Here is a 112685-nt window from a genome sequence, read left to right as displayed (position 1 = left end):
CCGCCGCGCCGCCGTCCGGAACGTGCCGTGCGGCCGCTCCGGGGTGCCCTCGGAACGCGGGAAGAACTCGTACCACGAGCCGAACAACGCCCGCTCCCGTTCCACCAGCAACGGCAACGACTCCGACGCCGTGATCAACTCCCGCAGCGGATGACGCGCCAGCACCGCGTCCACCTCGGGGGTGAGCGCACCCGCCAGACGGGTGGCGACCGGCAACGAGTCGTCGGCGAGTGTCTTCGCGGCGGCCAGCAGCACCGCCTGCTGCGGTTCCTCCGTGACGCCCGCCGCGGCACGGGTGTAGAGCTCGGCGCCCTCCTCCAGGACCGACCCCGTGTCGATACCGGCCGGCACCTTGATGCGCGCGGTGTGCCGCCAGGTGCTCACCGGGTCGCTCCAGGCCTCCACGCGGTACGTCCAGCGGCCCTCGACGTCGACGGTCACCTCGGCGCCCCAGCGGTCGCTGCCCGGGGCCAGCTCCCGCATGGGGGTCCAGGGACTGTGCCGGCCCTCCGGGTCGGTGAGGACGACATTGGCGGCGACCGCGTCGTGTCCCTCGCGGAACACGGTGGCGGTGACCTCGAACGTCTCGCCCACGACCGCTTTCGCCGGGCGCCTGCCCGACTCGACGGCAGGACGGACGTCGCGTACCGGGATACGGCCGATGGCCGGGGTGGTGCTCATGTTCTCGCCTCCGCCGTGCTCGAGGCCGGGCACAGGGTGCGCCCGGCCGGGGATCGAAGCTGCGCCGGAAGGTGCTTACCTCCCCGCGGGGGAACGTTCCGCCGATCTCGGTGGACCCCGTCGGACGGCGGCGCTCGTGTGCGGGAGGTCGCTCGTCTCCTGCAAGTAGGCGATCACGCTGCTCCGCAGATAGCGCTCGGCGGCGTCCGCGGCCTCGCGGGCACAGCGCTTGCCCATCAGAACGCACAGCGTGTAGCCCGAGTCCTCGAAGGTGCTCCGGACGGTGAGGTCGGCGGGGGAGGCGAGCATGCGGCGCTCCCATGCGCGGTAGCGCCGCAGTTGCCGGGCGACTTCGGCTTTGGCCGGTAGCAGCATGGCGCCTTTCACCTTTCGGGACCGGGGAAGATCCCGGGACTCGCGGGATCTTCACTCATGGTGCACGGGTAACGACTCAGCGTCTTGTTGGATCTTCAACGGGATGAGACCAGGCCGAGTCGGCCGACACCGGCAACACGCGCCTCAGGAACCGCTCGTGTTGCACGAATGGCGTAGCACTCCCACTCTGGAGTGACTCTGAAGCGAACAGCGCTCACGCTCCGTGTGTTTCGGGGCCCGGTCCCGCGGGGGCCGGGAGGAGCGGGAGCTTCGCCGGTGAGGAGCGAGCGACGATGAAGACCGCAGTCCCCTGCTACTACCACCTCGACGTGGAGGTCAGCCCGGAACGGGTCGGACAGGTCAGGCGCATCCTGGCCGCCCACCTACGGCTCTGGGACCTGGAGACCCTGGTCGAGCCGGTCTGCCGCGGTGCCGTCCTGCTGCTGAAGGCCATCGACGAGCACGCGACGGACAAGAACACCTCGATCGAGCTGTGGTGGAACGGTCAGCACCTCATCACGGCCGTCGGCGAGAACGACAGCGACCTGCGCCCGGACCTGGATCTGCGCGCCTGCCTCGAACGCATCGCCGTGATGAGCGACGGCTGGGGCTGCTGCGCCACGGAGACCGGCAGCAAGGTCATCTGGTTCTCCCAGCGGGCCCGCTCCGGGGAGCGCGTCCCGCTCGTGCCGACCGCGCCCGAGCCCAGCCTGCGGGAGGTCCTCCAGGTGCCGCGCGAACTGCCGGTCGCGGCCCTGGCCGCCGCTGCCGCCGAGGGCGGGTGCTGACGTGCCGGCATCCAGGAAGAAGCCGGACAGGAACGGCAAGCGGGTGCCCGCCTGGAGCGGGCGCCCGTACCCGCTGGGCGCCGCCTTCGACGGCGAGGGCACCAACTTCGCGCTGTTCAGCGAGGTCGCCGAGCGCGTCGAACTCGTCCTGGTCGACGACAAGGGCGGCCACCGCACTGTCCCGCTGACCGAGGCCGACGGATTCGTGTGGCACGGCTATCTGCCCGGGGTCGGACCGGGGCAGCGGTACGGCTACCGGGTGCACGGCCCCTGGCAACCCGAGTTCGGACACCGGTGCGACCCCTCCAAGCTGCTCCTCGACCCGTACGCCAAGGCGGTCGACGGGCAGACGGACACCCACCCCTCGCTGGTCACCCCCGAGGCCGACAGCGCCGGGCACACCATGCTCGGCGTGGTCACCGACCCGGCCTTCGACTGGGGCGACGACACCCCGCCCTGCCGGGCCTACGCCGACAGCGTGATCTACGAGGCGCACGTCCGCGGGCTCACCCGCACCCACCCCGACGTACCGCCCGAACTGCGCGGCACCTACGCCGGTCTCGCCCACCCGGCGGTGATCGACCACCTGACCTCGCTCGGAGTGACGGCCGTCGAGCTGATGCCGGTGCACCAGTTCGTGCAGGACGGGGTGCTCCAGGACCGCGGCCTGTCCAACTACTGGGGCTACAACACGATCGGCTTCTTCGCGCCCCACAACGCCTACGCCGCCCACGGCACCCGCGGACAGCAGGTCGCCGAGTTCAAGGCGATGGTCAAGGCGCTGCACGCGGCCGGTCTCGAGGTCATCCTCGACGTGGTCTACAACCACACCGCCGAGGGCAACGAGAACGGGCCCACCCTCTCCTTCCGGGGCATCGACAACGCCTCGTACTACCGGCTGGTGGACGGCGACTGGGGTCACTACTACGACACCACCGGCACCGGGAACAGCCTGCTGATGCGGCATCCCTACGTCCTTCAGCTGATCATGGACTCGCTGCGCTACTGGGTCACCGAGATGCACGTCGACGGCTTCCGCTTCGACCTCGCGGCCACCCTGGCCCGGCAGTTCCACGAGGTGGACCGGCTGTCGGCGTTCTTCGACCTGATCCAGCAGGACCCGGTGATCAGCCGCGTCAAGCTGATCGCCGAACCGTGGGACGTGGGCGAGGGCGGCTACCAGGTGGGCAACTTCCCGCCGCTGTGGTCGGAGTGGAACGGCAAGTACCGGGACGCCGTACGGGACTTCTGGCGCGCCGAGCCGCACACCCTCGGGGAGTTCGCCTCCCGGCTGACCGGGTCCTCCGACCTGTACCAGCACAGCCGCCGCCGCCCCCGCGCGAGCGTCAACTTCGTGACCGCGCACGACGGCTTCACGCTGCGCGACCTCGTCTCCTACAACGACAAGCACAACGAGGCCAACGGAGAGGGCGGTCAGGACGGCGAGAGCACCAACCGGTCCTGGAACTGCGGCGCGGAGGGTGCGACCGACGACCCGGCCGTGCTCGAACTCCGGGGCCGTCAGCAGCGCAACTTCCTCGCGACGCTGCTGCTCTCCCAGGGCATCCCGATGATCGGTCACGGCGACGAACTCGGGCGCACCCAGGGCGGCAACAACAACGCCTACTGCCAGGACAACGAAGTCTCCTGGATCGACTGGGCGTTGAGCGATGAGCAACGCGAACTCGCCGCGTTCACGCGGTACGTGATCGGGCTGCGCGCCGCACACCCCGTGCTGCGCCGGCGCCGCTACTTCCGCGGGGAGACCGTGACGCACGCGGGGCAGCCGCTGCCGGACCTGGTCTGGCAGCTGCCGGACGCCCGCGAGATGACGGAGGCCGACTGGCAGCGGTCCGACGCGCACTCCGTCGGTGTCTTCCTCAACGGCGACGCCATCGCCGAACCCGACCCGCGCGGCCAGCGGGTGGTCGACGACTCGTTCCTGCTGCTGCTCAACGGCTACTGGGAGCCCGTCGACTTCCGCCTCCCCGACCCCGCCTACGGCGAGCGCTGGACGACCCTCCTCGACACGGCGGAGCCCCAGGGCGCCGACGAGTCGGAGCACAAGGCCGGCACGGAGATGACGGTCCAGGCGAGGAGTCTCGTCCTGCTGTCCCGGCCGTCCCGCGGGGGCGGCTGACAGCGGAAAAGGGAGGGGCGCCGCGATCTTTGTCGCGGCGCCCCTCCCTTGTGAGCGCATCAGGCGATCGAGGCGCTCAGTGATTGCGCCGTGACGTCACCGTGAACTGGGCTCCGTCGGGGTCACGCAGGACGGCCTCGGTGTGGTCCTTGGTCAGGACGGTGCCGCCATGTGCCTCGGCGGCCCTGGCGCAGGCCGTCACATCGGAGACCGCGAAGTGGACCTGCCAGTGCGGCCGGATCGAGGGGTCCGGCGCGGAGCCCAGGGCCCCCGACTCGATACGGGCCACCACGTCGCCGCCGCTGCGCAGCACCACCTCGCCGCCCTCGTACTCGACCTCGCAGCAGCCGGGCCGCCCCGTCGCCCACTCCAGGACCTCGCCGTAGAAGATCGCCGCGTCGAACGCGTCGCGGGTGTGCAGCCGCACGAAGGCCGGCTGGGCCCGGCGCCACCTCTCCCAGTCGGCGACGAGCTCGCCCTCCCAGATGCCGAAGGTCGCGCCGTCGCGGTCGGAGAGCAGCGCCGCCCGCCCGGGCGGGAAGGACAGCGGCCCCACCGCAAGGGTGGCGCCGCGCTCCTGGACCCGGGCCACGGCTTCGTCCGCGCTGGGCACCGCGAAGTACGGCGTCCAGGCCACCGCCATCTGCCACATCGACGCCACGGCCGCGATACCGGCGACCGGCGTGCCGTCCACCAGCGCGACCCGGAAGCGCTCACCGAGCTTGACCGGCTTCCACTCCCAGCCGAGGACGGCTCCGTAGAAGTCCTCCGTGGTCGCCTGGTCGCGGCAGGTCAGGCTCACCCAGCAGGGGGCTCCGAACACATGGTGGCTGGAGACGACGTCCGCGGTCGTGCCGGGGAGTCTCGGGTCGTGGTTCATGGCGGTCGCGTCCTGCTCTCGTCGGGCTGCGGCCAGCGGGGCTTTCGTCCAGTGTCGTTCCGGAACCGCTGCGGCCGCCTGCCGAGTACCCCGGGGGAGTCACCGAAACGGTGCCCCGTACGGCCTCGCGCCCGATGCCGAGGAGCCGTCCGAGTGACACGATGAACAGGTGTCAGGCGTACCCGAGGAACCCGCCGCGGACCCGGACCGGGTCTTCGCGCTCCAGGAGGAGATCGACCAGCTGAAGGAAGCGGTCGCCTCCCATGCTGTCGTGGACCAGGCCATCGGCATGGTCGTCGCGCTCGGCAGGGTGACCCCAGACGAGGGCTGGGCCGTGCTGAAGGTCGTCTCCCAGCACACCAACATCAAGCTGCGCAACGTCGCGGACCTCATCCTCATCTGGGGCAGGACCGGAGACATCCCCGAGGAGATCCGGGTCGAGCTCGAAGAGGCCCTGGACCAGTACGGCCCGACACAGATTCCGGGGGCGCCGCCGGAGTGACAGCGCCCCCCGGAGTCCAGGGGTCGGATCAGCCGGAGTCGGCCAGGATCTCCGCGCGCAGCCGGTCGAAGCAGGTGCTGAGCAGGCGCGAGACGTGCATCTGGGAGATGCCGAGCTCCTCGGCGATCCCGCTCTGGGTCATGCCCCGGAAGAACCGCAAATAGAGGATGGTCCGCTCGCGCTCCGGCAGGGCTTCCAGGCAGGGCCTGGCGGCGACCCGGTCGACGACGACGTCGTAGGAGGGATCGGGGCCGCCGAGCGCGTCGCCCAGGGCGTAGCCGTCGGTGCCCGGCATCTCCGCCTCCAGCGAGAGCGTCGAGAAGCACTCCAGGGCCTCCGCACCGGCGCGGACCTCGTCCTCGGTGAGATGCGCCCGTTCGGCGATCTCCGCCACGGTGGGCGCCTCTCCCGGGGTCTGCGACAGTTCCTTCGAGGCCTGCCGGACCCGGTTGCGCAGGTCCTGCACCCGGCGGGGCACGTGCAGGGTCCACATGTGGTCGCGGAAGTGCCGCTTGATCTCGCCGGTCACGGTAGGCACCGCGTACGCCTCGAAGGCGCTGCCGCGGGCCGGGTCGTAGTGGTCGACGGCCTTGACGAGGCCGAGGGCGGCCACCTGGTAGAGATCCTCGAGGGACTCGCCGCGGCCGCGGAAGCGGACGGCGATCCGCTCCGCCATGGGCAGCCACAGCTCCACCAGTTCGTCCCGCAGCGCCTTGCGCTCCGGGCCCTCCGGCAGCTCGGCCAGGCGCTCGAACGCCGCGTTGGTGTCGGGGGCGTCGTCATGCGGATGGGGCTTGGTTCTGGTGGCGACGGTCATGCCGCGCACCTCCCTGAGCGGGTGCTGGATGGACAGACACCGTGGGAGGAGAGCACTCGGACCCTGAAACATCCGGAACCCGCTCACCGGGCTCCCACGGAGGTGCCTCCTGTCCGAAGCACTGGCATAAGGATTCCCGCTATCGGGTGAAAGCAAACAAAAGCTACTGATCATCGGATATAGGCACAAGAGGGGTGTGTATGGGGTCGAGATGTGCTTGACCCGCCCTTGGTCGAGATAGCTCTGACACAGAGGTAATCTCGGCCGTATGGACGAGGAGACCTTTCCCGAAGAGCTGGCCGACGCCCTCGTCGGAGTCCAGCGGCTGCTCAGGCGCAGACTGCGCGCGGGACTCACGGTGCCGCGGTTGCGCGGCGCCGAGGTCGAGCTGCTGCGCCTGGTCGAGTCCCGGCCCGGCATCGGCGTCTCCGAGGCCGCGAAGGAGCTCCACCTGGCCGGGAACTCCGTCTCCACCCTGGTCAACCAGCTCGCCAAGGAGGGGCACCTGGTCCGCGAGACCGACCCCGCCGACCGGCGCGCCGCGCGACTGCTGCTCACCGAGCAGGCCGAGGCGCGGCTCAGGGACTGGAAGCAGCGGCGTGTCGCACTCGTCGGACGGCAGCTCGCCCGGCTCGACACGGCCGAGCAGGAAGCCCTGCGGGCCGCGCTGCCGGCCCTGCGCGCCCTCGCCGTCACCCTGCAAGAGGAAGCCGAGGAGTCATGACACCCGACGCTGTTTCCTGCACCGGACTCGACTACGCGTTCCGTGACACGAAGGCCGTGGACGGACTGGACCTGACCGTGGCGGAGGGCGAGGTCTTCGGACTGCTCGGCCCCAACGGCGCGGGCAAGACCACCGCCATCCGTTGCATCACCACTCTGCTCCCGGTCCCGGCCGGCATGGTCCACGTCTTCGGCCGCGACACCGCCGAGGACGCCATGGCCGTACGACGGCTGCTCGGCTACGTCCCGCAGCAGCTGTCCGCCGACGCGAACCTGACCGGCCGGGAGAACGTCACCCTGTTCGCCCGCGTCTTCGACGTGTCCCGCAGGGAACGCGCCGAGCGGGTCGCCCAGGCCCTGGCCGCCGTAGACCTCACCGACGCCGCCGACCGGCTCGCCGGCACCTACTCCGGCGGCATGGTCCGCCGCCTCGAACTCGCCCAGGCCCTGGTCAGCGCACCCCGGCTGCTCATCCTCGACGAGCCGACCATCGGCCTCGACCCGATCGCCCGCACCGGCGTGTGGGAGCACATCAACGCCGTACGCGAGGCCACCGGCATGACGGTTCTGGTGACCACCCACTACATGGACGAGGCCGACCAGTACTGCGACCGGGTCGGCCTCATGCACCGCGGCCGCGTCCGCGCCCTCGGCACCCCGGAGGAGCTCCGGCGGGGGCTGGCCGAGAAGCGGGGCACCGACACTCTGCCGACGCTGGAGGACGTCTTCCGGGACGTCGCCGGCAGCGGCCTCGAAGACGAAGGAGGGGATTTCCGCGATGTCCGAAGCACCCGCCGCACCGCGAACCGTGTCGGCTGACATCGGCCTGCTGCTGAAGCCCCCGCAGCCGCGCGCAGGATGGCGGCTGCTGCCCGCCCGGATCGTGGCGATGTGCGCCGTCGAACTCCAGAAGCTCAGCCACGACCGCACCGAGCTCTACACCCGCGCCGTCCAGCCCGCCCTGTGGCTGCTGATCTTCGGCCAGACCTTCACCCGCATCAAGGCGATCCCCACCGGGGGCATCCCCTACATCGACTACCTCGCCCCCGGCATCATCGCCCAGTCCGCGATGTTCATCGCCATCTTCTACGGCATCCAGATCATCTGGGAGCGGGACGCGGGCATCCTCAACAAGCTCCTGGTCACCCCCACTCCGCGCTCGGCACTGACCACCGGCAAGGCCTTCGCGGCCGGAGTGAAGTCGCTGATCCAGGCCGTCGTCGTCATCGTCATCGCCGCTCTGCTGGGCGTCTCCCTGACCTGGAACCCGCTCAAGCTCCTCGGCGTCGGCGTGATCGTGATCCTCGGCTCGGCCTTCTTCTCCTGCCTGTCGATGACCATCGCCGGCATCGTGCTCAGCAGGGACCGCCTGATGGGCATCGGGCAGGCCATCACCATGCCGCTCTTCTTCGGCTCCAACGCCCTGTACCCGCTCTCCGTCATGCCGGGTTGGCTCCAGGCCGTCAGCAAGGTGAACCCGCTCAGCTACGAAGTCGACGCCCTGCGCGGCCTGCTGCTCGGCACGCCCGCCCATCTGGCGCTCGACTTCGGGGTGCTGGCCGTGGCCGCCGCGCTCGGCATCACCGCGGCCTCCTCGCTCCTCGGCCGGCTGGCCCGTTGATCATGGCTGGGGAACGTGATGTGCGGCACGCCTGTGAAAGCGTTTTTCCGGCCGTCTGGCGGATTCTTCCTGCGCACGGCTTGATCAGCGATCAAAGGGGGCGAATTCCCTGGCCACAGCGCATTCTGCTCATTTGACAGTGCATTGAGCACACAGATAGGAAGCAGCTCTCTGAGGTCGAAGAGGTGCACTGTGTACAAGCCGAACGTGGTCGGGGACTGGCAGGAGTACGACGAGCATGCCGGTCTGCGGGTCCGCGTCCACCGTCTGGAGGCGGCCGAGCCGCCGCGCGGGCGGGACGACGCCGCCGAAGGGCTCACCTACTTCAGCGTCCGCGTGACAGTGGAGAACCGCGGCGAGAAGCACCCGACGGTCCACCTCGAGGACGGCCAGATCGACGTGCGGATCGGCCCCGACGGCGAGAGCGCCTTCATCGACTGGCGGAACTCGCAGTTCATCGAGGGCTTCGACGTCTACCCGCTGCGCCGCGCCACCGCCGTGCTGTTCGCGGCGGCCCCGGAGGCCGGCCTGAGCCAGATCGACGTGCAGATCCAGCTGCGGGTCGACGACGAGTGGGCCGACCGGCGGCTGTGGGCCGGCGGCATCGGTCTTCACGAAGGGGCCGCGCACGCGGGTGCGGGCCGTGAGGGCCTGGCCTGCCAGGTCAGCAACTTCCTGCGGGACCAGGCGGAGGAAGGCACGGCCTGAGCCGTGCGCGCTCCCGGCGCCCGGTCCCCTGACTCAGTGCGGGATGCCGTCGATGATCTCGCGGGCGCCCTGACGCAGCAGTGCCACCGCCACCGACGTTCCGAGCGTGGCCGGATCCAGGCGGCCCGCCCATTCGTGGGCGTTCAGTCGCGTCTTGCCGTCCGCGGTGAAGACACAGGCCCGCAGAGAGAGTTCGCCGGTGTGGTCCACGCGCGCGTACCCGGCGATCGGGCTGTTGCAGTGGCCCTGGAGGACGTGCAGGAACATGCGCTCGGCGGTGGCCTCCCGGAACGTGTCGGGATGACCCAGCGCGCTGACCGCGTCGATCAGTTCGGTGTCGCCCTCACGGCACTGGAGCGCGAGGATGCCCGCGCCGATCGGCGGCATCATCGTCTCGGGGGACAGGATCTCGGTGATCACGTCCCGGCGGTCGATGCGCTCCAGGCCGGCGACCGCCAGCAGCAGCGCGTCCGCCTCGCCCGCCGCCAGCTTCGCCAGCCGCCGGTTGGCGTTGCCGCGGAACGGCACGCACTCCAGATGCGGATGGGTGGCGGCCAGCTGCGCCACCCGGCGCACCGAGGAGGTCCCGATCCGGGTCCCTTCCGGGAGTTCGTCCAGGGTGAGGCCGCCCGGGTGAATCAGGGCGTCCCGGATGTCGTCCCGCTCGAGGAACGCGGCGAACGTGGTGCCCGCCGGGAGCGGCCGGTCGGCCGGCACGTCCTTCACGCAGTGCACCGCGAGATCCGCCTCGCCGGCCAGCAGCGCGGCGTCGACCTCCTTGGTGAACGCGCCCTTCCCCTCGACCTTCGACAGGTCGCCCATCCACTTGTCACCGGTGGTCCTCACCGGTACGACCTCGGTGCGCACACCGGGATACAGTGCGGCCAACTCGCTTCTGACGCGCTCCACTTGGGCCAACGCCATCGGCGAGTCACGGGAGACGATGCGGATCAGTTCCGGGAGGGACATGCGGGACACGATAGACCCTGCGGAGGCCCGGTGTTTGAAGGTCGGGGAGCAACGGGTAAGCCGTAGCGTCACTTCTGCCCGGCCCGGGCGCCCCCTGAGCAGACACATGCGGTCGTCATCCAGTGCCTGTCTCCGGCGCCTTCACCGCTGACCGTGCGACGACGGTCGCCGGTCGGCACAGCACCACCAACGCCACCACAGTGAGCGATGCCCCGGCCAGGAACGTGCCGCGGGTCCCGGTCAGGGGCAGCAGCGCTCCGCCGAGCAGGGCACCGGCGGCCACGCCCACGTTGAAGGCCGCCGAGTTGGCCGCCAGCGCCGTCTCGGTACGCCCCGGCGCCACCAGCAGCACCTGGCTCTGCGTCGCCATGAACGCGGGCGCCACCGAGGCGCCCAGCAGCATGAGCAGCACCACGGTCGCCACCTGGCTGTCCCCGGCCACGTACAGCCCCACCAGGGCCACGACCTGTCCCGTCACCGGGACGACCAGCGTGGCCCGCGGATACCGGTCCAGCAGCGGCCCGACCGCCGCGACCCCGGCCAGCCCCGCCGCCCCGAACGCCAGCAGTACGGCGCTCACCGCGTCCCGCCCGAACCCGCTCACCTCGTCCAGGAAGGCGACGAGGTACGTGAACCCGGTGAACGCCCCCGTCACCGACAGGGCGGTGGTGGCGAGCACCACCGCGAACCGGCGCCGGTCCGGGGCGGCGCCGTAGGCCGCGTGGCTCTCCCGCGGACGTGAGGTCGGCAGCAGCACGGCCACCGTGACCAGCGACACCACGGCGAGCGCCCCGAGCACGGCGAAGGGCACCCGCCAGCCGCTGTGCCCGCCCAGCCATGTGCCGGCGGGGACTCCGGCCACCGTGGCCAGTGAACCGCCGACCGACAGCAGCCCGATGATCCGGCCCCGGCGCTCGGGCGGGAACAGGCCGACCGCGGTCGGCCCCATCACCGCCCAGAACAGCGCCTGCGCCAGCGCGGTCGCCACCCGGGCGGCCAGCAGCAGGCCGTACGACACGGCCGTGAGCGCGGAGAGCCAGCTGGCCGCCGCGAGCACCGCGAGCAGTACGGCCATCAGATACCGGCGCGGCACGGACCGGGTGAGGTGGGCCAGCGGCAGCGAACCGACGGCGACCGCGAGGCCGTAGCCGGTGACCAGCGCGCCCACCGCGGTGAGGGAGACCCGCAGGTCGTCCGCCATCAGGGACAGCAGGCCCACGGGGAGGTTCTCGGTGGTGTTGAAGGTGAACGCGGCCAGCATCAGTGCCGTGACGACGGCGGCCCTGCGCCAGGGGGCCGGACGTACGCTGCCCATCCAAGTGCCTTCCGGGGGAGGGAAAGAGGGACGGCCAGCGTGCTGCGCCGGGCTGTGCGGCTCTACTCTTTCGGTCCAGGACGAATCACTCACGGCCGCCGGGGAGGCTGGTGTGGCGCTGACCCTGCGGCTCGGGAACGACGATCTGAGGCGGAGCCGGTTCGCCGTCTCACCGCTGTGCCAGACCCATGAGGCGCTGCGCATGCTGCGCCGGTCCGCCCGGCACGGCTACCACCGGGACTGGCTGCGACGCGTGGCACCCGCGGTGGCCGGGCTCGACCTGTCCCCGCTGTGGCTGTTCATCCCACCGGTCGGCGGCTACACCCCCGACTTCCTGGGGCCCCCGCCCGAGGAGCCCTACCCGCGCTTCGAGGACGAACTGGCCCGGGTGCGCGCCACCGATCCCTCCCTCGCCCGTGAGGAGATGGCGCGTTCGCTCTTCTGCACCCCGGGCCTCGCCGAGTCGCCGCGGGGCCGGGCCGCCCTCGACGACCCGGCCGGAACCGTACGGCGTCTCGCCGACCTCACCGAGCAGGCCTGGCAGGCTCTTGTCGCCCCCGACTGGGCGCGTCACCGGGCCGTGCTGGAGGCCGACATCGCCCACCGCTCCCGGCAGGCGGCGGACGCGGGGCTCGACGCGCTGTTCGCCGATCTGCACCCGGACGTCGACTGGGCCGACGGCAGCCTCACCCTCCCTGTGCGCGGGGACATGAGGGACGCCCAACTGGCCGACGGGCGAGGGGTGTTGCTCATGCCGAGCGTGTTCGTCTGGCCGGACGTGGTGAGCGGCTTCGCCCGCCCCTGGCAGCCCACGGTGATCTATCCCGCCCGCGGTATGCGCGCCCTGAACTCCGCCGAAGCGCCGCGTCCGCCGGAGGCGCTCGCCCGGCTCCTGGGGCGCCAACGCGCCGCAGTCCTGGCCGGGTTGGACGATCCGGCCTCGACCACGGACCTGGCCCGCCGGCACGGCCTCGCCCCGTCGACGGTCTCCGCCCATCTGGCCGTCCTGCGCGAGGCGGGCCTGCTGGACTCACGGCGGCAGGGCCTCCACGTGCTCTACGGGCGGACGCCCCTGGGCGACTCCGTGGTGGCCGGTGCCTAGACGAGCGGCTCGCTGAGCTCGACCGAGCGCAGGGCGGCCGCGAGGGCCTGCTCGTCCCCGACGTCCAGAGCGGTGTCGGTGAGCTTGATGACGTGTTCGTCGCCGTGGGCCAGGGCCCGCTCCAGGACCTCCTCCGGCGCGAGACGCCCCGGCGGAACGTAGGCGACCGGCTCCTCCGGCGCGTACATCGCCGTGACCGCCGCCGACGCCGCCCAGGCCGCGTGCAGACTGGGGGCCCACTGGTCCCGGGGGAGTGAATCCAGTGTCCGCAGCACGGCGTTGGGGGCCGTCGCCGCGTGGACGAGCATGGTGGGCTCGCCGTGGCCGTGGGTGGCGTAGCGGTGGGTCGCGGCCCGGACAAGTTCGGTGAGCCGTTGCCTGGCGATGTCCGGGTCGGTGACCTCCTGCGCCCAGACCGGCAGGTGTCGCACCGCGGCCAGCCTGTCCCGGAACCCCACGTGCCCCGGCTCGATCGCCGGTACGGCGTCCAGGGCCTGTCCGGCGCTCGCCGCGCCCGGCACCGCCACGAGGCCGGTCACCGGCTGGTACCGGGCGGCCCAGTAGCCCAGCGCGTGGGCGAGTTCGGTGCGCCGGGGCGCGTTCTCCTCGGCCGCCACCGCGCGCACGGCGTGGCCGACCCGGATGACGGTGTGCGTGGCGCCGCCGTACAGGCCGGGCAGCAAACGTGGCCACCACTCGGCGAGGACGTCCCGCCAGGGGCGCTCGGCGAGCGTGCGGGTGAAGTGGTCGGTCCAGTCCGCGATCCGGCACGGATCGCCCAGTGCCGTGCGCCAGTTGTCGTGCGTGACGGGGGCCGTGCGGTCGGGGAAGTCCTCCAGCCGGTCCCGGTACAGGTCCAGCCACCGGTGCACCGAGGCCGCCCGTCCGTGCGCGGCGAGCGACTCGACGACCATGGGCGCGTGGTTGGACAGCCAGCCCTCTCGCTCCGGGCCGGACGCGTGTACGCGTTCCAGGGCCTCTTCCAGGAGTCCGCCGCTCTCGTTCGTGTGGGTCGTGTCCATGCCTGAAACGCTAGATCGGGGGTGATCGGCGAGGATCGGGCGCGGGACGGAATCCGGCGGTGCCGGGGTCCTAGGACCCGCGCCCGACGTCGGTCGTACGTGCCCGACGGGCGTTCGAACGGACTTCGCCGGCTCAGGCGTTGGGGTCGAAGGAGATCCCCGACGGCTTCGCCGACGCCAGATGGGCGGCGAAGTTGGCGTCCTTCAGGCCGAAGTTGGCGCTGCCGAAGTCGTAGGCGCTGAGCTTGTCGCGCAGGGCCGTGGAGGGGTAGCCGTTCCAGCCGACCAGCGGTGGGTACTGCCACGTGCCCTTGGCGTTCTCCGGCGGCTCGTCGTTGGAGTTGGCCAGCCGGAAGCAGTGCGTGCTGATGCCGTCCTTGTGGTAGACGATCTTCGCGTGCGTGCCCTCGAAGCGGACGCCGGAGGCGGCCGTCACCGTGAACGAACCGTGGTTGGACGTCGACACGTACTGGACCGTGCCGTTCTGCGTCCAGATCACGACGTGCTCCCAGTCGTTGCGGTGCCCGCCGATGCTGGTGTTCGCCAGCGCCTGGTCCTTCTCGAAGTACAGGCCGTACAGGTAGGCGCACCAGCCGTTGTTGCACTTGTAGCGCGAGTACGTGTTGGTGTTGTCCAGGTCCGAGGCGTCATGGCAGTCGCCGCTGAGCGAACCGGTCGGCTTCAGACCGCCGTTGATCGTGCCGTCGGGGCCGATGGCGGGCGTCGAGTAGCAGCCGTCGGTGTCGTAGTCGAAGGCCGGCTGGTAGGTGAACTCGGCGCTCTCGGCGTTGGCGGACAGCGCCTTGGGCGGAGCGGCGAAGGCGGCGGCGGGGAAGGCCACCACGAGGGCCGCGGCGCCGGCCAGGCCGGTGAGCCATCTCGTGCGGTGCTTCTTGAACGACGGTGACGACACTGCGTCCTCCTAGTGTCCGGGCGCAGCCCAACGGCTGTGGGTTACTGGGGAGTTCAGCTTCCCGGTTTTCCATGTCCACGCCAAGAGGTGGGAGGCGTCGCTCCGGTGACGCCCCGCCCAACAGCCGGATCACGCAGGTGGCTCCGGAAGATCGGCGGCGGAATCCTCCGGGGCGAGATCGGGACGCAGCCGCAGCCAGGACGGCTGACGCAGCAGCCCGGCTCTCGTGCGGGTGCTGTAGCGGACCTCGCCGACCAACCGGGGCAGCACCCAGCGGGCGCCCGGAGTCGCCGGGACGGGATCGAAGGGGCACACGTCCGTCGCCGCGGCCGCCAGCAGCGCGGCGAGTTCGGTGCGCTCCGCCGCGCTCCAGCCGGTGCCCACGCTGCCCGCGAACCGCAGCCGCTCCTGCGCCCGCTGCCCCACCAGCACCGCGCCCGGCAGTCCGGTGAGCCGCCCTTTGCCGGGCAGCCAGCCACCCACCAGGACGTCCTCACTGTGCATGTTGCGGATCTTGATCCAGGCCCGGGAGCGCACCCCGGGCTCGTAGACCGAGTCCAGCCGCTTGCAGACCAGGCCCTCCAACCCGTGCTCCCGCGTGGCACGCAGGGCCTCCTCGCCATGGCCGACCAGGGCGGCGGGCGTCGACCAGCGCGGCCCCGTGAGCTCCAGCTCCTCCAGCCGCGCCCGCCGCTGCGTGTAGGGCAGGGCCAGCAGCGAACGCCTCCCGAGATGCATCAGGTCGAACAGCACGAGATGGACGGGCGCCTCGGCAGCCCGACGGGCCGCTCTGACCGGGGCGTGGGCGAGTCCCATCCGCTGCTGGAGCAACTGGAAGTCCGCGCGCCCCTGTTCGTCCAGGGCCAGGATCTCCCCGTCGAGCACCGCCGGGGTGGCACCTAGGGCACCGCCCAGCGGCGCGAGCTCGGGGTAGGCGCCGGTGATCTCCTCCCCGGACCGGGCCCGCAGCACCGCGCTGCCGTCCCCGGCGAGGTACACCACGACCCGCTGGCCGTCCTGTTTGGTCTCGTAGGCCCACCGGGCGTCCTGCGCGGCGGACGGCAGCGTGCCTGGTGTGGCCAGCATGGGGGCGATCAACGGGAGGGTCACGGGTGAGGTGTCGACACGACCACCGGCCCCCACGCACCCCGGGCGCGGGGTTCCCCTGAACGGGCGCGGGCCGGTGGGCGTTCTTCGCGGGAGGCCACCGGTCCGGCCGAGCGCTGGACAGGGGCGGTGTGCTGGGGCGGCGGAAGGAGGGGCGCCACGTGGCGGGCTCGTGGCGCGGGGCTCGGGGCGACGGACTCGGGGCGAGGGGGGAGGGCCGCGGGTCGCAGGGCGTGGGGCGAGCGGCGGTGGCGCGGTGAGCGCGGTGTCCGGACGCGCTGTCGGACATCCCGGACAGGCTGACGATGGTGTCGTCCGGGACCCGTAGCCGAACCGGCCGGTGCCCCCGCGGCTGGGTGGTCGGCGGCTGGAAGATCTCGGAAGTGCGGCGTGCCCCCGGTCGGTCAGGGTGGCGTGCCCCCGGTCGGTCAGTGCGGCGTGGACCCGGCCTCAAGGCGGCGTTGCTCCGGTCGGCAGGGCGGCGTGACCCTGGCCGATAGGGCGGCGTGACCCTGGCCGGTCAGACGATGCCCCCGTTCGCCCGCAGCACCTGGCCGTTGACCCAGTGGCCGGCCGGGCTGGTCAGGAACGACACGACGTTGGCAATGTCCTGGGGCGTGCCCAGCCGCTCCAGCGGGGGCTGGGCCGCGAGGCGGGCGACGGTCTCCTCGTCCTTGCCGTCGAGGAAGAGGTCGGTCGCGGTCGGGCCGGGGGCCACGGCGTTGACGGTGACGTCGCGGCCGCGGAGTTCACGGGCGAGGATCAGGGTCACTGCCTCGACCGCTCCCTTGCTGGCCGCGTAGGCGCCGTAGCCGGGGAAGGCGAGGCCCACGACCGAGCTGGAGAGGTTGACGAGCGCCCCGCCCGGCCGCAGCCGGCGCGCGGCCTGCTGGTCGACGACGAAGGTGCCGCGGATGTTGGTGCGGTACAGCGCGTCGAGTTCGGCCAGGTCGAGGTCCGCGATCGGGGACAGGGGCATCCGGCCCGCCGAGTGGACGACTGCGTCGACGCCGCCGTAGGTGGCCTCCGCCAGGTCGAACAGGGCGGCGACCGCGGTCTCGTCGGCGACATCCGCGCGGGCGGCGTACGCGGTGCCGCCCGCCTCCTCGATGGCACGCACGGCCTCGTCCGCCGCCTCCTTGTTGCCCGCGTACCCGACGACGACCGCGAATCCGTCGGCCGCGAGCCGCTGGGCGATCTGCCGTCCGATGCCGCGCGATCCGCCGGTCACGATGGCGACGCGTCGTTCCGTCCCGGGGTGGGTGGTCATGACCGCATCCTTTGTTAGCGCTGATACGAACTATTCGTATCGACGATAACACGGGCTCGTAGCATTGGTAACCCCTCGCTCGTATCGGTGCTACGGATGTCGTACGGTAGGGGCATGGATGCGAGGGAAAAGATCCTGGAGGCGGCCGCCGAGCTGCTGGCCGGCGCGTCGGCCGCCGATGTCTCCACGCGGGCCGTGTGCGAGCGGGCCGGGGTCGGGGCGCCGATGCTCTACCGGCTCTTCGGCGACAAGGCAGGTCTGCTGGCCGCCGTGGTCGACCGGGGCTTCGAGCAGTACCTCGCGTCCAAACGTGCGGCGCGGCCGAGCGAGGATCCCGTCGAGGACCTCAAGGACGGCTGGGACAACCACATGCGCTTCGCGCTGGAGCACCCCAGCCACTACCGCCTGATGTACTCGCCCGAGCTCACCGTGCCCCCGGCCGCCGCCCAGGAGGCCCACGACCTGCTCCACGGCATCCTGGAGCGCTGCGCGGCCGAGGGGCGGCTGACGGTGCCGCCCGCGCTGGCCACCCGCATGATCATGTCGGCCAATGTCGGGGCGGCCCTGTCGATGCTGACCAGACCCGAGCAGTACACCGACGGCAAGTTCGCGGAGCGGCTGCGCGACGCGGTGCTGGACTCGGTGACCCGGCCCGCGGGCGCCGCCGTACGGGACGAGGGGCGTCAGGTGTCCGTCGCGGCCGCCACCCTGGCCGCGAGGCTCCGGGCCGAGCTGCCGCCGACGCTCACCGTGGCGGAGACGGCCCTGCTCCAGCAGTGGCTGGAGAAGCTGTCCGACAGGTGAGCGGTCAGCGCTCCTCGGGCGGCAGGGCCTGCACCAGACCCGACTGGTAGGCCATCACCACGAGCTGGGCGCGGTCCCGTGCGCCCAGTTTGGTCATCGCGCGGTGGACGTGGGTGCGGACCGTCAGAGGGCTGACGAAGAGCTTCGCCGCGATCTCCTCGTTGGAGTGCCCCTCGGCGACCCAGGCCATCACCTCGCGCTCCCGGGTGGTGAGGCCGGTCAGGTCGTCGGCGGCCGCGAGCCGCGTGCCGAGACCCGGAGCCGACAGGAAGCGGGTGATCAGGGTGCGGGTGGCGCCGGGGGAGAGCAGGGAGTCACCGGCCGCCACGGTCCGGATCCCGGTGAGCAGGTCCTCGGCGGTGACGTCCTTGCCCAGGAAGCCGCTCGCCCCGGCCCGCAGTGCCTGGGCCACGTACTCGTCGATCTCGAACGTGGTCAGGATCAGCACCCGGGTGCCGGAGAGCTCGGGATCCGCGCAGATCGCGGACGTGGCGGCCAGGCCGTCGGTCCCCGGCATCCGGATGTCCATGAGGATCACGTCGGGGCGGTGGACGCGTGCGAGGTCCAGGGCCGCGGCACCGTCGGGGGCCTCCGCGACCACCTCCATGTCGTCGCACGAGTCGATGAGGATCCGGAAGGTGGCCCGCAGCAGGGCCTGGTCGTCGGCGAGCAGCACGCGGATGGTCATGGTGTCCGTTCCTGGCGTTCCGGGGCGGTGGGGAGCGGGGGGAGCCCGGGCTGTCCCACCACGTCGGGCCGATCGGTGCCGGGTACGCCCTCGCCGTCCTGCGGTGCTGCGGGCAACCGCAGCCCGGTCGCCGCGGCGACGACCGTACGGACATGATCGTCGGCGTAGTCCCGCAGGGGCATGCTCATCGGCTCTCCGGTCGTGTCCTGGAACGGCTCCATTCTTCCTGGTCGTGGCTTCCCCGTCGTCGTACCTCCGCCGACCATCACGGCTACTGAGAACGCAGTACGCGCCGGGGCGCGTCTCCTCCCTGGGCAGGACCCACGGTAGGGGCGGCCGTCGGTCGCGCCGGGGCCCGGCAACCCCCCAGGGGCGCGGGGGAACTGCCCGACCTGCCACAACGAACCCGCAGCCGCCCGACAACCGACCCCGGCACTCCCGCCCCGCGACGAACCCCGGCCACCCGGAACCGCCGGTCCCCACCACCGCACAGCCCGCCGCCGGAGGCCTCCGTACCGTCCAGTAATGTGCGCGGCAGCCCCCCGAAGGAGGAACCGTGTCCCGGTCCCCACGTTCGCCCCTGCTGCTCGCCGGACTGCTGGCCACCGCCGGCGTCGCCCACTTCGCCACCCCGCGTTCCTTCGACGCGACCATCCCGCGGGCCCTGCCCGGCGAGCCCCGCACCTGGACCTACGCCAGCGGTGCCGTGGAACTCGCGCTCGCCGCCGGTCTTGCGCTGCCGAAGACCCGGCGTACGGCGGCCCTGGCCACCGCCGCCTTCTTCGTCGGCGTGTTCCCCGCCAACGTCAAGATGGCCGTCGACTGGCGCCACCGCCCCGCACCCCAGAAGGCGGCGGCCATCGGACGGCTGCCGCTCCAGATACCGCTCGTGCTGTGGGCGCGCAGCATCGCCGAGAACGGGAAGGGCCAGGCATGAGCAGGACGATCGAGACGGGCGACACCGTCGAGGACTTCGAGCTCCCCGACGAGACCGGCACCGGCCGCAAGCTCTCCGAGCTGCTCGCCGACGGCCCGGTCGTCCTGTTCTTCTACCCCGCCGCCCTGACCGCCGGCTGCACCGCGGAGGCCTGCCACTTCCGCGACCTCGCCGCGGAGTTCGCCGCGGTCGGCGCCCGCCCGGTCGGCATCAGCGGCGACACCGTCGAACGCCAGCAGGAGTTCGCCGGACAGCACGCCCTCGGCATGCCCCTGCTCTCCGACGCCGACGGCACCGTGCGCGAGCTCTTCGGTGTCAAGCGCGGCTTCTCCCTGGCCCCCACCAAGCGGGTCACCTTCGTCATCGCCGAGGACCGCACGGTCCTGGAGGTCGTCCGCAGCGAACTGCGCATGAACACCCATGCCGACCGCGCCCTCGAAGCCCTGCGCGCCCACCGGCCGTGACGCACGGGGCCCGGTTGCTCCGTTTCGGTTGATGCGGTCCGACAAAGGGACCATCCTGGACGATATGGAGCACGTCTCCGCTACGGCGGTCATCGATACCGCAGGTGTTGTGACGGGCTGGAGCGAGGGCGCTCGGAGGCTGACGGGGCGTACGGCCGAGGAGGTCGTGGGACGGGCGGCCCGGGAGCTGCTCGCCGAGGACCCGCCGGGGCCGGCCGTGGCGGCACTGAAGGGGACCGTCGTCCTGCGACACCGCGACGGTTCCCCTCTCACGCGCTTCGTGGAGGCATGTCCCCTCGCCGGCTCCGACGGCGCCCCCGTCGCCTACGTGCTCACCGCCCGGCCGCCCGCCTCCAGGGAGCCGACCGTCGCCGAGCAGGCCTTCCAGCAGGCGTCCATGTCCATGTCGGTGTTCGACCCCGACCAGCACTACCTGCGCCTCAACGAGGTGGCCTGCCGGGTGATGGGGGTGCCCGAGGTGGCCCTGCTCGGCCGGCACTTCCTGGAGACCATCGAGGACGCCGAGCACAGCCGGGGATTCCACACGCATCTGCGCCAGGTCGCCGAGACCGGCCTGCCCGTGCGCTACGAGAGCTTCACCGGTGCCCCCTCCCTCAACCGGGAGCACGCCTGGAGCATCGAGATGTGGCCCGTCCGCGACGAGGACTCCGGCGAGGTGACCGGCGTCGCCCTGGCCGCCTTCGACAGCAGCGACCAGTACCGGGCCCGCCAGCGGCTGGCCCTGCTCAACGAGGCGGCGGCCGCCATCGGCACCACCCTCGACGTGGTGCGCACCGCCGAGGAACTCGTCGAACTGCTCGTGCCCCGCTACGCCGACTTCGCCAGCGTCGACCTCCTCGAATGGGTGCTCGGCGCCGACGAACCACTCACCGTGCTCGAGGGCGACATCGTGCTCCAGCGCGTCGCCCACGGCTCCGGACACGAGGGCACCCCCGAGGCCGCCGTCCGCCTCGGCGCGGCCGACATCTACCACGCCTCCTCGCCCCCCGCCCGGGCCCTGCACAACGGCCGGGCGGTCGTCAGCCAGGCCGGCGAACCCGAGTTCATCAGCTGGGTCGCCGAACGCAACGCCCGCGCCCCGGCCGGCCGCTCCTTCCGCGAAGGGGTCCATTCCATGCTCGCGGTGCCGCTCAAGGCCCGCGGCACCACCCTCGGTGTGGTGGTCGCCGTCCGCATCGCCCACCCCGACGACTTCGGCGAGGACGACGCCGTCCTCGGCGAGGAACTCGCCAGCCGGGCCGCCGTCTGCATCGACAACGCCCGCCGCTTCGCCCGCGAGCGCACCACCGCCCTGGCCCTCCAGAACAGCCTTCTGCCGCGCGGGCTGCCCGGACAGGCCGCGGTCGAGGTCGCCCACCGCTATCTGCCCTCCGGCTCGCTGGCCGGCATCGGCGGCGACTGGTTCGACGTCATCCCGCTCTCCGGCAGCCGGGTCGCCCTCGTGGTCGGTGACGTCGTCGGCCACGGCATCCCGTCCTCGGCGACCATGGGCCGCCTCTGCACGGCCGTGCGCACCCTCGCCGACGTCGATCTGCCGCCCGACGAACTCCTCACCCACCTCGACGACCTGGTCACCCACCTCGCCTCCGACGACCGCCCCGACGAGGGCATCGAGGTCGCCGAACTGGGCGCCACCTGCCTCTACGCCGTCTACGACCCGGTCTCGCGCCGCCTGACCGCCGCTGCCGCCGGCCACCCGCCGCCCGCCCTCGTCCTGCCCGACGGCAGCACCCGGCTCCTCCCGCTGAGCGCCGGACCCCCGCTCGGCGTCGGGGGCCTGCCCTTCGAGGCCACCGAGATCGAACTGCCCGAGGGCGCCGTCGTCGCCCTCTACACGGACGGGCTCATCGAGGACCGGGACCGCGACGTCGACCACGCCACCGAGGAACTGTGCCGCGCGCTGACGGCGAGGACCGACACCCTCGACGGCCTGTGCGACTCCGTCCTGAAGGCCGTACTGCCCGAGGAGCCCGGCGACGACGTGGCCCTGCTGCTGGCCCGGACCCGGGCCCTCGGCGCGGACCGGGTCGCCACCTGGGACGTCGAACCGGACCCCGCGCACGTCGCCGCGACCCGGCAGGCCGCCACCGAGCAACTCGCCGCCTGGGGGCTGGAGGAGGCCTCCTTCGTCACCGAGCTCGTCGTCAGCGAACTGGTCACCAACGCCATCCGGTACGGGGCACCGCCCATCCAGCTACGGCTGATCCGCGACCGCACCCTCATCTGCGAGGTCTCCGACGGCAGCTCCACCTCGCCGCACCTGCGGCGCGCCCACGTCTTCGACGAGGGCGGCCGCGGGCTGCTGCTGGTCGCCCAGCTCACCCAGCGCTGGGGCAGCCGGCAGACCGGCAGCGGCAAGACGATCTGGGCCGAGCAGTCGCTGGAACCGCTCGACTTCTGATCGCCGTGTCCAGGCCGCCCACCGGGCGGCTCACTGGAAGGAGCAGCCGGGGTTCGGCACGTCCTCCGAGTACGGCGAGCCGTGCGGCAGCACGTACAGCACCTCCAGGACGAGCGGGGTGGTGCCCTCGTTGCGGCCCAGGTGCACATCGCCCGGCCCGCCCGGCTCGCGTACCACCGTGCCCTGCGGATAGACGCCGTCGCTCGCGCAGTCGGCGTGGTAGTGGCTGAGCGTGCCCTGCTTGACGTACCCGTAGACCGGGCCGTCGTGGTAGTGCCAGCCGGTGGCCTGACCCGGCGGCACGGTGATCTCTCTCAGCACGTAGTCGGTGTCGCCCACGGTCTTCTGGGCGATCAGCTTGCCGACCACTCCGGGGCCCGGCGGGGTCGCGTGGGCGGTGCCGCCGGCCAGCACGGTGGCGGTGACGACCGCGCCGGTCAGGGCGGTACGGAGCGCTGTGCGCATGGGGAAGGCCTCCTGGCTCGGAATGCGTGAGCGACGACGTGTCGTGGGCGTCGTTGCGAACATAGAGGCAGGAAAGCCGAGTTGGGGCCGGAAACCCGGATGACACCGCGTGTCGGCACGCCCAGCATGAAGAGATGGCGCGACTTCACGACATCGTCTTCGACTGCGCCCGCCCCGCGGCCACGGCCCGCTTCTGGGCGGCCGCCCTGGACGACCATGCCGTCGCGCCCTACGACGAGGCGGAACTCGCCCGTCTGCGCTCTCTCGGGATCGAGAGTGCCGAGGACGACCCGACGGTCCTGGTCGAACCGGCGGGCGGCGGACCCCGCCTGTGGTTCCAGCTGGTGCCGGAGGGCAAGCGGGTGAAGAACCGGGTGCACCTGGATCTCCGGGCGGCGGACCTCGATGCGGAGATCGACCGTCTCAGCGGGCTCGGCGCGGCCGTCCAGGCCCGGCACGCGGGTCATGCCGTTCTGACCGACCCCGAGGGCAACGAGTTCTGTCTGGCCCCGGCCGAGTGATCGAGTACGGTCCGGCCCCGGCCGAGCAGGGGACCGCAACGCCCCCGCCGCTCAGTCGTCGTCCCCCTGCACCGCGACCTGGGCGAGGGTGCGGCCCGTGCGAGCCGAGCGGGCGCGGTGGGGATCCGGGGTGCCGTGGCCGCGGGACGGGCCCTTCGTGGTCCGGACCAGCAGCCAGTTGTTCTCACGGAACCGGGTGAGGGCGTACTCGCCCCGCAGCTTCGTCCCGTGGAGGCGGAACGTGGCGTGCCCCTGCTCCAGGGACTCCGCGAAGTCGACGGGGTTCCCCCTGCGGTCGTGGCTGAGGGGCTCGTACGTGCCGTGGTCCCACACGATCACCGTGCCGCCGCCGTACTCACCCGCCGGGATCACTCCCTCGAACTCCTCGTACTCCAGCGGATGGTCCTCCGTCGGCACGGCGAGCCGCTTGTCCTTGGGGAGATCGGAGGGGCCCTTGGGGACCGACCAGGACTTCAGCACGTCACCGACCTGGAGCCGGAAGTCGAAGTGCATCGTGCTCGCGTCGTGGATCTGCACGACGAACCGCGGCTCCGCACCCACGGGCCCGCCCCGGCCCTCGGGCTCACCCGTCCGGCCGAAGTCCCGCTTGCCGTGGTAGTCCCGCAGACGCTCGTTCATGCACCCCGAGTGCCCCTCCGGCGGCTCAGAACTCCTCGTGGGTCTCCGGGTCCCCGCCCAGGCGCCGGTGCGTGCGGTCGGTGAGCGCCGCCATCTCCGCCTCGGTCAGCTCGAAGCCGAAGACGTCGAGGTTCGCGCGCTGCCGGTCCCGGTCGCCGGACTTCGGGATCGGCAGCGCCCCGAGCTGCACGTGCCAGCGCAGCACCGCCTGCCCCGGGGTGACCTCGTGGGCCCGGGCCACGGCGGCCACGGCCGGGTCGTCCAGCAGGTCCGATCCCTGGCCCAGCGGGCTCCAGCTCTCGGTCACGATCCCCTTGTCGGCGTGGTACGCGCGCAGCTCCTCCTGCGGGAAGAGGGGGTGCAGCTCGATCTGGTTGACGGCCGGCAGGACCCCGGTCTCCTTCTCCAGCCGCTCGATGTGGGCCGCCGTGAAGTTGGAGACCCCGATCGACCGCACCAGACCGTCCTCCCGGAGCTTGACCATGGCCTTCCAGGAGTCGACGTACTTGTCGACGCGGGGGAGCGGCCAGTGGATCAGGTACAGGTCCACGTACTCCAGGTCGAGGCGGGCCCGGGACTCCTCGAAGGACGCAAGGGTCTCCTCGTAGCCGTGATGGCGGCCCGGGAGCTTCGTCGTCACGACGACCTCCTCGCGTGGGACCCCGCTGCCGGCCACGCCTCGGCCGACACCGGTCTCGTTGCGGTAGTTCGTCGCCGTGTCGACGAGCCGGTAGCCGCTCTCCAGGGCGGCGCCGACGGCCCGCTCCGCCTCGGCGTCGTCCATCGGCCAGGTGCCGAGCCCGAGGGCGGGGATCTTCGTGCCGTCGTTCAGCGTGTGCGTCGGGATGCTGATCACGTGCGGACCTTCCCTTGACTGTGTCGTGCCTCCAGCCTCACGGATAGGGTGAGCGGTGATCAACCTGACGGGCGGGGACGAGGACAGCGGACGGCATGGGAAGCACCGAGGAGCAGCGGTCGGCGGGATCCGGGCGGGCCACGTCACGGGACGTCGCCCGGCTCGCCGGTGTGTCCCACACGGCGGTCTCCTTCGTGTTCAACGGCCGCGCCGAGGGCAACCTCTCGCCCGCCACCCAGGAACGCATCCGTGAGGCCGCGGCCGAGCTCGGCTACCGCCCCGACCCCGTCGCCCGCGGCCTGCGCCGCCGCCGTACGGCCGTGATCGGCCTGGTCACCGACGAGATCGCCTCCTCGCCGTTCGCGGGGCGGCTGTTGCGCGGGGCCATGGAGACGGCCTGGGACAGCGACCACCTGGTCCTGACCGTCGACTCCGGCGGCGACCGCGCCAAGGAGGACGCCGCCGTCGCCGAACTCCTCGACCGGCGCGTGGACGGCATCATCTACGCGGCCATGTCCCTGCGCCGGGTCCGGGTCCCCGAGGGCCTGCACCGCACCCACTCGGTGCTCGCCAACTGCGTGCCCGACGACGACTCCCTGCCGTCCGTCGTCCCCGCCGAGCGGGCCGGCGGCCGTACGGCGGCCCGGCTCCTCCTCGACCAGGGGCACCGCAGGATCGCGCTGGTCGGGGGCCAGGACGACATCGCGTCCGTGGAGCGGCTGCGGGGCTTCCGGGACGCGCTGCGCGCCGAGGGGATCACCGTCCCCAAGGAGTGGATCGTCCGCACCGGCGGCGAGATCTCCGGCGGCCACGAGGGCGCCACCCGGCTCCTCGACGGTGTCCCGGCGGACCGGCGCCCCACCGGGATCTTCTGCTACAACGACCGGGTCGCGGCCGGCGCCCTGCACGCCGCGACCCGGCTCGGTCTCACCGTCCCCGACGACCTCTCGGTGGTCGGCTACGACGACCAGGAGCACATGGCCGCCTTCCTCGACCCGCCCCTCACCTCGGTCGCGCTGCCGCACCGGGCGATGGGCGAGGCGGCCGCCCGGCTGCTCCTGGACGCCATCGACACCGGCAGGACGCCGCCCGCGACGGTACGGCGCCTCGCCTGCCCGGTGATCACCCGCTCGTCGGTGGGACCTGCTCCCATCCGGTGACCTGGACGTCCTCGCCCATGACCAGGAGCTCGGTCACGTCGTCGGAACGCCAGTAGATCCGCTCGGTGACACTCGCGCGGTCGTCGACGAAGAGTTCGAACAGCGAGCCGTCGACGAGGAGCCGGACGGTCACTGCCCCGCCGTCGGCAGGGGGAGGACCAAGGGTGACCGGTCCCTGTCCGCCGGTGCGCGGCCAGCCGTCGCGGTCCAGAGTCACCCTGCCTTCCACCGGGTCCAGCCCCACCGTCAGCTCCGCCCCCGACGCCGAGCGGGCCAGGGACACGGTGGTGCGGGAGCGGGCGGTGACCGTCAGGTCGTAGGCCCCGGGCAGTGGCACCCGGACACCGGGGTCCGTGGCGAACGGCTCGGCGGCGCGCAGGAGTTGGAGCTCGGGGGCGGGGGCCACGCGCAGTGTTCCGTCCGGACCGACGTCCATGACGCGGGGTGCGGTGAGGACCCCCGCCCACCCGGCCCGGTCCACCTCCTCCTGCTCGCGCGCCTCCCAGGACCAGCCCCACAGCAGAGTCCGCCCGGACTCCTGGAGCACGGTGGCCGCGTAGAGGTCGCGGCCGAGGTCGAGCCGGCCCCCGCCGCGCGGCACGAACCGCCCGGACTCCACCCGGCCCGTCAGATACGCGGTCCGGAGCGGCGATCCGTCCCAGAGCGACACCACCAGGACCCAGTCCCCGCCGGGCGTCTCGAACAGCGCGGGGCACTCCCAGCCGGTCGCCTTGTCACCCAGCACCTCGGCGGCGACCGGGTCCCGGCCGTCGAGGAAGACGCCGGTGAACCGCCAGTCGAGCAGATCCTCGCAGTCGTACAGCAGGACCGACGGCGTCCCGTCGGCGTGCGCGGCACCGACCAGTGCCCGGCGGCGGCCCTGCTCGCGGAAGAGGAACGGGTCCCGGAACATCACCACGTCGAGCCCGGGCGGGGGGCCGCTGACCACCGGTGCGGGCAGCGGCTTCCAGTCGGTGAGCGTCTCGTCGTCCGGTACGACCGCCCGGGCCAGGCAGATCGTGCCGAGACCGGTGTGCCGGCGGTCGACGCCCGTGTACACGGCGGTCGGCACGCCGTCGTCGTCCACCACGCACCCCGACCAGCAGCCCGCCTCGTCCGGGCCGCCCGGCGTCGGGGTGAGGGCGAGGGGATGGTGTTCCCAGTGCGCGAGGTCCGGGCTGGAGACATGACCCCAGTGGACGTCGGTGTGCCGGGGTGCTTCCGGGTTGTGCTGGTAGAAGAGGTGGTACCGGCCGCGCCAACGGAACGGTCCGTTGGGGTCGTTGACCCAGTGGGCGGGTGGACGGACCCGGAAGCGCGGGGCGTTGCGGTCGTGCGTCAACGGTTGACTCCTGCGGAGGTGATGCCCTCGCGGAGAGGGCGCTGGCCGACGAGGAACACGGCCACGGCGGGGATCATCGAGAGCACGACACCGGCCAGGACCACCGAGATGGAGCCGGTGCCGAGGTTGCCCTGGAGGGAGACCAGGCCGAGCGGAAGGGTGTAGTTCTGGCCGGAGGTCTCCAGGATCAGTGGCCGGAAGAACTCGTTCCAGTGGTAGTTGAAGGCGAGGACGCCGACGATCGCGAGGCCGGGCGTGGCCAGCGGCGCGTACACCGACCGGAAGGTCCGCCAGGGCCCGGCGCCGTCCAGCATCGCCGCCTCGCCCAGGTCCTTGGGCATGCCCAGGAAGTACTGGCGCATCAGGAAGGTGCCGAAGGCGGTCGGGAAGGCCGGGATGATCAGCCCGAGCAGGGTGTCGGTCAGGTGCATCGACTTCAGCACCAGGAACACCGGCACGATCGTGACCTGCAAGGGCACCATCATGGTCGCGAGCACCAGCCCGAACAGCGGCTTCTTGAAACGGAACTCGAGGCGGGCGAAGGCGTACCCGGCCAGCCCCGCGGTGACCATCTGGCCCACCGCGATCAGGGCGGTCACCAGCGTCGAGTTGAGGGCCAGCAGCCACACGTCGATCTGGTCGAAGACCCCGCGGTACGACTCGGCCGTCGGATGCGTCGGGATGATTCTCGGCGGCAGGTCGAAGGACTCCGCCGGGGTGCGCAGGGACGTGGAGACCGTCCAGATGACCGGGCCGAGGGTCAGCAGGGCGCACAGGGTCAGACCGGCGATCCGCGCCCAGGGCGCGAGTGCGTGCCGGGTCCGGTTCATGGTCAAAGTGGCTTGGCTCATGGGGAGTTCACCCGGCTCACTGGTAGTGGACGAAACGCCGGCTGAGCCGGAACTGGAGGGCGGTGACCGCCATGATCAGCACGAACAGCAGCACGCCCACCGCGGACGCCTCGCCGAAGCGCAGCTGCTCGAACGCCGACTCGTAGATGACCATCACGACGGTGCGGGTGGAGTCGCCGGGGCCGCCGTCGGTCAGCACGTACGGCTGCTCGAAGACCTGGAGCGCGTTGATGACCCCGACCACGGTCGCGACCAGCAGCGTCGGCGACAGCAGCGGCAGCGTCACGTGCAGGTGCTTGCGCAGGCCGGTCGCCCCGTCGAGGGAGGCCGCCTCGTGGATCTCCTTGGGGATGTTGTTCAGCCCGCCCACGAACAGCAGGAACGAGAAGCCGAACTGCTGCCAGACATAGACCAGGATCACCGCCGCCATCGCAGAGTTCTCCGACGTCAGCCACGGCACCGGGGCGATCCCGATCAGCCCGAGCGCCCAGTTGACGACCCCGAAGTCCTGGTTGAACAGGTACTTCATCACCACCGAGATCGACGCCGCCGACAGCACCAGCGGGAAGAAGAACGCCGAACGGAACACCGAGCGCAGCCACATCGGCATCCGCCCGTTCACCGCGAGCGCCAGCGTCAGGGCGATCAGCAGCTGGAGCGCCACCGCGAGCACCATGAAGACGAGCGTGTTGCGGAAGGACACCAGCACCGTCGAATCGGTGAACACCTCACGGTAGTTGGCGGCCCCGGCCCACCTCGGCGAGTCGATCACGTTCCAGTGGAAGAGGCTCAGCACCAGCGAGCCGACGATCGGCACGACCGTGAAGACCACGATGCCGACGATCGTCGGGGCCAGGAACAGCGTGGCCAGCAGCCGGGTCCCGCGGTCCCGGGCCGAGGACCGCGCGGGGACGTCGGCGGGAGCACTCGCGGCCGTGGCGCGGGGCGGTCGCACGTCGGGTACCTGGGTGTTCGTCATACGTCACGCTCCATGGCCTTCTCCAGATCGCGCTGCATCCGGCGCAGCGCGGGGCCCACCGAGCGCCGCGAGGACAGGGCGGTCCCGGTGTGCTTGAGCAGTACCTGCTCCACCTCCGCGACCTGCGGCGGCGCCGGGATCGGCCCGGTGTCGGGGAACTTGTCGAGGGTGTCGTAGAAGACCTGCCAGTGCCGGGGGCCGGTCTCCCGGTAGCGGTCCGCGGTGAGCATCGAACGGCGGGCCGGGGTGGTCTGGTTGGTCTCGAACAGCCGCATCAGGGTGTCCCGGCGGGCCGCGAACTTGATGAACTCCCAGGCCTCGTCCTGCATCCTCGACGTGCGCAGCAGCGCGTAGCCGGCCGCGCCGAACTGCATGCGCTGGGTGCGCCAGCGCGGGAAGTACTGCACGTCGAAACTGCCGGGCCGCATGCCGGCGAGATGCAGACCGCCCGCCCAGAAACCGCCTGCCGGGGTCACGCCGACGCGGCCCGTGGAGAACACCCCGATGAGGTTCTGGCCGTTGCCGCCCTCGGGGCGGGTGCACAGGTCCTCCTGGATGAGGGAGGCGAGATAGTCGTACGCCTCCTCGACCCGCGCGTCCGTGGCCTGGGGCGTCGTCCACCGGAAGCCGCCTCCGCGGCCCTGGCGCTCGGCGCTCGTATAGAAGCCGTCCCACAGCCACGCGCCGCCCGGGGCCTTCGACTCGGCGAGCAGGTTGGTGCCGTTGGCGAAGAGCCAGGGGACGACCCCGCCCCAGAGGCGGTTGGTCCAGAAGTAGGGCGTGAACTGCGAGCCGCTCGACTTCTTCATGTCCCGCAGGAGTTCGGTGAAGTCGTCACGGGTCCAGTCGGCGGCCGGGAAGCCCGCGGCCGCCCGCTTGAGCACCTGGTGGTTGAGGTACATGTCGGCCGCGTTGAACTCGACCGGGAGCTGGTAGAGGCTGCCCTCGTACATCATCGACTCCACCAGCGACGGGTGGACGTCGGCGAAGTACTCGCGCAGTTCGGCCGCGTCCCGCTTCACCCACCTGTCGAGGGCGACACCCAGGCGCTGCGCGAACAGCTGGACTCCCTCGGTGGCGACGTAGACGAGGTCGGGGGCGGTGCCGGCCGCGATCTGGGTGAGGATCTTCGCGAAGAAGTCCGACCAGTCGGTGGCCTGCACGGCGTTGATCCGCAGCTTGATGTCGGGGTGGACCTTCTTGAAGCCCTCGGTGAGCGTGCGGATCGCCTCGGGGCCGTAGGCGGGTCCCAGGGTGGCGACGACGAGGGAGCCGTCGTCGCGTCCGGGAATGTCGGCTCCGGTGAGCCGGTCCCAGCTCGCGGCGGTACCGGCGAGCGCGGCGGCGCCCGCACCGTAGGCGCCGTACCGCAGCAGGGTGCGACGGGTGACGTGCGAGTCGGTCATCCAACAGGGCCTAACTCGTGTTAGTCGGCAAGGGATGCCCCAGATGATGTGAGCGTGTCAGTGCCGTGTCAAGGTGCGGGGAGACTTGACCTTTAACGAGTTAGGTGAAGGGTGCTTCAGGTGAGGGGAGTGGATTGAGCGCACGGCGACGGCGGAGGAGCTCGGGGGGTGGGGAGGGGCTCGGGGAGTGCGGGCTCGCCGGGTGAGCAGGAGGGGGGTGCAGGCTCGGGGAGCGAGCAGGGCTCAGGGAATGCGCAGGGGCTCAGGGAGTGAGCGCGTAGGCCGTGCCGCCTTCCGCGGCCATCGACTCGGCGATCAGCAGGTGGGCCTGCCGCCGCTCCTCGTCGGGGACGGGCGGCAGGAGTTCCTCCCACACGGGGAGGAAGGTGCCGCGCAGCTGGAGCAGCCCCGCCGGACGGGCCAGCAGCCAGAAGTGCAGATGCGCGGCGCCGTCACCCCAGCGGTTGACGTGGACCCGGGCGACCCCGTCGAGGCAGAGAAGGGCCCGCTCCGCCCGCTGGAGCAGGGGGCCGAGTTCTGCCGCGCGCTCGGCGGGGAGGTCGGCCAGGTCGTGGTGGCCGCGGGGTTGCAGCAGGACGACGGCCGGGAGCCTGGACTCGGTGCCGATCGCGTCCAGGCGCCAGTGGTCGTCGGCCCACAGCGCCTCCGTGACCGGCTTGAGGCAGGTGCGGCACTGCTCGGGGCCGTTCTCCCCGTGGCGGTCGGGTTCGGGCAGGACGGGGGGCTGCAAGGGCCTGACCTGGAGATCGCCCTCGAAGGGGAACGTCTCCCAGGCGGGCACCGAGTCGGCGGGCAGGGGCAGCCGCTCGCCCGTGGGGAGGCGCCGTACGAACGCGCTCGGTTCCCGGGGAGTTGAGGAAGTCGCCACGGTGGGAAGTCAACCATGGGTGACACGCCCCGCGGGGCGTGGACCTGCGGTCGCACCACGGACACGGCGAGCTACGGAGCATGCATGACGACGGACAAGGGCACGGCGGAGCGGGACCCGGGAATCGAGGTGAACCCGGTCGCCGGGCACATCGGGGCCGAGATCACCGGCGTCGATCTCGCGGACGACCTCGACGACTCGGTGGTCGCCGCGATCCGGGCCGCGGTGCTGCGCTGGAAGGTGGTGTTCTTCCGCGGGCAGAAGCTCGACCACACCGGGCACGTGGCCTTCGCCCGCCGGTTCGGTGAGCCCGTCGTGCTGCGCAAGCGGGGCGGTGCGTCGCCCGCGGACTTCCCCGAGGTCGAGACGACGGCCGACCGGCTGGAGCTGGGCGGGAAGTTCGGCATGGAGCACGAGGAGTGGCTGCGGCGCCGGCGGCACACGTTGCTGCGCGGCTGGCACTGCGACCACGGTGCCCGCGTCGACCCGCCCGCCGCGACGATCCTGCGCGCCGAGACGGTCCCGCCGTACGGCGGCGACACCCAGTGGTCCAACCTCGCCGCCGCCTACGCCGGACTCTCCGGACCGATGCGGGCGTTCGTCGACGGGCTCCGCGCGGAGCACCGGCTCGGCGTCGGCTACCAGCCCCGTCCCGGGGACGACGCCTACGTCCGGCATCTGCTGGACCACCAGGTGGCCTCCGTGCACCCGCTGGTGCGGGTCCATCCCGAGACGGGGGAGCGGATCCTCTACGTCAACGGCTACTACGTCGAGCAGATCGCGGGCCTCTCCCGCGCCGAGAGCCGAGCCGTGCTCGACATGCTCCTCGAACAGGCGGTGCGCCCCGAGTACACGGTCCGCTTCCGATGGGAACCGGGCAGCGTGGCCTTCTGGGACAACCGCGCCACCATCCACCTGGCCCCCAGCGACAACGCCCACCTGGACTTCCCCCGCACCATGCACCGGGTGATGCTGGCCGGGGACGTGCCGGTGGGCGTGGACGGCAGGACATCGGAGGCGATCACGGGGACGGAGGCGGGACGGTGGTGACGGGGCCTGCCTCCGGCGGTTCCTGAGGAGACCTGGGCGCTGAGAGCCCGAGTGGGCCTGGGGCCTGGGCCGCCCCTGAGCAGGGCTGGGCCTCGGACGCGCCCGAAGAGAACCAGGCCCAGAGCGCATCCGAGACGCAGAGCCCCGGGCGCCCGAGCGGGCCCACGCCACGGGCGCCCCGAGCGGACTCAGGGTCCGGACCGCCGCCCTGGCAGGCCCAGGACCAGGTGCTCGAACAGATCTACGCCCCCGGCCGCCACCCAATCGCCGGGCCCAGCTTCGTTGCCATGTCCGTCAGGATCTGTACGTAGTCCTCGTGTTCGAAGGTGAACGGGAGGGCGAAGGCCACCTCGTCCACCTCGCGGAACGCGGTGTGTGCCTGGAGGCGTTCGGCGATCTCCTGGGACGTGCCGACGATGTCGGGCGCGAACATCATCCGGGCCGGGCCCTGGGGCGCGGCCGTACGAGGGGTGCGCTTCGCCGCGTACTCCTCGTACCTGGCCCGCTGCTCGGGCGACGCGGAGTCGGTGGGGATGACGACGAGGCCCTGTGAGACACGGGCCTGCTCGCCGTCGGGGTGGGCGGCGCGGAAGGCGCGGATGTGGGAGAGCTGGATCTCGGCGAAGTCGTACGGCCCCTCGGGCGCCTCCGCCTTGACGACACTGCTGGTCAGGAAGTTCATGCCGTGCTCGCCCGCCCAGCTCGCCGACCGCAGGCTGCCGCCGCCGTACCAGAGCCGCCGGCCCAGGCCGGGGGAGTGCGGCTGGACCCGGTCGGAGAAGACCTCGAATCCCCGCGCTCCGCTGAAATCGCTCGCCGGCTTGCCGCGCACCAGGTCCAGGAGGCGCCGCACCCGCTCGTAGGAGAAGTCCTCGGCGTCGGCCGTGTCCGGGTACAGCGCCCCCTTGACGTCGTCGAAGTGCATCGGCGGGCCCACGCTCACACCCGGGTTGATCCGGCCCCCGGACAGGACGTCCACGGTCGCCAGGTCCTCGGCCAGCCGCAGCGGGTTCTCCCAGCCCAGCGGAATGACGGCCGTGCCCAGCTCGATGCGGCGGGTGCGCTGCGAGGCCGCCGCCATGACGGCGACCGGGGAGGAGATGCCGTACTGGAGATGGCGGTGGCGCAGCCAGGCGCTGTCGAAGCCGAGCCGCTCACCGAGTTCGATGATCTCCAGCGTCGACTCGTGGCCGCGTCGCGGATCCGACTCGTCGAACAGTCCGATGGTCAGGAAGCCCAGCTTGCGCAGGGGGCGGGGGGTGGACGGCACGGGCTCCTCCGGGAAGCTTGATGTATCAAGTAGTTCTGCTGTGGCAACTCCCGAGCCGTCCACCGTGTTCCCCCGTCAGCGCAGCGGAATGATCACCTCGTCCTCGACGGGCGGTTCGACCTCCTGGGCGAGATTGCCGGTGGCCGCGAAGCAGCGCAGATGCACGGCCTCCGGCGTGACGTCCAGCCGCAGGAAGCACTTGAAGAACGGCGGGCTGTAGGTCGCCGAGCTCGGCGAGAACAGCTGGGTGTAGATCTTGCGCACCGGGAGCCGGAACCGTGAGGTGCGGTCGGGCCGGCCGCCGGCGCCCAGGAGACTCGCGACGAGGCGGGTGCGGAAGGTGACCCGGGCGGGCTCGCCGGGGAGCCGGGTGGGCGGGATGCCGAGCCGCTCCGCGATCACCGCGGTGGCCTCGGCCTCGGTCAGGGTGAAGAACCTGCGCAGATGCAGTCGGCGGCCGTAGAGCCTGCTGTAGAAGGCCAGCGAGTCGCCACGCAGCGGATAGCACCGGAAGTCCTGTTCGGTGACGTCGGCGATCGACACCCGGGGGATGGTGTGGGTGGCGTGCATGAACGCGCCGCCGCCGCCCGAGACGACGTACTGGACGGTCCTGCCGTCCACGTCGACCGGGTAGCGCTGGTAGTTGTGGATGTCGCCGCCTATCGCCGCGACGAAGCGGTGCTCCGGGGCGCGCACGATCTCGTCGACCGTGCCGCCGCCCTCGATGGCGCAGGGGTGGTGCTCGCCGTCCACGTACAGGGGCGAGCCGGTGATGAGGATCTTCGGACGGGGGCCCTGCGCGACCTCGCGCAGCCACGCGCCCTGTTCGGCATCGATGGTGCCGAGCAGTCCGGTGTCGATGCCGATGATGCGCAGCGGGCCCGCGTCGACGGCCCAGTACGGGCCCGGCTGGACGGCCCGTTGTGCCGGGGCCGCACGCAACTGGCGTGCCTGGTCGAGGCGTTGACCGTCCTGGGGGCGAGGTCGGTGCCACAGCAGCGAGCGCAGCCAGGCGCGGCTGAGGGGGCGGGCCCGAGGTTCGGGATCGAGGGGCGGTGCGTCGTCGCAGAAGACTCGCATGAACGCGCCGAGGCCCTCGTACCAGTCGTGGTTGCCGGGTATCGCGTAGATCGGCGCCGGATAGTCCTGATAGGGGCGGAAGAACTTGGTGTCGTAGTCGTCCGCGCTGCCCACGGGGTAGATCACGTCACTGGCGACGACCGCGAACCTGGTGTCCTGACTGATCCTCAGAAACCCTGGTACGACGGCGTACTGGGGGTCGTCGCCCTCGCCGGTGTCGCCGATGACCATGAAGGAGAAGCGCTCCGGGTCCGCGCGCCGGATCACCTTGTCGGCGGGTGCGCCGGCCGCCGCGCGCTGGGCCACCCAGCGGTTTCGGGTACGGCCCGTGGGGTCCCCGAGCCAGGAGGCGACCACACCGTTGCGGGCGGCCCACAGCGTCTTCGGGTTCAGCCACGAGATCTTCTCGACCTTGGGCGGCATCAGCCGCTTGTACTCGCCGAGTCGGGCGGAGCCCCAGCCGGCGCCTTCGGCGGTATCGCGTGAGGAGTCAGACACCGGTGCACCGTAACAACGATCTGGAACCGGCCCGACGGGGGAGTCACCTTCGCGGGGCGCGGGGCACGGCCCACTGCGGATCCTGCGGCGCGCGGGCCTGGACCACCCTGGGCGCCTCGTCCTCCCGGAGCGGCTGGTGCTCCTGGTTCTCCGGGTGCTCGAAGAGCGAGTCGGACCGCGGGCCGGCGACACGGGCCGAGGCCGGCGAGCGGTTCCAGTCGCCGTCGCCGAGCACCAGCAGCGGGTCGAACATGACGACGACTCCCGCCAGGAGCAGGAAGATCGCCGGACCCACCAGCATGGGCAGGAGCAGCGAGGTGGGTGAGTCACCCGCCCACGATCCGCCGGTACGGCCGTGCACATGGACGCTGACCGCGGACATGCCCGTGTAGTGCATCCCCGTCACCGCGACACCCATGATCAGGCTGGCCCCGAGGCTCGTCAGGAAACCCCGGATGGTGACGGCCGCCCACAGGGCCGCGGTCGCCGCGACGACGGCGATGACCACGGAGAGCGCGACGACCACGGGGTCGTAGTGGATCGTCCCGTTCAGGTGCAGTGCCGCCATGCCGAGGTAGTGCATGGCCGCCACGCCGAGCCCGGTGATCACGCCCGCGAAGGACAGGTTCAGGGTGCTGGCGCCCCGGTAGCCGACGATGAACACGCCGATGCCGACGACGACGATCGCCACGGCGAGGCTGAGCACCGTGAGCCCGACGTCGTAGCGGATCCGGGTCTCCACGACCTGGAAACCGATCATGGCGATGAAGTGCATCGTCCAGATGCCGCAGCCGATCGAGGCAGCGCCGAGGGCCAGCCAGCCCGGCTTCCACGACTCGTTGCTGAGCAGGGTCCGCACGATGCAGCGCAGTCCCAGGGCCCCTCCCAGGCACGCCATCACAAACGCGGCGACCGGGGTCACCAAGCCGTAGCGGAATCCGTCGACGGTGCCTTCCATGAGCCAACTCCCCCCAGAGTCCTGGCTGGTAGTGGAGGAAGGGTTACGGCTGCGGATCGCGTAAATCAAGCCATTACCGTGGGTAAGAGGGAAACTCCCCGGTGACGGCATTGAACTTTAGTCATATGAAGGCGAGTTTCGGCCAAGCGCGCTCACGGGGCCCAGGAATGTGCCAGAGTCGAGCGATTTTCAGCGTTTCCGTGGCCGGAGACGTCACGCCCGGAGCCGACGGGGAAAAGCGGTTGTCGGTCCGTCGCCCGACATGGACGATCTCAGTCCGTGACGACACCCACCGAATCCCCCGCCCGTCCGCTCGCCCTGATCACCGGCGTGGGGCGCACCGTCGGCATCGGCGCCGGGCTCGCGCTGCAACTGGCCGCCTCCGGATGGGACATCGCCTTCACCTACTGGAACGCCTACGACGCACGCATGAGCTGGGGCACCGAACGCGGCGCGACCGCGACGATCGAGGGACTCCTGGCCGAGCGGGGTGCCGCCACCGCCGCCATCGAGGCGGACCTCGCCGAACCCGAGACCCCTGCCCGGGTCTTCGACGAGGTGGAGCACCGGCTCGGTCCCGTCACCGCGCTGGTCATGAGCCACTGCGAATCCGTGGACTCCGGCCTGTTCGACACCACCGTCGAGAGCTTCGACCGCCACTTCGCCGTCAACACCCGGGCGACCTGGCTGCTGATCCGGGAGTTCGGACGCCGCTTCACCGCACCGCCGGGCACCGGGCGGATCATCGGTCTCACCAGCGACCACACCGTGGGCAACCTGCCCTACGGGGCGAGCAAGGGCGCGATGGACCGCATCACCCTGGCCGCCGCCCATGAACTCGCCCACCTGGGCGTGACCGCCAACGCCGTCAACCCCGGTCCCGTCGACACCGGTTGGATGTCCGAGGAGGACCGGGCCCACTGCCTCGCGGCCACCCCCCTGGGCCGTCTCGGCACCCCGCGGGACACCGCACACCTGGTGGACTTTCTCTGCTCACCGGAAGGACAGTGGGTCAACGGCCAACTGCTCAAGAGCAACGGGGGGTTCGGGTGAGCGTGCGCGTGCCGCCCGCCTGGGGTGCCTAGGCGAAGAACTCGCCCAGGAGGGGCAGCAGCAGGGATGTCCGCCGCATGAGGGTCATGTGCTTGGTGGCGGGGAGAACGGCCAACTGCGCGCCGGGGATCAGGCTTTGCATCTCCACCGCGTGCTCCACGCGTACGAAGTCGCTGTCGCCGATGACCAGAAGTGTGGGTGCCCGCAGCCCGCGCAGGTCGTCGGCGGTCCAGGGAAGCGGGGCCTGCGCCGCCGCGGAGGTCTTCGCGAGGAACTCCTGGAAGTGCTCGGGGTGCGGTGCGACGGCCGCGTAGGCGTCGGCCATCTCCTGGAAGTCCGCCTGGCTCGGCAGCAGGGGCGAGCTGTAGTCCGGTACGCGCACCTCCTCATGGACACCTTCCTGGGTGTACATGGTGGCGGCGAGCGCGAGCCGTCCGACGCGCTCGGGATACCGGACGGCGATCTCCAGGGCGGTCAGACCGCCCAGGCTGAAACCGAGGAAGTCGGCCTGGCGCACGCCGAGTTCGTCGAGCAGCGCCACCACGTCGGAGGCGAGACCGGCCACGGAGATGTCACGGTCGATGTCGGCGGTGTGCCCGTGCCCCTGGAGTTCGGGAGCCACCACCCGCCGGTGAGCGGCCAGTTCGGGCAGTACACCCGCGAACGTCAGATCCACGGTGAGGACACCGCCGTGCAGCAGCACCAGCGGACGGCCGTCCTCGCGATCCGCGCCATGGATCTCGTAGTACATCTCCAGGCCGTTGACCTTGGCGTAGGCGGAGCTGCTCGGCATCGTCATCACATCCGTTCTGCGGGAGTCGTACATGAGGTGGACCGTGGCAGCGCCGGAAAGTCATCGCACACGGGTCGCGGGCAGGGAAACTACGCGAACCTGTCCGTCTAGAGGGCCACCATCCGCCCGCTGCGGCCCTGGAGCCGGACCGAGGCCAGGGTCGTGCAGACCGCGGCCGTGCCGAAGAGGGTGGCGCAGGCCGTCGCCGCGGTGGAGGCGTCGCCCGCGAGTGCGGCGCGCAAGCCGTGAGCGGCCCAGTAGCCGGGGGAGGCCGGGGCCACGTCCGCGACCCAGCCGGGCAGGACGGCGAGCGGGACGAGCGCGCCGCCGACGCTGCTGAGGAGCATGCCGCCGATGTCGTAGGCGGCGGAGAGCTCGCCCATCGTGCGGACCAGCACCCCGAGCAGCGCCCCGAGGCCGAGCAGCGTGCAGCTCCAGCTGAGCAGCACCCCCAGCAGCAGGAACGGATGCGGCACGCGCAGTCCGAACACGCACACCCCGAAGCCGACGATCAGCGACTGCTGCGCGAGCAGAGCGGTGAGCACGGGCACGGCCTTGCCGAGCAGCAGCTCCGCCGGGTGCAGAGGAGTGCCGCGCAGCCGGTCCCAGGTGCGGCCGAGGCGTTCGGAGAGGATCGCGTTGCCCGAGATGCTGAGGGCGAGCAGCGAGAACGTGACCAGCGTGCCGACGACCGCCTGTTCGGTACCGGCCGCGTGGCCCTGCGCGGACAGATAGAGCGGGCGCAGGAGGGTCATGAAGACCAGCGGCAGGATCATCCGGCTCAGCAAAGGGCCCGGTTCGTGCAGCATCAGCAGCGTGTTGTGGCGGATCAGGACGCTCAGACGGGTCGCGGAGTCACGCGGCGGCATCGTGGGGCTCCGTCCGCGTGGGTGCCGTGGTGTGCGTGACCGTGGACTGCTGTGTCGTGGACTGCTGTGTCGTGGTTTCCGTCGGCCCGGTCTCCGGTGTCGTCGTCTCCAGGGAGTGGTACAGGTCGTCCAGGCCGGGACGGTGGACGTCGACGGAGGCGGGCGTGCGGCCGGAGGCGAGCAGGGCCGCCAGGTCGGCGCCGGGATCCGTGGTCGGCATGCGGAGTTCGGGTTCGGCCGGGTCGGCGAAGGTGACCCGGAGTTCGCCGGGCAGATGCCGGGTGAGTTCCTCCTGGGTGCCGCGCGCGATGACCCGGCCTGCTCGCGCGATCGCCAACGTGGCGTCCAGGTCGACGAGTTCGGGGAGGTAGTGGGTCGTGTAGACGACGGTGGCACCGGCTTCGGCGCGAGCCCTCACCGCGGCCAGCAGAGCCGAGCGGGTCTCCGGATCGGCGCCGGCCGTCGGCTCGTCGAGCAGCAGGAGCGGTGGTGAGCCGACCATCGCCGTGGCCGCCTGGACCCGGCGCCGCTGTCCGCCGGACAGGATGCCCACGGGCCGGTCCGCGACCGCGGACAACTGAAGCTCCTCCAGGACCCGGGCGATCCCCGCGTCGCGGCGCCGGCCCCGGAGTCCGGCAAGCCCGGCGAGCAGCCGCAGGTTCTCCCGTACGGTGACACTGCCGTACAGGGCCAACTCCTGCGGAGCGACCCCGACGAGCCGCCGGGCGTCGCGGCCCTCGCTCAGCGCGTCGTACGGCCCGATGCGGACGCTGCCCGCGTCGGGGCGCACCAGGCCGGTGACGATCTCCACGAAGGTCGTCTTGCCCGCGCCGTTGTGACCGATCAGACCGACGATCTCGCCCGGCTCGACCGTCAGATCGAAACCGTCGAGCGCGCGATGACGGCCGTAGGACTTCACCAACCCGTTCGTGACGAGCATCCGCCCCCCTTGTCTGCGTGCCTGCGTGCCTGCGTGCCTGCTTGCCTGCGAAGCAGGGTCTACGGCGTATACGTCTACACTGTAGACCCATGAGTGGCAGACGGGAAGAGATCCTGGACGCGGCCCTGGCCATCGCCGACGAGCGCGGCCTGGAGGCGGTGTCGATGCGTGCGCTGGCCGAGCGCGTCGGGGTCACGCCGATGGCGCTGTACCGGCACGTCAAGGACAAGGCGGCCCTGCTGGACGGGATGGTGGGACGCCTGCTGTCCGCGCTGCTGCCGACGGACGACGTGGACGGCGGTGACGGCGGTGGCGCAGCGCTCGGGGGCGAGGAACCGAGCTGGGACCAGCGGCTCGACGCCCTCGCGCACGCCTGCCGGGCGGTGACCCAGCGTCACCCCTGGGCGGCGCACCTGCTCTTCTCGCGCCCTGCCGTCACTCCGGACGCCGTGCGTGCGGTCGACATCATCTATCTCGCGCTCATCGAGGCCGGGGTCCCGGAGTCGGAAGTGCCCCGACTGGAGCGGCTGATCAGCACCTTCGTCATCGGCTTCGCCGCCTCCGAGGCGTCCGGCCGCTTCACCCCCGGTGCCCTCGATCCGCGCGGCCGCCGCAGTCAGCTCCCGGCCGGTGAACTCCCCGGCCACGGCAGGGTCGGACGGTGGCTGGACCTCCCGGTCGACCTCACGGCCGAGTTCGAGGCGGACCTGGCGGACATCCGGCGAATGGTGTCGGCGGTGGCGAGGGGCGCGGAGCAAAGGGTCGGTGGGACGCGGACTGCGCGGGGTGAGTAGTTGAGCTTGCGCGCCGGATGGGGGTAGGCCCTGTGGAGGCGAGGTCCGGCAGGATCACGCCCATGGACTCACCCCCGAGGGACGAGGTGGACGACGGCGTGGCCCTTTCATCGGCTGGAGCGGACCCGGACCCGGACTCGGACTTCGGATCTGCCGTCCGGATCGGCGTTCTCGTTCCACTGACCCGGCCCGGCTGGGTCGAAGCGGGCCAACACCTGCTGGCCGGCATCGAGTTGGGCACCGACTCGGTCAACGGCAGCGGTGGAATCGGCGGCAGACCCCTTGAGCTGGTCGTCCGGGACACCGCAGCGGATCCGGGAACGGCCGAGGCCGCCGTGGACGAGCTGGCCGGACTGGGGGTGGCCGCCCTGGCGGGGGAGTACCACAGCGTCGTCGCCCGGGCAGCCGCGGCCCGCGCGGACGCACTGGGTCTGCCGTTCCTGTGCTCGTCGGCGGTTCTGGACACGCTCACCGAGCGGCCGACTGACCGGGTCGCGCGCCTCTCGCCACCACAGTCCCACGGTTGGCGGATCTACGCGGACTTCCTCCTCGACGCGGGCCACCACCACATCGCCGTGGCGACCCAGCCGAGCGTGTACTGGGCCTCCGGAGTCCGCATCCTCAGGGACCACCTCGTCGCTCGCGGTGGCACCGTCGTCGAACTCGACGTGCGGGAAAACTCCCCGACCGCCCTGTGCGACAAGCTGGTCGAGCAGCGTACGACGGCTCTCCTGCTCCTGGTCGGCTCCCCGGACCCGGCGGCGCCGATCGTCCGTGCGGTCCGCCGCGACCGGCGTCTCGCCGGGGTCCTCGTCGGCGCCCCGGCCGGGCAGCCCGAGTTCGCCTCATGGGAGACGCTGCTGGGTGACGACGGTGCCGGGATCGCGTTCCTGCGGTATCTGCCCGAGGAACTCGGCCCGGTCGGAGTGCAGGTCGAGGCGAGCCTGCGTGAGCGGCTGGGCCGACCGCCGTCGTTCGTGGCGTACGAGGGCTACGACACGGTCGCCGTCCTCGCCGCGCTGCTCAGGGAGCACGGCACGGACCGGGCGCGCATCGCCGAGTCCTGGCAGGGTGTCGCCGTCGAGGGCACTCGGGGCCGGATCCGGTTCGGGCGCACTGCGGGGATCAGCGTGTGGCAGTGGGCGGATGCACCGATCCAGGTGGTGGACCGGGACCCGGAGTGTCCGGACCGCTTTCGTGTCCTGCGGTCCTGGCGGCGTGGCCAGGCCCGCTGAGTCGGCCCGAACCGCCGCCTCCCGGGCCACGGGGTGAGCGGAATTTATTCGGTCCGGCCGGCGCGCTCGTCTTGGTACCGTGCGCCTTCCGGCACCGCATGAACCGGCATGGCGGTGCACACGGGAAGGCCGGTCGGTGATGCAGGTCTCGGAGCTTCCGCGTGCGGTGGCCGCGGCGAGGGCGACGGCCGCGTCACTGGGCCTCGCGGCCGACGAAGCGACCGTGCTCCAGGACTCGAACAAGCTGACTCTGCGGCTGCTGCCCTGTGACGTCCTGGCCCGGGTCGCGCCGGTGGCGGACCAGGTCGCTCAGTTCGAGGTCGAACTCGCTCAGCGGCTCGCCGAGGTGGGAAGCCCGGTGGCCGCGCTCGCACCTCGCGTGACTCCGGGCGTCCACGAGCGCGATGGCTTCGTAGTCACCTTGTGGACCTACCACGAACCGACCGTGCCCCCAGAGGTCCCACCCGCCGCATACGCCGACGCGCTCTCGAGACTGCATGCCGGTATGCGCCAACTCGACCTCCCTGCACCGCACTTCACGGTCCGCGTCGACCAGGCGCAACGCCTTCTGGCGGACCGCGGCCGCACACCGGCGCTGGCCGACGCGGACCGACAACTCCTCGACGAGACCCTGCGAGGTCTGCGGCGAGTGATCGGCGAGCGCGGCACCGCCGACCAGTTGCTGCACGGCGAGCCGCACCCGGGAAACCTGCTCGCCACCGAGAGCGGGCCTCTCTTCATCGACCTGGAGACCTGCTGCCGGGGCCCCGTCGAATTCGATCTCGCCCACGCGCCCGACGACGTCGCCGGGCATTACGCGAACATCGACCAGGACCTGCTGCACGACTGCCGACTCCTCGTCCTCGCGATGATCACGACCTGGCGATGGGACCGCCACGACCAACTCCCGAACGGCCGCAGGCTGGCCGCTGAGTGGCTCGGACGGCTGCGGGAGGCATCCGCCGAGGCCGAGGCACGGTGAGCAGGTGGCCTCTTTAATCGAACACACGTTTTATTTGCGGGGCCGGTGGTAAGACACCGTCATGCCCCTCACCACCCTCCCCGAACAGCTCGTCCGCACCCTCCGCTTCACCCGTGGTGTCCCCGGGCGGTTCGTCGTCGGCACTGGTGGGGACACCGTGCTGTTCCTCCGCGGGCGCACCGGCGACGACCCGGTGACCTGTCTGTGGGCGCTGGACGTGGCCTCCGGCAGGGAACGCCTGCTGGCCGATCCCGTTCGGCTGCTCGAGGGCGGGCGGTTGGAGCGCAGGGGGCGGGCGGGGGGTGTCGAGGCGTGCGGCGCCGACGCGGCGGCCGGGGTCGTCGCCTTCGCCCTCGGCGGCGGGCTGTGGACCGTGGACTCAGGCAAGGGGGAGCCGCGGCGGCTGCCCGTCGTCGGACCAGTCTCGGACCCGCGGCCCGACCCCATCGGGCGCCGCATCGCCTACGTCTCGCACGGCACCCTGCGCGTGGTGGAGGCGGACGGGACAGGGGACCGGTCGATAGCCCAAACACCCACGCCCGGCGTCGAGTTCGGGGTCGCCCCCCACACCACCGCCACGTCCCTCGACGATGCCCGTGGACACTGGTGGTCGCCGGACGGCAATCACTTGCTGTTCGCGCGGACGGACTCCAGGCGCGTCCAGCCCTGGCCGACGGCCGATCAGGTGGTCGATCCGGCCGGCGGAGGCGGCAGGGCGGCCGGTACCGGCTCACCCGACCTGGCCGCCCCCGGTGACCCGGGCCGCGAAGTCCGCCGCACAGCCCTCGCCGGCACGCCCAACCCCGACGTCACGTTATGGGTCTCAAGCCTCGACAGCTCGCCGCTACAGGTGAGTTGGGGCCGGGACGCCTACGAATACGTCGTGGGCGCCGGATGGGACACGCACGGCCCCTGGGCTCTCGTGCAGTCACGTGACCAGCGCACCGTCCGCTTCCTCGGCATCGACCCCGACGACGGCCGGACCGCCGTCCTGCGCGAACAGCGCGACGCGTGCTGGGTGCACCTCGTCCCGGGGCTGCCCGCACGCACGGCCTCCGGTGCCCTTCTCGCCCACCGTGACACGAGCGGGACCCGGCACCTCACCTGGGACGGAACGGACGTCACCCCGCAGGGACTTCAGCTGCGAGCGGTGCTCGGCACCGACGGCGACGACGTCCTGTTCACGGCCACCGACGAACCCACCGAGACCCACCTGTGGAGCTATGGCCCCAAGTCCGGCCTACGACAGCTGAGTTCCGGGCCCGGCGTGCACTCCGGTACCCGGAGCGGCGGCACGCTGGTCCGGGTCACCCGGGACGCCGAGCGGCCCGGCGGGCGGGCCGAGGTGCTGCGCGCGGGCAGACCGGCCGTCACCGTCCTGTCGTACGCCGAACGCCCGGTGGTCGACATCCGCGCCGAGCACTTCGTCCTGGGCCCGCGAGCGCTTCGCGCCCGGCTCCACCTGCCCTCCTGGCACCGCCGGGGCGGCGGCCCGCTGCCGGTGCTCGTCGACTCGTACGGCGGCGCGGCCCTCCAACGCGTCACCACCGAGCTCGACTCGCGGGTGCTGCTGGCCCAGTGGTTCGCCGAGCAGGGCTGCGCGGTGCTGACGACCGACGGCAGCGGCACCCCAGGCCGCGGACCCGGCTGGGAGCGTGAGGTCCATGGCGACCTGTTCGGACCCGTCCTGGACGACCAGGTCAGCGCCTTGCGCGAGGCCGGCCGCCGGTGTCCCGACCTCGACCTCGCCAGGGTCGCCTTCCGCGGCTGGTCCTTCGGCGGTGCGCTCGCCGCGGTGGCCGTGCTGCGCCGCCCGGACGTCTTCCATGCCGCCGTGGCCGGTGCGGGCGTCACCGACCAGCGGCTGTACCACGCGCACTGGCGCGAGCGGTTCCTCGGTCATCCCGACCTGCACCCGGACCGGTACGAGGCCTGTGACCTGCTTCGCGACGCGCCGGGGCTGCCCCGGCCGCTGCTGCTGATCCACGGGCTCGCCGACACCAACGTCCCGCCGGTCAACACCCTCCGCCTGTCCGCGGCGCTCAAGGCCGCGGGGCGCCCGCACGAACTCCTGATCCTCCCCGGCATCGGCCACCAGCCGATCGGCTCGACCGTCACCCGGCAGCTGCTGGAGCGGCAAGTGGACTTCCTGCGCCGCCACTTGGGCGTCGAGCCGCCCCGCTCCGCCTGCTAGAACGTGCGCTTGAGCAGGTCGAGCAGTGCCGCCCAGTGCCGTTCGTCGCCCTCGCTGTGGTACGCGGCGGTGTCGGCCTGGGTGAAGCCGTGCGGGGCGCCCTCGTAGACCTCGCAGCGGTGCCGTACTCCGGCCTCGGTCAGTGCGGCCTCCAGACGCTCGATCTGCTCGGGCGGCAGCGAGTGGTCGTTGTCGGCGTGCCCGAAGTACAGCTCCGCGGTGATCTGCTTCGCCACCAGGTGCGGGCTGTCAGGGGTGTCGGTGGCCAGGCGCCCGCCGTGGAAGCCTGCCGCCGCGGCCACCCGGTCCGGATAGGTGCCCGCGGTGAGCAGCGACAGCCGCGCGCCCATGCAGTATCCGGTGAGGGCCACCGGGCCCTCGGCGACCTCGGGGCGCTCCGCCAGCCAGCGCAGATACACCCCGGCGTCCCGCATCGCGAGCTCGGGCGTCAGCGCCTGCATCACCGGCGAGATCTTCTCGAAGATCTCCGGCCGGGCCCCGGGGTCGATGAACTCCGGAAGGTCGAAGACCGGCGCGCGTCCGTGCCGGTAGAACACGTTGGGCACGAGGACCGTGTAGCCGGCCTCGGCGAGCCGGTCGGCCATGGACCTCAGCTGGGGGCGCAGCCCGAACGCGTCCTGGAAGACCAGGACGGCGGGCCGGGGCGCGCCGTCGGCCGGGTGGGCCAGATAGGCGTCGGCGATGCCGTCCTCGGTGGGGATGTCGACGTCGGTTCCCTGTACGGAGGTCATGGGGGTGCCTCTCTGCGCATGCGACGGCGAGCAGTTCGCCGGCCCGGCGGAACCGGGCCGGGCACATGCTTGCACGCACCATCGAAGTCGCCGCCATGGCCCCCTCCCGCTTGAGCGGGGCTTTACTCGAAGCGGCTGGTGTCGCCCGCGCCCTTCCGGACGATCTCCGCCTCGCCGCCCGAGAAGTCGATCACCGTCGTCGGTTCGGTGCCGCAGTCGCCGGAGTCGACGACCGCGTCCAGTACGTGGTCGAGACGGTCCTTGATCTCCCAGCCCTGGGTCATCGGCTCCTCCTCGTCGGGCAGGAGCAGGGTGCTCGACAGCAGCGGTTCGCCCAGCTCGGTCAGGAGCGCCTGGGTGACGACGTGGTCCGGGATGCGCACGCCGACGGTCTTCTTCTTCGGGTGCTGGAGCATCCGCGGCACCTCCTTCGTCGCGGGGAGGATGAAGGTGTAGCTGCCGGGCGTCGACGCCTTGATCGCCCGGAACACGTCCTTGTCGACCCGTACGAACTGGCCGAGCTGCGCGAAGTCCTGGCAGACCAGGGTGAAGTGGTGCCGGTCGTCGAGATGGCGGATGCTGCGGATCCGGTCGATGCCGTCCCGGCTGCCCAGCCGGCAGCCGAGCGCGTAGCAGGAGTCCGTCGGGTACGCGATGAGGGCGTCCGACCGGATGCTCTCGGCGATCTGCGAGATGGCGCGGGGTTGCGGGTTGTCGGGGTGCACGTCGAAGTACTTGGCCATTCGACGAGCTTATGCCGTCGCGGTGGGACGGCGACGGAGGCCGGGGAGCGGCGCCGCGGCCGACCCGTGCGAGGCCCGACGGTGCCTGTCACCTACGCTCCGGACATGGACCGGGAACACATCGCCGTACGACTCCACGCCCCTGCCGCCGCGAAGGCGCCGGCACTCGTGCTGCGACCCTGGCGGCCTGCGGACGCCGCCGAGCTGGCCGTCCTGCACCGCGACGAGGAGCTGCGCCGCTGGATCGGCTCCGTCGTGGACGGTGAGGTGGAGGCCGAGCGGTGGGTGCGGGAGCAGGAGCGGGGGTGGCATGAGAGGGACCGGTTCGCCTTCGCGGTCGTCGAGGAAGGGGTGCGGTGCGGGTCCGGTGAAGTCGCCGCCGGTGAACGCCTCGTGGGGCACGTCGTTCTCAAACGCCCCGCCCCGGGCGGCCCTTCGGGCGAGGTCGGGTACTGGACGGCGGCACACGCGCGGGGCCGGGCGGTGGCGCCGCGGGCCCTGGACGCGTTGACCTCCTGGGCGTTCGACGCCTTTGCCGGTGACGGGCTCGTGCGCCTCGAACTCCTCCACAGCGAGGACAACATCGCCTCCTGCCGGGTGGCCCGGAAATGCGGGTATCCCCTCACCGCCCGCCTCCCCGCGGCTCCCCCACACTTTCCGCGCGACGGGCACCTTCACACCCGCCTTCTCACCTTCTGACGGCGTCCGCCCCGCCGACCGCCGACCGCACGTGAGGTAACGTACCGAGCGGTATGTCAGGAGGGTGCGAGCGGCGAGGAGAAGGGTGACGTGGCAGGTCAGGAGGGTGGGCCGACGAGCGGCAGGGCGATGGACGCCGGGAATTCGGCGTGGGCGCAGGAGCTCCTGGAGCATCTCAGGCCAACCGGGCGTGACATCAGCAGACTCGTCGCCTGGCTCGGGGAAACGGTGCACGGCGCGGCCTCCCTCCACGACGACGCCGGAATCCTCGTCGCCGGCCCCCGCATGCCGCTCGACGAGACCCTCGTCGCGGACATCCGCGTCGGCCGGATCGCCTCCGCGGCCTCGGCGGACGGGCGCGGCCATGTGCGCCTGCTCAGGGTCGAACACCCGAACCCGGCGGCGGCCGGTGTGCTCGCGGTGGCCCGCCCCGACCCCTTCGACCGGCGCACCTCCGACATCCTCACGCACACCGCCCAGGTCCTCGAACTCCTGCTGCGCGCCCGGGAGACGACCGCGGCCGACCGGCGCCTGAAGCGGGCCACCTCCGATCTGCGCCTGGCCATACTCCAGCTGCTGATGGTGGAGGACACCGTCGCAGCGCGCCGCGTCGCCGCGGGGCTGTGGCCCGGACTGCTCGACACGGACACGGCCTGCGTCTACGTCCTCGAAGGCGACGCGGCGGAACGCGACCGGCTCGCCGAGGAGTGCCTCGGCGTGACCGGGGGCCGGGCGCTGGTCGTACGCTGCCCGGCCATGGACGGACACGTGATCCTCGTGGCCGCCGGGGACGCCTGCGGCGAAGCCCTGCGCTCGCTCGTCGACCGCCACCCCGGCACCCTTCTCGGCGGCAGCGCCCACCAGAGCCTCGCCCGGACCGCCGCCGCCTACGGACAGGCGGTGAGCGCCCTCGCCGTGGCGCGCGTACGGCCGGACAGGGCGGCCGTGTACGCCGAACGCACCCACCCCGAACGGCTGATGGACCCGGCGGCGCTGCGCGCGTGGACCGCCCGGCTTCTGCGCCCGCTCGACACCCTGCCGCACCACACCCGCGCGGAACTGCTCGCCACCACCCGTCTCGGCCTGGAGTTCACCGCCGTGAGCGCCGCGAAAGTGCTGGGTGTCAGCCGCAACACGGTCCGCGCCCGTATGGAACGCGTCGAGGCCCTGCTGCGTACCGACTTCACCGACCTGACCGTCCGCGCGACCGTCCATCTGGCCCTGAGCACCCAGGTCAGCCTCGCTGACGGACAGGACGGACAGGACGGACAGGGCGGAGAGGGCCGACGGGACGGACAGGGCGGAGAGGGCCGACGGGAAGGACAGGAGGGACGGGACGGCAGCCACGCAGGCGCCCGGCAGACCCGTGCCCGGCTGGGCGGCCTCCTCGCCGGCCCCGCCCTGGAGGCCTGGGCACGGGAACTGCTCGGCCGCCTGGACAGCGACGCCCGCGATCTGCGCCGCACCCTGCGCAGCTGGATCGCGGCGGGCGGCAACGCGGAGCGGGCCGCTCAGGCACTGGCCGTGCACGCGCAGACCGTGCGGGAGCACGTCCGCAGCGCCGAACCGGTCCTCGAACGCCGGCTCCTCGCCTCCGGCAGCGATCTCTACGAGGTCGTGCTGGCCCATCTCGCGACGGGAGAACTCGAACCTCCCGTCCTGCCGCGGGACGATCCGGGCCAACCGGACGCACCCGTGCACGGGTGAGCCCTGCGCCCGGCCCAGCGGGCATCGGCGCGATTCACAGGAGTCCGCAGGTCACGTAAGTTCGGACGCACCGCAGGGGGAACGACCGGAACGGGGGACCGGTCGCGCCCCCTGCGAGGCGTTTCCCCCGCGCACGAGGGGCACTCGTCCGGCTCCGGAACGACCACCGCTGGAGGAGGCCCGGTATGACCAGCAGCACGGAGACCGGCGGCGCGACCGGTACGCCGGACAAGGACTACAACCTGATCTGGTACGTGGAGGCGTGTCTGAGCAACGCGCTGCGGCTGGAGAGCTACATCCAGGACGCGGAACGCGCCAAGGACACCGAGGTCGCCGACCTGTTCCGCAAGGCCCAGGCGGACAGTCGCAAGGGCGCCGAGATCGGCAAGGGACTGCTGCGCACACGGCTGAACGGCGGCTGACCCTGCGGGCACGGAAGGGCCGGACAGACGGGTGTCCGGCCCTTCCGCACGCGCAGGGACACCGGTGTCACGCCGGAAGCCGGCCGTACACGAACAGATGCGGTTCCGGCGCGCCCTCCGGGTGGTCCGGTGTGAAGTCCACGAGGTGCTCCGACTCCACCTCCAGACCCGCGTCCCGCACCAGGGCCACCACGTCCTCGGCGGTGAAACTCGTGGCCCGGACCGGCCGGCCCATGAACTCGATCGCCAGGTCCTCCACGTCGGCGGGCACCGTGGCCAGCACCAGACTCCCGCCCGGACGCAGCGCCCGCGCGAGCCGCCCCAGCACCCGGGACTGCTCCGCGCGGGACATCTGAAGCAGGGAGAAGTACACGCACACCGCGTCGAACGCGCCTTCCTCCAGTGGCAGTTCGCGGATGTCGGCGAGACGGAAGGTGGCCCGGGGGACCTGCCGGACCGCGAGCTCCACCATCACGGGGGAGACGTCCACCCCCAGCACCTCATGGCCCGCGTCGGAGAGCGTCGACGCCGTGGGGCGGCCGGTGCCGCTGCCGACGTCCAGGACCCGGCTGCCCGGGGCCAGCCGTCCGAGCAGCCACTCCAGGGACGCCAGGTGCGCCTCGGAGCGCGCGAACGCCTTCTCGTACGTCAGCCCCAGCGCGTCGAAGACCTCCGCCGCCCGCTGTCCCTCTCCGGCCACGACCTGCTCCCCCCTCGCGGTGTCCCGGCATCGTAGCCCGGCACCCCGTGGACGCGGCCCGGCTTGCGGTCGAAAGCCGAGGCAGGGCAGGGTGCGGGCGTGGCCACCTTGCTGATCGTGCATCACACGCCCTCGCCGAACTGCCAGGCGATGTTCGAGGCCGTCGTCTCCGGAGCGACGGCCCCGGAGATCGAGGGCGTCCGCGTCGTACGCCGGGCGGCCCTGTCCGCCACCGCCTCGGACGTGCTGGCGGCGGACGGGTACCTGCTCGGTACCCCGGCCAACCTCGGCTACATGTCCGGTGCCCTCAAGCACTTCTTCGACCAGGTCTACTACCCCTGCCTCGACGAGACGCGCGGCCGTCCGTTCGGGGCCTTCGTGCACGGCGGCAACGACGTCACCGGAGCCCTGCGCGGGATCGAGTCGATCACGGCGGGGCTGGGCTGGCGCCGTGCGGCCGAACCGGTGACCGTGACCGGCGAACCGGCCAAGACGGACATCGAGGCGTGCTGGGAGCTGGGGGCGACGATCGCCGCCGGACTGATGTCCTGACGCGCGCTACTCGGCAGGACCGTGTCCTGACGAGCGCTACTCGGCAGGACCGTGTCCTGACGAGCGCTCTGCGCGGCCGGGTCATGGCTTGTCGCGCGCTCTGCAAGGCCGGACCGTGTCCTAACGCGCACGCTCCGCGGGGCCGCCCGGAGTGATCAGCCCGCTCTCGTAGGCGAGGACCACCGCCTGCACCCGGTCCCGCAGCTCCAGCTTCGACAGGATCCGTCCGACATGGGTCTTCACCGTCGTCGGACTCAGGAAGAGCCGCTCGGCCAGCTCGGCGTTGCTGAGCCCGGTGGCCAGAAGCCGCAGCACGTCCAGCTCGCGTGGCGTCAGCCCCGACAGGTCGCGGTGCGGGGAGGCCTGCGGCGCGGCCTCGCGGTGGGCGAAGCGCTCGATCAGGCGGCGCGTGATCGCGGGCGCCAGCAGGGCGTCCCCGGACCGCACCAGCCGTACGGCGGCCACCAGATGCTCGGGTGTGACGTCCTTCAGGAGGAAGCCGCTCGCCCCCGCCGTGAGCGCCGCGTACACGTAGTGGTCGAGGTCGTAGGTGGTCAGGATGATCACCCGGATCTCGCCCGCGGAGTCCTCGGCGAGGATGCGCCGGGTCGCCTCGATGCCGTCCATGCCGGGCATCCGGATGTCCATGAGGACCACGTCGGGACGGGTTCGCAGGACCGCGGCGACCGCCTCCGCCCCGTCGGCCGCCTCCGCGGTCACCTCGATGCCGTCCGCGGCCAGGATCATCCCGAACCCCGTCCGGACCAGGGCCTGGTCGTCGGCGATGACCGCCCTCACCGTGTCTCCGCTCACGTCGTCCGCCACGGCAGCTCCGCCCTGATCCGGAAGCCGCCGGCGGGGGTCGGACCGGCCGTCAGCTCGCCGCCGTAGACCGCGAGGCGCTCGCGCAGCCCGATCAGCCCGCGCCCGTTCCCGTCCGCCGGAACCGCGACGCGGACCCCGCCGGTGTCCGTGACCTCGATCTCCAGCAGGTCGTCGGACCAGCCGACGGTGACGACGGCCTCGGCGCCCGGCGCGTGCTTGATGGTGTTGGTCAGCGCCTCCTGCACCACCCGGTACGCCGTCAGGTCCACCCCCGGCGGCAGCGGCTCGGCAGGCAGCGACACCGCGACCCCGACCGGAGTTCCCGCGGCCCGCACCCGGTCGATCAGCGCGTCCAACCGCCCGAGCCCCGGCTGCGGTTCGAGACCGTCGGCGGGGGAGTCCGGCCTGCCGGTGTCCGGGGCGGCCAACAGGCCCATCACATGCCGGAGTTCGGCCATCGCGGCCCGCCCGCCGGCCTCGACCGCGAGCAACGCCTGTTTGGAACGCTCCGGTGCCACGTCCATGACCTTGCGCGCCGCGCCCGCCTGGATCACCATCACGCTCACATTGTGGGTCACGACATCGTGCAACTCCGCGGCGATCCGGGCGCGTTCCTCCTCAACGGCCCTGCGGGTCGCCTCCTCATGGGCCCGCTCCAGGGCCGCGAACCGGTCCCGGCTCGCCGCGAGCCGCCGCTGCCCGAACCGGACCACGCTGGCCAGGACCCCGGCCACCAGCAGCACCACCCCGGGACTCGACCAGCCCGGCAGCACCGGATCCGTCGACCGGAAGGCCACCCCCGCCAAGACGGCCGCCACCACCAGACCGGTCATCGCCCCCGCCCGGTACCGGCTGTACATGACCGCGCTGTACGTGCCGATGACACAGGTCAGCACAGTGATCCAGGAGGCGTTGTCACCGATGCCGAGTGCCGCGGCGAGCACCACCGCGAACACGGCCAGCGGGAACCGCCGCCGCGCCGCGAGCGGCAGCGTCGACAGCACGACCAGGACCCAGGGCGGGGTTTCCGGTTGCCCCACGTCCGCACCGGGCACGGGCGGCCGGGGCGGCGACGGGGGCGCCGGAGGCACGGGCACTCCGTACTCGACCCGCGACACCCGCACCGGCCCGTCGCCGGGATAGCGCGCCGCCACCACCAGCGCGACCAGCGTCAGCAGCACGGCCAGCAGCACGTCGAAATACACCGAACGCCGCGACAGCGGGGCGCCCTTGGCCTCCGGGCGCAGCGCGAAACGCACCTGCCGACGCCATCCCCGCAGGTACTCCGTCTCCATGCGCCCATTGTCACGGCCCCCAGGCCCGTCCCGCGTCCGCCCGGATGACCAGCGCCTCCTCCGCCGGACGTACTCCTCGGGGACGACCCCGGCCCCGGATCCTCCCGGCGAAGGGCCGTATCTCGGTGCTCCGGCCGACGCGCCGACGACCCGACCGTCCGTAACTTCGCCACGCCGACGCAACCGCGTGGCCCGGCCACCCCGCCCGTCATGGCGCGGACCCGCCCGACGACACTCCCGAAGGGGATCTCCCATGACCCAGGTCATCGAACTGAAGGGCGTGGCCAAGCGCTACGACAGTGCCGGCGCACCCGCGCTCGGACCGCTCGACCTCTCCGTGGCCCAGGGTGAGGCGCTCGCGGTGACCGGCCCCTCCGGCAGCGGCAAGTCCACGCTGCTGAACCTCGTCGCCGGGCTCGACAAGCCGACCGAGGGCACGGTGACCGTCGACGGACAGCGGATCGACCGGCTCGGCGAGCACGCGCTGGCCCGGTTCCGCCGCGAACGGATCGGCATGGTCTTCCAGTTCTTCAACCTCCTCGACGACCTCACCGTCCTCGACAACATCCAACTCCCCGGCCAGCTCAACGGAGTTCCGCGGCGCACCGTGCGGGATCGCGCGACGGAGCTGATGGAGGTCCTCGGCATCCAGAAGCACGCCCGCACCCACCCCGGCCGTCTCTCCGGCGGTGAACGCCAACGCGTCGCCGTGGCGCGGGCGTTGGTGAACCGGCCCGCCCTGCTCCTCGCCGACGAACCGACCGGCGCCCTCGACAGCGCCTCGGGCCAGGACGTCCGTGACCTCCTCGTCGACCTGCACCGCGGCGGCCAGACCATCGTGCTGGTCACCCACGACCCGGCCCTGGCCCAGGCCTGCGCGAGCCGTACCGTCCACCTCGTCGACGGCCATGTCGCCCTCGACTCCCGCGCGGAGGCCGTGCGATGACCGGACCGCTCGTCCGCGTGGTCCGCTCCGGGGTGGGCAGGCGCCGGGTGCAGACCGCGGTCATCGCGATCGCCACGATGATGGCCGTGGCGGCCGCCGTGGTCGCCGGCTCCCTCATGGTCGTCACCAACGCGCCCTTCGACCACGCCTTCGCCGCGCAGCAGGGCGCCCACCTCACCGCCGGGTTCGACCCCGCCGAGGTCACCGACGCACAACTCGCGGCCACCGGGCGGCTGGACGGGGTCACCGCGAGCGCCGGGCCCTATCCCACGGCGCTCCTCCAGGTCACCGACTCGGCCGGCCGCAAGCCCCCGGCGCTGACCTTCGTCGGACGCACCGGCCCGCACGCCACCGTCGACGACCTGGACCTCACAGCCGGCCGATGGGCGAAAAGACCGGGCGAGGTCGTGCTGAGCTCCTCCTACCAGGGGCCCGCCTTCAAGGTGGGCGACACCCTGACGGCCTCCGGCGCGACGCTCACGGTCGTCGGCTTCGCCACCTCCGCGGGCAGGAGCGCCGACGCATGGGCGACGCCCGCACAGGTCAGGGCCCTGGGCTCGAAGGACGCGCCGGTCACCCGGCAGATGCTCTACCGCTTCGAGGAGGCCGGCTCGACGGGCGACATCGCCGCCGATCGCAAGAAGCTCGCCGCCGCCGTCCCCACGGGGGCGCTGCTCGGCACCCGGTCCTACCTGGACACCAAGCGTGCCGCCGACAGCGGGGCCGCGCCGACCATCCCCTTCCTGATCGCGTTCGGCGTCCTCGGACTCGTCATGTCCGTGATCATCGTCGGCAGCGTGATCAGCGGTGCGGTCGGCACCGGTCTGCGCCGGATCGGCATCCTCAAGGCCATCGGTTTCACCCCGCGCGAGGTCGTCCGCGCCTACCTGGCGCAGGCGCTCGTCCCGGCGGGAGCGGGCATCGCGCTCGGCGTCGTCCTCGGCAACCTGCTGGCCCTACCCCTCCTCGACGAAACCGAGCAGGCGTACGGCACCGCCACCCTGTCGGTCGCCTGGTGGGTGGACGTCGTGGTCCCGGCCGGCGCCCTGCTGGTCGTCGGCGCCGCGGCCTTCGTCCCCGCGCTGCGGGCCGGGCGACTGCCCACCGTCGAGGCCATCGCCGTCGGCCGGGCCCCGCGCACCGGACGCGGCCGGTGGGCGCACCGCGCGGCGGGCCGCCTCCCGCTGCCCCGGGCCGTGACCTACGGCCTCGCGGCGCCCTTCGCCCACCCGGTCCGTGCCCTCGCGATGCTGCTCGCGGTCGCGTTCGGCACGATCGCGGCGACCTTCGCCGTCGGACTCACCTCCTCGCTCGACGAGGTCGGCCGGATCCAGGACCCCGAGGACCGTGCCGCGGTCACCGTCTTCACCGGCGGCCCCGGCGTGGCACACGGCGAACACGTCCCCGCGCCCGGCACCCAGGAGCCCCGGCAGGCCGACCCGGCACAGGTGAGCGCCGCCATCGAGGCGCAGCCGGGCACCGCCTCCTCCTACGGCGAGGCCCAGCAGGACGCCACCGTGGCCGGGATCACCGGAAACGTCCGGGCCCGCCTGTTCACCGGTGACTCGGGCAGCGCCGCCTACGCGATGACCGCCGGCCATTGGCTGGACGGCACCGGCCAGGTGGTCGTGCCCCGCCAGTTCCTGGAGACCACCGGGACGGAGATCGGCGACACCGTGCGGGTGACGGTCGGCAAGGAGACGGCCGCCCTGCGGATCGTCGGCGTGGCCTTCGGCAGCGCGGAGGACCAGCTGGAGATCCAGGCGAACGCCGCCGACTTCCCCGGGACCAAGCCCCAGGTGTTCCTGGTCGACGTGAAGGCGGGCGTCTCCCCGGCCGCGTACGCCGAGAAGCTCTCCGCGCGGATCCAGTCCCTCGGCGCCGAGGCCACGGCCAACTCCCCTTCCCGGCAGCACAACATGGTCCTCGTCCTGAACACCATGGCGGCGCTGCTCACCCTGATGCTCGTCTCCGTAGCGGGTCTCGGTGTGCTCAACTCGGTCGTTCTCGACACCCGGGAACGTGTCCACGACCTGGGCGTCTGCAAGGCCATCGGCATGTCGCCCCGGCAGACCGTGAGCCTCGTCCTCGCCTCGGTGGCCGGCATCGGCGTGCTCGGCGGCCTCGTCGGCGTCCCCGCCGGATACGCGCTGCACGGCTTCGTGCTGCCGGTGATGGGACACGCGGCGGGCACCGACCTGCCCCCGTCCGTCCTCGACGTGTACGGCACCCCGCAGCTGCTCCTGCTGGGCCTGGCCGGTCTGGTCATCGCCCTGCTGGGCGCGCTGCTCCCGGCGGGCTGGGCGGCCGGGGCCCGTACGGCCACGGCCCTGCGCACCGAGTAGCCGTCACCCCTGCTGCCGCAGCCCGATCACCAGGTCGCGCGGGAGGCCGTGGGTGTCGTGGAGGTAGTCGTAGTCCTCCTCGCTCAGCAGCCCCCGGTACCTGGGCCCCGACAGCAGACGGCGACCGCGCTCCAGCAGCCGGTCGAAGCCGCGTTCCTCCTCCAGCAGGACTTCCCGGACATGAACTGTCCCGCTGGTCTGCCGGAAGTGGTCCAGCGTGTGCCGGAGGAGCTCCACCGGCAGGTCGGAGAGGGTGCAGGAGGGGTCCTCGCGCCGCAGCGTGGTGAGCAGCCGACGGACGAGCCGGCGCAGGACGTAGCCGCGCCCGGTGTTGGCCGGCCGCACCCCGTCGCCGATGACGACGACGGCGGAGCGCAGATGGTCGCTGACCAGACGCAGCGAAGGCTCGTCCAGGGACCACGGCAGCAGCCGCCTCCAGGGCTCGAACAGGTCGGTGTCGTGGACCGAGTCATGGCCCTGGAGGAAGGTGACCAGCCGCTCCAGACCCATGCCGGTGTCGACACCGGGACGCTCCAGGGGCTGGAGCGAGCCGTCGTCGAGACGGCGGTACCGCATCACGACGTGGTTCCAGATCTCCACCCAGCGCGGATCCGTCGTGGGCGTGCCCTGCGGCGGGGTGCCGCCGGTCCACACGAAGATCTCCGAGTCCGGGCCGCACGGGCCCACGGGACCGTTGGACCACCAGTTGTCCTCCCGGGTGAGCTCCACGGGCACGCCCGACTCCTCCCAGGTGCGCAGGGCGTCCAGATCAGGGCCCACCTGCTCGTCGCCGCCGAAGACCGTGGCGTGGAGTCTGTCGTGGGGGATGCCGAAGCCGTCGCGGAGCAGCTCGTACCCCCAGCGCAGGCTCCGTGAGTGGCCGTAGTCGCCGAGCGACCACGAGCCGAGCATCTCGAACACCGTCAGGTGCGTGGAGTCGCCGACCTCGTCGAGATCGGTGGTGCGCAGACAGCGCTGCACGTTGACCAGACGCCGGCCCCCGGGATGGGGGCGGCCTTCGAGATACGGCGTGAGGGGATGCATCCCCGAGGTCGTGAACAGCACCGGGTCGCCGGGCGGCGGCAGCAGGGTGCTCCCCGTGATCAGGTGGTGTCCGCGCTCGCGGTAGAAGTCGGTGAAGACGCGTACGGTCCGGTCGGAGTCCATGGCGGGGTCCTTGGGTCTCATGGGACCGGAAACGACCGCGGCGATGGGAGGCGACCCGGAGATCCTGCACCGGCGGACCGTTTCCGGCCGCCGGGGGAGGGGGTGAGGTCAGGCGTCGGCAGCCGGCGAGCTGGTCGCTCGCGCGGCTGCGGTGTGGTGCGTACGGCTGATGACCTTCATGCGATCAACCGTACGCACGGGCCGGCCGGTCCGGCACCCGGTTTTCCACGGCAAGGCGCCGACCGCGCCAGAGCGCCGCCTACCGCTCGCACCAGTGCTCCTGGCGTACCAGGGGCCGGCCCCCGTGCACCGCGCGTGCCTCGGTCAGCGCGATGCGCAGTGCGGGGCGGATCTCCGGGGGCAGCGCGCCGACGACGGGCCAGTGCACGACATGCAGGGCCACGTCCCGCAGCTTGGTGTTGGTGCGCTGGGAGACGGTCTTCAGGATCTCCCACCCCTGCTCGGAGCGCAGACCGCTCAAGGCGACGATGACCCCGATCGCCTGGTCGACGACGGCGTGCGAGACAAGGGCCTGCTGGAGCTGGGCGACCTGCTCCTGGAGCTCCTCGATCTTCCCGACCAGCTCTTCGCGATCCGTCATGTACCGCCCTGCCACCCTCTCCCCCTGCCGTCCGGTGACTCCCCGGTCACCGACTCTCCAGTTTCAACGGCGGAAGCCGCAGGCACGAGACACCAAGCGCACACCTTGTGAGCAGGCAGGACAGAAAACGAAACGCCTCGACGCAGCTTTGCGGCATTCGCGGGTAGGGGGAGGGAAAAGGAAGACGCCGAGCGCCGATCAGTGAGAGGGAGGACCTGGCCGCGTGGAGACGCTCACCTTCGACAGCGAGGACCTGGAGCGCACCGAGGAGTTCCTCAGTCACGCCTACGCGAAGATGCGCATCGGCAACGGCACCCCGGACAGCAGCCGCGCGCGCATCCACCGCAGCGCCATCGACACGGTCAGCGTCGACGAGCTCGACCTCGACTTCGACATGAGCTACGCCGTCACCCCGCTGGGCCGGATCTGCCTGTGCGTGGTCCACGAGGGCACCATCGAGGACCACGTCTACCAGGGCGTCTCGGACTCCTTCGGGCCCGGCGACGTGGTGTCCTTCGCTCCGCCGGAGCTCTCCTACGCGGGCCGCATCCACGCGGCCCGCTACAACATCACCATGCTCGACCCCGCCCTGCTCACCCAGGTCGCGGGGACCGCGGACCCGCTGCGCCCCGAACCGGTGCGGCTGACCGGGCACCGGCCGCTCAGCGTCGCCGCGGGGGAGCGGCTGCGGTCGACCATCCGCTACGTCCAGGACCACGTCCTCGCGGACGCCGCCGTCGCCGACCAGCCGCTCGTCGCCTCCACCGCCGCCCAGCACCTGGCCGCGACCGTCCTGGCCACCTTCCCCAACACCGCGTCCGCCGACCCGACGGGCCCGGACCGCCAGGACGCCCATCCGGCCGCCCTGCGACGCGCCCTGGCCTTCATCGAGGGCCACCCCGACCGGCCCCTCACCGTCGCCGAGATCGCGGAGGCGGCCCACGTCAGCGTCCGTGCGCTCCAGTACGCCTTCCGCCGGCACCTGGAGTGCACCCCCCTCGCCTACGTCCGCCAGGTCCGCCTGTCCCAGGCCCACGCCGAGCTGGCGGCCGCCGACCCCGAGACCGGAGCCACCGTCACCGACATCGCCGCCCGCTGGGGCTTCTCCCACCCCGGCCGCTTCGCCACCCTCTACCGCCGCACCTACGCCCGCTCACCGCGCCGCACGCTTCAGGACGGCTGACGTCCCCGCCGTTCGCACGGCTCGCTGCCGCTCAGGGCAAAGAGGTCAGCGAAGGTCTCAGCGGCTGATGACAAAGCGTCCACCGAGCCCTGCGTTCTTGTGAGCAACCGCCGGGAAGCGGTCGCGTGTCGGCCTACCGTCCCGGCATGAACACGAGTCGCAGCAGAGCAGGAACGTGGCGTACCGCGGCGCTGGCGGTGCTGCTGACCACCGGGGCGTTCACCGGGACGGCCACCGGGCCGGCGTCCGCCGAGAGTGCGCGCACCGAGACGGCCGTCGGATCGAGCGGCGGTGTGACCGAGACCGTCGTCCGCGTGAAGGCACCCCTTCCGGCGTCCTTCGGGGCCCGGCCCGCGGCGTGCGACTGGCTGTCGTACCTGCGCTACCGGTCCTCCGCGGGCCCGGCCTCGTCGGCCGACGCCGACCGGGTCCTCGTCGCCCAGCCCGGCATCCTGGAGGGCGCCGGAGCCTTCGACAGCGTCGCCCGCAACACCGTCACCCGCTCCGCCCAGCAGGGCCGGCACCTCGAGTTCTGGGCCCTGGACCGGCGCTCCAACTGCCTGGAGGACCACACCGGAACCGCCTCCGGCGACCAGCACACCGCCGTCGACTACTACTACCGGGGCAAGCAGGTCGCGGGCCGCACCTTCGCCGGATTCGTCGGCGACGGCCGGCTCGGCTGGATGGCCCGCCTCGGCATCGAGCAGACCGTCCGGGACCAGTACGACCTGCTCGCCGCCGAGTTGCCCGACCAGAAGGTCCGCAAGGACAAGGTGCTGTGCGGCGGGCACTCGCTCGGCGGGGTCATCACCGGCTACTTCGCCACCGCCGACTTCGACGGCGACCCCGCCACCACCGCCGACGCCGGCCAGAACCAGTGCGCCGGGTACTTCGCCCTCGACACCACCGTCTCCACCTCGCTCGGCGACCTGAGCGGCAGCATCCCGGACGACACCGGCCTGCCCGACATCGGCCTCGGCTACGGCGTCGTCCAGGTCGGACTCGACAGCGGCCTCTTCCCGCGCTCCCTGTCCGCGCCCGTGCTGCTCAACCCCGAGACCATGACCCTGCTCGCCATCGCCGGCGTGGGGGCCGTACAGGATCCGGACGGCGAGTCCGACCTGCCGGATTACCTGCCCCGGAACACCAACATCGAGGCCACCAACCGGTTCCTGTTCTCCAGGGACACCGCCACCTTCCTCACCGGTTCACCCACCGTGAAGGACTTCCGGCTCACCAACGAGGCCGTGCTCGGCGCGCTCATGGACGACCAGTCCGTCCCGCTGGCCTTCCTCCAGAGCAGCGTGGGCTTCTTCGACGGCGGACCGGTCACCGACAAGAACTTCCCCGTCACCAACGGGAGTTCGGCACAGCCAGGTCTCTTCGGCGCCGAGTACAAGGCCATCCCCGCCGAACCGCACGGCCCGCTCTACACCTGGCGCAACTACGACCGGATCGGCGACGCCGACGACCCCGGGTACAGGTCTTCGGACGGAACACCCTTCACCGCCGCCGGGAAGGAGGTGACCGACATCCAGGAACTGGCGCGCAGCATGGGCACGCAGCCGCTGGACTTCACCGAGCAGTACTTCCCGACCAAGCTCGTCACCGACCTCGAACTGTCCACCTCCCCGCAGGTGAAGCGGCTCGTCGTGCACCCCGACGGGCTCACCGCACGCCCGACGCTCACGGTTCTCGCGGGCGACGGGCTGCTCGCGGGCCGCATCCCCGCCGATCTGCACCCCGTGGTCGCGGACGGCTACCAGCACCTCGACGTGCTGACCGCGGCGCCGGTGCAGAACAACGGCCGGCCCGAGCCGGTGTCCACCGCGCTGACGGAGTTCGCCCGCGATCCCCGGTAGTGGCCAACAGAGAGGAAGGGCCCGGGAGTTCGACTCCCGGGCCCTTCCTCCCGTACCGAGGCGCCAGTCAGGACTCAGACCTTGCCCGCCGCGAAAGCCGCCGCCGCGTCCGCGTTCGCGGTGTAACCGAGGTGCGCCAGGGTGTCGTTGCCGCCCGCCTCGCACACCGGGTCGCCCTTGGCGCAGAAGTCGATGGTGCGGCTCTGGTACGTGCCGGTGACGCTCTTGCCGATGGCCCGGATGGGGTTGCCGAACAACAGCACCGCGGCGACCTTCGGCTCCACCGCGGCGGGCAGCGTGGCCACGATGGGACTGCCCACCACCGCGCCCGCGCTGCTGATGCCGAGGGAATTGTCGACGACATTCGCGCCCTGCGAATAGCCGACCAGAATGAAACGCTGGTTCGGACACGTGGACGCCTGGCTTTTCACGTGGTTCACCAGATCGGCGTTGCCCTGCGCGGCCGAGGTGGGGGAAAGGTCCGCGGGATAGTTCACCCGGTAGCTCGACAGGTTCCGGCCCGTCAGTTTCCCTTGCAGGGCCGAGAACACCGGGTCGCCGACGATGAAGCCGAGCGTGCCCGGCTCGAACGTGCCGCGAGCTGCGACGACGTCGAAGTCCGAGCAGGCCGCGGCAGTCGCGGACGGCGCCGTGACGGTGGCCACCGTGGCCCCGCCGACGAGAGAGAGTGCCGCGAGGCACAAGCGAATACGCATGGGGGGATCCTTTGCGGGTGGGGCGTGTTAAACGCCTGTGGAAAGGATGTCCCGAACGTATTCGCTTGAGCGACGGACCTGTTATGGACGGGAATTCAGGAATTCCTCGTTCTTTTGTGCCGTGGTGAGTGCCAGGATGAGATCCAGACGCGCGCCGGGATCGTGCAGCGCCGCGCCGAACACCTTGTCCAGCTGACGCAGCCGATAGCGCACGGTCTGCGGATGGACATGAAGACGGGTGGCGACCTCCGGCACGTTGCTGCCGCTGAGCAGCCAGGCGAGAAGGGTCTCGGCGAGGCGCTCGCGCTGTCCCTCCGAGACCGCGTCGAGCGGCGCAAGCGCCCGCGCCCGCAGCCGGCCGAGCATCGGTTCGTCGCTGTGCAGCAGGAGTGTCGACAGGTGGTCCGCGCAGCGCACCACCCCTTGCCGGGGCAGCAGTCCGCGTCCCATCAGACCGAGGGCCCGGGTGGCCCAGCGCAGCGACTGGGCGGCCTCCGCGACCGGCACGGTCGGGCCGATGGCGGCCGGCCGTCCGCGCAGCGCGAGCCCGAAGGCCCGGCTGCCTGATCGGCCGGGGCCGTCCGGGTCGGGGATCAGCATCCGCGGGGGCCGCGAGTCCATGTCCACCAGTGCCCCGGCGGTGGCCAGCGGCCACTCCTCCACCCGTTGGTCCGGGGTGGCCGCCAGCGCGACCACCGCGACCTGCTTCGGCACCGACCACCGGGCACCGTGCGCCAGGTCCTGCACCGCCGCCGGCGCCACGGGCCCGTCGCCGAGGAGCAGGTCAAGGAGCCGTCTGCGCCGCCGTTCCAGCTCGTCCGTGTGCTGCGCGCGGGCCTCGGAGTATCCGGCGGCGGCCGCCTCGGCGACCTCGTGCACGGTACGGAAGGCGAGTTCGCCCAGCGCGGTGACGACGGCGGTGTCCAGGCCCAGCTCCTCCGCGGTGCGGCCCATCAGCCGCCAGGCGTGCAGGCCGCCCACCCGCAGCGCGGACTGGAGGGCGTCCAGGCTGCGCCCCTCCAGGGCCTCGCCCCGCCCGAGTTCGTAGTACGTCGCCGCGATGGCGTCCCCGCGGCCACGCGGGTCGGCGATGTGGTCGACGAACAGCGTGAGCGCCTGCACGACCCCGGCTCTCAGGTGCTCCCGGTAGGTCCCGTCGGCGGGGCGGGCGTACTCGGGCACCTGCCGGCGGACCTCCTCCTCGACCTCGTCGGCGACCTCCTCCAACTGGGCGCGCAGCAGGTCGGCCAGATCGGGCGGCATCGCGGGAGCACCGCGGCCCTCCGGTACACCGTGCGGGGCGGGGCTGGCCAAGGGGGGCCCTCCTTTCACCCGGAAGCGGCTCACCCTCGGGCCGTTGCCCGTGGGGCGAGGGGTAAGTCCTGTGTTGGACGGACGTCCCCTGCGTTGCGTTCCGTGACCCGACGGTACCGACATCACACCGGCACCCCCAGACCCCGCGCGAGCATCGGCCACGACGAGGTGAACTCCTGCTTCCAGTAAGCCCAGCTGTGTCCTCCGCCTGAGTAGAAGTGCGTGGTGACCGGGACGCGCAGCAGCGCGAGGGCGTCGGTGAAGGCGTGCGCGGAGGGCCACAGGGCGCTCTCCAGTGCTTCCGGCAGCCAGTCGCCGGCGCCGCCCGCGAGCCCGCTGCCCTGGGAGACGTACAGGGCGGTGCCGCGCAGCCCGGTGCCGCGGGAGCGCGGGTTGAAGTCGAGCCAGGTGAGCAGGTTGAGGATCGGACTGCCCCACAGCGAGGCCGGCGCCAGGTTCTCCCGGGCCACGATGGCGTCCATCAGGGCCGGCACACCGGGTGCCAGGGTGTCGAGGATGCCGCTGTAGGAGGCCGCCGCGGTGAACAGGCCCGGGTGTCTGGCCGCGTGCGCCATGGCGCCGTAGCCGCCGGTGGAGACCCCGGCAACGGCCCGTACCCCGGAGGCCCGGTAATCGCGGGCGAGCAGCGCGGGCAGCTCGGTCAGCTGGAAGGTCTCGTAGTCGGGTCCGTCGCGCCAGTCGGTGGGGATGCCGGTGGGGCCCGCGTCGGGCATCGCGACGATCAGGTCCCGGCCCGCGGTGAAGGCCTCGATGTCCGTCTCCCGGGTCCAGGACGTGTAGTCGTCGTGGGCCCCGTGCAGCAGGTACAGCACCGGGTAGGTCCGGGTGGGCTGGGCGGCGAAGCTGCTGGGCAGGATCAGCCGCACCGGCGCGCTGCGACCGAGCGCGGCGGAGGACACGGACACGTCGATCGTGCGTGACGAGAGCGCGGAGGCGGGCCGGGCGCCGATCAGGGCGGCCAGCCCGGCACCGGCCGCGGCCTTGGCGAGGGTGCGTCGGGACACTGCGGTGGTGCGACGGTGCATGGCGGCTCTCCTCGGATCACGTTGAGCGGGTTCTCGCGGCGAGTTCTCGCCCCAGGTGGGCGGCGATCTCGTCGACGTGCGGCGGGTCGAGCAGCGACAGGTGGTGGCCCGCGACCGGGACGACGGTCAGGCGCGTGCACACCTCGTCCCAGCCCAGCGCCCGGTCGTCGCGTTCGTAGGCGGGATCGCGAACGGTGTGCGGGGCGGGTTCCGTGGCCCGGTACAGGACCACCGGCCCGTCGTAGCGGCCCGGCCGGTGGGCCTCGCCGATCCTCAAGTCGAGATAGGAGGAGCGCTGGTGCTCCAGCGCGGCGGCGGGCACGTCGGCGCGGGCGCGCAGGATGCCCAGCACGGTGTCGATCCGCTCGCCGTCGTCGTCCGTCGCGAGGAGTTCGTCGTAAGGCAGCTCCAGCCGGACCCCGTAGACGTCCGAGACGTGCCGGGCGAACCCCTCGAAGTGGGCGCGGACCCGGTCGGCCGGTGTGCGGTCCGGCCGGGGGAGGGGCCGCACGGAGTCGATCAGTGCCACGAGCTCCACTTCCCGTCCGGCTGCGATGAGTTGGCGCGCGGTCTCCTGGGCGACGAAACCGCCGAAGGACCAACCGCCCAGCAGGACCGGCCCGTCGGGGTGGACCGAGGTGACGGCCTCGGCGTAGCGGCGCGCCTTCTCGGTGACCGTGCGGGCGTCCTCGAGGCGGTCGAGACCGTACACGGGCCGGTCGTCGCCCAGCCGTTCGGCCAGGGCCCGGTAGACCTCGCTCGTGCCGCCGGCGGCGTGCACGAGGAAGAGCGGGGGACCGTCGCCGGTGACGCGCAGGGGGCGCACGGCGCCCGGCCGGATCCGGTCGGCCAGTTCCTGGACCGTGGTGGCTCCGAGCAGGTCGCGCAGCGGCAGCTGCACGGCGAACTCGCGCTCCAGGGCGGTGCGGATCCGTACCGCCATCAGCGAGTCCAGGCCGAGGTTGGCCAGAGCGGTGGCGGGGGATATCCGTCCGGCGGGGTGGCCGGTGACGGCGGCGATGTGGTGGCACAGGCGGCGGGCGAGGGAGGTGTCCTCCGCCGCGTCGACCTCACTGACCAGCAGGTGTGCGGGCGCCGCCGCGACCGCATCTGCGGACACACGCGCTTCCGCATCTGCGGACGCTCGGGCTTCAGCATCCGCGGCCCCCCGCGCCTCCGCATCCGCAGGCATGCGGGCTCCGGCATCCGCGGTCACCCGGGCTTGCCTATCCGTAGACGCGCGGGCCCCGGCATCCGAGGTCACCCGGGCTTGCGCATCCGCGGACACCCGCATGCGCGCCCCCGTAGCCGTACCCGCCGCAGGCCTCGCGGGCGCCGACCCCCGCCCGTCCGTCCACCAGTGCCGCACGTGCCTCCAGCGCGGCGCGGGCAGGTCGACGACCCGCCCCGCGGGCAGCGGCAGCCGTCCGCCCGCGCAGTACAGCGCCCCCAGGTGCGCGAGGAAGTCCGCGCAGCCGTCGGCGTCCCGCCGGAGCGTGCCGAGCGCGAGGGCGCCGGGCGCGGTGTCGGTGACGGCCCGTGCGAGGACCGGGTGCGGCGAGATCTCGAGGAACACGGAGTGGCCGTCGGCCGCGGCCGCGGTGACGGCCCGGTCCAGCCGTACGGGCCGGCGCAGGTTCGCGGCCCAGTGAGCGGCGTCGAAGACACTGCCGTCGCGCGGATCGTCCAGGACGGTGGAGTAGACGGGGACGTGCGGCGCACGGCCGCCGACGTCGGCCAGAGACGTGGTCAACTCCTTTAGAAGGGGGTCGACTTGGGGTGAGTGACCGGCTCCGACGACCCGCATGGACCGGGCCGCCCTGCCCTGCCCCTCCAGCCACCGCACGAACCGCGCCACCGCCGGCTCCTCCCCGGTGACGACCTTCTGCCCCGGCGAGGAGTGGACCGCGACGTGCACACCGGGGAAGTCCCTTTCCAGGAGAACGAGTTCGTCGTCCTCCAGGTCGACGACCGCCATGGCCCCGCCCTGCAACCCGCTCAGCAGCCGGGCCCTGACGGCGACGATCCGGGCGCCTTCCGACACGTCGAGGCCGCCCGCGCACACCGCGGCGGCGACCTCGCCCAGGGAGTGGCCGATGACGGCGGCGGGCTCGACGCCGTAGGAACGCCACAGCTCGGCGAGTGCCACCTGGAGTCCGAAGAGGACGGGCTGGGCCACCTCCAGCCGGTCGAGTGCGCACCCCGACGCGAGCCGTTCGTACAGGGACAGCCCGCACTCCGCGTCGAGCTTCTCCACCGCGGCGGCGAAGGCGGGTTCCTCGGCCAGCAGCCGGCGCCCCATCCCGGCCCATTGGCTGCCGTACCCGGAGAACACCCACACCGGACCCCGCCCGACGAGATCACGGCCGCCGGTGACGACCGGCCCGTGTGCCGACGCCCCTGGTGTGTCTCTCCGCGCCAACGCGTCCAGTCCGTCGGCCAGTTCCGCGCGGTCCCGGGCGACCACGGCCGCCCGCACACTCCCGCGTCCCGCCCGTCCGGCCAGGGTGCGGGCCACGTCGGCCGGGTGCGCGGAGGCCGTACGCAGCCAGTCGGCGAGCCGGGCCGCGGTGTCCCGCAGCCGCTCCTCGTCCACGTCGGACAGGACGTGGAGCCGGGCGCCGGGCTCCTCGGCCGGGCGCGCGGGCAGCACGCCGGGACGCCATTCCTCCAGCACCGCATGGGCGTTGGTGCCGCCGAACCCGAATCCGGAGACCCCGGCGGTGGCCGTACCGCCGTAGCGCGGCCAGGGCTCGCCCTCGGACACCACCCGCAGCCGTACGTCGTCCAGGGCGCTGCCCCCCGAGCAGTGCAGGGACGGCGGGATGACGTCGTGGTGCAGGGAGAGGACCGTCTTGACCAGCCCGGCGATGCCCGCGGCCGACTCCAGGTGCCCCAGGTTCGACTTCACGGAGCCCAGCAGCAGCGGCTGGTCGGGGTCGCGGTCCGCGCCGAGCACGGCACCCAGGGCGCCCGCCTCGATGGGGTCGCCGAGCGGGGTGCCGGTGCCGTGCGCCTCGACGTAGTCGATGAGCGCCGGGGACAGCCCCGCCCGCGCGTAGGCGGAGGCCAACAGGGCTTGCTGGGCAGCCGGGTTGGGGGCGAGGAGGCCGTTGGAGCGGCCGTCGGAGTTGACGGCGGTGGCGCGGATGACGGCGAGCACGCGGTCGCCGTCGCGCTCGGCGTCCGACAGCCGCTTCAGCAGGACGGCCGCGCAGCCCTCTCCGCGTCCGATGCCGTCCGCGTCCGCCGAGAACGGCTTGCAGCGGCCGTCCGGCGCGAGGGCGCCGGCCCGCCGGAACGCCACGGTGACGGCGGGGGAGAGCAGCAGGTTGACGCCCGCGGCGATCGCCGTGTCGCTCTCGCCGGTGCGCAGGCTCACGCAGGCGTGGTGCACGGCGACCAGCGAGGAGGAGCAGGCGGTGTCGACGGCCATGCTGGGCCCCCGGGCGTCCAGGACGTACGACAGCCGGCCCGCGGTCACGCTCAGCGCGCCGCCCGCCGGCGCCCAGGGATCCACGGCCGAGGGGTCGGCGCCGGTGAGGGTGCCGTACTCCGGCGCCGAGACCCCGACGAAGACGCCGGTGGCGGTGCCCGCGAGGGAGGCGGCCGGGACGGCGGCGTGCGCCAGCGTCTCGTGGACGACCTCCAGGAGGATCCGCTGCTGCGGGTCCATCACGGCGGCCTCGCGCGGGCTGATCCGGAAGAAGTCCGCGTCGAACCCGGCGATGTCGTCGAGGTAGCCGCCGTAGGGGAGCGCGTCCTCGGGCGGGAAGGCGCCGAAGTCGCGCCAGCGGTCCTCGGGCACCCGCCGGATCGCGTCGACCCCCTCGGTCAGCAGCCGCCAGTAGTCGCCCGGTCCGTGGACCCCGCCGGGCAGCCGGCAGCCGAGGCCTATGACGGCGACGGGCTCGCCGGGGGAGGCCCCTGCGGGTGCCGCGAGCGAGGCCGGTCCGGGGCCGGGTGCCGAGACCGAGGCCGCTCCGGGGCCGGATGTCGAGGTCGAGGCCGGTCCGGGGCCGGTGTCCGCGACCGATGCCCGTCCGGGCCCGGGTGCCCTGCCGCACAAATGCGCCACCAGCGCCTCCCCGGTCGGCGCCTCCCACAGCAGCGTCGCCGGCAACTCGCGTCCGGTCAGCCGGGACAGTTCGCCGGCCAGCACGACCGCGTCCCGCGAGGCCATCCCGAGATCCGCCATCGGCCGGTCCATCGGCACCTCGGCTGCCGGCGTCCCGGTCCACTCCGCGACCCGCTCCACCACCAGCCGGCGCACCGCGCCCGCGTCCACGGCTCTCACCCGGCACCGCCCACCGCGTAGGTCCCCGCCAGGTACCGCTCCCGGGTCAGAGCCCGCGACACCTTGCCGCTGGACGTGCGGGGCACGGTGCCCGGCGCCACCAGGACGACGTCGGCGAGCCGCAGCCCGTGCCGTGCCGACACGGCCGCCCGCACCGCCCGCACCAGAGCCGGCACGTCGAGTTCGGCGAGGCTGGTGGTCCGGGTGTGCTCGGCCACCACGACCACCCGCTCGCCCGAGCCGCCCGCCACCCCGAACGCGGCGAGCCGGTCCCGCCGCAGCGCCGGATGCGTGTCCTGGACGGTGGCCTCCACGTCCTGCGGGTAGTGGTTGCGGCCGTCGACCACGATCAGGTCCTTGAGCCGGCCGGTGACGAGCAACTGGCCTTCCAGGACCGTCCCGAGATCACCGGTGCGCAGCCAGCCGTCGGCGCCGAAGACCCGCCGGGACTGCTCCTCGTGGTTCCAGTAGCCGCGGCCCACGTTGGGACCCCGCACCTGGATCTCCCCGACCTCGCCCTCGGGCAGGACGGCCTGGGAGACGGGGTCGGCGATCCGGATCCGCTGTCCCGCCGGGGCACCGCAACCCGCCAGCAGTACCGCCCTGGGATCGTCGGGACGCGCGGGCAGCGCCTTGCCCTCGGCGAGCGCGTCCCGGTCGAGCGCGAACCGGCGCAACGGTTGCCCGGGCCCGGCGGCGCTGACGAAGACGGTCGCCTCCGCGAGGCCGTACGAGGGACAGTGCGTCCCCGCGGCGAGCCCCTGCCCGGCGAAGGCCGCCTGGAAGCGGTCGGCCGTGGTGGGGCGGACCGGTTCGCTGCCGTTGAGGAGTGCGAAGACGCCGTCCAGCCGCAGCTCCGCCTTCTGCGCGTCGGTCACCGCGGAGGCGCAGTAGTCGTAGGCGAAGTTGGGGGCCGCGCTGAGCGCCCGCGGGTGGGCGGACAACAGCCGTAGCCAGCGCGCGGGTTCGTGCAGGAAGGCCACCGGGTCCATGAGCACCGACAGCAGTCCCCGCACGACCGGGGCGGCCACGCTCAGCACGAGCCCCATGTCGTGGTAGAGCGGCAGCCAGCCGACACAGGTCACCGGATGGACGTCGGCGCCGTAGGCCGTCAGTGCCTGGCAGGCGTTGGCGACGACGTTGGTGTGCCCGATCTCCACACCCGCCGGGGTGCGGGTGGACCCCGAGGTGTACTGGAGGTAGGCGATCTCGCCGCCGGCCGGTTCCCGGTCGCTCGCGGCGGCGTCCGGCACCTGGTCCACCGCGACGATCCGCTCGCCCAACTCCCTTACTTGCTCAAGGTGTCGGCTGGTCGTCAGGATCACAGCCGGGCGCGCGTCGGCCAGGACCGCCGTGAGCCGGTCGTCCTGGCCGGGCAGACCCGGCGGATACAGGGGTACGGCGACCAGGCCCGCGCTGAGCGCCGCCAGGAACCCGGTGACGTACTCCAGCCCCTGGGGGCACAGCAGCGCCACCCGGGCTCCGGGCCCGGCCTCCTCCGCGAGGCGCGCGGCCACGGCACGGACCCGTAGGTCCAGCCGGCGCCAGGTCAGGGTGCGGTGGACGCCCCGCGAGTCCGGGGCAGGGTGGTCGACGAAGGTGAACGCCCGTCGGTCGGGCGTGGCCTCGGCCCAGTGCCGCAGGTACTCCGGGAGCGTGCGGAACGCGGGGGCGAGCGGGGGACGGCGGCTGTCCATCGGGCAGGTCTCCTCGCGAGACGGGTCAGAGCGGGATGTTGCCGTGCCGGCGCTCCGGCATCGGGGCACGCTTGCCGCGCAGGGCTCGCAGCGCGCGGCAGATGTGGGCGCGGGTGTCGCGCGGGGCGATGACGGCGTCGACGTAGCCGCGCTCGGCGGCGGGGTAGGGCGTGCCGTGGGTGTCCTCGTACGCGGCGACGAGTTCGGCCCGCAGCGCCTCGGGGTCCTCGGCGGCGGCGATGTCGCGCCGGTGCAGGACGCCCACCGCGCCCTCGGCGCCCATCACCGCGATCCGTGCGGTCGGCCAGGCGAGGTTGATGTCGGCGCCCAGATGCTTGGAGCCCATCACCGCGTACCCGCCGCCGTAGGCCTTGCGGATCACCACGGTCACCTTGGGGACGGTCGCCTCTGCGTAGGCGTACAGCAGCTTGGCACCGCGGCGGATGATCCCGGCCTGCTCCTGCCGGACCCCGGACAGATAGCCCGGCACGTCGGCGAAGGTCAGCAGCGGAATGCCGAACGCGTCGCAGAACCGTACGAACCGCGCCGCCTTCTCCGAGGCGTCGATGTCCAGCACCCCGGCCGCGTGCGCGGGCTGGTTGGCGACCACCCCGACGGACATGCCCTCGACGAGCGCCAGCGCGCAGATGATGTTGGGTGCGAACAGCTCCTGGACCTCCAGGAGTTCACCGTCGTCGACGACGGCCCGCAGGATGTCCCGCATGTCGTAGGCCTGCCCGAGCCGGTCCGGCACGATCTCGTCGAGCGGGATGTCGGTGGGCGGCGGCAGGGGGGCGTACTGCGGCGGCCGCTCCAGGTTGTTGACGGGCAGGTACGACAGCAGCTCCCGTACGGTGTCCAGGGCCTCGGTCTCGTCCGCGGCGAGGAAGTGGGCGTTGCCGCTGAGGGAGTTGCTGGTGCGGGCGCCGCCCAGTTCCTCGGCGCTGGTGCGTTCCCCGGTGACCGCCTCGATCACGTCGGGCCCGGTGACGAACATATGCGAGGCGCCGTCCACCATCACCGTGAAGTCGGTGATGGCGGGGGAGTAGGCGGCCCCGCCGGCACACGGCCCGAGGACGACCGAGATCTGCGGGATCACCCCGGAGGCCTGGACGTTGCGGCGCACCAGCTCGGCGTAGAGGGCGAGGGAGGCGACCCCCTCCTGGATGCGGGCGCCGCCACCGTCGTTGAGCCCGATCACCGGGCACCCGGTCCGAAGCGCCAGGTCCATGAGGGCCACCGTCTTCTCACCGAAGGCCTCACCCATGCTGCCGCCGAACACCGTGGAGTCCTGTGAGAAGACACAGACGGGGCGGCCGTCGATCGTGCCGCACCCGGTGATCACGCCGTCCCCGTAGGGGCGGTCCGCGCCGTCCCCGGTCGGCCGGGCCCGCACGAACAGGCCGGTCTCGGTGAACGAACCGGGGTCCAGGAGCAGGTCGATCCGCTCCCGCGCACTGAACTTGCCCCGCTTTCTGGGTCTGTTCCCGGCGACGGCCCGTGCCTGGCGGGCCTCCAGTGCGAGAACGCGGTCGGCGGTGCGGTCGGGCAGGCGTGTCGTCGTCACCTCTACTGTCACTGCCACCTCCGAAGTGGCCTTCGAATATGGCAGCGCCCCCAGGTGCTGCCGAGCCCTACGCCGTTCTGTTTGCGCGAGGTGAGTCCCGGGAGGCCGGCCTTGCTCCGTGAGTGACAAGCACCGGTGAACGGCGGACCGTGCCGTGGGCGCCGCATTTGAGCCAACCTGGCCGGGGAGAAGGTGCAGACCTGTTCCGGGGGCCCGCCTTTTCGCAGGCCCCGGGAAGGCGCCTCCATCGGTCGGAGCACAGGAATGAGTCAGTTTCCCGATCGGGTTCGACCGGCCGGTTGATAGTTCAATGGGGGCGCTGCAACAATCCCGGTCCCGGCCACGTCGTCACCCCGACCCCTCGGCCGTCAGCCCCACAAGGCCCCTCCTCAGGCATGCAATTCCATCCCGTGAATTCCGGATTCACGTCCCCCCACAAGTCCGCTCTGAGCACAGCTTCGGCGTGCCTTTGCCGGACGACCGGCACGGCAGTAAAGAAGGTGCATGTGTCACGGCATTCCCCGGGGTTCGGCGGGCCGCCGTTCCCCTCTGAGACAGGTCCCGAAGGCGGTTCCGACGGAGAGCGGCAGTCGGTGTCCGGCCTGCCCGCGTACCAGGAGCTGCGCCGCACCCACCGCCGGTTCGGGGTCCGGGCCACCGCCCTCGCCGTCGGCGGATTCCTCCTGTACGTCCTGCTGTCCAGCTTCCTGCCCGGCCTGATGAACACCTCCCTCAGCGGCCACCTCACGGTCGGACTGGCCCTGGGGCTCGGGCAGTTCGTGCTGATGGGCCTGATCGTGTGGCGTTACCTCGTCCATGTGCGCACCGACGTCACGCCGGTGGTGCGCGGTCTGCGCGGCCTGGCTCGCCACCATGAGAGCGCGCGCCGCCGGCACAGCTCCTTCCAGGAACGCGCCAGCCGGCACAGCTCCTTCCAGGAACGCGCCAGCCGGCACAGCTCCTTCCAGGAAGGCCTCACCCAGCACGGCGCCTTCCAGGAAGGCATCACCCCGCGCGGTGCCTTCGAGGAGCGCACCACCCGGCGCGGTGCGGAGTTCCGCCCGTGGTGAGGGTCGGCGCCTCCGTCGTGGACCGCCTCAGCCTCCAGCTGACTCTGGTCCTGTTCCTGTCCGTGGTCGTCGTCACCCTGTTCACCGCACTGCTCACCGCGCCCCAGCGCGACGAGATCGGTGAGTTCTACCTCGGCAACCGCACCATGTCCCCGCTGCGCAACGGCCTGGCCATGTGCGGCGACTACCTCTCGGCCGCGACCCTCCTCGGCAGCACCGGCCTGGTCGCCCTGACCGGCTACGACGGACTGCTCTACCTGTGCGGCACCGCCGTCGCCTGGATGATGGTCCTGCTGCTGATCGCCGAACCCCTGCGCAACACCGGCAGGTTCACCCTCGGCGACACCCTGGCCACCCGCCTCTCCCGTATGCAGCGGCCGGTCCGGCTCGCCCTGGCGCTGTGCACGCTGACCATCACCGTCCTCTACCTGGTCGCCCAACTCGTCGGCAGCGTAGCTCTGTTGACGCAGTTCACCGGTGAACCCAGTCCCGCCACCCGTGCCCTGTGCGTCGTCGTCATCGGCACCGTCGTCATCGTCTACGCGGCCATCGGCGGCATGCCCGGAGCCACTTTCATCCAGGTCGTCAAGGCGGTCATGCTCATCTCCGGCGTCACCGTGACCGCCGTGATGGTGCTCCACCGCTTCGACTGGAACATCGGGAACCTGCTGGCCGCCGCCGCGGACAACAGCGGACAGGGCACGCGGTTCCTGGAACCCGGCCTGCGCTACGGCGCCGGCGTCACCAGCAAACTCGACTTCCTCAGCCTCCAGTTGGCGATCGTGCTCGGCCTCGCCGCCCTCCCGCACGTCATGATGCGGCTGCTCGCGCCGAAGTCGGTCGACGTCCTGCGTACCTCGGTGGTCTGGGCGATGGGCCTGGTCAGCCTCGTCTGCCTGGCGGCCGGGATCCTCGGTCTCGGCGCCACCGCCGTCCTGGGCAGCGAGACCATCGCCCGCAACGACCGCACGGGCAACGCCGCCGTCCTGCTCCTGGCGCACGACCTCGGCGGCGCCGTGCTGACCGCCCTGCTGTCCTGCCTCGCCTTCGTCACCCTGCTCGCGGTCGCCGCCGGCCTGACCCTGGCCGCCGCCTCCTCCCTGGCTCACGACCTCTACGGCGAGGTGATCCGCCGGGGCAGGGCGACCGAGACGGAGGAACTGGCCGTGGCCCGGCTCGCGGCCGCCGTCATCGGCGTCCTCGGCATGCTGCTCGCCCTGGTCTCGTGGGGCGCCAACTCAGCGACGCTCGCCTTCCTGGCCTTCGCCATCGCGGCCTCCGCCATCCTGCCCACCCTCGTCTTCAGCCTCTTCTGGCGGCGCTTCACCGCGCAGGGCGCACTCCTCAGTCTCTGCGGGGGCCTGCTCTGCTCGGTCGTTCTCGTCGTGTTCTCCCCGGTCGTCTCCGCCGTGCCCGCCTCGCTCTACCCGGACGCCGATTTCGCCTGGTTCCCCTTGCAGAATCCCGGAATCGTCTCCATCCCGGCCGGCTTCCTTCTCGGCTGGCTCGGTTCGGTACTCGGCCGTCCCGAACCGAAGGAGACATATGAGGACTTCGAAGTACGCAGTCTCGTCGGCGCCGACTAGCCGCTTTCCACTTTTCGGCGAAGGGTGTGGTGAACCCGTGGATATTTCGTCTCCGGAGGATCAAGCCTTGCGGAGACAACTCCCGTGCAGTAATTACGTGGTGCATGAACTTGTTCAACCGTGGCACCATGTTCCGCCGCTCGGAACCCGCTGACGCCTCCGCACCCCCCACCGGGTCGTCGGCCACTGCCACAGCCGTCCTTCCGAACCCCGGACTGGCGGCCCTGACAGGGGAGTGGGCCATCGACCCCGCGCACAGCAGGATCGGCTTCTCCGTACGCCACGCGATGGTCACCACCGTGCGGGGCGCCTTCCTGGAGTACCAGAGCCGCCTCTACTTCGACGGCCGCGACCCGTCCGCCTCCCAGGCGGAGATCATCGTGTCCACCGGCAGTGTCGACACCGGGGTCGAGCAGCGGGACGCCCACCTGGTGGGACGCGACTTCCTGGACTCCGCGCGGTATCCGCGCATGCGGTTCGCCAGCACCTCCGTCGAGGTCGCCGGCCCCGACGTCTACCGGATGACCGGTGATCTCACCATCAAGGCGGCCACCCGCCCCGTGGTCCTGGAACTGACCTACATAGGCCATGTCACCGACCCGTTCGGCTACCAGCGCGCCGGCTTCGACGGCACCACGACCATCAACCGCTCCGACTGGGGCCTGACCTACGACAGCAAGCTCGCCGAGGGCGGCGCGATGGTCAGCGAGAAGGTACGCCTCCAGTTCGACATCGCCGCGATCCGCACCCCTCCGGTCGGCTGACCGATCCGCACCCCTCCGACCCGCACCCCTCCGGTCGGCCGACCGATCCGCACCCCTCCGACCCGCACCCCTCCGGTCGGCCGACCGCACGCCACACCCCGGAGCGGGCCCCGCACTCGTCCGAGTCCACGGCCCGCTCCGGCGCTGCTCAGCCTCGGGTCACCGTCCGCGCACCAGCCCCGCCAGATAGCGCCACAGTGACGAACGCGGGCGTACGGCGGCCCCGTCGGCCGGGTCGGAGCCGGCCGGGGCAGCGGGGTGCGGAGCCTGCGGCACCGGCAGGGCAGGCGCGTCCGAGAGGGTGTACCGCACCGGCAGTGAACGCAGCCCGCGCATGAACGGTGATGACCGCCAGGGCAGTTGGTCGACCGGCAGGGACAACTCCAGCCCGGACAGCCGCTCGAAGAGCCTGCTGACTCCGATCGACGCCGCCCCACCGGCCAGTTCCCTGGCCGGACACTGCCGGGGCCCGGCACCCCAGGACAAGTGCGCCCGGGTGCTGATGGTCGACTCGGGGCAGACCTTCGCCGCGAACGCGGGATCCGCGTGCGCGGCCCCCACGGACACCCACACCGGATCCCCCGCGGCGATCGTGTAGTCGCCCAGCTTCATGTCGGCGAGCGGGAACCGCGGCACGAAGTTGATCAGCGGCGGCTTCTGCATCACCACGCGGTTCATGGTCTCCCGGATCAGCCCGGCCGACAGGCTGGCGCTCGCGGGCAGGTTCCCGGTGATGACCTCGACGACCGTGTTGGAGATCAGGATGCCGACGTGGTCCGAGGTCATCCCGAGCAGCATCATCAGCTCGCGGGACAACTCCTCGACGCTCAGGCCGGGATGGGACGCCAGGAGATAGGACGGGAAGTCGTCGCCGGGCTCCTTCATCTTCGACTCGCCGAGCTCCGACAGCGTGGCCAGCAGCCGTTCCAGGGCAGGTCCCGCGTCGGGCCCCGCGTCCAGCACCCGCCACATGTCCATCAGCGCGTCGTCGTGCTGAGAGCCTGGGAACCCGAGCAGATGGCTGGCGACCATGAGCGGCAGCGGCCGGGAGAACTGCGCGGACAGGTCCGCCCAGCCGGTGGGGCCGCCCTGGGTGAACAGCGTGATCAGTTCGTCGGCGTCCCGGGTGATCTTCGCCTTGAGCTGCTTGGCCACCGGGTGCCGGGGGTCCTGGAAGGGCCGGAGCGCGGCGTCCCAGGCCACCTTCAGCCCGCGGTAGCCCTCGCCGCCCTGGATCAGCACGTGGTTGACTTCCAGCGAGGGGGCCAGCGGCCAGTCCGCCGGGAGCCGGCCCTCCCTGCGTGCCCGCCAGTTCTCCAGCCCCTTCGGCCACGCGTGGTCGTCCCGGAGCACCTCCAGCGCCTCCCCGTAGCCCAGGACGAGCCAGACGGGCACTCCCAGCAGGTCGACCGGCGCCACCGGACCGTGGGTTCGGCGCAGACGCTCGTACACGATCGCCGGATCGCGTTCGTAGTCGCGGGTCATGAGCGGTTCGAGGCTCATGGACTCCAGCGACCCGTGGCCGGCTGCCGAGCCGCTGTTCAGTTGGACCCCCATGGCTTCCTTCCCTCGGTCGGGCGGTACGCCAGAGTAATGTGACCCCCCGCACTGGTCTCATGGCGGGGGGTGATTGCCGGGCCCGGCGCTCGGGGTGGCCGGGGCGACGACGAACGGCACCGCCCGCGGACGGTGCCGCCGCTGTCCGAAGTCGCCCCCTACGGGGTCCACTTGATGTTCGGGTTCACCTGGCCGGTCCAGTTGAAGACGGCCATGTTGTCCCAGCCGTCGCCGCTGCCCGAGATGTTCGCAGGGTCCCAGCCGTTGCCGGTCACCGCGTACCAGGTGGGCTCCCAGTAGAAGACCCCGATCGCGCCGTTGCTGCGGGCCGCGTTCTGCACGGCGGTGAAGTTGTCCGCCTGGCCCTGCCAGCTGAGCGGGTACCCGGAACAGCCGCTGGTGATGGAGTTGGCGGTGCCGTCCGCGTCGGCCGAGGTGAACGGGTAGGCCGTCTCGGCGATGACGACGTCCTTGCCGTAACGGGACTTCATGTCGGCCACGACGCCGCCCATGGTGGCGATCGTGCCGTGCCAGGGGCAGTAGTACGACAGCCCGGTGATGTCCCAGTTGACGCCCTTGGACTTGATGCCGTCGTAGAACCAGCGGGCGTTGGCGTCACTGTCGGCGTCGGCGGTGTGGATGATCACCCGGGTGCCGCTGTTGCACGCCTTGGTCGCGTTGTAGCCCGACTTGAGCAGCAGGGAGAGGTTGGTGAAGTCGTTGTTGACGACCTTGCCCTCGTTCCACAGCATGCCGACGTTGATCTCGTTGCCGATCTGCACGCTGTCCGGGGTGGTGCCCTGCGACTTGAGGCTGTTGCAGACGTCGTACGTGTAGTTGTAGACATCGGTCTGCAACTGGCCGATGGTGTGGCCGGCCCAGGCCGCGGGCTTGTTCTGGTTGCCGGGGTCCGCCCAGGTGTCCGAGTAGTGGAAGTCGACCAGCAGCTTCAGCCCCTTGGCCTTCACTTGCTTCGCGTACGACAGCACCTTGGCCTTGTTGTTGTAGCCGCTCGCGGGGTTGTTCCAGACGCGCAGGCGGACGTAGTTCACGCCGAGGCGCTTGAGGATGTCCAGGGGGTCCCTGGCGGTGCCGCTCGCGTCGTAGTACTTGGCCCCGAGGTCGAGAGCGCGCTGGGCGGTCGAGACATCGGCGCCGAGCATGGTGAGTGAGCCCGCGGCGGAGGCGCTGGTGGGCGTGGTGAGCAGGGATGCGGGCAGGGCGAGGGCCGCCAGGAGCAGGGCGGCCCTCACGAGGCGGCGCGGACCTTTGACGGTCATCCCGACCTCCTTGTCTGACATGACCATGTGGTCAAGCTCTGGGAACGTTCACGGTAGGAGGTGCAGACTGCGCTGTAAATACATGCGTCGTAGACACTTCGGCCAGGCTGTAGAGGTCCACGAATGCGCATCTGACTGTGCACGTGCACAAACCGGGTGCGGTGATCGCCCTGCCCGGACAGAATGCCCACCATGATCAACGGACCGCGCACCCTCCACGACCGCCTCGTCGCACAGCCGCGTCCGACCGGCCTGGCACTGGCGCCGGACGGCACTCGCCTGATCCTCTCCGTGCAGGTCCTCGACGACGGGGGATCCCGGTACACGTCCGAGTTGTGGGAGGTGGATCCTGAGGGCGAGAAGGACCCTCGCAGGGTGCCCGGCTCCCAACAGCACGACTTCGCCCCCGCGTTCACCGCGGACGGCACCCTGCTGGTCCTCTCCGGCCGTGACTCCGGCGAATCCGGGGAGGAGCCGGGGCCGTCCCTCTGGTCGCTCTCCGCGCGCGGTGAGGCCGAGCGGATCGCCCATCACCCGGGCGGGATAACGGCGTTCACCGCCGCTGCCCACGCTGCCACCCTCGCTTGGACGGCAGCCCTCCTGCCCGGCGCCGACGACGCTCGCACCCACGCCGACCTCCTGCGGCGGCGGCGCCACGCCGGAGTCGGCGCCGTCCTGTACGAGGTGGCCCCGGGCGGCGGCGGGGTCGAGCTCGGCCCCGCCGAACCCCACACCTTCGTGCGCACGGGGCAGGCCGAACCGGTCGACGTGGGCGGCCAGGGCCAAGGCATCGAAGGCGGCGGGGACATGGCCCTCTCGCCCGACGGGACCCTGGTCGCCTGCACCCGGGCCCCCACGGTGGCCGCCCCCGACACGAACACCGTGGTCATAGCCGACGCCCGCACCGGGGAGCGGCACCACGCCCTGTCCCGCCCCGGCCACCAGTACTACAGCCCGGTGTTCACCGCCGACGGCACCCGCCTGATCTGCCAGCGCCTGGAGGAGGAGACGTACGACTCCGAGTGGCAGGTCACCCTCGTCGCCTTCGACCCCGTGTCCGGTGAAGAGACCGATCTCCTGCCGGACTTCGACAACTGGCCCTGGCCGGGAATCGCGATCTGCTCACCCGTCCCCGGCGACACCACGCTGTGGTTCACCGGCGACGAACAGGGCCGGCGACCGGTCTTCCGCCGTGCCCCGGACGGCACGGTCACCCGCCTGACCGCCTCCGGCGCCTACAGCTCCCTGTGCGTGACGCCCGACGGCTCCACCCTCTACGCCCTGCGCAGCACCCTCGACAGCGCCCCGCACGTGGTCCGACTGAACGCGGCCGAGGCAGACCAGGAGCCCGACCCCGTCGCAACGCCGGGTGACCTCGGCCCGCTGCCCGGCACGCTGACCGAGGTGCACGCGACGGGGGACGACGGCTTCGCCCTGCGCGGCTGGCTCGTCCTGCCCGACGGGGCCACGGCCGAGCACCCGGCGCCGCTCCTCGTGCTGGCCCACGGCGGGCCCCAGGGCTCCTGGAGCGACTGGCCCTGGCTCTGGAACCCCTGGCCGTTCGCCGCCCGGGGCTACGGCGTGCTGCTGCCCGACCCGGCCCTGTCCTCCGGGTACGGGCAGCGCATGCAGGAACGCGGACGCGGCGACTTCGGCGGCCGCCCCTACCGCGACGTCATGGCGCTCACCGACGCCGCACTGGCCCGCGCGGACCTCGACCCGCACCGGACGGCCCTCGCGGGCTGGTCCTACGGCGGTTACCTCGCCAACCGGACGGCCACCCGCACCGACCGCTTCAAGGCGCTGGTCTCCCACTCCGGACTGTGGAACCTGGAGTCCCTCCAGGCCGCCACCGACATGCACGCGTACTTCCGGAAGATCTTCGGCGACCCCCGCGTCCGCCGCGAGCGCTACGAGGCCGACTCGCCCCACCTCGACGCGGCGGAGCTGAGGACGCCGTTGCTGATCGTGCACGGCGGAGCGGACGCCCGGGTGCCCGAGGCCCAGTCCCGGGAGCTCTACCACGAGCTGCAACGCCGGGGCGTGGCCACCGCGTTCCTGTACTTCCCCGACGAGTCCCACGGCGTCGAGGCCCCGGGCCAGTTGAGGCTCCTCTACGAGACGGTCCTCAACTTCCTGGACCACCACGTCCTGGGCGAGAAGTGGCGGCGCCCGGAACTCCTGTGACGCCTGGTCAGATCAGCGGGTGGGGATGCCCAGGTCGGCGACGACCGAGTCGGCGCGGACGAAGACCGACACCGGGTACTGCTCGTCGCAGTACTTGTTGCCGGACGACACGATGCCCACGACCTTGCCCCCGCTGATCAGCGGACCGCCCGAGTCGCCGGGGCAGATGCTGTCCGTCGTGCCCGGGCGCGGCATGCCGCACAGCATCGCCGCGGGGTCGGTGTCGGGCTCGGTGTAGGGCTGGCAGTCGGCGAGGGGCGACAGGACCAGCTTGGCCTGCTTGAGCCGGGTGCCGGTCTCGCCGGGCCCGGTGCGTCCCCATCCGGCCACGGTGGCCGTCCGGCCGTCGGCCGCCAACTCGGCGTCCTTGGGCCCGGCCACCGGGACGGTCCGGTACGGCATCGGCCGGTTCAGGGTGAGGACGGCGGCGTCGTAGGCGGAACCGGGGTTGCCGTACCGGGAGTCCAGCCGGTAGGACGCGATCTTCCGCTCGGTTCCGCCGGTGCCGTCCACCTGGGTGCGGCCTCCGATGACCCGCAGCGCGGACACGTCACCGGCGTTCATCACGCAGTGGGCGGCGGTGAGGACCTTGGTGGGCGCGATCAGCGAGCCACCGCAGAACTGGTTGCCGTCGAGCTCGATCAGCATGGCGTACGGCCGCGCCGCGGTGGTGGTCGGGCCGCCGCCCTTGATCGCGGAGGCGGGAGCGGCGGTGGACCAGAGCGCGGCCGCGGTGAGCACGGCGGTCGTGACGACGGCGGCGGCGCGGGTTCCGGGACGAGCGGAACCGGCCAGGCGTACGGTCATGATGTTCCCCCTGAACTACGGCGCGCGAAGCCCGACTTGGCCCCGCGCGGTGTGGTCGGTGGGGAGGACGAGCCGAGAAGACGCATTGGTTTCACATGACACACGATTTCGTCCCGCACGATCACCGACGCCCGCAGGAGGCCGGTCATGCCCAAGGACCGCCCATGGAACCGCGCCGCCTACACCCAGGCGGCCGCCCTCGACGACCTCGACCTGGACAACGCCCGTGACGAGGAGGTCCGGCGCTACTGCCTCCAGCGGGCGCGCGCCTTCCTCGCCAGGGCCGAGCACGACGAGTCGGCGATCAACAGCAGTCGGCAGCTGGAGATCGCCTCGCAGTACGCGACGATCGCGCAGGCATTCCGACGGGACCCCGACACCCGCTGACGGACCGGTGCACGTCCGGGAGCGCCTGCGCTGGCCGGAGGCGGAAACCCGGCTGTCCGTCCTCAGGTCAGGTTCAGGCCGCCGTCCAGCACGATGACCTCACCGGTGAGGTAGCCGCTGGCGATCACCGAGGCCACCAGGTCGGCCACGTCGGACGGCCGGGCCGGTCGGTGCATCGGGGCGCGGTCGCGCCACAGGTCGTGCGCCTCGGCCCAGTCCTTCGTCATCGGGGTGTCCACCAGGCCGGGGGCCACCGCGTTCACCCGGACGTCGGGGCCGAGCGCGGCCGCGAGCAGCCGGGTCACGTGGTTCAGCGCGGCCTTGCTCGCCGCGTACGGCACCGAGGACCCCTTGGGCCGTACACCGGCATGGCTGGTGATGTTGACGATGCTGCCGCCGCCCGGGGACCGGCGCAGGGCCGGAAGGGCCGTCGTGCACAGCACCCAGGGCGCGATGAGGTTGACCTCCAGCAGCTGCCGCCAGTCCGCCGGCGTCGCCGCCGCCAGGTCCGCGTGCGGGATCGGCCAACTGATGCCCGCGTTGTTCACCAGCACGTCCAGCCGGCCGAACCGGCCCAGGGCCGTCTCGACCAGCCCACGGGCCTCTTCCTCCACCCCCAGGTCCGCCTGGAGGTAGGCGCCGCCGAGCTCCGCGGCCAGCGCCTGCCCGGCCGCCGCGCTGCGCCGCGAGTGCACGACGACTCGTGTGCCGTCCGCCGCGAGGCGCCGTGCGACGGCCTCCCCGATCCCGGACGTGGACCCGGTGACCAGGGCGACGGGCCGCTCCCGCTCTTCGTTGCTCATGCCGTGGATCTTGTCACGGCACGAAAGCGCACCACGTCACGGCTTGATGCCCACCCCGGCCCATGCGCTGACCTCGGCGTCCGTCGGCTCCGGGGCCGTGCCCTGCGGGTCGTCCTGGCGCCAGAGGTGGGTGAGGGAGATGCCCGGGTCGAGCAGGTCGAGGCCCTTGAAGAAACGGGCCACCTCCTCCTTGCTGCGCACCTGGGCCCGGGTGCCCGCGGCGGCGTAGATGCCGACGAGCCTCTCCCACAGCTCCGGCGCGAAGTCGCCCGTGCAGTGGCTCACCGCCAGCGCGCTGCCCGAGGGCAGGGCGTCCAGGAGACGGGAGACGGTGCCGTACGGGTCCCAGTCGTCCGGCACGAAGTGCAGGATGGCGTTGAGCGACAGGGCGACCGGCCGGTTGAGGTCCAGGGTCCTCGCCAGCTCGGGCGAGCCGAGGATCGCCTCGGGGTCGGTGAAGTCGCCCTGCACGTAGGCGGTGCGGCCCTCGGGAGTGTTGCGCATCAGGCGCTCGGCGTACTTGAGGACCAGCGGGTCGTTGTCGGCGTAGACGACCCGTGCGTCGGGTGCCACGGACTGTGCGACCTGGTGCAGGTTCGGCTCGGTCGGGATGCCGGTACCGATGTCCAGCCATTGGCGCACGCCGTACTCCTGGGCGAGGACCCGGGTGGCCCGGTGCATGAAGGCGCGGATCTCACGGGCGCACGTGAAGATGCCGGGGTAGGTGGCCGCGACGGTCTCGGCCGCCTTCGTGTCGACGTCGAAGTGGTCCTTGCCGCCGAGGTAGTAGTCGTACATCCGGGCGGAGTGGGGCCGGCTGGTGTCGATCTCCCGCGCGGCGTGGGAGTTGGTCATCCTGTCCCTTTCAGGTGGGGTGCGTGGGGGTGTCGGGCAGGTCGCTGCCGGGGCAGGTCCGGCTCGGGTCGTGGGGCAGCCGGCTCAGCCGGCCGTCAGATGGTCGGCGAGACCCCGCTTGACGCCCGCGACGAACGCGGCGATCTCCTGCGGGGTGTAGATCAGTGCGGGTCCGGCCGGATCGGTCGACTGCCGCAGCGCCACCCGCCCGTCGGCCAGGAGCTTGGTCTGCACGCACTGGCCGCCGTTGGGGCCGCTCCACGGGGACTCCCAGCCCTGCTCACCGAGTTCGGCGGCCGGCATCCCGTTGTAGACGTGACAGTCGGTGCTGGTCATGAGTACTCCTTGCGCATGCGGTTCAGGAGTGCCCTGCTGTCCGCGTCCGAGGTCAGCAGGGACATGCGGCTGTGCGCCTCCAGATGGGCCACCACGTCCGCGCGCTGGTCCAGGTACATCGCGCCGGAGAGGACCTCGGTGTAGACGATGTCCGGCAGCTCCGGTTCCTCGAAGCGGAAGCAGGTGAACGGGGCGCACGCGCCCACATGGGCACCGGCGGTGAACGGCACCACGTCGACACTGACGTGCTCCAGCTCCGCGACCTCCAGGAGCCGTTCGATCTGCTCCCGCATGACCTCGGGGCCGCCGACCACCCGGTGCAGTACGGCCTCTTCCATCACCACCCACAGCGTGGGCGCGTCGGGTCTCTCCAGCAGACCCTGGCGGCGCAGCCGCAGGTCCACCCGTCTGCCCAGGTCCTCGTCGGCCTCCTGGGGGAAGCCGCCGCGCAGCACGCCGTGCGCGTACGCGCGGGTCTGGAGCAGTCCCGTCACGTAGTGCGGCTCGTAGGTGCGCAGGGTCCTGGCCCCGGCCTCCAGACTGACGTAGGCGCTGAACCAGTTCGGCAGCACGTGCCGGTAGGTGTGCCACCAGCCGGGCTCGTTGGCCCGCTCGGCCAGGGCGACGAACTCGTCGATCTCCTGCCGCTCGGCCCCGTAGGTCTCGAGCAGCTTCTCCACGTACAGCGGCTTGAGCGCGACCTCCGCCTTCTCCAGGCGGCGGATGGTGAGCGAGGTCACTCTGAGCGCCTTGGCCGCGTCGTCCAGCGACTTGCCCGCGTCCTGCCGCCGTTCCTGGAGACGCCGGCCGAGGATCATGCGCAGCACGGTGGGGGCACTGGTGCCACCCGTGCCCGTACGGCCTTCGCTCACGTCCTGACCTCCTGAGGGGCTGTCACCGGCACAAGTCCCGCTGCTACTTGATGACGCGACCGGACCGATACCGGCTCTCTGAAATTATCAGGAAGCTGGTTGCAGGTTGAACTTCATTGCGAGCATGATTGCCTGTGTGACCCGTGCCGCCGAACGCGCGCACAGTGACGTACGTCAACCGCCCCTACCCTCCTGCCGGTTGGCACCGATCCCGACCTCTCCGATGCGTCTCGCCAGGCCGCGCTGCCTCCCACGGAAGGCCAACACCGTGTCCCCCCACACGACTTCGTCCCCCCAGCTGTTAGACGCCGTGGACCAGGAACGAACCCACTGGATCGAGCTTCCCGCGCACCGTTCCAGCGTCGGGGTCGCCCGCCGCTCGGTCGGCACCCGGCTCAAGTCCTGGAGCCTGCCCGGCGAACTGCGCTCCGATGCGGTCCTGCTGCTGTCGGAACTGGCCACCAACGCCGTGTGCCACACCCTCAGCGCCCGCATCCTGTGCGGCATCGGACTGGTCACCGAGGGGATCCTCCGGCTGGAGGTGCACGACCACGACCGCTCCCGCCGCAGACTGCGCCGCTGCCGGGCGGCCCTCGACGACGAGGGCGGCCGGGGCCTGTTCCTGGTGGAGGAACTCGCGGAGACCTGGGGGGTGGACCGCTCCCGGCTCACCGGCGGGAACGCCGTCTGGGCGAATCTGACGGCCTGAACCACCGAACCGGCCGGCCTGAACCACCGAACTAACGGGCCGCCGGGGTGAGTTCGGCGAGCAGCAGCGTGCGGTCGTCCGAGCGGGCCGGGTCGGAGGGGGTGTGCAGCAGCCGTCGGCACAGGGCGGGCAGCGGATCGTGGTCGGCGGCCGCCGTGTCGAGCGCCTCGGCGAGGCGGGCGATCTCCTGGTCGATGTCCGCGTCCCGGGACTCGACCAGACCGTCGCTGTAGAGCACGAGCAGGGCCGGGTCCTCGACGCTCAGCACGGTCGGCTCGTAGCTGCCCGCGCCGAGACCCAGCGGCAGGCCCGCGCCGACCAGGGTGACCGGGGCGGTCCGGCCGTCCGGGCCGCGCAGCAGCGGGGGCGGGTGCCCGGCCCCCACCAGGGTGCAGGTGCGGTGCCGCGCGTCCCACTCGGCGTAGATGCAGGTCGCGAAGGAGGCGCCCGGGGTCTCGCTGGCGAGCGCGTCGAGCCGTCGTACGAGATCGGCGGCGGGGATGTCCAGACCCGCCAGGGTGCGCACCGCGGTGCGCAGCTGGATCATCGCCACGGCCGATTCCGGGCCGTGCCCCATCGCGTCCCCGACGATCAGGCTGACCCGGTCGCCCGGCCGTCTGAGCACGTCGAACCAGTCGCCGCCGATGATCGAGCCCTGGCCCGCGGGCAGGGACCCGTGGGCGATCCGGCAGCCCTCGACCTCCTGGATGCTGCCCGGCAGCAGGCTGTTGCGGATGGCCAGCGCGGTACGGCGCTCGTGCTCATAGCGGCGCGCGTTGTCCAGGGCGACCGCGGCCCGGGCGGCCAGCGACTCCACGGCCGCGATCTCCGCGGTCAGGAACGGCCCCCGCTCCGGCCCGCGCGAGCAGGCGACGAAGCCGATCGCCCCGCCCCGCAGCCGCAGCGGCACCACGAGGAACGAGCGCGTCTTGAGGAGTTCGCCGATCCGCGCGTCCTGGCCTGCGGACACGGTGAGCCGCTCGGCGGTGTGCTCGTCCACCGAGTCGAGCAGCTGGGCGTGTCCGTCGACCAGGGCACGGGCGTACGGCGTCGCACGGGGGAAGACGAGCACCTCGCCGACCGGCAGGGTGCGCTCCCAGGACTCGGGCGCGTCGGTGCCCACCCGCAGGGCCAGCCTGCGTGCTTCGATCTGGGCGGGGTCCGCGCCGGCGTACGTGGTCTCCTCGCGGCGCCACCGCTCCAGCAGGTACAGGGATGCCGCGTCGCAGAAACCGGGGGTCAGCGCGTGCACGACATGGCTGCCGGTCAGCCCCAGGTCGAGTTCCGAGCCGATGACGTCGGCCGCCGGCGAGAAGGGCGAGCGGCGGGGCGCGGGCACGGTGGCGGGGGTGTCGTCGGAGGATCTGTGCGGTTCGTTCCGCAGGGTCGTGGGGCCTTTCCGGGTGGGGGTCCGGGCGCCCGGTGGGGGAGCGATGATCGCCGGGCCTACGACCGCAACTATATGATGAGACGTCAAGTACCTTGGTGGGGAAGGACGTTCTGGTGATCGACTCGGATGCACTGCCGCCAGGGGCCGATCCGGACAAGGCGAGCGTAGCCCGGATGTACGACGCGATGCTGGGTGGGGAGCACAACTTCGCCATCGACCGCGAGGCCGTGGCGGCCGTCACCGCCATCGACCCCCAGGTGCGGATGCTCGCCCGCGCCAACCGCGCCTTCCTCGGCCGTGCCGTGCGCCACCTGGCCGGGACGGGGGTGCGGCAGTTCATCGACCTCGGCTCGGGCATCCCGACGCAGGGCAACGTCCACGAGGTGGCCCAGGCGGCGAGCCCGGGCGCCCGGGTGGTCTACGTCGACAAGGACCCGGTGGCCGTCGCCCACAGCGCCACCCTGCTCGCCGACAACCCGCACGCCGACATCGTCGACGCCGACATCCGGCGCCCCGCCGAGGTCCTGTCCTCGCCGCAGGTGCGCAAGCTGATCGACTTCGATCAGCCGGTCGCCGTCCTCATGGTGGCGATCCTGCACTTCGTCACGCCGGAGGAGGACCCGGCCGGGATCGTCGCCGCCTTCCGTGACGCCCTGCCGGAGGGCAGCTGGCTGGCCCTGTCCCACGCGACCGACCAGGACCGCCCGGACACGGCGGCCGCCGTCACCCAGCTGTACCGTTCCCGCGCCACCTCGCCGGTCACGGTCCGCTCCCGCGAGGAGATCCGGGCTCTCTTCACCGGCTTCGACCTGACGGAGCCGGGCCTGGTCCACGTCCCCCTGTGGCGCCCGGACGCAGCGGAGGACATCCCGGAGAACCCGTCGGAGTTCTGGGTGTACGCGGGGGTCGGCCGCAAGAACGGGTGACCGTGACGGACGTGAACGCGTGATCGTGTTCACCCTCTTGAACATCGCTCACGTGGGTGTACAGCTGTGCCTGTGCCGTGTCACGCTCGACCAACTCCCGTGACGTCCGACCGAGTTGGAGGCGTGAGCATGACTGTTTCCCGCCGCACCGTTCTGGCCACCGCGACCGGTGCCGCAGTGGCCGGAGCGTCCGCGACGCCGGCCGTGGCCGCCGCACCCGGCCTGCGCGGGCTGCGCGCGGCCGCCGACTACGCCGTCGAGAAGCTCCACGCGGTCGCGCCGACCGTGACCGCCTTCCCCGTCGGCACCAGGTTCGAGAAGTGGACCTACTCGCAGAACGGCGACTGGGTCGGCGGCTTCTGGCCCGGCACCCTGTGGATGGCCTGGCTGCACAGCAAGGACGACGACTTCCGCACCTGGGCCCTCGCGTCCGCGGCGAGGCTGGCTCCTCGTCAGTACGACACCGGCACCCATGACCTGGGCTTCCTCTTCTACCCCTCCTGGGTCACCGCCTGGCGGCTGACCGGCGACGAGACCTGGCGGGCGGGTGCCGTGCAGGCGGCCGACTCCCTCACCCGGCGCTACAACCCGCGCGGCCGTTTCATCCGGGCATGGGGCGCGCTCAGCGATCCGAAGAACGCGGGCCGGGTCATCATCGACACGATGATGAACCTCGACCTCCTGGCCTTCGCGAGCCGGGAGACCGGCGACAGCAGATACCTGGAGATCGCCACGGAGCACGCCAGGACCGTGCAGAGGGTCTTCCCGCGCCCGGACGGCTCGACCCCGCACGTCTACGACTTCGACCCGGAGACCGGGGCACCGGTCGGCCCGGACACCGTCCAGGGCTACAGCCCCACCTCGTGCTGGTCGCGCGGCCAGGCCTGGGGTGTCTACGGCTTCACCACCATGTACCGGCGCACCGGGAACCGCGAGTTCCTGACCACCGCCCGCAGACTCGCCGACTTCGCGATCGGGGCGCTCGGCGCGGACCACGTCCCGGTGTGGGACTACCGGGCGCCGCAGCAGCCGTACGACATCAAGGACGCCTCGGCCGGCGCGATCCTGGCCTGCGGGCTGCTCGATCTGTCCGCGGCCTGCGGGCGCGGCTCCTACCGGGACGTGGCGCTGCGGCTGCTCACCGCGCTGGCGGAGACATGTCTGACGCGGAACTCGGCCCGCGCGGAGGCGGTCGTCGCCCGCTGCACCCGCAACCGGCCGAACGAGGACGGGATCGAGATCTCGCTGCCGTACGCCGACTACTACCTGCTCGAAGGCATCCTGCGGGTGCTGCGGCCGCAGGACGTCGACCAGGCTATCGACCTGTCGACGTCCTGACGCACTCGTCACCGGCATCGCTCACCCGGTGCTCCTCGTCCGGCACTCCTCACCCCGTGATGGAGTCCAGTTGTTCCGCCGCCGGGCGCAGCGCCCACAGGTCACCGCCGGGCGGTGCCTCCAGCCGTGGAACAGCCCTGCGGGCCCGTGCGTCACCCGCGTCGGCGGCCGCGTGCACCACGTCGGTGACCGCGTAGCGGAGGAACTCCAGCTCCGGATGCGGCCAGGGGGCGGCTCCGGTCGCGGCGGGCAGCAGATAGTCCACCGCCCTGGACAGGCTCTGCCCTTCCGGGCCCTGATAGGCCCACAGGTCGACGCCGACGTGTCGGCCGATGGCCGCGAGCCGGGTGTAGGCGACCAGGTCGAAGGTCGAGTAGTGCCAGCTCCGGGTACGGGTCAGCTCCTGGGGCTGGCTGCCGTCCGCCGCGATCTGCGGTGCGATGCGTCTGCTGCGGGCGTCCAGGACCGTCCGGCGGGCCAGGGCCCTGTCGCCGGTCGCGTAGGCGAGGCCGGCGAGCAGCAGGTCGTAGAAGGTGCCGTGGTTGTTGGCGGCGGCGCCCTCCTGCCTGCCGAAGTCGCTGTCCTTGAGCCAGTCGAGGAAGGCGGTGTTCCACCGCGCCATGCCGGTGCGGTCCTTCCGGCTCCACCCCGGCGCACCGGTGTTCAGGAGGGCGATCGCGTCGATCACGCTGGTGTAGGACTGGGAGAAGTCGATGATGCCGATGGCGCGGCCGTCGTACTTGCAGGGGATGAACTGGGCGTGCTCCAGGTGGGGGTTCATCCGCGTGGCCGGATCGAGGAACCAGGTGCGCACCACCTGCCCCGCCTTCTCGGCGTACTGCTTCCTGCCGGTGTAGTACCAGGCGAGGGACAGGTCGTAGGCGGAGTCGAAGGTCTTCTCGAGGTCCTGACGGTCGGTCCCGGAGTCGACCTCGGGATTGCGCTCGCCGTCGCGCTGCACATAGGGGCAGCCCCACGGGTTGTCGGAGGTCGGGGACTGCGACGGCCACCAGTACGGGGCCTGGCTGAGGTAGTCGTGGACATCGCCGCCGGGGGCGGGCCGGGGCTTGTCGACGACCGTCCAGGGGCCCTGGCCCAGCCACGCGTCCGCGCGGGTCGTCAAGGCCCGGACCGCCGCACGCAGTTGAGGATCCCCCAGGTGCTCCATGGTGTGCTGGAGACGGGCGCCGTCAAGGACCGTGGTGTCCGGGACAGGGACCGCAACCGAGGTCCGCGCCGCGACAGGAGCCGTGAGGCCCGAGGTGAACGCGGCAAGGGCCGTCAGGAGCACGAACCACCGGGAGCGCGCGTTCACCGGACCACCCCCTTGAGCCCGCGCTGGGCCTGGTACAGATTTCGCGGCCGCACCGCCCCCGGACTGCCGTACAGCTCCAGGCGCGTGTGCAGATCGCCTGCGAAGTCGGGCACGTCGATCTGGTCGAACTCCCTGACCTCGTCGATGCCGACGGTCGCCGAGTACGGCGCCAGGCCGTCGATCTTCACCAGCCCCGCCCGTCCGTTGGTGACCCGGACGTTCCAGTGGGTGAACCGGGCGCCGAACAGGGGCCCCGCGCTGGCGTCGCCGCCGTGGCGGCCGTCGTTGTTCAGGGTGATGTCGGTGCGCACATTGGCGAAGGGCAGACCGCGATGGCTGTCGAAGGTGCCCATCCGCATGTCCCCGCGCGACCAGACGTTGTACGACGACAGCCCCTCGACGTTGATGCCGTGCAGCTGGGTGCCCGCGGGCGCCGGGCTGGTGCGCTCCTCGATCGTGAAGTCCTCGACGAGATTGTCGTGCGAACCCTCACGGCAGAAGTAGGGGTGATGGGAGCCCCGGCCCGCCACCCGCGTGCGGCGCAGAGTGCACGCGGAGGCGGCCACCAGGCCGAAGCCGTTGTCGACATGGCGGACCGTCACGTCGTCGACCCAGCAGTCGTACGCGCACTGGAGCGCGACACCGTTGTGCCCCTTGTCCAGCAGATGCGGCTGCTGCGGGGTCTCGACCGCCTCCAGGGTCAGGCCCTCGACTCCCGACCCGGTCAACTCGGGCACGTGCGTCGTCAGTTGCGGCTGCCATTCCGGGCGAAGGTCGAGCGGCAGAGGGCGTTCGAGGGTGACCTCGCGTCCGCGCACGCGGGCGATGCGGACGGGCCACTCGTAGGGGACGTACGACGTCAGCTTCGTCTTGTCGTCCCAGAAGTAGGCTTCGGGTCCCGGCCCGCCGCCGCACATGTGCTCCAGGAGGGTGTGGTCACCGTCGTCCGCGAGCCGCAGGAGGACCAGGGCGCCCGGACGCAGCGCGGAGGCGTCGGCGACCCGCACCCTCCAGGCGCCCTGGCGGGCCGGAGCGATGCTCGTGAGCGTCCGCCACTCGTCGCGCCGGTTGCCCGTCCAGCCCTCGAAGGGCCACGCCCTGGCCCGGATCGCCGCGACGAGGGACTCCCAACGGGCCCTGGGTGCCAGCCAGATCAGGCCTCCGGCCCAGGACCAGGACGACTTGTCCCCGCCGTAGCGCGAGCCGTAGGCGCCGATGAGCTCCGTGAGGTTCTTCGTCGCGTACAGCGTCGTACGGCTGCTGCCGGCGCCCTTCAGGGTCACGTGCGAGCGGTCCACGCGGATGACGTCGTCGATCCGGAAGGTGCCCGGCGGGATGGTGACCGTGCCGCCACCGGCCCTCCCGGCGGCGGCGATGGCACGGTTGATCGCGGGAGCGGAGTCGGTGGAACCGTCCGCCACGGCGCCGAAGTCGCGGATGTCGGCGACGACTCGCCGACGGGGGAAGCGTTCCGCCCCGGCGTGGCAGCCGGTTCGCCCGACGTACGGGATCTGCGGGTGGGTGAAGGGGGTGCGGCTGTACTCCCGCCACAGTGGCGTCGCTTGGGCCGCGGACGCGGTCCCGGTGGTGAGGGCCACGGCGACGGCGCTTCCCAGCGCCGCCCGTCTAGTCATGCCCATGACATTGAACTCGTTCATGTGGATCGCCCTTCCCATGCGTGTTCATGGATGTGAACGATGTTCATGAGTGCGTTGGGCGGTGAGCATGCCACGACGCTGTGCTGGGCGAAAGAGGTTGCGCAGACGTTAAGAGGTCAGCCCGTGCAAAAGCAGAGCCCCGTCGACAGGACACGCTGTCGACGGGGCTCCGTGGAGGGGGACTACCGCCGGCCGCTGCCGACGGCGATGAGGCCGGTGATCTTCGCACCGGTCAGGTTGTCGTAGACGACCTCACCGCCGTCCTTCTTCCAGATGCGGAGGCGGAAGGTGTCCGGGGCATCGGTGGCGGTGACCCGGAAGGCGTACCCGTCCTTGCCGTTGACCCGGCCGGACCCCTGGTAGACGGCCTGGGAGCCGGATACCACCAGCCAGTCGGACCCCGTCGAGCGGAACGTCAGCTTGGCCGGGCCGAAGTCGAAGGAGACCTCGCCCACCGGCGCCGTGAGTCCCGGCAGGTAGGCCGCCGCGAAGGAGAAGGCGGCGTGGCCCGTCAGCGCCGGCCTGGCCGGGTAGGCGCCGGCCGGGGAGCCGATGACACCGGCACCGAGCACCGGACCGGCGGCACGGTCGTAGACGACCAGCTCCGCAAGCGTCCGGCTGTCCGAGGCGCCGTCGTCGTCGGTCACGGTGACCACCGGACGGCGGACCCCGGCCTTGGCGTACGTGTACTCGGCCCGGCAGCCCGAGGCGGTGACCGTGCCGGAGCGCGGCGCGCTGCCGTCCTTCCAGTCGACCACGCAGCTGTGCGTGTCACCGGCACCCGCGTCGGTGAACGCGGCCATGACGACCGTGGGCCTGCCGAGCTGCACGGGGGACTGCGGACCCGTGGCGGAGGTGACCACCGGTGCCGCGTTGGCCACCTTCACCGTCGCCGTGTCGCTGCTGCGGCCGCCGGTCAGCGTGACCCTGAAGGTGCCGTTGTCGGAACACGTCACCGTCGTGGCGGCCGCGTTCGGGTCGGCGAAGGTGCAGGGAGCACCCTTCTCGACCGTCCACTTCGGGCTGCCCGCGCCGGAGATCGTGCCGTGCAGCGCGATCGCCCCGCCCTCGGTGCCGCTGCCGTCCGCGCCGGCGTGCACGATGCTCACCGGGTCGATGCTCGTCAGCGTGGGCACGACCTTCTTGATCAGGCCGTCGGCGTCGAACTCCAGCTTGTCGACGGTCGTTTCGCGATGCGTGCCGTCACCGCCGGGGATCGCGAACCGGTGGTAGGCGATGTACCAGTCGTCGGTGTTCGGCACATGGACCACCGAGTGGTGGCCGGTGCCCTTGATGCCGAGGGAGAGGTCCTTCTCCAGGATCACGCCCCGCTTGGTCCAGGGGCCGGTGGGGGAGGGGCCGGTGGCGTAGGCGACGCGGTAGTTCTCGTCGCGGGTGTCGTTCTCCGACCACATGAAGTAGTAGGTGCCACCGCGCTTGATGACGAACGTGCCCTCGTTGTAGCCGCTGGGCGTAATGTCCTTCATCTTCGTGAGGTCGACGGAGGTCATGTCGGCGTTCAGCGGGGCCACGTAGGCGTGCCCGTTGCCCCAGTAGAGGTACGACTGCCCGTCGTCGTCCGTGAACACGGCAGGGTCGATCATCTGGCCGCTGAACTGGCCCGCCTTCAGCAGGGGTTGACCCAGCGCGTCCTTGAACGGACCCGTCGGCGAGTCGGACACCGCGACACCGATGTTGGCGTCGGCGCAGAAGTAGAAGTAGTACTTGCCGTCCTTCTCGGCGATCGTCGGCGCCCAGGCCCTGCTGTCCGCCCAGGACACGTCGGGACCGAGGTCGAGGATGACCCCGTGGTCCTTCCAGTGGACCAGGTCGGTGGAGGAGTACGCCTTGAACTGCGTACCGCTCCAGCCATCGAAGCCGTCGGTGGTCGGGTAGAGGTAGAAGGTGTCGCCGAACCGCACGATGTTCGGGTCGGCGTTGAGGCCCGGCAGCACCGGGCTCTTCATGACGAGCGCCGACACCGTCCAGGTGCGCTTCTTGCCGTCGGACCCCGTCACCTCATAGGTCACCGGCTTGCTGAAGTCCTGCACGCTGCCGGAGGCCGGGCTGATCGCCGCTCCGTGCGCGAGGGTGAACTCCGGTGCCAGCGCGGTGAGATCGGTGCCCTCCTTCATGGGCAGCGTGACCTTGCCGTCGGCGTCGTCCACGATGGCATCGACCTTCAGCGCCGGGTGCGTCGCCTTCGCGATGCCCGCGGTGTTGCCGCTGAGCTCCATGACCTCGGCTGCGGTCAGGGCGCGGTCGTAGATGCGGAAGTCGTCGACCTCGCCGCCGAAGGACGGGTCGGCCGCGTACAGGGACTTGCCGATGTAGCCGCTGTAGTCCTTGTTCGCGTCGTAGAGCTCGGACGGCTTGATGGTGGTCGTCGTACGGGCCGCCTCGACACCGTCGACGTAGAGGACCATCCGGCCGGTCGCTCCCTCGAGGGTCACGGTGACGTGCTTCCACTGGCCCGGGGTGAGCTGCGAGCCCGCCGTCAGCTTCGACTCCGCCGACCAACTCGCCTTCGTGATGGCCGAGTAGAGGCTGTTGCCGCCGTTGGAGGGGGTGGCGAACAGGTACCTGTCGCTGTCGGGGCCGAGCCCGAACAGCCACTGGAAGCTGCTGCCGCCCTTCCACTTGGCGTACGTCGACACGGTCACGCTGCCGGCGTTCTTCAGCACGCCGTTCGGGATCCTCACGTACGGCGAGCCGGAGTCGCCGGACATCTTGAACGAGCCGTCCTCGACGCCGGTGCCGAAGCCGGGCGTGCCGACGTAGGTGCCGTGGTAGCCGTGACCGCTGGAGTCGACCGCGATGTTGCCGGACGTCTCGTCGAAGCCGTAGTGCAGCAGCAGGTCGGCCGGGACGTCGGGACCCTCGGCGGAGACGGTGACCTCGGCCCGGACCGGGATCGCGGCGCCGTCCGGGAGACTTCCGGTGACCGTGAAGGTGCCGGGCTGGGCGTACTTCGACGCCGGCACGTCCTCCCAGGCGACCGCGACGGGGCGCTTGACTCCGTCTGCGTACGTGGCGATCACGGTGGCGGGCAGGACCGGCGCCTCGCCGGTGCGCGTTGTCACCGTGATGCCCTCGACGCCCTCCACGAGCCGGTCGGGCTGGTAGGCGCGCAGCAGCCGGTCGTACTCGGCCTGGGTGACCGGCAGGACGGTGCCGTGCCGGGGTCTGGCGGGCAGGTCGTACCCGGTCGACGGGGTCCAGACGCCGGAGTCGAGGTCCGTCGTCTCGAACGGGAGGTAGCCGCGACCGCCGAACTCGTCGAGGAAGGCGTACCACTTGTCCTCGGTGTTCGACTTGAAGACCAGCGGGCCCTCGGCGGCGCTCATCGTCCCCTTGCCGATGCCCTCGGCGACCGGGGTCCACGAACCGAGGATCGAGTCGCTCTTCTCCTCGAAGATGAACTTGCTGTTGGGCGTGGAGGAGGAGTTGTTCCGCTCGTCCTTCGACAGCCGGTAGTAGGTGCCGTCGTGCTGGATCATCGTGGAGTCGATGACCGAGTAGCCGCGGTCGACCCAGACCCTGGGCTCGCTGAAGGTGTAGAAGTCACGGGTGGTCGCGTACATCATGCGGTTGTACGTGTCGCCCGAGTGCCCTGCGTTGTCGTACAGCTTGGACGCCCAGAAGACCACGTACTCGCCGCGCTGCGCGTCGTAGAACGCCTCCGGCGCCCAGGTGTTGCCCGCGCTGTCGGGGGAGATCCTGACCAGCCGCTGGTTCGTCCAGTGGACCAGGTCGGTGGACTCCCAGACCATGATGGACTTGCTGCCGGTGCGCTGGGCCGCGTCCCAGTCGCCGTTGCCGTAGATCCTGAGGTCGGTGGCGATCTGGTAGAACTTGTCGCCCTCGGGGGAGCGGATGATGAACGGGTCGCGCAGGCCCTTCTCGCCGAGCGTGGAGGTCAGGACCGGCTTCCCGTCGTTCAGCTCCCGCCACTTGAGCGGGTCGTCGCCCTTGCTGAGCGCGGCGTAGAGCTGTTCGCCGTCCGAGGTGCCCTCGCCGGTGAAGTAGCTGAACATGTAGCCCTTGAGGGCCTGCTTCGCCGGGAGTTCGGCGACCTTCGCGGTGAAGGTGCGGGTCGCCGTGGCCGCGCCCTTGGTGACGGTGGCGGTCAGTTCGACGGCCGTGGCGCCGGCGCCGTGCGCGGGGCGGTGGACCACGCCGTCGTCCGCGACCACCTCCTTGTCGGCGGAGGACCAGGAGACGGCCGTGCCGTAGTCACCGGTCGTCGGCAGGGTGAGGTTGCCGCGCACGTCGTCGACGGTGTGCACGACGAGGTTCGCGGCCGCCTTCTCGGTGGCCGTCCGGTCGTCGAAGGCCGGCAGGACCGTGACCTCGAAGCTCTTGGTGTCGGTGGCGGAACCCTTCTTCAGGGTCGCCGTGAGGGTGGCGTGGCCGTCCGGCTCGCCGGCGGCGGGGCGGGTCACCTTCCCGGAGGCGGACACCACGTCGGGGTGGTCGCTGGCCCAGGTGATCGTCGACCCGCCCGCCGTGCCGGACTTGGGGAGGACCAGGTCGGCCGTGACCGCGCTGGTGTCGCCGAGGCTCAGCGCGGCCTTGTCGGCGGCGACACCCTCCGCCGCGATCGGCAGGGTCAGTTCGTCGACCTCGGCGGGGCTGAGGGCGCGGTCGTAGACACGGAAGTCACGGATGCGGCCCTTGAAGAGCTTGTCGCCCGAGTAGACGGACTTGCCTATGTAGTTGGCGGTGGTGGAGCCGGCGCCGATGGAGCCGGGCGTGATGGTGACGGCCGTGTTGCGGCCGACCTCGACGCCGTCCTCGTAGAGGATGCCGGTGCTGCCGGTCTGGGTGTAGGTGAGCTGCTTCCACACCCCGCGGGCCAGGTTGTGCGCGTCGTCGGGCCTCGTGTTCTGCTCGGTCGACCAGTTGCCGCTCGCGATCGCGGTGCGCAGGGAGTTGCCGGTGGCGAACAGGTACCCGTTGCCGGTGCCGCCGCTGGAGTTGCCGAAGCCGTAGAGGAAGTACGGCGTGCTCTGTGCCGGGTCGATCTGCACGTCCATGGAGACGCTGATCGAGGTCATGCCCTTCATGACGTCGTCGGGCACCTTGATGTAGGTGTCGGAGCCGTTGAAGGCCAGCCCCTGCCCCGGGTTCGACCAGTCGGCGGTGCCGTTCAGGGTGCCGTTGCGGCCGTGGCCGGAGGCGTCCGGGACGGTGCTGCCGGAGGCGGCGTCGAGCTTGTACCAGAGGGCGGGCCCGTCGGAGACGCCCGCGGTGTCCGCCGCATGGGCGGGGAGCACGGGTGCGGTGAGGCCCAGGAGCAGTGCCGCGGCGGTCAGACCGCCCAGGCGGCCCGCCCGGCGTCTCGCGCGCAGGCGCGGACGTGCGAAGTGCGTCATGTGGGGTTCCCTGCTGAGACATGGCGGGCCCCCACCGAGAGGCATGGCGGGGCCTCGGCCGTGAGCACCCTGCCGTTTCGGCGGTGTGACGTCGTGTTGCGAGAGTGTCAATCGCGTCCCACGGGAGCGTCAAGAGTTTTCGAACGATGTCCGACTGGCCGAACAACTCATTTCCCGGCATGTCAAGGAGAGTTGGGGGCAACCGGGCTGTACGGAAGGTCATGACCAAGTCAAACGTCATGACTCAGTCAATCTGAAGGGATGAGCAACATGCTCGCCATCATCTCCGCGGTCCTGTTCTTCATCTCCTTTCTGATCAACGCCGCGGACATCTCGACGAACGACACCTTCACCTCGACGAACATCATGTTGCTCGGCCTCATGGTGCTCGCCCTCCACCTGGCCGGCATCGGCAGCGGCTGGAACGTGCGCGGTCGCAGGTAGGGAGCGGTCGCGGGTTCTGAATGGCTGCCCCAGACGTGGGGCAGCCCGGCGACATGGGTACGGGATCCGCCGTACGTCAACGCTCCCGCATCCAGGCACGGGTGCCGAAGGAAGCGCACGCCCGGGAAGCCACCACCGCCGCTTGGCGCAAGGCCTCGGTGAATCCGTCCACGGTCAACTCGCCCTGACTCGCGAGGTGATGGGTCAGTGCCCCATGGAGGACGTCCCCCGCGCCCAGCGTGTCCGCAACCCGCACGGTAGGCACCTCAACGGTGCCGCCGGCGTCGCCGCCCGCCCACAGGATCGGCCGCTCACCACGACTGACCGCCGACCAGGCGACCCCGCGTTCCCGCAGGAAACGCAGGACGTCCTCGGGGCTCTCCGTACCGGGTGGCCGGAAGTCCGCAGAGCACACGGCCACGTCGATCGACGCCAGCAGCTCCTCCGTCCCGGGTTTCCAACTGCCCCCGTCGAGCACCGTGCGCCGACCGGAGGCCCGCCCCGCACGGGCCGCGGCCACCGCCAACTCGGCGTGGTGGCCGTCGAATTCGACGATGTCACAGTCGGCCACCAACGCGTCGAGACCGGCGGGCGGTGTCAGGCTCCGCCCCACCGCGTTGGTCGAGGCGACGGCACGGTCCCCGCTCGACGCCGTGACGAGAATGGACGACACGGCCGGCGGCTCGACCCAACCGTCCGCCAGGTCCACCACGTCCACCCCGAGGCGACCCAGATCCGCCGCCACCGCGACTCCCAGCGGATGGGCGCCGATCCCGGTGAGCAGCCTCGCCGTACCGCCCAGATGGCCGAAGGCGACCGCCGCGTTCGCCGCCGGCCCGCCTGCGGCCACCACCTGCTCACGGGCCGTCAGTTTCTCGTTGGAGCCCGGCACATGGTCGACGAGCTGCACCACGTCCAAGGTGCACAGGCCGACGAACAGCCCCACGGGACCTCGGCTGTTCGTCGGCCTGCGCACCTTCTCGACCCCTCTTCCGTTCCCTCGGCTCAGCCCGCCGCCCTCTTCACCAGCTCGGCGATCCGCGCCTCGTCCGCGGCCGTGAGCTTCGTGAGCGCGAAGGCCGTCGGCCACATGGTGCCCTCGTCGAGCTCCGCCTTGTCGTTGAACCCGAAGGTCGCGTACCGGGCGTTGAACTTCTGCGCGCTCTGGAAGAAACAGACGACCTTGCCGTCCTTGGCGTACGCGGGCATCCCGTACCAGAGCTTCGGAGCCAGGTCCGGCGCGCTCGCCTTCACCACGGCATGGATCCGCTCGGCCATGACCCGGTCCGAGTCCTGCATCTCGGCGATCTTCGCGACCACGGCGGCCTCGTCCTCCGCCGCCTTGTCGGCCCGCGCGCCGCGGCGCGCCGACGCCTTGACCTCCTGGGCGCGCTCCTTCATCGCGGCGCGCTCCTCGGCGGTGAACGTCTCGGTCCTCTTCGTCGTCTTCCGGGTGCCGGTCATGATGTTTCCTCCTGGTGCACGGATGTCACGGATATCAGTGGGGCAGGGTGTGGCACGGGGGCGGCGCAACGCTCAGGGACATCTTCACGCCCGGTCGGCCGCCGCGCAGGTCATCCCCACGCGCCGGCGATCTGCCGGGTCGTGGCGTTGAGCCGGTTGAACAGGTTGGTCACGCCCACCATCAGGACGATCGCGGCCAGCTGCTTCTCGTCGAAATAGGTGGCCGCGGCGTCCCAGATCTCGTCGCTCACCGCGTCGGGACGGTCGGCAAGACGGGTCGCCGCCTCGGCGAGCGCGAGCGCCGCCCGCTCCTCCTCGCTGAAGTACGGGGCCTCGCGCCACGCGGCGACCGTGGCCAGCCGCTCGTCGCTCACCCCGGCCTTGCGGGCGGTCCTGGCGCCGCCGTCGACACAGGCGCTGCACCCGTTGATCTGACTGACCCGCAGGTGCACCAGCTCCAGCGTCTGCCCGTCCACCCCGCCCGTGTGGACGGTCTTCATGAGCTGCTGGATGGGCTGCATCGCGTCGGACAGGACGACGGCGGGGTTCTGCATACGGGACTGCATCTGATGCTCTCCTCTGCGGATCGGGTGCCCCGTCCCTGCGGGGCGTGGTTCCATCTCAGCCGAGAGGGGTTGTCAGGACGACGGCCGTGGGACACCGTGGGACAGCCGTAACGGCCGTGAACAGGCACGATCCGGGCAGGACTTCGTGGGCCGGGGCGGGACACCGGGGCAGGACACAGGGGGCGGGGGACAGTGGTGGAGTACGGCGGAACACCCGGCGGCGATCCGCAGGAGGAGCTGGCGGCACGACTGCGCCTGCTCCAGGAGCTGTCGAAACGGGGCGTGCGGGCCCTCGCGCGGGACGCCGGGCTCAGCTCCTCGTCCCTGTCCCGCTACCTCAGCGGCCGGACGGTCCCGCCCTGGCCCGCGGTGATCGCCCTGTGCCGCCTGGTCCAGCGCGACCCGCGCCCGCTGCGCCCCCTGTGGGAGCGGGCCTCCAGCCCCCTGCCGGCACCGCCGAGGACCAGCCGCCAGGTCCCGCCTCCGTCGCCGCCCGCCGGGGCGCCGCGGCCGCCCCGCAACGACCTGCCGCGCGACGTGCCCGACTTCACGGGGCGCGCGGCCCAGCTGCGAGCCGTGCTCGAGGGGGTCGCCGACAGCCGGGTCATCGCCGTCGACGGCATGGCGGGCGTCGGCAAGACCTGCCTGGCGGTGCACGCCGCGCACCGGCTCGCCGCCGACTACCCGGACGCCCAGCTCTACCTCGATCTGCACGGCTTCACCGCGGGCCGCGAGCCGCTCGACCCCGACCGCGCGTTGCGGACCCTGCTCGCCGCACTGGACGTGCCCTCCGAGAAGGTCCCGCAGGAGGGCGGCGTCGAGGAACTCGCCGCCTGCTGGCGCTCCGAGCTCGCGCACCGGCGGGCGGTCGTGGTCCTCGACAACGCGGCCGACGCCGACCAGGTCCGTCCGCTGCTGCCCGGCGCCGGTTCCTCCGTCGCCCTGATCACCAGCCGCAACCGGCTGCTGGGCCTCGACGAGGTCCCGCCGGTCTCCCTGGACGTCCTCACCGAGCAGGAGAGCGCCGAACTGCTGGCCCGCGCCAGCGGCGAGGCCGACGACCCCGAGGGCCGCCTCGCCCGTGACCCCGAGAACACCGCAGAGGTGCTGCGGCTGTGCGGCCGGCTGCCGCTGGCCCTGCGGCTGACCGCGGCCCGGCTGCGGCACCGGCCGGGCTGGACGGTGGGCATCCTCGTCGAGCGGATGGCGGAGGGAGCCGGCGAGTTCGACACCGCCTTCGCCATGTCCGTACGGCAGTTGGACCGTCCGAAGGCCCGGCTGTTCCGGCTGCTGGGTCTGCTGCCGGGGTCGTCCTTCGACGAGTACGTGGCGGCGGCCCTGGCCGACGTGCCGCTGCGCGACGCCCGCGCGATGCTGGAGGACCTCCTGGACGCGCACCTCGTACAGCAGCCGGCGGCGGGCCGCTACCGGCTCCACGACCTGGTGCACCAGCACGCCCTGCGTTCCACCGTCGAGCAGGACTCCGAGACGGACCGGGACCGGGCGCTCATCCGGGTCCTCGACCACTATGTGCACGCGGCCGCCGCCGCGGACGCCGCGATGCCGTTCCCGGGCCTGCGCCGGCGGCCCTCCGTGGACGGCCCGCCGGCCGAGCTGCCGCGATTCGACCACAAGCTCGCCGCGCTCATCTGGTTCGGCACCGAGTACCTGAACCTCCTGGCCGCGTTCGAGGCGGCGGAGAGGGCCGGCGCCGACCGGCACCTGTGCGAGCTGCCGCGCTTCATGCGGTCGTACTTCGCCCGCCGCTGCGGCACCACCATGCTCAACGGCCTCTTCGAGCACTCCCTGGCGGCTGCCCAGCGTCTGGGAGACCCGCTCCGACTCGCCGAGGTGCACAGCGACTTGGGCTTCGCCCGCTACAACGCGGGCCGGACGGCGGAAGCGGCGGCCGCGTACGAGTCTGCGGCATCACTGCTGTCGCGGTCGGGTGACCTGCGTGTCGAGGCCGAACTCGCCATGCGGCGCGGCTACTTGAGATGGGACGAGGGGTACGTCGAGGAACCGCTCGACCTGTTCCGGCTGGCGGGAAAGCTGTACGCGGACGCCGACTGCCCCATGGGCACGGCCCACGCGACCGCGTACGAGGCCTGGGCACTGCTCCAGCTGGGACACCGCGAGGAGGCCGCGCAGCTCGCCCGCACGGCGCTGGAGGTCCCGCACGCCGACAGCGCGTGGCCGCCCACGCTGACGGCCCTGATCACCCTCGGTGTGGCCGTCGCCCACGAGGACCCCGACGCGGCCGGCGAGCACCTGCACCGGGCGCTCGCGCTGGCCCGCGAGGACGGGCACCGGCACAACGAGGCCTGGTGCCTGAACTGTCTCGGCGTGGCGCTGCGCCGGATGGGCCGCCACGAGGAGGCCCTGGCCGCTCACGAACAGGCGTTCGCCCTGCTGGACGAACTCTTCGAGGATCACTGGAAGATCCACTTCCTGCACCCCTATGCCGAGACCTGCCGTCTGGCGGGCCTCCCCGACCGGGCCCTGCGCCTGCACCGCGAAGCCCTCGCCCTCGCCCCGGGACTCGGCAACCGTCACGCAGAGGCCCTCGCCCACGAGGGCCTGGCGACCCTCCTCGACACGACGGACCCGACGGCGGCGGCCGAACACCGCGAGGCGGCACGGGCGCTGCTGCCGGAGGTGCCGTAGGGAGCGGGCCCACCACGGACGACACGCCGCCGTCCCCTCGTCGGTTCCGCCGGGCCGGCCCGGCCGTCACTTCCAGCCGTACGCGTACGCCGCCACCCACGTGATCTCCAGCCGCGCACTGCTCCCCGGCGCCGCGACCGGACCCTCCAGCGCGCTCTCGTTCTGGAGGACCCAGGACAGGGGCCGGTCCGGTACCCCGCGGGTGTCATGGCCCGTCAGGCGGCCGTCGACGAAGAAGCGGACATGCCCCGGCGTCCACTCGGTGGACACGGTGTGCCAGTGCGTCCAGTCGTCGCTGCCGGGGAAGTAGCCCTGCTCACCGCCACCGCACGGATGGTGGAAGGAGCTGAGCTCACCGTCCCATTCGCCCTCGGGGTGGTCCATCTCGCAGCCCCCGCCGTAGTGCAGCCAGGCGGACTTGTACCCCGGAGCCGGCTCGGTGACCTTGATGCGCGCGCTGTACTTGCCGTACTTCATCTGCATGACCGCCCGCGGCACCAGGGCCGCCGCATGGACGGGACCGCCGTCGGCAGGGCGCCACATCCGCACCGACATCCGTCCGTCGCCGTTCGCCGCGGGACCGACGCTCACGGTGTCCTCCGGGTGGTAGACCCCCACCACCTGCCGGCCCCTGCTGCGGGCCGTATCGGGCCAACCCGTCGGATACGCCCACCAGTTGTCCCGGTACTTCCCCTTGAGCCCACCGCAGTAGGCCGCGGACGTGTCCACGTCGTGCTCGCAGTCGCTGAAGGAACCCAGCGGCACCCGGTCGCCGTTGAAGTCCTCTGCGAGGACCTGCCAGAACGGCCCGCAGTCCCCGCGGGGCAGCCCTGTGCTCGCGGTGTGGCAGGCGTCGCCCTCGGCGGGAGCGCCGTCGGCACGGGGGAGGCCCAGGAGCCCGCCGACCACGAGCATCAGGCCCGAGGCCAGCACCAGGAGGCGCCTGTTGCGGTGGTGCGGCGCTGCGTGTGAACCCATCCCGGGGCTCCTTCAGAACCGGCGGCCGACGTCGTCCGTCCCAGCCGCGGAGCACCGGATGAGCCGTGGACCGCGGGCGCGGACTGCACTGCGCGAAGAGAACATCCTCGCCCGAGGAACCCCGCGGCGCCATCCCCCGTACCGGCCGCGCACCATCCCGCGCACCGTCCCCCGTACCGGCCGCACCCGACCGCCGGTTATGCGCCCGCCTCACCTGTCGATGCTGGTCACGCTCGCCTCAGAACTCGCTGTCGATACCCGTCACGACCGCCTGTCCGAGCGCCGCGTCTTCTTCGGACAGGCCGCTGTCCCGCAGGGCCCGGGAGACCAGCCGTACCGCCTCGGCCTCGGCCTCGGACCGGTCGGCGGCCTCGACCTCGACCCGGGCGGCGAACACGCCGTCGTCCTCCACGCTCAGCAGACTCAGCTCCTCGCTCTCCCCGAGATCGGTGTTCCTGGGGTCCTGGGGCCGCAGCCGCCGCCCGACGTCGGAGCAGACGCTGTCGGCGACCTCGTTGAGGAACGTGCCGGGGACGGTGATCACGTAGGTGGTCACGGGAACTCCTTTCTGACGTTCTACCCGGTTCCCCACGACGTGGATCGGAACCAGGAGAGCACACCCGAAGGCGGAGACGGCAGGGTCCGGGTGATCGCCGGGCATGGTCGAGCGGATCGGGGGTAAACGCGGCCAGGACAACCACAGTCTCGAGATGGGCGGACGATGACGACGTCGCTGAGGGCGGGCAAAGGCCCCATGGCGCTCCGCCGCCTCTGGTCTCACCCTGGTGAGGACGTGCCCATGAGGTGAGATCGGCCACGGGATCGGGACCGTGGGGAGGGGTACCCCGCGGGGGCCACGCGGCCGGACCCGCGTGAGCGGTGAATCGGATGGTTGTTCTGACCGTGCTACGGCGTCGCTCCGGCGACGTGCGAGGACGGACGACATCTATGGGCTGGGGAGGTCGGGACCGCAGTGATCCCGGAGACTGAGGCTGCCGAGTTGGTGCCGACGACGGCAGCCGCTGCCGAGACGGCGTGGGAGCTCTGGGAGCCTTCGGTGCTGCTGGTGGAGGACGATCCCGGCGACGCGGTGCTCGTCGAGGAACTCGTCGTCGACGGCAGCATGAAGATGGACCTGCGATGGGTGCGGTCGATGACAGAGGCCGCCGAGGTGCTCGCCACCGAGACGCCCGACTGCGTCCTGCTCGACCTGCACCTCCCGGACGCGCAGGGCCTCGAGGCGGTCTCCCTGGTGCAGGGGCTGGCCGAGCAGGTGGCGATCGTGGTCCTCACCGGGCTCGCCGAGGAGCAGACCGGCCTCGCCGCTGTCGCGGCCGGCGCGCAGGACTACCTGGTCAAGGGCCGCGTGGAGCCCGAGCTGTTCGGACGTGCGGTGCGCTACGCGATCCAGCGCAAGCAGACCGAGCAGGCGGCCGTCGCCCTCCAGGCCGGCGCGCTCCAGGCACAGGAGAACGCCCGCCTCGAACGCGGACTCCTGCCCCGCCCCCTGCTGCGCGCCGAGGGCGTCCGCGTGGTCGCCCGTTACCGGCCCGGCCGCGCGCAGGCCCTCCTCGGGGGCGACTTCTACGACATCGTCCAGGACGCCGACGGCACCCTCCACGCGCTCATCGGGGACGTCTCCGGGCACGGACCGGACGAGGCGGCCCTCGGGGTCGCCCTGCGGATCGCCTGGCGCACCCTCGTCCTGAGCGGCATCACCGGGGCGGAGCAGATGGCGCGCCTAGAGGAACTGCTGATGGCCGAGCGCGCCCGCGACGAGGTCTTCGCCACCCTCGTGAGCCTGGCCGCGGTACCGGGGGAGCAGCGGGCGCAGGTCGTACGGGCCGGTCACCACGGCCTGCTGAGACGCACGGGGGCCGATGTCGAGTGGGTGGAGGTGCCGGGCGGACCGGCCCTCGGCATGGTCCCCGGCGGCGCGTGCTGGCCGACCGCGGAACTGCCGGTCCCGGCGGGCACGTCGGTGATGCTCTTCACCGACGGACTGTTCGAGGGGCATGTCAGCCGTGGCCCCGAACGCCTCGGCGAGGAAGGCCTGCTGGCCCTCGCCCGGGAGGGTGCGGGCCTGGAGCCGGAGGCGTTCGTCGACCGGCTGATCGAGAAGGCCGAGAGCCTGGCCGAGGCGCGCGGCGGACTGGCGGACGACGTGGCCGTCGTCCATCTGAACTGGAACTGAGTGAGCGGGACGTGGTGTCGGAGCACAGGGTGGGACGAGTGACGGGTGTGGCACGGATCGGACGCCGACTGACGGTGCAGGGCTGGTTCTACCTGCTGCTGGCCCTCATGACGCTGCTGGTGGTGGTCGGCAGCCTCGTCGGCGCCCACCTGCTGAGCCGGACGGCGCAGGTGAGCGACCAACTGCTGCGGCGCATCCAGCCCGCCCAGACCGAGGCGTACCGGCTCCAGGCGGCGCAGGTGAACCAGGAGACGGGCATTCGCGGCTACGCGATCACCGCCGACCGGCAGTTCCTGGACCCGTACACCCAGGGCAAGCGGGACGAGGCCCAATCGGCCGACCGGTTGCGGGAGTTCGTCGGCGACCGCCCGGAACTGCTGGCCGACCTCAGGGCGGTCGAGAACCAGGCGGCCGAGTGGCGCCGTGCCTACGCCGAACCCGTCGCGGCCTCGCTCACCCCGGGCAGCCCGCGGCCGCCGGACCGGGCGAAGGCCGACCGGGGCGGCAAGGAGTTCGACCGCCTGCGCGCTCTGTGGGACCGCCAGGACGCCGACCTGGCGAAGGCGGTCGAGGACGGCCGCGCCCGTCTGGTCCATGAACGCAAGGTCCGCGACTGGGTCCTCGGCGGCATGGTGGCGGCCTTTCTGCTGGCCGTCCTGGCATTCGCCGTCCTGGTCCGGCTCCTGGTGACCCGCCCCCTGGAGGCGCTGAGCAGCGCGTCGAGGCGGGTGTCGGGCGGCGACTTCGGCCACGTCATCTCCGTCGGCGGCCCGGCCGACCTGATCGCGGTGGCCAACGCCGTCGAGGGCATGCGCTGGCACATCGTGGCCGAACTGGAGGCCTCCCGGGAACACCAGCAGGCGCTGACCCAGCAGGCCGCCGACCTGGACGCGCAGGCCGTGGAACTGCGCCGCTCCAACGCCGAGCTGGAGCAGTTCGCCTACGTCGCCTCCCACGACCTCCAGGAACCGCTGCGCAAGATCGCCTCCTTCTGCCAGCTGCTGGAGAAGCGCTACGGCGACGCACTGGACGACCGGGGCCGGCAGTACATCGACTTCGCCGTCGACGGGGCCCGGCGCATGCAGGTGCTCATCAACGACCTGCTGACCTTCTCCCGGGTCGGACGCGTCAACGACGCCCGGGTGCCCGTCGGGCTCGACCGGGCGCTGGACAAGGCGCTGGCCAACCTGGGCGCCGCGGTGGAGGAGTCCGGCGCCCGCGTGGACCGGCCCGAGCGCCTGCCCGAGATCGTCGGGGACCCGACCCTGCTGGCCATGCTGTGGCAGAACCTGATCGGCAACGCCCTCAAGTTCCGCCGGCCCGAGCTCACTCCGCATGTGGTCATCACCTGCGACACGGACCCGGACGAGCCGGACAGCCTGCTGATGACCGTCACGGACAACGGCATCGGCATCCCCGAGCAGTTCACGGAGAAGGTCTTCATCATCTTCCAGCGACTGCACGGCCGGGACGCCTACGGTGGTACCGGCATCGGGCTGGCCCTGTGCAAGAAGATCGTGGAACAGCACGGTGGCAGGATCTGGATCGACACCGCTCACACGGACGGCACGCGCTTCTGCTTCACCCTCCCGTCCTTCGTCGAGACCCCGGAGGCGTCCGGGATCGGCACCGAGGAAAAGGCTCTGACATGACCACCCCTGCCGCCAGGCCGATAGACGTGCTCCTCGTCGAGGACGATCCCGGCGACGAGCTGATGACCCGTGAGGCGTTCGAGGACAACAAGATCGGCAACACCCTCCATGTGGTGCGGGACGGCGAGGAGGCGCTCGATTTCCTCTACCGGCGCGGTGAGCACACCGAGGCGCCGCAGCCCGACCTGATCCTGCTCGATCTGAATCTGCCCAAGTACGACGGCCGTCAGGTCCTGGAGAAGATCAAGTCCGACCCGGAGCTGTCCCACATCCCGGTCGTCGTCCTCACCACCTCGGCGGCCGAGGAGGACATCCTGCGCAGCTACCGCCTCCACGCCAACGCCTACGTCACCAAGCCGGTCGACCTGGACCAGTTCATCGCCGCGGTCCGCCAGATCGACGACTTCTTCGTCCAGGTCGTCCGCCTGCCCCGCCACTTCTGACCCCACGGAGCGGGAACCCCGGCCGGCCGTCGGTCGTCGCCGGCCGGGGATGTCGATGCCGCGCGGTGGGTGGCGCCGTCGTCTTCGTCAAGGGCGTCCCCGGACCAGCGGGTGCGAACTGATGCACCCCACCCCGTAGTTCGTTCGATTCTCCAAACTTTCGGTGCAGTGGGTTACTGCTCGCGTCGCGCACTGGTAGGAAACATTCCTAACAATCAGGTCCGGACCAAGTCCGGGCCAACTCTCCACCCCCCACCTCCACTTGGAGCCCCCGTGGAACCTGACACAGTGCAGCCGGTCGCCCGCACCTCCCGCCGTGCCGTCCTCGCCCTCATGGGCGCGGTGGCCTGCGCCGGAATCCTCAGCCCTGCGCTCGCCACGGCGGCGCCCGCGGCCGCGCCCGGTCTCGACGACCCCGCGAAGAAGGAGATCGCCATGAAGCTGGTGTCGAGCGCGGAGAACTCCTCGCTCGACTGGAAGGCCCAGTACAAGTACATCGAGGACATAGGCGACGGCCGCGGCTACACCGCCGGCATCATCGGCTTCTGCTCCGGCACCGGGGACATGCTCGACCTCGTCCAGCTCTACACCGACCGCAAGCCCGGCAACGTCCTCGCCAAGTACCTGCCGGCCCTGCGCCGCGTCAACGGCACCGACTCCCACTCCGGCCTGGACCCGAACTTCCCCGCCGACTGGCGCAAGGCGGCCCAGGACTCGGCGTTCCAACAGGCCCAGAACGACGAACGCGACCGCGTCTACTTCAACCCCGCCGTCCGCCAGGGCAAGACGGACGGGCTGCGCGCGCTCGGCCAGTTCGACTACTACGACGCCATCGTCATGCACGGCGACGGCGGCGACGCGACCAGCTTCAGCAGCATCCGCCGACGCGCCCTGCGCACGGCCAAGCCGCCGGCGCAGGGCGGCAACGAGACGACGTACCTCAACGCCTTCCTCGACGCACGCGTGTGGGCGATGAAGCAGGAGGAGGCCCACAGCGACACCAGCCGGGTGGACACCGCGCAACGCGTCTTCCTGCGCCAGGGCAACCTCGACCTGAACCCGCCGCTCGACTGGAAGGTCTACGGCGACAGTTACCACATCGGCTGACGTGAGAGCGGCCCGGCGAGGGGATCGCCCCGCGTCGGGCCGTAGTACGCCCGAACGCTTGTCGTGAAATCGCTCAGGGCGGAGTGTGTTTGGCGTCGGAACGAGCGGTAACGCGATGTCCATGAGTGAATCGAACGAGCAGACGAACCAAGATTCCGCACCGGCTCGGACGGCCGCTTCCAAGGCCCGGCGCACCACGGCCAAGGCGACGGCTCCCGCGTCCAAGGCCGCGGACAAGGCCGCCGCCAAGACGGACGACGCCGCGTCGGCGGCCAAGAACGCGACCAAGGACGTGACCGAGCGTTCGGCCAAGGCTGTCAGTGGTGCCGCGCACACCGCGGCCAAGGGCGTCGAGGTCGGCCGGCAGAGCGTCGTCGCCGCCTCGGGGCAGGCCGCCGCCGTCGCCAAGACCGCCTGGACGGTGGTCGCCCAGCGCAAGCTCATCGCCGCGGGCGTCGGAGCGGGCCTCACGGTGCTCAGCGCGACGTCGTACGCGGCTGGCCGCCGCGCCGGACGTCACACCCTCGGGCCGATCACCCGGATGACCGGCGGACGGATCTGAGCGACTCCTCCAGGCGGGCCTGGTTGCGCCTGGTGCCCTGTCAGTTACCTTGTGACAGAAGGTCGTTGAGGCGGGCGCCCGCCGCCCAGCTGCGGAGAGCGGGACCGTCGAGGAGCCGGATCGTCTCCTCCCGCCCCGCCCACCGGACGTCGCGGGCACTGAAGACACCGCGATGCACGACCAGGCGCAGCACTGATTCCCGCTCCCCGCGGTGCGGGTGGGGATGCGGCAGATCCTCGTCCGGGAGCGGTTCGGCCACCGGCCGGAAGGCCACGTCGATCCGCCGACCGGCCGCGTCCCTGGCACACAGGCGCGGCCGGTCCGGCGCGGGCAGCAGCCGCACCCGCCACCCGTCCCGGCGCAGCATCCGCGCCACCGCCAGCGCGAGCCCCTCGGTGTCGAGGGCGAACAGCTCGTCCTCGGTGTAGTAGCCGAGGCGACGGCGGGCACCCGGCCGCCCGCGCCGGACCCCGGCCACGACGACCAGGGTCAGGAATGCCACCCCCGCGACGGGCACGACCGGCCCGACGGCGTGATAGCCGACGGTGAGCGCGGCGACCACCGCGCACACGACCGCCACCAGGCCGGCGAAGGCGGGCAGCACATCACGGAACCTGGGCCCGTAACGGCCCTCGGCGCGCAGTCGGCGCACCAGATGCCGCTTCCGCAGCCGACGGGACAGGACCGGGCCGGACGTCCACGCCAGACGTGCCACAGCCCCGGCCCTCCCTCTGACGTCCGCCCGCGCCCCTCTCTCCACCGATACCCAGCGCACGGCCAAGTCCCCTGCACGCAGAGGGAATTCGGCCATCCACCCCCAGCGCACCGAAGCACCAGGGGGCGCGTCGAGAGGCGCCCGCCACGCTCCGCGTACCACCGCCATCACGCGGAGCGGCGGGTGCGCAGTGCCATAGGGCCGGCCGCGTTCCGCCTATCACCGCCATCACGCGGAGCGGCGGGTGCGCAGTGCCATAGGTGCTCGCCGCGTTCCGCCTATCACCGCCATCACGCGGAGCCCGGTTGTGCAGCGCCGTCCCACCGGCCCCCGACGATGTGCACCAGCCCTCGGCGTGCCCGGGGCGGCTTTCGCCGGGCGACCCGTGGGAACCCGGTCTCCGGCGCACACGGGGTGAGGCTGAATCCCCCCAGGCGGGGGACTCGGCAGTAACGGAACCGCCGAGTGCCGCGGGCCGACGCGCACGGCCGATCGGCGAGGAGAGGACACCATGGCAGGGCCGGAGGACACGGAGCCCCTCGGGGAACCGGTGGCACCCGCCGCCGCGCTGACCGGTGCGCTGGAAGCCATCGGGACCGCGGCATACGTGGTGGACGAGGAGGGCCACGTCATCGCCGTGAACGCCCGCGCCCAGCAGCTGCTGGTCCGGCCCGCCGAGCGCTTTCTCGGTCGTGACGCGCATGACCTGCTGCACCGGGACGCCCACGGGCACCCCCTGCCGAGGAGCCAGTGCCGGATGCGCCAGGCCTTCCACGACCGGCGCACCGCACAGGCCGACGAGGACCACTTCGAGTGCGGCGACGGCACCCTGCTGCCGGTCTCCTGGATGATCACCCCGTACGACGCCGGCGACGGGGAACCCGGCACGCTGGTGCTGCTGCACGCCCAGCCGACCCCGGAGACCGCCCGGCGTCCCGAGACGGGCACGGCGTCCGGACCCATGCCTGAGCTGCAACGGCTCGCGCTGCTGGCCGAGACCACCACTCGGCTGACCTCCACGCTCGACGTCGAGGAGACGCTGCGCCGGCTCACGGAGCTGGTGGTGCCCCGGCTCGCGGACTGGGCCGTCGTCGACCTCATCACCGAGCGGGACGAGGTGTGGCGTACCGCCGTCGTCCACACGGAGGGCGAGGGCCTGGTGCGCCACGAAGACCTTGAGGGGCCGATGCCGCCCGTTCCCGCGGAGTCCCCGATGCCCCTGTCCAGGGCGCTGCGCGGGGTGGCCTCCGCGCTCGCCGGACCGCGCACCTACCAGCGGGCACCGGACTCCGGCATCGCCGTCGAGCAGCGCCGCCTGTTCGAGGCGACCGGTATCCGCTCAGCCGTCATCGCCCCCATCCGCAGCACCCGCGAGGTCCTGGGAGCGCTGACCCTGGGCCGCGCCAAGGACCCGGTCGACTTCACCACCGCCGATCTGCCCCTGATCGAGGACATCGCCCGCCGAGCCGGACTGGCCCTGGACAACGCGCGCCTCTTCCAGCGCCAGCGCAAGGTCGCCGAGACCATGCAGAACCATTTGCTGCCCCAGATGCCGGGGGTGCCCGGCCTCGAGATGACCGCCCGCTATCTGCCCGCCCCCGACGCCTCCCAGGTCGGCGGCGACTGGTACGACGCGTTCTCCCTGTCCGACGGGGCCACCGCGCTCGCGGTCGGGGACGTCGTCGGACACGACCTGGAGGCGGCGGCCGGCATGGCCCAGCTGCGCAACATGCTCCGTGCCTACGCCTGGGCCCACAAGGAACCGCCCAGCCGTATCGTCGACCGGCTCGACGAGGCGATCATGCACATCACCGACGTCAGCATGGCCACCCTGATCCTCGCCCGGATCGAGGAGCGGGACGACGGCCACTGGGAGCTGAGCTGGACCAACGCCGGTCACCCCCCGCCGCTGCTGATCAGCCACGACGGCCTGACCCGCTTCCTCACCGACGGCCACGGCATCCTCCTGGGCACCGGGGTCCGCACCGCCCGCACCGACGCGAGCGCCGTACTGCCGCCCGGTTCCACCCTGCTCCTCTACACCGACGGACTGATCGAGGCACCCGGCCACACCCTCGACGAGGGTCTGAACCGCCTGAGCAGACACGCGGCCTCCCTCGCCCACCGCCCCCTGGCCCCCCTCACCGACCAGGTGCTGCGCCGCGTCCGGCACGACCGCAATGACGACGACGTCGCCCTTCTCGCGGTGAGGGTTCCCACCGGCACGTGAACCCGACCCCCAGGACCCCGCGGCGATGGACCGCCGTGATAGACAACGCCCGTGACGCCACGGGCCCCCGCGCCCGTCTCCGGCGACCGCCCGACAACAGGACTTGGTGCCAGTGATTCTGAAGACCTTCCGCTGGGCGTTCGCGGTGACCGCGCTCGGCCTGGCCGTGGGAGTGCTGTACGACGGATGGGCCGCGTTCGGCATCGTGGCCATCCTCGCCGTACTGGAGATCTCGCTGTCGTTCGACAACGCGGTCGTCAACGCCGGGATCCTGAAGAAGATGAACGCCTTCTGGCAGAAGATCTTCCTCACGGTCGGCGTCCTGATCGCTGTGTTCGGCATGCGGCTGGTCTTCCCGGTCGTCATCGTCGCGATCACCGCGAAACTCAACCCGTACGACGCGGTCCAGCTGGCCCTGACCGACAAGGACCGTTATCAGCAGCTGGTCACCGACGCGCACCCGTCGATCGCCGCGTTCGGTGGCATGTTCCTGCTGATGATCTTCCTGGACTTCATCTTCGAGGACCGGGACATCAAATGGCTGGCCTGGCTGGAGCGCCCGCTGGCCAGGCTCGGCAAGGTCGACATGCTGTCGGTCTGCATCGCCCTGATCGTCCTGCTGGTCACCGCCTTCACCTTCGCCGGCCACGCCCACCAGCACGGCGGCGCGCACGCCGACAAGGCACAGACGGTCCTGATCTCCGGCATCGCGGGCCTGATCACCTACCTGGTCGTCGGCGGGCTCTCCGGCTACTTCGAGAACCGGCTGGAAGAGGAGGAGGAACGCGAGGAAGCGGCCGAACGCTCCGGCGGGCCGGGCTCGGCGGTCCAGCTCGTGGGCAAGGCCGCGTTCTTCATGTTCCTCTACCTGGAGGTCCTCGACGCCTCCTTCTCCTTCGACGGCGTGATCGGCGCGTTCGCCATCACCAACGACATC

General features: G+C 71.9%; 101 protein-coding genes. 45 read left to right on the top strand and 56 right to left on the bottom strand.

Features of this window, described 5'->3' with window-relative positions; translation table 11 throughout:
• Together IF54_RS0132235 and IF54_RS0132230 are read right to left on the bottom strand one after the other, a co-directional pair.
• On the bottom strand, window positions 1-681 hold a 681-nt coding region (locus IF54_RS0132235), incomplete at its 3' end, for a maltotransferase domain-containing protein (protein WP_030325238.1).
• A gap of 75 nt (window positions 682-756) precedes the next feature.
• Window positions 757-1056 carry a DUF5133 domain-containing protein gene (locus IF54_RS0132230; RefSeq protein ID WP_030325236.1) on the bottom strand — a complete coding sequence of 100 codons (300 nt, stop codon included), beginning with the start codon at window positions 1054-1056 and terminating at the stop codon, window positions 757-759.
• Between the two features lie 293 nt (window positions 1057-1349).
• Here IF54_RS0132230 and IF54_RS0132225 point away from each other — a divergent pair, with 293 nt between their 5' ends.
• Window positions 1350-1844: a hypothetical protein gene (locus IF54_RS0132225; RefSeq protein WP_030325233.1), complete on the top strand. Its 495-nt coding sequence runs from the start codon at window positions 1350-1352 to the stop codon at window positions 1842-1844.
• A gap of 43 nt (window positions 1845-1887) precedes the next feature.
• Window positions 1888-3984, top strand: a complete 2097-nt coding sequence (gene glgX / locus IF54_RS0132220; RefSeq protein WP_030325231.1) for a glycogen debranching protein GlgX — start codon at window positions 1888-1890, stop codon at window positions 3982-3984.
• A 76-nt stretch (window positions 3985-4060) separates the two neighbouring features.
• On the opposite strand, the gene IF54_RS0132215 is transcribed toward glgX, so the two are convergent.
• Entirely contained in the window at window positions 4061-4864 is an 804-nt protein-coding gene (locus IF54_RS0132215) for a VOC family protein (RefSeq protein WP_030325228.1), read from the bottom strand.
• Between the two features lie 169 nt (window positions 4865-5033).
• Here IF54_RS0132215 and IF54_RS0132210 point away from each other — a divergent pair, with 169 nt between their 5' ends.
• Window positions 5034-5366, top strand: coding sequence for an ANTAR domain-containing protein (locus tag IF54_RS0132210; RefSeq protein ID WP_030325226.1), 333 nt, complete (start codon window positions 5034-5036; stop codon window positions 5364-5366).
• Window positions 5367-5394: 28 nt separating this feature from the next.
• On the opposite strand, the gene IF54_RS0132205 is transcribed toward IF54_RS0132210, so the two are convergent.
• Complete coding sequence (locus IF54_RS0132205; protein WP_030325224.1) at window positions 5395-6183, bottom strand: RNA polymerase sigma factor SigF; 789 nt, start codon at window positions 6181-6183, stop codon at window positions 5395-5397.
• 268 nt (window positions 6184-6451) lie between these two features.
• On the opposite strand from IF54_RS0132205, the gene IF54_RS0132200 reads away from it, so the two are divergent.
• From IF54_RS0132200 to IF54_RS0132185, 4 genes are all read left to right on the top strand, one after another.
• Window positions 6452-6907, top strand: a complete 456-nt coding sequence (locus tag IF54_RS0132200; RefSeq protein WP_030325222.1) for a MarR family winged helix-turn-helix transcriptional regulator — start codon at window positions 6452-6454, stop codon at window positions 6905-6907.
• Window positions 6904-7725, top strand: a complete 822-nt coding sequence (locus tag IF54_RS0132195; protein WP_030325220.1) for an ABC transporter ATP-binding protein — start codon at window positions 6904-6906, stop codon at window positions 7723-7725. The genes IF54_RS0132200 and IF54_RS0132195 overlap by 4 nt, the downstream gene beginning before the upstream one ends.
• A complete protein-coding gene (locus tag IF54_RS0132190) occupies window positions 7685-8527 on the top strand; it encodes an ABC transporter permease (RefSeq protein ID WP_030325218.1) in 843 nt (280 codons plus the stop codon). Before IF54_RS0132195 ends, IF54_RS0132190 begins: the two co-directional genes overlap by 41 nt.
• A gap of 192 nt (window positions 8528-8719) precedes the next feature.
• Entirely contained in the window at window positions 8720-9235 is a 516-nt protein-coding gene (locus IF54_RS0132185; protein ID WP_030325215.1) for a hypothetical protein, read from the top strand.
• A 33-nt stretch (window positions 9236-9268) separates the two neighbouring features.
• On the opposite strand, the gene hemC is transcribed toward IF54_RS0132185, so the two are convergent.
• Entirely contained in the window at window positions 9269-10204 is a 936-nt protein-coding gene (gene hemC, locus IF54_RS0132180) for a hydroxymethylbilane synthase (protein WP_030325213.1), read from the bottom strand.
• A gap of 115 nt (window positions 10205-10319) precedes the next feature.
• A complete protein-coding gene (locus tag IF54_RS0132175) occupies window positions 10320-11519 on the bottom strand; it encodes an MFS transporter (RefSeq protein ID WP_030325204.1) in 1200 nt (399 codons plus the stop codon).
• Between the two features lie 112 nt (window positions 11520-11631).
• On the opposite strand from IF54_RS0132175, the gene IF54_RS0132170 reads away from it, so the two are divergent.
• A complete protein-coding gene (locus IF54_RS0132170) occupies window positions 11632-12621 on the top strand; it encodes an ArsR/SmtB family transcription factor (RefSeq protein WP_030325202.1) in 990 nt (329 codons plus the stop codon).
• Here IF54_RS0132170 and IF54_RS0132165 read toward each other — a convergent pair.
• The 4 genes from IF54_RS0132165 to IF54_RS0132150 all read right to left on the bottom strand — a co-directional run bounded on the left by IF54_RS0132165 (window position 12618) and on the right by IF54_RS0132150 (window position 16933).
• Window positions 12618-13643, bottom strand: coding sequence for a questin oxidase family protein (locus tag IF54_RS0132165; protein WP_030325199.1), 1026 nt, complete (start codon window positions 13641-13643; stop codon window positions 12618-12620). The genes IF54_RS0132170 and IF54_RS0132165 overlap by 4 nt on opposite strands.
• Window positions 13644-13776: 133 nt before the next feature.
• On the bottom strand, window positions 13777-14556 hold the full coding sequence (locus IF54_RS0132160; protein WP_030325197.1) for an NPP1 family protein: 780 nt from the start codon (window positions 14554-14556) through the stop codon (window positions 13777-13779).
• Between the two features lie 129 nt (window positions 14557-14685).
• Window positions 14686-15666, bottom strand: coding sequence for an ATP-dependent DNA ligase (locus tag IF54_RS0132155; protein ID WP_030325195.1), 981 nt, complete (start codon window positions 15664-15666; stop codon window positions 14686-14688).
• Between the two features lie 517 nt (window positions 15667-16183).
• Complete coding sequence (locus IF54_RS0132150) at window positions 16184-16933, bottom strand: SDR family oxidoreductase (RefSeq protein WP_030325193.1); 750 nt, start codon at window positions 16931-16933, stop codon at window positions 16184-16186.
• A gap of 114 nt (window positions 16934-17047) precedes the next feature.
• Between IF54_RS0132150 and IF54_RS0132145 the strand changes: the two genes are divergently transcribed.
• Window positions 17048-17737 (top strand): TetR/AcrR family transcriptional regulator, encoded by a 690-nt coding sequence (locus IF54_RS0132145; RefSeq protein WP_030325191.1) that lies wholly within the window; start codon window positions 17048-17050, stop codon window positions 17735-17737.
• 4 nt (window positions 17738-17741) lie between these two features.
• Here IF54_RS0132145 and IF54_RS0132140 read toward each other — a convergent pair whose 3' ends face one another.
• Complete coding sequence (locus IF54_RS0132140) at window positions 17742-18425, bottom strand: response regulator (RefSeq protein WP_030325189.1); 684 nt, start codon at window positions 18423-18425, stop codon at window positions 17742-17744.
• On the bottom strand, window positions 18422-18613 hold the full coding sequence (locus IF54_RS0132135) for a hypothetical protein (protein WP_234439113.1): 192 nt from the start codon (window positions 18611-18613) through the stop codon (window positions 18422-18424). The genes IF54_RS0132140 and IF54_RS0132135 overlap by 4 nt, the downstream gene beginning before the upstream one ends.
• Before the next feature lie 368 nt (window positions 18614-18981).
• Between IF54_RS0132135 and IF54_RS0132130 the strand changes: the two genes are divergently transcribed.
• The 3 genes from IF54_RS0132130 to IF54_RS0132120 all read left to right on the top strand — a co-directional run bounded on the left by IF54_RS0132130 (window position 18982) and on the right by IF54_RS0132120 (window position 22248).
• Complete coding sequence (locus IF54_RS0132130) at window positions 18982-19362, top strand: DoxX family protein (RefSeq protein WP_030325184.1); 381 nt, start codon at window positions 18982-18984, stop codon at window positions 19360-19362.
• Window positions 19359-19826, top strand: a complete 468-nt coding sequence (locus IF54_RS0132125; protein ID WP_030325182.1) for a peroxiredoxin — start codon at window positions 19359-19361, stop codon at window positions 19824-19826. The genes IF54_RS0132130 and IF54_RS0132125 overlap by 4 nt, the downstream gene beginning before the upstream one ends.
• A 64-nt stretch (window positions 19827-19890) precedes the next feature.
• Window positions 19891-22248, top strand: coding sequence for a SpoIIE family protein phosphatase (locus IF54_RS0132120; RefSeq protein ID WP_030325180.1), 2358 nt, complete (start codon window positions 19891-19893; stop codon window positions 22246-22248).
• Between the two features lie 30 nt (window positions 22249-22278).
• On the opposite strand, the gene IF54_RS0132115 is transcribed toward IF54_RS0132120, so the two are convergent.
• Window positions 22279-22713, bottom strand: a complete 435-nt coding sequence (locus tag IF54_RS0132115) for a cupin domain-containing protein (protein ID WP_030325178.1) — start codon at window positions 22711-22713, stop codon at window positions 22279-22281.
• Window positions 22714-22847: 134 nt separating this feature from the next.
• On the opposite strand from IF54_RS0132115, the gene IF54_RS0132110 reads away from it, so the two are divergent.
• Window positions 22848-23234, top strand: coding sequence for a VOC family protein (locus tag IF54_RS0132110; protein ID WP_030325176.1), 387 nt, complete (start codon window positions 22848-22850; stop codon window positions 23232-23234).
• A gap of 51 nt (window positions 23235-23285) precedes the next feature.
• Here IF54_RS0132110 and IF54_RS0132105 read toward each other — a convergent pair whose 3' ends face one another.
• Both IF54_RS0132105 and IF54_RS0132100 read right to left on the bottom strand, forming a co-directional pair.
• Window positions 23286-23873, bottom strand: a complete 588-nt coding sequence (locus IF54_RS0132105; protein WP_030325175.1) for a DNA polymerase ligase N-terminal domain-containing protein — start codon at window positions 23871-23873, stop codon at window positions 23286-23288.
• Window positions 23874-23898: 25 nt separating this feature from the next.
• A complete protein-coding gene (locus tag IF54_RS0132100; RefSeq protein ID WP_030325173.1) occupies window positions 23899-24729 on the bottom strand; it encodes an aldo/keto reductase in 831 nt (276 codons plus the stop codon).
• Between the two features lie 95 nt (window positions 24730-24824).
• Between IF54_RS0132100 and IF54_RS0132095 the strand changes: the two genes are divergently transcribed.
• Entirely contained in the window at window positions 24825-25889 is a 1065-nt protein-coding gene (locus IF54_RS0132095; protein WP_030325169.1) for a LacI family DNA-binding transcriptional regulator, read from the top strand.
• Here the strand turns inward: IF54_RS0132095 and IF54_RS0132090 are convergent.
• The 5 genes from IF54_RS0132090 to IF54_RS0132070 all read right to left on the bottom strand — a co-directional run bounded on the left by IF54_RS0132090 (window position 25852) and on the right by IF54_RS0132070 (window position 31356).
• On the bottom strand, window positions 25852-27231 hold the full coding sequence (locus IF54_RS0132090; RefSeq protein ID WP_030325167.1) for a glycoside hydrolase family 32 protein: 1380 nt from the start codon (window positions 27229-27231) through the stop codon (window positions 25852-25854). The genes IF54_RS0132095 and IF54_RS0132090 overlap by 38 nt on opposite strands.
• Complete coding sequence (locus IF54_RS0132085; protein ID WP_030325164.1) at window positions 27228-28082, bottom strand: carbohydrate ABC transporter permease; 855 nt, start codon at window positions 28080-28082, stop codon at window positions 27228-27230. Before IF54_RS0132085 ends, IF54_RS0132090 begins: the two co-directional genes overlap by 4 nt.
• Before the next feature lie 16 nt (window positions 28083-28098).
• Window positions 28099-29061, bottom strand: a complete 963-nt coding sequence (locus IF54_RS0132080) for a carbohydrate ABC transporter permease (RefSeq protein WP_030325163.1) — start codon at window positions 29059-29061, stop codon at window positions 28099-28101.
• On the bottom strand, window positions 29058-30467 hold the full coding sequence (locus IF54_RS0132075; RefSeq protein WP_030325160.1) for an extracellular solute-binding protein: 1410 nt from the start codon (window positions 30465-30467) through the stop codon (window positions 29058-29060). Before IF54_RS0132075 ends, IF54_RS0132080 begins: the two co-directional genes overlap by 4 nt.
• A gap of 262 nt (window positions 30468-30729) precedes the next feature.
• The gene (locus IF54_RS0132070) at window positions 30730-31356 is read right to left on the bottom strand and encodes a hypothetical protein (protein ID WP_030325159.1); all 627 of its coding nucleotides are present in this window, start codon (window positions 31354-31356) and stop codon (window positions 30730-30732) included.
• 84 nt (window positions 31357-31440) lie between these two features.
• On the opposite strand from IF54_RS0132070, the gene IF54_RS0132065 reads away from it, so the two are divergent.
• Window positions 31441-32406, top strand: coding sequence for a TauD/TfdA dioxygenase family protein (locus IF54_RS0132065; protein ID WP_030325158.1), 966 nt, complete (start codon window positions 31441-31443; stop codon window positions 32404-32406).
• Window positions 32407-32647: 241 nt separating this feature from the next.
• Here IF54_RS0132065 and IF54_RS0132060 read toward each other — a convergent pair whose 3' ends face one another.
• From IF54_RS0132060 to IF54_RS0132050, 3 genes are all read right to left on the bottom strand, one after another.
• Window positions 32648-33676, bottom strand: coding sequence for an LLM class flavin-dependent oxidoreductase (locus IF54_RS0132060; protein WP_030325157.1), 1029 nt, complete (start codon window positions 33674-33676; stop codon window positions 32648-32650).
• Window positions 33677-33751: 75 nt separating this feature from the next.
• Window positions 33752-35254, bottom strand: coding sequence for a metallophosphoesterase family protein (locus IF54_RS0132055; protein ID WP_030325156.1), 1503 nt, complete (start codon window positions 35252-35254; stop codon window positions 33752-33754).
• 43 nt (window positions 35255-35297) lie between these two features.
• Window positions 35298-36212 (bottom strand): MHYT domain-containing protein, encoded by a 915-nt coding sequence (locus IF54_RS0132050; protein WP_030325155.1) that lies wholly within the window; start codon window positions 36210-36212, stop codon window positions 35298-35300.
• Between the two features lie 279 nt (window positions 36213-36491).
• On the opposite strand from IF54_RS0132050, the gene IF54_RS0132045 reads away from it, so the two are divergent.
• Window positions 36492-37265 carry an SDR family oxidoreductase gene (locus IF54_RS0132045; protein WP_030325153.1) on the top strand — a complete coding sequence of 258 codons (774 nt, stop codon included), beginning with the start codon at window positions 36492-36494 and terminating at the stop codon, window positions 37263-37265.
• Window positions 37266-37293: 28 nt separating this feature from the next.
• Here the strand turns inward: IF54_RS0132045 and IF54_RS0132040 are convergent, their stop codons facing one another.
• The 3 genes from IF54_RS0132040 to IF54_RS0132030 form a co-directional block, all read right to left on the bottom strand.
• Window positions 37294-38091 carry an alpha/beta fold hydrolase gene (locus IF54_RS0132040; protein ID WP_234439112.1) on the bottom strand — a complete coding sequence of 266 codons (798 nt, stop codon included), beginning with the start codon at window positions 38089-38091 and terminating at the stop codon, window positions 37294-37296.
• Window positions 38092-38165: 74 nt separating this feature from the next.
• The gene (locus tag IF54_RS0132035) at window positions 38166-38927 is read right to left on the bottom strand and encodes an ABC transporter permease (protein WP_030325149.1); all 762 of its coding nucleotides are present in this window, start codon (window positions 38925-38927) and stop codon (window positions 38166-38168) included.
• Window positions 38914-39867: an ABC transporter ATP-binding protein gene (locus tag IF54_RS0132030; RefSeq protein WP_030325146.1), complete on the bottom strand. Its 954-nt coding sequence runs from the start codon at window positions 39865-39867 to the stop codon at window positions 38914-38916. The genes IF54_RS0132035 and IF54_RS0132030 overlap by 14 nt, the downstream gene beginning before the upstream one ends.
• An 89-nt stretch (window positions 39868-39956) precedes the next feature.
• On the opposite strand from IF54_RS0132030, the gene IF54_RS0132025 reads away from it, so the two are divergent.
• The 4 genes from IF54_RS0132025 to IF54_RS0132010 all read left to right on the top strand — a co-directional run bounded on the left by IF54_RS0132025 (window position 39957) and on the right by IF54_RS0132010 (window position 45072).
• A complete protein-coding gene (locus IF54_RS0132025; RefSeq protein ID WP_051735610.1) occupies window positions 39957-40661 on the top strand; it encodes a TetR/AcrR family transcriptional regulator in 705 nt (234 codons plus the stop codon).
• A gap of 62 nt (window positions 40662-40723) precedes the next feature.
• Complete coding sequence (locus IF54_RS0132020) at window positions 40724-41896, top strand: ABC transporter substrate-binding protein (RefSeq protein WP_030325144.1); 1173 nt, start codon at window positions 40724-40726, stop codon at window positions 41894-41896.
• Window positions 41897-42035: 139 nt separating this feature from the next.
• The gene (locus IF54_RS0132015; protein WP_030325143.1) at window positions 42036-42878 is read left to right on the top strand and encodes a phosphotransferase; all 843 of its coding nucleotides are present in this window, start codon (window positions 42036-42038) and stop codon (window positions 42876-42878) included.
• 61 nt (window positions 42879-42939) lie between these two features.
• On the top strand, window positions 42940-45072 hold the full coding sequence (locus tag IF54_RS0132010) for a S9 family peptidase (RefSeq protein WP_030325142.1): 2133 nt from the start codon (window positions 42940-42942) through the stop codon (window positions 45070-45072).
• On the opposite strand, the gene IF54_RS0132005 is transcribed toward IF54_RS0132010, so the two are convergent.
• Both IF54_RS0132005 and IF54_RS0132000 read right to left on the bottom strand, forming a co-directional pair.
• Entirely contained in the window at window positions 45069-45824 is a 756-nt protein-coding gene (locus tag IF54_RS0132005) for a dienelactone hydrolase family protein (RefSeq protein WP_030325140.1), read from the bottom strand. The two genes, IF54_RS0132010 and IF54_RS0132005, sit on opposite strands and share 4 nt — an antisense overlap.
• Before the next feature lie 122 nt (window positions 45825-45946).
• Window positions 45947-46567 (bottom strand): L-threonylcarbamoyladenylate synthase, encoded by a 621-nt coding sequence (locus tag IF54_RS0132000; RefSeq protein ID WP_030325138.1) that lies wholly within the window; start codon window positions 46565-46567, stop codon window positions 45947-45949.
• 105 nt (window positions 46568-46672) lie between these two features.
• Here IF54_RS0132000 and IF54_RS0131995 point away from each other — a divergent pair, with 105 nt between their 5' ends.
• From IF54_RS0131995 to IF54_RS0131985, 3 genes are all read left to right on the top strand, one after another.
• Window positions 46673-47266 carry a GNAT family N-acetyltransferase gene (locus IF54_RS0131995; RefSeq protein ID WP_030325136.1) on the top strand — a complete coding sequence of 198 codons (594 nt, stop codon included), beginning with the start codon at window positions 46673-46675 and terminating at the stop codon, window positions 47264-47266.
• 129 nt (window positions 47267-47395) lie between these two features.
• A complete protein-coding gene (locus IF54_RS0131990) occupies window positions 47396-48973 on the top strand; it encodes a helix-turn-helix domain-containing protein (protein WP_107047922.1) in 1578 nt (525 codons plus the stop codon).
• Between the two features lie 185 nt (window positions 48974-49158).
• Window positions 49159-49395 (top strand): hypothetical protein, encoded by a 237-nt coding sequence (locus IF54_RS0131985; protein ID WP_030325132.1) that lies wholly within the window; start codon window positions 49159-49161, stop codon window positions 49393-49395.
• 67 nt (window positions 49396-49462) lie between these two features.
• On the opposite strand, the gene IF54_RS0131980 is transcribed toward IF54_RS0131985, so the two are convergent.
• Window positions 49463-50095: a class I SAM-dependent methyltransferase gene (locus tag IF54_RS0131980; RefSeq protein WP_030325130.1), complete on the bottom strand. Its 633-nt coding sequence runs from the start codon at window positions 50093-50095 to the stop codon at window positions 49463-49465.
• A 99-nt stretch (window positions 50096-50194) separates the two neighbouring features.
• Between IF54_RS0131980 and IF54_RS0131975 the strand changes: the two genes are divergently transcribed.
• Window positions 50195-50647, top strand: coding sequence for a flavodoxin family protein (locus IF54_RS0131975; RefSeq protein ID WP_030325128.1), 453 nt, complete (start codon window positions 50195-50197; stop codon window positions 50645-50647).
• A gap of 120 nt (window positions 50648-50767) precedes the next feature.
• Here the strand turns inward: IF54_RS0131975 and IF54_RS0131970 are convergent, their stop codons facing one another.
• The gene (locus tag IF54_RS0131970; RefSeq protein ID WP_030325126.1) at window positions 50768-51472 is read right to left on the bottom strand and encodes a response regulator; all 705 of its coding nucleotides are present in this window, start codon (window positions 51470-51472) and stop codon (window positions 50768-50770) included.
• Complete coding sequence (locus IF54_RS0131965; protein ID WP_030325124.1) at window positions 51457-52767, bottom strand: sensor histidine kinase; 1311 nt, start codon at window positions 52765-52767, stop codon at window positions 51457-51459. Before IF54_RS0131965 ends, IF54_RS0131970 begins: the two co-directional genes overlap by 16 nt.
• Before the next feature lie 253 nt (window positions 52768-53020).
• Between IF54_RS0131965 and IF54_RS0131960 the strand changes: the two genes are divergently transcribed.
• Together IF54_RS0131960 and IF54_RS0131955 are read left to right on the top strand one after the other, a co-directional pair.
• The gene (locus tag IF54_RS0131960) at window positions 53021-53713 is read left to right on the top strand and encodes an ABC transporter ATP-binding protein (RefSeq protein ID WP_030325122.1); all 693 of its coding nucleotides are present in this window, start codon (window positions 53021-53023) and stop codon (window positions 53711-53713) included.
• Window positions 53710-56058: an ABC transporter permease gene (locus tag IF54_RS0131955; RefSeq protein WP_030325120.1), complete on the top strand. Its 2349-nt coding sequence runs from the start codon at window positions 53710-53712 to the stop codon at window positions 56056-56058. The genes IF54_RS0131960 and IF54_RS0131955 overlap by 4 nt, the downstream gene beginning before the upstream one ends.
• Before the next feature lie 3 nt (window positions 56059-56061).
• Here the strand turns inward: IF54_RS0131955 and IF54_RS0131950 are convergent, their stop codons facing one another.
• A complete protein-coding gene (locus tag IF54_RS0131950) occupies window positions 56062-57225 on the bottom strand; it encodes an alanine--tRNA ligase-related protein (RefSeq protein ID WP_030325118.1) in 1164 nt (387 codons plus the stop codon).
• A 259-nt stretch (window positions 57226-57484) separates the two neighbouring features.
• A complete protein-coding gene (locus IF54_RS0131945) occupies window positions 57485-57826 on the bottom strand; it encodes an ANTAR domain-containing protein (RefSeq protein ID WP_030325116.1) in 342 nt (113 codons plus the stop codon).
• 223 nt (window positions 57827-58049) lie between these two features.
• Between IF54_RS0131945 and IF54_RS0131940 the strand changes: the two genes are divergently transcribed.
• The gene (locus IF54_RS0131940; protein ID WP_030325114.1) at window positions 58050-59009 is read left to right on the top strand and encodes a helix-turn-helix transcriptional regulator; all 960 of its coding nucleotides are present in this window, start codon (window positions 58050-58052) and stop codon (window positions 59007-59009) included.
• Between the two features lie 146 nt (window positions 59010-59155).
• On the top strand, window positions 59156-60871 hold the full coding sequence (locus IF54_RS0131935) for a hypothetical protein (protein WP_051735613.1): 1716 nt from the start codon (window positions 59156-59158) through the stop codon (window positions 60869-60871).
• Window positions 60872-60945: 74 nt separating this feature from the next.
• On the opposite strand, the gene IF54_RS0131930 is transcribed toward IF54_RS0131935, so the two are convergent.
• The 6 genes from IF54_RS0131930 to IF54_RS0131905 form a co-directional block, all read right to left on the bottom strand.
• Window positions 60946-61587: a cutinase family protein gene (locus tag IF54_RS0131930; RefSeq protein ID WP_030325110.1), complete on the bottom strand. Its 642-nt coding sequence runs from the start codon at window positions 61585-61587 to the stop codon at window positions 60946-60948.
• An 81-nt stretch (window positions 61588-61668) separates the two neighbouring features.
• Window positions 61669-62901 (bottom strand): PucR family transcriptional regulator, encoded by a 1233-nt coding sequence (locus tag IF54_RS0131925; protein WP_030325107.1) that lies wholly within the window; start codon window positions 62899-62901, stop codon window positions 61669-61671.
• 122 nt (window positions 62902-63023) lie between these two features.
• The gene (locus IF54_RS0131920; RefSeq protein WP_030325105.1) at window positions 63024-63947 is read right to left on the bottom strand and encodes an alpha/beta hydrolase; all 924 of its coding nucleotides are present in this window, start codon (window positions 63945-63947) and stop codon (window positions 63024-63026) included.
• Between the two features lie 16 nt (window positions 63948-63963).
• Entirely contained in the window at window positions 63964-68244 is a 4281-nt protein-coding gene (locus IF54_RS0131915) for a type I polyketide synthase (RefSeq protein ID WP_030325103.1), read from the bottom strand.
• Complete coding sequence (locus tag IF54_RS0131910; RefSeq protein ID WP_030325101.1) at window positions 68241-69941, bottom strand: fatty acyl-AMP ligase; 1701 nt, start codon at window positions 69939-69941, stop codon at window positions 68241-68243. The genes IF54_RS0131915 and IF54_RS0131910 overlap by 4 nt, the downstream gene beginning before the upstream one ends.
• A 25-nt stretch (window positions 69942-69966) precedes the next feature.
• Window positions 69967-71520: an acyl-CoA carboxylase subunit beta gene (locus IF54_RS0131905; protein WP_234439116.1), complete on the bottom strand. Its 1554-nt coding sequence runs from the start codon at window positions 71518-71520 to the stop codon at window positions 69967-69969.
• Window positions 71521-72101: 581 nt separating this feature from the next.
• Here IF54_RS0131905 and IF54_RS41625 point away from each other — a divergent pair.
• From IF54_RS41625 to IF54_RS0131890, 3 genes are all read left to right on the top strand, one after another.
• Window positions 72102-72578 (top strand): DUF485 domain-containing protein, encoded by a 477-nt coding sequence (locus tag IF54_RS41625; protein WP_199821270.1) that lies wholly within the window; start codon window positions 72102-72104, stop codon window positions 72576-72578.
• Window positions 72572-74164 (top strand): cation acetate symporter, encoded by a 1593-nt coding sequence (locus IF54_RS0131895; RefSeq protein ID WP_030325098.1) that lies wholly within the window; start codon window positions 72572-72574, stop codon window positions 74162-74164. The genes IF54_RS41625 and IF54_RS0131895 overlap by 7 nt, the downstream gene beginning before the upstream one ends.
• A 104-nt stretch (window positions 74165-74268) precedes the next feature.
• Window positions 74269-74928 (top strand): YceI family protein, encoded by a 660-nt coding sequence (locus IF54_RS0131890; RefSeq protein ID WP_030325097.1) that lies wholly within the window; start codon window positions 74269-74271, stop codon window positions 74926-74928.
• Between the two features lie 159 nt (window positions 74929-75087).
• Here the strand turns inward: IF54_RS0131890 and IF54_RS0131885 are convergent, their stop codons facing one another.
• Together IF54_RS0131885 and IF54_RS0131880 are read right to left on the bottom strand one after the other, a co-directional pair.
• The gene (locus tag IF54_RS0131885) at window positions 75088-76485 is read right to left on the bottom strand and encodes a cytochrome P450 (protein WP_030325091.1); all 1398 of its coding nucleotides are present in this window, start codon (window positions 76483-76485) and stop codon (window positions 75088-75090) included.
• A 158-nt stretch (window positions 76486-76643) separates the two neighbouring features.
• Window positions 76644-77765, bottom strand: coding sequence for a glycoside hydrolase family 53 protein (locus tag IF54_RS0131880; RefSeq protein ID WP_030325089.1), 1122 nt, complete (start codon window positions 77763-77765; stop codon window positions 76644-76646).
• Window positions 77766-77957: 192 nt separating this feature from the next.
• Between IF54_RS0131880 and IF54_RS0131875 the strand changes: the two genes are divergently transcribed.
• Window positions 77958-79952 (top strand): alpha/beta fold hydrolase, encoded by a 1995-nt coding sequence (locus IF54_RS0131875; protein WP_030325086.1) that lies wholly within the window; start codon window positions 77958-77960, stop codon window positions 79950-79952.
• 12 nt (window positions 79953-79964) lie between these two features.
• Here the strand turns inward: IF54_RS0131875 and IF54_RS0131870 are convergent, their stop codons facing one another.
• On the bottom strand, window positions 79965-80759 hold the full coding sequence (locus tag IF54_RS0131870; protein WP_030325083.1) for a S1 family peptidase: 795 nt from the start codon (window positions 80757-80759) through the stop codon (window positions 79965-79967).
• Window positions 80760-80906: 147 nt separating this feature from the next.
• Here IF54_RS0131870 and IF54_RS0131865 point away from each other — a divergent pair, with 147 nt between their 5' ends.
• On the top strand, window positions 80907-81146 hold the full coding sequence (locus IF54_RS0131865; protein WP_030325082.1) for a hypothetical protein: 240 nt from the start codon (window positions 80907-80909) through the stop codon (window positions 81144-81146).
• A gap of 62 nt (window positions 81147-81208) precedes the next feature.
• On the opposite strand, the gene IF54_RS0131860 is transcribed toward IF54_RS0131865, so the two are convergent.
• From IF54_RS0131860 to IF54_RS0131845, 4 genes are all read right to left on the bottom strand, one after another.
• Window positions 81209-81949, bottom strand: a complete 741-nt coding sequence (locus IF54_RS0131860) for an SDR family NAD(P)-dependent oxidoreductase (protein WP_030325080.1) — start codon at window positions 81947-81949, stop codon at window positions 81209-81211.
• 36 nt (window positions 81950-81985) lie between these two features.
• The gene (locus tag IF54_RS0131855) at window positions 81986-82804 is read right to left on the bottom strand and encodes an SAM-dependent methyltransferase (RefSeq protein WP_030325078.1); all 819 of its coding nucleotides are present in this window, start codon (window positions 82802-82804) and stop codon (window positions 81986-81988) included.
• A gap of 84 nt (window positions 82805-82888) precedes the next feature.
• Window positions 82889-83140, bottom strand: a complete 252-nt coding sequence (locus IF54_RS0131850; RefSeq protein WP_020138266.1) for a DUF397 domain-containing protein — start codon at window positions 83138-83140, stop codon at window positions 82889-82891.
• On the bottom strand, window positions 83137-84012 hold the full coding sequence (locus tag IF54_RS0131845; protein ID WP_030325076.1) for a helix-turn-helix domain-containing protein: 876 nt from the start codon (window positions 84010-84012) through the stop codon (window positions 83137-83139). The genes IF54_RS0131850 and IF54_RS0131845 overlap by 4 nt, the downstream gene beginning before the upstream one ends.
• 310 nt (window positions 84013-84322) lie before the next feature.
• On the opposite strand from IF54_RS0131845, the gene IF54_RS0131840 reads away from it, so the two are divergent.
• Complete coding sequence (locus IF54_RS0131840; RefSeq protein ID WP_037820910.1) at window positions 84323-84721, top strand: ATP-binding protein; 399 nt, start codon at window positions 84323-84325, stop codon at window positions 84719-84721.
• A 31-nt stretch (window positions 84722-84752) separates the two neighbouring features.
• Here IF54_RS0131840 and IF54_RS0131835 read toward each other — a convergent pair whose 3' ends face one another.
• The gene (locus IF54_RS0131835) at window positions 84753-86060 is read right to left on the bottom strand and encodes a PP2C family protein-serine/threonine phosphatase (RefSeq protein ID WP_030325072.1); all 1308 of its coding nucleotides are present in this window, start codon (window positions 86058-86060) and stop codon (window positions 84753-84755) included.
• Window positions 86061-86224: 164 nt separating this feature from the next.
• Between IF54_RS0131835 and IF54_RS0131830 the strand changes: the two genes are divergently transcribed.
• Window positions 86225-87037, top strand: coding sequence for an SAM-dependent methyltransferase (locus IF54_RS0131830; protein ID WP_030325070.1), 813 nt, complete (start codon window positions 86225-86227; stop codon window positions 87035-87037).
• Between the two features lie 129 nt (window positions 87038-87166).
• Window positions 87167-88375: a glycoside hydrolase family 88 protein gene (locus IF54_RS0131825; RefSeq protein ID WP_030325068.1), complete on the top strand. Its 1209-nt coding sequence runs from the start codon at window positions 87167-87169 to the stop codon at window positions 88373-88375.
• A 49-nt stretch (window positions 88376-88424) separates the two neighbouring features.
• On the opposite strand, the gene IF54_RS0131820 is transcribed toward IF54_RS0131825, so the two are convergent.
• From IF54_RS0131820 to IF54_RS0131810, 3 genes are all read right to left on the bottom strand, one after another.
• Window positions 88425-89690, bottom strand: a complete 1266-nt coding sequence (locus tag IF54_RS0131820) for an alginate lyase family protein (RefSeq protein WP_030325065.1) — start codon at window positions 89688-89690, stop codon at window positions 88425-88427.
• Window positions 89687-91330 (bottom strand): glycosyl hydrolase family 28-related protein, encoded by a 1644-nt coding sequence (locus tag IF54_RS0131815; protein ID WP_030325064.1) that lies wholly within the window; start codon window positions 91328-91330, stop codon window positions 89687-89689. The genes IF54_RS0131820 and IF54_RS0131815 overlap by 4 nt, the downstream gene beginning before the upstream one ends.
• 200 nt (window positions 91331-91530) lie before the next feature.
• Complete coding sequence (locus tag IF54_RS0131810; RefSeq protein ID WP_030325063.1) at window positions 91531-96726, bottom strand: family 43 glycosylhydrolase; 5196 nt, start codon at window positions 96724-96726, stop codon at window positions 91531-91533.
• 261 nt (window positions 96727-96987) lie between these two features.
• Here IF54_RS0131810 and IF54_RS39900 point away from each other — a divergent pair, with 261 nt between their 5' ends.
• Complete coding sequence (locus IF54_RS39900; protein WP_037820908.1) at window positions 96988-97170, top strand: hypothetical protein; 183 nt, start codon at window positions 96988-96990, stop codon at window positions 97168-97170.
• Window positions 97171-97246: 76 nt separating this feature from the next.
• Here the strand turns inward: IF54_RS39900 and IF54_RS0131800 are convergent, their stop codons facing one another.
• The 3 genes from IF54_RS0131800 to IF54_RS0131790 all read right to left on the bottom strand — a co-directional run bounded on the left by IF54_RS0131800 (window position 97247) and on the right by IF54_RS0131790 (window position 99200).
• Window positions 97247-98146, bottom strand: a complete 900-nt coding sequence (locus tag IF54_RS0131800; protein ID WP_030325062.1) for a PfkB family carbohydrate kinase — start codon at window positions 98144-98146, stop codon at window positions 97247-97249.
• Window positions 98147-98175: 29 nt separating this feature from the next.
• A complete protein-coding gene (locus IF54_RS0131795; protein ID WP_030325061.1) occupies window positions 98176-98634 on the bottom strand; it encodes an iron chaperone in 459 nt (152 codons plus the stop codon).
• Between the two features lie 110 nt (window positions 98635-98744).
• A complete protein-coding gene (locus IF54_RS0131790; protein WP_030325060.1) occupies window positions 98745-99200 on the bottom strand; it encodes a carboxymuconolactone decarboxylase family protein in 456 nt (151 codons plus the stop codon).
• Between the two features lie 195 nt (window positions 99201-99395).
• Between IF54_RS0131790 and IF54_RS0131785 the strand changes: the two genes are divergently transcribed.
• Window positions 99396-101867 (top strand): ATP-binding protein, encoded by a 2472-nt coding sequence (locus IF54_RS0131785; RefSeq protein WP_030325059.1) that lies wholly within the window; start codon window positions 99396-99398, stop codon window positions 101865-101867.
• Window positions 101868-101933: 66 nt separating this feature from the next.
• Here the strand turns inward: IF54_RS0131785 and IF54_RS0131780 are convergent, their stop codons facing one another.
• Together IF54_RS0131780 and IF54_RS0131775 are read right to left on the bottom strand one after the other, a co-directional pair.
• Entirely contained in the window at window positions 101934-102845 is a 912-nt protein-coding gene (locus tag IF54_RS0131780; protein ID WP_030325057.1) for a glycoside hydrolase family 16 protein, read from the bottom strand.
• Window positions 102846-103083: 238 nt separating this feature from the next.
• Window positions 103084-103401 carry a hypothetical protein gene (locus IF54_RS0131775; RefSeq protein WP_030325055.1) on the bottom strand — a complete coding sequence of 106 codons (318 nt, stop codon included), beginning with the start codon at window positions 103399-103401 and terminating at the stop codon, window positions 103084-103086.
• 447 nt (window positions 103402-103848) lie between these two features.
• Between IF54_RS0131775 and IF54_RS0131770 the strand changes: the two genes are divergently transcribed.
• The 5 genes from IF54_RS0131770 to IF54_RS0131750 all read left to right on the top strand — a co-directional run bounded on the left by IF54_RS0131770 (window position 103849) and on the right by IF54_RS0131750 (window position 108803).
• Entirely contained in the window at window positions 103849-105039 is a 1191-nt protein-coding gene (locus IF54_RS0131770; protein ID WP_420790711.1) for a PP2C family protein-serine/threonine phosphatase, read from the top strand.
• 56 nt (window positions 105040-105095) lie between these two features.
• Window positions 105096-106691 (top strand): sensor histidine kinase, encoded by a 1596-nt coding sequence (locus IF54_RS0131765; protein ID WP_030325051.1) that lies wholly within the window; start codon window positions 105096-105098, stop codon window positions 106689-106691.
• Window positions 106688-107134, top strand: a complete 447-nt coding sequence (locus IF54_RS0131760; protein ID WP_020138284.1) for a response regulator — start codon at window positions 106688-106690, stop codon at window positions 107132-107134. The genes IF54_RS0131765 and IF54_RS0131760 overlap by 4 nt, the downstream gene beginning before the upstream one ends.
• 333 nt (window positions 107135-107467) lie before the next feature.
• On the top strand, window positions 107468-108241 hold the full coding sequence (locus IF54_RS0131755) for a chitosanase (protein ID WP_234439114.1): 774 nt from the start codon (window positions 107468-107470) through the stop codon (window positions 108239-108241).
• A 115-nt stretch (window positions 108242-108356) separates the two neighbouring features.
• Window positions 108357-108803 (top strand): hypothetical protein, encoded by a 447-nt coding sequence (locus IF54_RS0131750; protein WP_030325046.1) that lies wholly within the window; start codon window positions 108357-108359, stop codon window positions 108801-108803.
• A gap of 40 nt (window positions 108804-108843) precedes the next feature.
• Here the strand turns inward: IF54_RS0131750 and IF54_RS0131745 are convergent, their stop codons facing one another.
• Entirely contained in the window at window positions 108844-109518 is a 675-nt protein-coding gene (locus IF54_RS0131745; protein WP_051735609.1) for a hypothetical protein, read from the bottom strand.
• Between the two features lie 511 nt (window positions 109519-110029).
• On the opposite strand from IF54_RS0131745, the gene IF54_RS0131740 reads away from it, so the two are divergent.
• The gene (locus IF54_RS0131740; RefSeq protein WP_030325042.1) at window positions 110030-111748 is read left to right on the top strand and encodes a SpoIIE family protein phosphatase; all 1719 of its coding nucleotides are present in this window, start codon (window positions 110030-110032) and stop codon (window positions 111746-111748) included.
• A gap of 112 nt (window positions 111749-111860) precedes the next feature.
• Window positions 111861-112685: DUF475 domain-containing protein (locus IF54_RS0131735; protein ID WP_030325040.1), on the top strand; the 825-nt coding region annotated here is incomplete at its 3' end.

The organism is Streptomyces sp. NRRL B-3229 (genome assembly GCF_000719505.1).
Lineage (GTDB): Bacteria > Actinomycetota > Actinomycetes > Streptomycetales > Streptomycetaceae > Streptomyces > Streptomyces griseorubiginosus.
The sequence above is the reverse complement of the archived record's forward strand: the minus strand, read 5'-3'. Positions and strand labels throughout refer to the sequence as shown.

Bases quoted from the DNA above. Each gene is read 5' to 3' on its own strand.
- IF54_RS0132230 (WP_030325236.1), bottom strand. From the start codon at position 1,056: ATGCTGCTACCGGCCAAAGCCGAAGTCGCCCGGCAACTGCGGCGCTAC.
- IF54_RS0132225 (WP_030325233.1), top strand. From the start codon at position 1,350: ATGAAGACCGCAGTCCCCTGCTACTACCACCTCGACGTGGAGGTCAGC.
- IF54_RS0132215 (WP_030325228.1), bottom strand. From the start codon at position 4,864: ATGAACCACGACCCGAGACTCCCCGGCACGACCGCGGACGTCGTCTCC.
- IF54_RS0132205 (WP_030325224.1), bottom strand. From the start codon at position 6,183: ATGACCGTCGCCACCAGAACCAAGCCCCATCCGCATGACGACGCCCCC.
- IF54_RS0132200 (WP_030325222.1), top strand. From the start codon at position 6,452: ATGGACGAGGAGACCTTTCCCGAAGAGCTGGCCGACGCCCTCGTCGGA.
- IF54_RS0132195 (WP_030325220.1), top strand. From the start codon at position 6,904: ATGACACCCGACGCTGTTTCCTGCACCGGACTCGACTACGCGTTCCGT.
- IF54_RS0132190 (WP_030325218.1), top strand. From the start codon at position 7,685: ATGTCCGAAGCACCCGCCGCACCGCGAACCGTGTCGGCTGACATCGGC.
- hemC (WP_030325213.1), bottom strand. From the start codon at position 10,204: ATGTCCCTCCCGGAACTGATCCGCATCGTCTCCCGTGACTCGCCGATG.
- IF54_RS0132175 (WP_030325204.1), bottom strand. From the start codon at position 11,519: ATGGGCAGCGTACGTCCGGCCCCCTGGCGCAGGGCCGCCGTCGTCACG.
- IF54_RS0132165 (WP_030325199.1), bottom strand. From the start codon at position 13,643: ATGGACACGACCCACACGAACGAGAGCGGCGGACTCCTGGAAGAGGCC.
- IF54_RS0132150 (WP_030325193.1), bottom strand. From the start codon at position 16,933: ATGACCACCCACCCCGGGACGGAACGACGCGTCGCCATCGTGACCGGC.
- IF54_RS0132145 (WP_030325191.1), top strand. From the start codon at position 17,048: ATGGATGCGAGGGAAAAGATCCTGGAGGCGGCCGCCGAGCTGCTGGCC.
- IF54_RS0132140 (WP_030325189.1), bottom strand. From the start codon at position 18,425: ATGACCATCCGCGTGCTGCTCGCCGACGACCAGGCCCTGCTGCGGGCC.
- IF54_RS0132135 (WP_234439113.1), bottom strand. From the start codon at position 18,613: ATGAGCATGCCCCTGCGGGACTACGCCGACGATCATGTCCGTACGGTC.
- IF54_RS0132125 (WP_030325182.1), top strand. From the start codon at position 19,359: ATGAGCAGGACGATCGAGACGGGCGACACCGTCGAGGACTTCGAGCTC.
- IF54_RS0132120 (WP_030325180.1), top strand. From the start codon at position 19,891: ATGGAGCACGTCTCCGCTACGGCGGTCATCGATACCGCAGGTGTTGTG.
- IF54_RS0132115 (WP_030325178.1), bottom strand. From the start codon at position 22,713: ATGCGCACAGCGCTCCGTACCGCCCTGACCGGCGCGGTCGTCACCGCC.
- IF54_RS0132110 (WP_030325176.1), top strand. From the start codon at position 22,848: ATGGCGCGACTTCACGACATCGTCTTCGACTGCGCCCGCCCCGCGGCC.
- IF54_RS0132105 (WP_030325175.1), bottom strand. From the start codon at position 23,873: ATGAACGAGCGTCTGCGGGACTACCACGGCAAGCGGGACTTCGGCCGG.
- IF54_RS0132095 (WP_030325169.1), top strand. From the start codon at position 24,825: ATGGGAAGCACCGAGGAGCAGCGGTCGGCGGGATCCGGGCGGGCCACG.
- IF54_RS0132085 (WP_030325164.1), bottom strand. From the start codon at position 28,082: ATGAGCCAAGCCACTTTGACCATGAACCGGACCCGGCACGCACTCGCG.
- IF54_RS0132080 (WP_030325163.1), bottom strand. From the start codon at position 29,061: ATGACGAACACCCAGGTACCCGACGTGCGACCGCCCCGCGCCACGGCC.
- IF54_RS0132075 (WP_030325160.1), bottom strand. From the start codon at position 30,467: ATGACCGACTCGCACGTCACCCGTCGCACCCTGCTGCGGTACGGCGCC.
- IF54_RS0132065 (WP_030325158.1), top strand. From the start codon at position 31,441: ATGACGACGGACAAGGGCACGGCGGAGCGGGACCCGGGAATCGAGGTG.
- IF54_RS0132050 (WP_030325155.1), bottom strand. From the start codon at position 36,212: ATGGAAGGCACCGTCGACGGATTCCGCTACGGCTTGGTGACCCCGGTC.
- IF54_RS0132040 (WP_234439112.1), bottom strand. From the start codon at position 38,091: ATGTACGACTCCCGCAGAACGGATGTGATGACGATGCCGAGCAGCTCC.
- IF54_RS0132035 (WP_030325149.1), bottom strand. From the start codon at position 38,927: ATGCCGCCGCGTGACTCCGCGACCCGTCTGAGCGTCCTGATCCGCCAC.
- IF54_RS0132030 (WP_030325146.1), bottom strand. From the start codon at position 39,867: ATGCTCGTCACGAACGGGTTGGTGAAGTCCTACGGCCGTCATCGCGCG.
- IF54_RS0132025 (WP_051735610.1), top strand. From the start codon at position 39,957: ATGAGTGGCAGACGGGAAGAGATCCTGGACGCGGCCCTGGCCATCGCC.
- IF54_RS0132020 (WP_030325144.1), top strand. From the start codon at position 40,724: ATGGACTCACCCCCGAGGGACGAGGTGGACGACGGCGTGGCCCTTTCA.
- IF54_RS0132015 (WP_030325143.1), top strand. From the start codon at position 42,036: ATGCAGGTCTCGGAGCTTCCGCGTGCGGTGGCCGCGGCGAGGGCGACG.
- IF54_RS0132010 (WP_030325142.1), top strand. From the start codon at position 42,940: ATGCCCCTCACCACCCTCCCCGAACAGCTCGTCCGCACCCTCCGCTTC.
- IF54_RS0132005 (WP_030325140.1), bottom strand. From the start codon at position 45,824: ATGACCTCCGTACAGGGAACCGACGTCGACATCCCCACCGAGGACGGC.
- IF54_RS0132000 (WP_030325138.1), bottom strand. From the start codon at position 46,567: ATGGCCAAGTACTTCGACGTGCACCCCGACAACCCGCAACCCCGCGCC.
- IF54_RS0131995 (WP_030325136.1), top strand. From the start codon at position 46,673: ATGGACCGGGAACACATCGCCGTACGACTCCACGCCCCTGCCGCCGCG.
- IF54_RS0131990 (WP_107047922.1), top strand. From the start codon at position 47,396: ATGGACGCCGGGAATTCGGCGTGGGCGCAGGAGCTCCTGGAGCATCTC.
- IF54_RS0131985 (WP_030325132.1), top strand. From the start codon at position 49,159: ATGACCAGCAGCACGGAGACCGGCGGCGCGACCGGTACGCCGGACAAG.
- IF54_RS0131965 (WP_030325124.1), bottom strand. From the start codon at position 52,767: ATGGAGACGGAGTACCTGCGGGGATGGCGTCGGCAGGTGCGTTTCGCG.
- IF54_RS0131960 (WP_030325122.1), top strand. From the start codon at position 53,021: ATGACCCAGGTCATCGAACTGAAGGGCGTGGCCAAGCGCTACGACAGT.
- IF54_RS0131955 (WP_030325120.1), top strand. From the start codon at position 53,710: ATGACCGGACCGCTCGTCCGCGTGGTCCGCTCCGGGGTGGGCAGGCGC.
- IF54_RS0131950 (WP_030325118.1), bottom strand. From the start codon at position 57,225: ATGGACTCCGACCGGACCGTACGCGTCTTCACCGACTTCTACCGCGAG.
- IF54_RS0131945 (WP_030325116.1), bottom strand. From the start codon at position 57,826: ATGACGGATCGCGAAGAGCTGGTCGGGAAGATCGAGGAGCTCCAGGAG.
- IF54_RS0131935 (WP_051735613.1), top strand. From the start codon at position 59,156: ATGAACACGAGTCGCAGCAGAGCAGGAACGTGGCGTACCGCGGCGCTG.
- IF54_RS0131930 (WP_030325110.1), bottom strand. From the start codon at position 61,587: ATGCGTATTCGCTTGTGCCTCGCGGCACTCTCTCTCGTCGGCGGGGCC.
- IF54_RS0131920 (WP_030325105.1), bottom strand. From the start codon at position 63,947: ATGCACCGTCGCACCACCGCAGTGTCCCGACGCACCCTCGCCAAGGCC.
- IF54_RS0131910 (WP_030325101.1), bottom strand. From the start codon at position 69,941: ATGGACAGCCGCCGTCCCCCGCTCGCCCCCGCGTTCCGCACGCTCCCG.
- IF54_RS0131890 (WP_030325097.1), top strand. From the start codon at position 74,269: ATGAACTTGTTCAACCGTGGCACCATGTTCCGCCGCTCGGAACCCGCT.
- IF54_RS0131885 (WP_030325091.1), bottom strand. From the start codon at position 76,485: ATGGGGGTCCAACTGAACAGCGGCTCGGCAGCCGGCCACGGGTCGCTG.
- IF54_RS0131880 (WP_030325089.1), bottom strand. From the start codon at position 77,765: ATGACCGTCAAAGGTCCGCGCCGCCTCGTGAGGGCCGCCCTGCTCCTG.
- IF54_RS0131875 (WP_030325086.1), top strand. From the start codon at position 77,958: ATGATCAACGGACCGCGCACCCTCCACGACCGCCTCGTCGCACAGCCG.
- IF54_RS0131870 (WP_030325083.1), bottom strand. From the start codon at position 80,759: ATGACCGTACGCCTGGCCGGTTCCGCTCGTCCCGGAACCCGCGCCGCC.
- IF54_RS0131865 (WP_030325082.1), top strand. From the start codon at position 80,907: ATGCCCAAGGACCGCCCATGGAACCGCGCCGCCTACACCCAGGCGGCC.
- IF54_RS0131860 (WP_030325080.1), bottom strand. From the start codon at position 81,949: ATGAGCAACGAAGAGCGGGAGCGGCCCGTCGCCCTGGTCACCGGGTCC.
- IF54_RS0131855 (WP_030325078.1), bottom strand. From the start codon at position 82,804: ATGACCAACTCCCACGCCGCGCGGGAGATCGACACCAGCCGGCCCCAC.
- IF54_RS0131850 (WP_020138266.1), bottom strand. From the start codon at position 83,140: ATGACCAGCACCGACTGTCACGTCTACAACGGGATGCCGGCCGCCGAA.
- IF54_RS0131825 (WP_030325068.1), top strand. From the start codon at position 87,167: ATGACTGTTTCCCGCCGCACCGTTCTGGCCACCGCGACCGGTGCCGCA.
- IF54_RS0131815 (WP_030325064.1), bottom strand. From the start codon at position 91,330: ATGGGCATGACTAGACGGGCGGCGCTGGGAAGCGCCGTCGCCGTGGCC.
- IF54_RS0131810 (WP_030325063.1), bottom strand. From the start codon at position 96,726: ATGACGCACTTCGCACGTCCGCGCCTGCGCGCGAGACGCCGGGCGGGC.
- IF54_RS39900 (WP_037820908.1), top strand. From the start codon at position 96,988: ATGAGCAACATGCTCGCCATCATCTCCGCGGTCCTGTTCTTCATCTCC.
- IF54_RS0131795 (WP_030325061.1), bottom strand. From the start codon at position 98,634: ATGACCGGCACCCGGAAGACGACGAAGAGGACCGAGACGTTCACCGCC.
- IF54_RS0131790 (WP_030325060.1), bottom strand. From the start codon at position 99,200: ATGCAGTCCCGTATGCAGAACCCCGCCGTCGTCCTGTCCGACGCGATG.
- IF54_RS0131780 (WP_030325057.1), bottom strand. From the start codon at position 102,845: ATGGGTTCACACGCAGCGCCGCACCACCGCAACAGGCGCCTCCTGGTG.
- IF54_RS0131760 (WP_020138284.1), top strand. From the start codon at position 106,688: ATGACCACCCCTGCCGCCAGGCCGATAGACGTGCTCCTCGTCGAGGAC.
- IF54_RS0131755 (WP_234439114.1), top strand. From the start codon at position 107,468: ATGGGCGCGGTGGCCTGCGCCGGAATCCTCAGCCCTGCGCTCGCCACG.
- IF54_RS0131750 (WP_030325046.1), top strand. From the start codon at position 108,357: ATGTCCATGAGTGAATCGAACGAGCAGACGAACCAAGATTCCGCACCG.
- IF54_RS0131740 (WP_030325042.1), top strand. From the start codon at position 110,030: ATGGCAGGGCCGGAGGACACGGAGCCCCTCGGGGAACCGGTGGCACCC.